Source organism: Streptomyces sp. RLB3-17 (assembly GCF_007113425.2).
In the GTDB taxonomy this organism is placed as follows: domain Bacteria; phylum Actinomycetota; class Actinomycetes; order Streptomycetales; family Streptomycetaceae; genus Streptomyces; species Streptomyces mirabilis_D.
This window is the reverse complement of sequence record NZ_CP041610.2, coordinates 2383499-2497767: the sequence shown is the minus strand read 5'-3', so window position 1 is coordinate 2497767 and position 114269 is coordinate 2383499. Positions and strand designations below refer to the sequence as shown.

Below are 114269 nucleotides of genomic sequence, written 5' to 3'. Positions count from 1 at the left end.
TCGCCCGCAGCAACGAGGACGTGGACTACCCCAACCTGATGTTCCACTTCCTGCCGATCGCGGTCCGCTACGACGGCTCCTCGCCCGCCGGCGGCCATGGCTACCAGGTGCACGTCGGGCCCATGTACTCCGACGCCATCGGCTCGGTGAAGATCAAGAGCAAGGACCCGCAGGAACACCCGGCGCTGCGCTTCAACTACCTGTCCACCGAGCAGGACCGCCGCGAGTGGGTCGAGTCGATCCGGGTCGCCCGCGAGCTCCTCAACCAGCCCGCCTTGGCCCCGTACAACGACGGGGAGATCTCACCCGGCCCGTCCGTGGCGAGCGAGGAGGAGATCCTCGCCTGGGTCGCCAAGGAGGGCGAAACCGCCCTGCATCCTTCCTGCACCTGCAAGATGGGCACCGATGAGATGTCGGTCGTCGACCCCGCCAGCATGCGCGTGCACGGTGTGGAGGGGCTGCGCGTCGTCGACGCGTCGGTGATGCCCTACGTCACCAACGGCAACATCTACGCGCCGGTGATGATGATCGCGGAGAAGGCGGCCGACCTCATCCTCGGCAAGGAGCCGCTGCCCGCCTCCAAGGCCGCGTACTACCGACACCGGGACGCCCAGAAGCAGGCCGGGTAGACGTTGGACGCCGAAGGGTTCCGGGCGCTGTTGTCGGGCGTCCGCTACGAGGTGCTGCCCGCGAAGGCGGCCGAGGACAAGGTCCTCGCCCATGTACCGCGCGACGTCGTCGTCACCGTGACGGCGTCGCCGGTCAAGGGCCTGGAGCCGACGCTCGACCTCGTCGGCCGGCTGGCGGCGCACGGTTACCGCGTCGTCCCGCACGTGCCCGCGCGGCTGCTGTGGGACGACGCGCATCTGAAGGATGTCGTCGACCGGCTCCGGGAGACGGGTGTCGACGACGTCTTCGTCCCGGCCGGCGACGCCGATCCGCCGGCCGGGGCCTACGACGGGGCGCTACCGGTGCTGCGCAGGCTGAGCGAGCTGGGCAGCCCGTTCGCGCGCGTCGGTATCACCGGCTATCCCGAGAGCCATCCGCTCATCCACGACGACCTCACCATCCAGGCCATGTGGGACAAACGTGCGCACGCCACGTACATCGTGAGCAACCTCTGCTTCGATCCGCGCGTGCTGGGTGACTGGGTCGGCCGCATACGGCGCCGCGACGTCACCCTGCCCGTCCATGTGGGCGTGGCGGGGCCCGTGCAGCGGGCGAAGCTGCTGGCCATGGCGACGAAGATCGGGGTGGGGGAGTCGACGCGCTTCCTCACCAAGCACGCCTCGTGGTTCCTGCGGTTCGCGACCCCCGGCGGCTACTCGCCCGACCGGCTGCTCGCCCGCAGTGCCGAGGCGCTCACCACGCCCTCGGCCGGGGTGGCGGGCCTGCACGTGTTCACGTTCAACCAGATCGCCGAGACCGAACGGTGGCGCCGCGCCCTGCTGGACCGGTTGGGCGACTGAACCAGCAGGGGCATGGCACCCGAAACCGACCGGCGACTGCCCCGAACCTTTACCAGCGCCTCCGGTGACGTCCGCTGGGACCGGCTCGTAGGGGTCCCCGTTCTTCCGGCTCGTCGGCGAGCACGCCGACGTCTTCGGGCGGTTGCCGCCCGCACTCCACGGCGCCTGGACTGCCCCGGCCACGCGGCCCTCTACCGGCAGATCGCCCAGGCCGAGCAACGCCGCACTCGCCGGAGCGGGGCACCTCGTTCAGGAGGGCGCCCGGGTTCGTATACGACGGGGGCGAGGCCGGAATCCGGCCCCCCGTCATGTCGTACTGCTCAGCGGAAGACCACCGTACCGTCGCGTCCACGAGCTTCACGCCGCGGGCGTAGGCCTGCTCGTACGGGCGCGCGCCCTTGAAGCCGGGGAGGAAGGAGTGGCGGATGTTGATGGCGTGGCCCTCGACGCCGTACGTCTCCGCCAGGCTCTCGAAGTCCCGGTGGTCGGAGACGATCGCCGGGATCTCGATGTCTTGGACACCATGATCAGCGTCCGGGGCGAGGGCGACGCCTCGCTCAGGGTCCAGGCGATGCGGTAAGCCTCGGCGACGGGACCGAATCGGTAACGCAGAGTTTTCACGTTCGCGGCAGGGTCGGAGCCGTCGAAGTGAACCCTCATGAACATCCGCAACTGCGTTGGTGCGTATTGCACAACTCGGTGAGCAATACGCAACCTAGTTGGACTCGATGGGGTCATCGGTCAAGAGAGAAGGGTCGATGGGCCCCTTGCGAAATCGTCATCCGCCAACCCCTTGACGTAGGTCTGTGGCGTTCGTCATGGTGTTCCACCACAAGCAATTGAATGCACGATGCGCAACGCACAACGGCTGAAGGGCTTGGCGCGTGGCAGACCTGTATGTGGCTGGGGAATGGCGCGACGCGGTGGCCGGTGGGCGCCGGGAGATCCGCTGTCCCGCTGATGGCGCGCTCGCCGCGACCGTGTCCGAGGGGACGCGTCCGGATACCGAGGCGGCGATCGCGGCGGCCCGCCGGGCCTTCGACGAAGGTCCCTGGCCGCACACCCCCGAGCGGGAGCGCGGCGCGCTGCTGCGGCGCACCGCCGACCTCATCGAGCGCGACGCCAAGGAGTTCGCCCGCGCCGAGTCGCTGGACACCGGCAAGCGGCTGGTGGAGAGCGAGTACGACATCGCCGACGTTGTCTCCTGTTTTCGCTACTACGGCGGGATCGGGGGCACGGATGCCGGCCGGGTGATCGACACCGGTCGTGATGACGCCGTCAGCCGTGTCGTCTATGAACCGATCGGCGTGTGCGGGCTCATCACCCCCTGGAACTACCCGCTGCTGCAGGCCAGTTGGAAGGTCGCCCCGGCGCTTCTCGCGGGCAACACGATCGTCCTCAAGCCCAGTGAGCTCACCCCCTCCACCTCGATCCTGCTGATGCGGGCGCTGGAGGAGGCCGGGCTCCCGGCCGGTGCCGCCAATCTCGTCCTGGGCACGGGCCCCGAGGTGGGCGCACCGCTCTCCGAGGACCCGGCCGTCGACATGGTCTCCTTCACCGGAGGCCTGGAGACCGGCAAGCGCATCATGGCCACCGCCGCCGCGACCGTGAAGAAGGTCGCGCTGGAGCTCGGCGGGAAGAACCCCAACGTGATCTTCGCCGACGCCGACTTCGAGACGGCCGTCGACTTCGCCCTCACGGCCGTCTTCCTGCACTCGGGCCAGGTCTGCTCGGCCGGCGCCCGGCTGATCGTCGAGGACTCGATCCATGACGCCCTGGTCGACGAGGTCGTCCGTCGCGCCCGGCAGATCCGGCTGGGCGGGCCCTTCGACCCCGAGGCCGAGACCGGCGCGCTGATCTCCGCGCAGCACCGGGAGAAGGTCGAGGCGTATGTCGCGGCCGGCCTCGCCGAGGGCGCCGTACTGCGCTGCGGCGGCGAACGGCCGGGCGATCCCGCCCTCGCGGACGGTTACTACTACCCGCCGACCGTGCTCGACGCGTGCACGCAGGACATGCGGGTGGTGCACGAGGAGTCCTTCGGACCCGTGCTGACCGTCGAGCGCTTCACCGACGAGGACGACGCCGTACGCATCGCCAACGACACCGAGTACGGACTCGCCGGAGCCGTCTGGACCCAGGATGCCGGGAAGGCCCAGCGGGTCGCCCGGCGACTGCGCCACGGCACGGTGTGGATCAACGACTACCACCCCTACGTGCCGCAAGCGGAATGGGGTGGCTTCGGGCACTCGGGCGTGGGCAGGGAACTGGGACCGACCGGCCTGGACGAGTACCGAGAGCCCAAGCACATCTGGCAGAACATCCAACCCCGGCCGCAGCACTGGTTCCGCGGCTGAACGCCGAAGAGAGGTCGATCGTGACCCCAGCACAGACTGAGGTGCCGCAGCGGCGCGGCACGTCCCAGGACTCGGCCCCCACCCCGGTCATATCCGTGCGCAAGCTGTGGAAGGTGTTCGGGCCGAAGGCAGACCAGGTACCGGACTCCGAGGAGCTGTGCGGGCTCACCCGTCGCGAGCTGATGGACCGCACCGGATGCACCGCCGCCGTACGCGATGTGAACTTCGAGGTCTCGCCCGGCGAGGTCTTCGTCGTCATGGGCCTGTCCGGCTCCGGGAAGTCCACGCTGGTGCGATGTCTGACCCGGCTGATCGAACCCACCGCGGGGGAGATCGTCTTCGAGGGCGAGGACATCCGCCAGGCGGACGACAAGCGCCTGCGCGAACTGCGTCGCCGCAAGTTCTCCATGGTCTTCCAGCACTTCGGGCTGCTGCCGCACCGAAGGGTCGTCGACAACGTGTCGTTCGGCCTGGAGATCCGCGGCATGAGCAAGGCCGAGCGCACCAAGCGGGCGCTCGAGGTGGTCGAACTGGTCGGCCTCTCCGGCTACGAGAACTCCTACCCCGACCAGCTCTCCGGCGGTATGCAGCAGCGCGTCGGCCTCGCCCGGGCGCTGGCAGGCGACCCGGACGTGCTCCTCTTCGACGAACCGTTCTCGGCGCTCGACCCGCTGATCCGCCGGGACATGCAGAACGAGGTCATCCGGCTGCACCACGAGGTCGGCAAGACGATGGTGTTCATCACGCACGACCTCTCCGAGGCGCTCAAGCTGGGTGACCGCATCCTCATCATGCGCGACGGCAAGACGGTCCAGTGCGGCACCGGTGACGAGCTGGTCGGCGCCCCCGCCGACGACTACGTACGCGAGTTCGTCAAGGACGTGCCGCGCGGCGACGTACTCACTCTGCGCTGGATCATGCGCGCGCCGGAGGACGGCGACGAACTGGACGGCCCCGAGCTGGGCCCGGATGTCGTGGTGAAGGAGGCCACCCGGGCGGTGCTCGCGGCCGACAAGCCCGTCAAGGTCGTCGAGAACGGCAAGCTGCTCGGCATCGTCGGCGACGAGGAGATCCTCGCGGTGGTCGCCGGGCAGGAAGGCGGCGCGTGATGACCGTCGCCATCGAGAAACCTGACACAGCAGAGGCTGTAGAACCGGCCGCGCCCGCCAAGGGCGCGCGCAAGGTCAGCCGGCCCATGATGATCGGCGCGATCCTCGTCGTCTGGCTGGTGCTGTTCGTCATCCTGCGCGGAAAGCAGACCCTGTCCCTGGCGGCGGCGGACCTGACCGATCTGCACCGGCGGATCAACGACTTCAACGACTCCATCGGCGCCAACCGCAACTCCAACCCGCTCTTCCTGTACTTCTTCAACGAGATCCGGCTGGTCATCGACAACCTGGTGACCTTCATCCAGCACCTGATCTCCCAGCCGTCCGGGGGCCGCCCGGTCCCGCAGGTCGGCTGGCTGGGCGTCGTCGGCATCGCCGGGTACGTCTCCTGGGCCGTGGGGAACTGGCGGGTCGCGTTGCTGGCCGTGGCGGGCTTCACCTTCTTCGGGCTGCAGGGGCTGTGGCAGGAGAGCATGGACACCCTCGCCCTCACCCTCTCCGCGGTGTTCGTGGCCCTGCTGTTCGCGATCCCGCTCGGGGTGTGGGCCGGGCTCTCGGACCGGTTCAACCGGATCATGACGCCCTTCCTGGACTTCATGCAGACGATGCCGACCTTCGTCTACCTGGCACCGCTGACCCTGTTCTTCCTCATCGGCGGAGCGTCCGCCACCATCGCCACCGTGATCTACGCGGCCCCGCCGACGATCCGCATCACCGCGCACGCCATCCGCAACGTGTCGAAGACGACCGTCGAGGCGGCCGACTCCCTGGGCGCCACCCGCCGTCAGTCCCTGCTGAAGGTCCTGCTGCCGATGTCCAAGCGGACCGTGGTGATGGGCGTCAACCAGACCATCATGGCCGCCCTGGCCATGGTGACCATCGCCGCCCTGATCAATGCGCCCGGCCTCGGCGCGAACGTCATCCAGGCACTGCAGTCGCTCGACGTCGGCACGGCCTTCAACGCGGGTCTCGCCATCGTGGTCATGGCGATCGTCCTGGACCGGGTCACGACCGCGGCCAGCGCCCGTGAGGAGAACGCGCGGCGCTCCAAGAACACCTTCGTGAAGTGGCGGCGGCCACTGCTGGGCGCAGGCGCGGTGGTCACGGCGGTCCTGATCTACCTGTCGCACACCTATCTGTGGGCGGCGGACTTCCCCGGCGACGGCACCATCGGCAGCCACATCGCGAGCGCGGCGGACACCGCGACCAACTGGGCGCAGGACAACCTGTCGGGTCTGACCAACACGATCCGCGACATCATCACCAACGGCCTGCTCAATCCGTTCCAGACGCTGCTCACCGACTCCCCGTGGTGGCTCGTCGGCGCGGTGCTGGTCGCGCTGGGCGTGGTGTTCGGCGGCTGGAAGGCCGGCGTCACCACGGCCGTGTGCGTGGGCCTGCTGGTCGGCACGGGTGTGTGGTCGGACGGCATGACGACTCTGGCCTCGACGCTCGTCGCCACGGTGCTGGTGATGGTGCTCGGCATCGTCTTCGGCGTGTGGATGGGGCGCAGCATGCTCGTGGACAGGCTGATCCGGCCCACCCTGGACGCGGCCCAGGTCATGCCGCCGTTCGTCTACCTCGTACCGTTCCTCGCGCTGTTCGGCGCCACCCGCTTCACGGCCATCGTCGCGGCGATCGTCTACGGGGCGCCCGTCACGATGAAGATCATCGCGGACGGGATCCGGGCCGTGCCCGAGACCACCGTGGAAGCGGCCACCTCCGCCGGGTGCAACACCTGGCAGATCATCACCAAGGTCCAACTGCCGATGTCACGCAGTGCCCTGACGCTCGCGACCAACCAGGGCCTGATCTACGTGCTGTCGATGGTTGTGGTGGGCGGCCTGGTAGGAGCGGGCGCCCTCGGCTACGACGTCGTGGCCGGATTCTCGCAGGGGCAGCTGTACGGGAAGGGACTCGCGGCGGGTCTCGCCATCGTCCTTCTCGGAGTCATGTTCGACCGGATCACTCAGGCAGCGGCGCGACGCGCGAGCGCTTAAGGAGCACGACACCATGGCAAGACACTGGCGAGCCGGCGCGGCCGGCCTGGCCGTCCTCGGCCTCACCCTCACCGCGTGCGGAGGGGCGAAAGTCGGCGACTCCTCCTCGGGTTCGAACAACGCGGGCAGCTCCGGCAAGTGCGGCACGTTCAACCTCGCGGTCAACCCGTGGGTGGGCTACGAGGCCGACGCGGCGGTCGTCGCATACGTCGCTCAACACAACCTCGGCTGTACGGTCACCAAGAAGAACCTGAAGGAAGAGATCGCCTGGCAGGGCTTCGGCACCGGCGAGGTCGACGCCATCCTGGAGAACTGGGGCCACGCCGACCTGACGAAGAAGTACATCAGCGGCCAGAAGACCGCCGTCGACGCCGGCCAGACCGGCAACAAAGGCATCATCGGCTGGTACGTGCCGCCGTGGCTGGCCAAGGCGCACCCCGACATCCTCGACTCGAAGAACCTCAACAAGTACGCGTCGAAGTTCAAGACGTCGGAGTCGGGCGGCAAGGGCCAGCTCCTGGACGGCGACCCGTCGTACGTCACGAACGACGCGGCGCTGGTGAAGAACCTGAAGCTGGACTTCAAGGTGGTGTACGCGGGCAGCGAGACCGCCCTCATCCAGGCCTTCCGCACCGCCGAGAAGAACAAGCAGTGGGTGATCGGCTACTTCTACGAGCCGCAGTGGTTCCTGTCCGAGGTCCCGCTGAAGAAGGTCTCCCTGCCCACGTACACGACGGGCTGTGACGCCGATGCGGCGAAGATCGCCTGCGACTATCCCGTGTACGACCTCAACAAGATCGTCAGCGCCAAGTTCGCCAAGTCGGGCAGCCCCGCCTACAACCTGGTGAAGAACTTCAACTGGACGAACGACGAGCAGAACACCGTCGCCAAGTACATCGCCCAGGACAAGATGACCGACGAGGCGGCGGCGAAGAAGTGGGTCGACGCCAACAAGGACAAGGTGGACGCCTGGCTCAAGTAGGCCGAGGCCGAACCCGGTCGGACATGCCCGGCGGGCGGTGCGTGCAGGTGCGCGCCGCCCGCCGGGCATTGCCGTGTTCAGGGCGGTGTTTCGGCCTGTTCTCCGACGTCACGGACCCCTTGACACCCCCTCCCTGCGACAGGCACATTGAGTTGCGCAACCTGAATCATGTTGCGCAGACAGCAACTCTACGGTTTTGATTTCGGAGGTGCGGCGATGGCGGGACCCCGAGTGGTGATCATCGGAGCAGGCGTCGTGGGAGCGGCCCTCGCTGACGAGATCTCCGCGCGCGGCTGGACCGAAGTGACCGTGGTCGACCAGGGCCCGCTGCCGGCCACCGGGGGATCGTCGTCGCACGCCCCGGGCCTGGTCTTCCAGACGAACTCCTCCAAGACCATGACCGAGTTGGCCCGCTACACGGTCGAGAAGTTCTGTTCCCTCGACGTCGACGGCAAGCCCTGCTTCCTGCAGGTCGGCGGCCTCGAAGTGGCGACCACTCCCGAGCGCGTCGCCGAACTGCACCGCCGCCACGGCTGGATCACCGCCTGGGGCATCGAGGCCCGGCTGCTGAGCCCCGAGGAGTGCGTCGAGCAGCACCCGCTCGTCAACCCGGACAAGGTCCTCGGCGGCCTCCTCGTCCCGACCGACGGCCTCGCCAAGGCCGTCCTCGCCGTAGAGGCGCAGATCCGCCGGGCCACCGAGCGCGGCGTACGCTTCCTCGCCCGCCACGAGGTCCTCGACGTCCAGCAGAGCGAGGGCCGCGTCACCGGCGTCCTCACCGACCAGGGCGAGATCCCCGCCGACATCGTCGTGTGCTGCGCCGGCATCTGGGGCCCGAAGATCGCCCGCATGGTCGGCATGAACCTCCCGCTCACCCCGCTCGGCCACCAACTCGCCTGGACCGGCCCGGTACCGGCGCTCGCGGGCCAGACCGAGGAGGCCGTGCGCCCGATCCTGCGTCACCAGGACGCCGACCTCTACTACCGCGACCGCTTCGACGGCATCGGCATCGGCTACTACGGCCACCGCCCGATGCCCATCTCCGCCGACGACATCCTGTCCGTGGACGAGGCCGACGCGATGCCGTCGGTCCTGAAGTTCACCGAGGACGACTTCGAGGACGCCTGGACCGAGACCCAGTCCCTGCTCCCCGCGACGCGCGAGGCCAAGGTCGAGGAGGGCATCAACGGCCTGTTCTCCTTCACCACCGACGGTCAGCCGCTCCTCGGTGAATCCCCGGACGTCAAGGGCTTCTGGGTCGCCGAGGCGGTCTGGGTCACCCACTCCGCCGGCGTCGGCCGGGCCATGGCCGAATGGCTGGTCGACGGATACTGCTCGTCCTTCGACCTGCACGAGTGCGACGTCAACCGCTTCGAACCGCACCAGCTCGCCCCCGAGTACGTCCTGGCCCGTGACTGCCAGAACTTCGTCGAGGTCTACGACATTCTCCACCCGCTCCAGCCGTCCGGGGCCCCGCGGCCGATCCGCACGAGCCCCTTCCACGCCCGCCAGCAGGAGCTGGGCGCCTTCTTCCTGGAGGCGAACGGCTGGGAGCGCCCCCAGTGGTACGAGGCCAACGCAAGCCTGCTGGAAGGCCGTTCCATCCCGACCCCGAACGACTGGGCCGCGCGCCACTGGTCCCCGATCGTCGGCGCGGAGGCACAGGCCACCCGCGAGACCGTCGCGATGTACGACATGACGGCCCTCAAGCGCCTTGAGGTCGGCGGTCCCGGCGCCGCCACCTTCCTGGAGAGCCTGACCACCGGCAAGATCGACAAGTCCGTCGGCTCCGTCACGTACACCCTCCTGCTGGACGAGGACGGTGGTATCCGCAGTGACGTCACCGTTGCCCGGCTGGCCCGCGACCTCTTCCAGGTCGGCGCCAACGGCAACCTGGACCTCGACTGGTTCACGCGCCACCTCCCCACCGACGGCACGGTGCAGGTTCGTGACATCACCCCGGGCACCTGCTGCATCGGCCTGTGGGGCCCGCTCGCCCGCAAGGTCCTGCAGCCCCTCGCCGACGCGGACTTCTCGAACGACGGCCTGAAGTACTTCCGCGCCAAGCGCGCCCACATCGGCTCCGTCCCCGTCACCGCGATGCGCCTCTCGTACGTCGGTGAACTCGGCTGGGAGCTGTACACCACGGCCGACCTGGGCCAGAAACTGTGGGACACCCTGTGGCAGGCGGCCGAGCCGCTGGGCGGCGTCATCGCCGGCCGCGGTGCCTTCAACAGCCTCCGCCTGGAGAAGGGCTACCGCTCCTTCGGCACCGACATGACCTACGAGCACGACCCCTACGAGGCCGGCGTCGGCTTCGCCGTCAAGCTCGACAAGGGCGACTTCATCGGCAAGGCGGCCCTTGAGCGCCGTAAGACCGACGTACGACGCAAGCTGACCTGCCTCACCATCGACGACCCGCAGTCCGTCGTCATGGGCAAGGAGCCGGTGTACGACGGTGAGCGCGCCGTCGGCTACGTCACCAGCGCCGCCTACGGCTACACGATCGGCAAGGGCATCGCCTACGCCTGGCTCCCGGCGGAACTCGCCACCCCCGGCACCACCGTGCACATCGGATACTTCGACCGGCGCGTCGAGGCGGTCGTCGCCGAGGAGCCCCTGTTCGACCCGACCATGTCCCGCCTCCGTGGATAGTACCCAGCGTCGACTTCGAGAGAAGGAGCACTGCCGGTGACCGCTCAGTTGCTGGACGGCAAGGCGACCGCCGCCGCGGTCCGCCGCGAACTCGCCGAGCGCGTGGCCAAGTTGACCGCCACGGGCGCCCGTCCGCCGGGGCTCGGCACAGTCCTGGTCGGCGACGACCCCGGCAGCCGCGCCTACGTCGGCGGCAAGCACCGGGACTGCGCGCAGATCGGCGTCGCCTCCATCCGCCGTGAACTGCCCGCCGACGCCACGCAGGCGCAGGTCGAGGCCGTCATCGACGAGCTCAACGCCGACCCGGCCTGCACCGGCTACATCGTCCAACTCCCGCTCCCGCGCCACCTGGACGCAGGCGCCGTCCTGGAACGCATGGACCCGGCCAAGGACGCCGACGGCCTGCACCCCGTCAGCCTCGGCCGGCTCACCCTCGGCGTCGAAGCCCCGCTGCCCTGCACCCCGCGCGGCATCGTCGAACTGCTCCGCCGGTACGACGTGCCGATCACCGGAGCACGGGTGTGTGTGATCGGCCGGGGCATCACGGTCGGACGGCCCCTCGGCCTGCTCCTCACCCGCAGGTCCGAGAACGCCACCGTGACCCTGTGCCACACCGGCACCAAGGGTCTGGCCTGGCACGTACGCGAGGCGGACATCGTCATCGCCGCCGCCGGCTCGCCCGAGCTGATCACCAAGGACATGCTGCGCCCCGGTGCCGCGGTCCTGGACGTCGGCATCACCCGTACCGACCACGGGCTGGTCGGCGACGTACACCCGGACGCGGCCTCGGTCGCCGGGTGGCTCGCGCCGATGCCCGGGGGCGTAGGACCCATGACGCGGGCCATGCTGCTCGCCAACGTCGTCGAGGCCGCCGAGAGGAACGCGAACGCCGTATGAACGTGACGGCCCCCAAGCACCAGCTGTATCAGTACCTTTGAGAAGACGGAGACGTCCGATGAGCCCCCGTACCCCAGGCGCCGACCTCCCGGACCACCCGGATTTCCTCTGGCGCACGCCCGAGCCGAAGCGTTCGTACGACGTGGTGATCGTGGGCGGCGGCGGCCACGGCCTCGCCACCGCCCACTACCTGGCGAAGAACCACGGCATCACCAATGTCGCCGTGCTGGAGAAGGGCTGGCTGGCGGGCGGCAACATGGCCCGCAACACCACCATCATCCGCTCCAACTACCTGTGGGACGAGAGCGCCGGCATCTACGAGCACGCGCTCAAGCTGTGGGAGGGACTCGGAGAGGAGCTCGACTACCCGATCCTCTTCTCCCAGCGTGGTGTGCTGAACCTCGCCCACAGCCTCCAGGACGTCCGCGACAGCGTGCGCCGCGTCGAGGCGAACCGCCTCAACGGCGTGGACGCGGAGTGGCTCGACGCGGACGGCGTCAAGGAAGTCTGCCCGATCGTCAACATCTCGCCGGACGTGCGCTATCCGGTCCTGGGCGCCACCTACCAGCCGCGCGCCGGCATCGCCAAGCACGACTACGTGGCGTGGGGCCTGGCCCGCTCGGCGGACGCCGCCGGCATCGACATCATCCAGAACTGCGAGGTCACCGGCCTGGACGTGGTCGGCAACCGCGTGGTCGGAGTCCAGACGAACCTCGGCCCCATCGCGGCGGGCAAGGTGGCACTCTGCTCGGCGGGCCACACCTCGGTCCTGGCCGCCATGGCCGGCATCGAACTCCCCGTCCAGAGCCATCCGTTGCAGGCGCTCGTGTCGGAGCTGCTGGAGCCGGTGCACCCGACGGTCGTCATGTCCAACGCGGTCCACGTGTACGTCAGCCAGGCGCACAAGGGCGAGCTGGTGATGGGCGCGGGCATCGACTCGTACAACTCCTACACCCAGCGCGGTGCCTTCCACATCATCGAAGAACAGATGTCCGCGGCCCTGGAGCTCTTCCCGGTCTTCGCCCGCGCCCATGTGCTGCGCACCTGGGGCGGCATCGTGGACGTCAGCCCCGACGCCTCGCCGATCATCGGGCTCAGCCCCGTCGACAATCTCTACCTCAACTGCGGCTGGGGCACGGGTGGCTTCAAGGCCACACCGGGCGTGGGCTGGGTCTACGCCCACACCATCGCCCACGACACCCCGCACGCCCTCAACGCCCCCTTCTCGCTCGACCGTTTCACCACCGGCGCGCTCGTCGACGAGCACGGCGCTGCCGCGGTGGCCCACTAGGGAGCCCAACCATGCTGCTCATCCCCTGCCCGTGGTGCGGGCCCCGCGACGAGGCCGAGTTCCACTACGGCGGCCAGGCCCACGTGCCGTACCCCGACGACCCGTCGGCCCTCACCGACCAGGAGTGGGCCCGCTACCTGTTCTTCCGCGACAACCCGAAGGGCCCCTTCGCCGAGCGCTGGAGCCACGCGGCGGGCTGCCGCAAGTGGTTCAACGCGGTACGGGACACGGCGACGAACGAGATCCTGGCGGTGTACCGGGCGGGTGAGGAACGCCCGGCAGCGCTTGAGCCGCGCCCGGTGCACTCAGCCTGTCCGGGGGTACCCCCTCTGGGGGAGTTCGAGGACGAGGCCCCTTCAGGGCCGACGGGGGCGCAGGAGGCGAAGCCCCTTCAGGACGGGACGAGTAGGGGCGGAGGGGGCGCCGCATCCATCAGCGGCTCCGCCGCAGGCCAGCCGTTCCGCCACCCCACCCGCGGCCGGATCCACCGCGGCACCCCCCTCACCTTCACCTTCGACGGCACCGAGTACCGGGGCCACCGAGGCGACACCCTCGCCTCCGCCCTCCTCGCCAACGGAGTCATCGCGGCCGGCACCAGCATCAAGCTCGGCCGCCCCCGAGGCATCTTCTCGGCCGGTGTGGAGGAGCCCAACGCGGTCGTCCAGATCGAGGCGCCCTTCCCCGAGCCGATGCTCCCCGCGACCACCGTCGAGCTCTACGACGGCCTGGTCGCGAGCAGCCTCTCCGGCCAGGGACGCCTCGCCACCGAACCGGACCCCGCCCGCTACGACGCCGTACACGCCCACTGCGACCTGCTGGTCGTCGGCGCGGGACCGGCCGGCCTCGCCGCGGCTGCCGCCGCCGCCCGCAGCGGAGCCCGTGTCATCCTCGCCGACGACCAACCGGAGCTGGGCGGCAGCCTCCTGGGCACGGCCGAACACCTCGACTGGGTGGCGGACGTCACCGGGCAGCTCGACAACGCCCCCGAGGTGCGCGTCCTGCGCCGTACCACCGTCTTCGGCTACTACGACGACAACCACCTCCTCGCCGTCGAACGCCGTACCAACCACCTCGGTGCCGACGCCCCCGAGCACGTCTCCCGCGAGCGCGTCTGGCGCATCCGCGCGCGTCGCGTCGTCCTGGCCACCGGCGCCCACGAGCGCTCGCTGGCGTTCGCGGACAACGACCGCCCCGGCGTGATGCTCGCCGCCTCGGCCCGCACCTACGTCAACCGCCACGGTGTGCTGCCCGGCCGCCACGCGGTCGTCCTCACCACCAACGACAGTGCCTACGCGGCAGCGCTGGACCTCACCGCGGCGGGCGTGGACATCGTGGCGATCGTCGACACCCGCCCCGAACCGGGGGAGTGGGCGGAGCGCGCTCGGCAGGCGGGCATCGAGGTGGTGGCCGGGCACGCCGTCACCGGCACGGAGGGCGACGCGCGGCTCACCGCGGTGACCGTCGCCCCGTACGGAGAGTCCGTGGGACAGCGGGAGTTCACGGCCGACCTGCTGCTGGTCTCCGGCGGCTGGAACCCGGTGGCTCACCTGTTCAGCCAGTCGGGCGGCAAGCTGCGGTACGACGAGGCACTGGGCTCCTTCGTGCCGGACACCTGCCGGCAGGCGGTCGAGGTCGTGGGCAGCGCGAGCGGTGTCCTGGATCCGGCCGAGGTCCTGGCCCAGGGCGCCGCCGCCGGTGCCCGCGCGATCGAGGCCGAGGGCTACACCCCGCAGGCGCCCCGCCTGCCGGCGGTGGCCGCACGGCCGCGGCAGACGCCGGCGATGCACGTGTACGTCGTCCCCGGTGCTTCGGAGGCGCCCCGCTTCGTCGACCTCCAACGCGACGTCACCGTCGACGACCTGGCCCGGGCGGCCGGGGCCGGTCTGCGCTCGGTCGAGCACACCAAGCGCTACACGACGGCCGGCACCGCCAACGACCAGGGGAAGACCTCCGGGGTCCTGGCCAGCGGCGTCGTCGCCGAACTGCTCGGCGTGGACATCTCCGCGCTCGGCACGACCACGTTCCGGCCGCCGTACACGCCGGTCTCCTTCGCGGCGCTCGCCGGCCGCGACCGCGGCGCCCTGAGCGACCCGGTCCGCACGACCGCCATCCACGAGTGGCATGTCGAGCACGGCGCCCTCTTCGAGAACGTCGGCCAGTGGAAGCGCCCCTGGTACTACCCGCGGGACGGCGAGGACATGGAGGCCGCGGTCCTGCGCGAGTGCGCCGCCGCCCGCGACAGTGTCGCCTTCATGGACGCCTCCACCCTCGGCAAGATCGACGTCCAGGGCCCCGACGCCGGTGTCTTCCTCGACCGGCTCTACACCAACATGATGAGCACCCTGAAGGTCGGCATGATCCGCTACGGCGTGATGTGCCGCCCGGACGGCATGGTCTTCGACGACGGCACCGTCATCCGCCTCGCCCAGGACCGCTTCCTGGTCACCACCACGACCGGCAACGCCGCCGCCGTACTGGACTGGATGGAGGAATGGCTGCAGACCGAGTGGCCCGAACTGAGGGTCCACTGCACGTCCGTGACCGAACAGTGGGCCACCGTCGCCCTCGTCGGCCCCCGCTCCCGCGAGGTCCTGGGCTCGCTGGCACCTCAACTGGCCGTGGCCAACGACGACTTCCCGTTCATGGCATGGCGGGAGACGACGGTGGCGGGCATCGAGGCCAGGGTGTGCCGGATCAGCTTCTCCGGCGAACTCGCCTACGAGATCAACGTGTCACCCTGGGCAGCACTCACCCTGTGGCAGGCGCTGCATGAGGCCGGTTCCCCGTACGGCATCACCCCGTACGGCACCGAGACCATGCACGTCCTGCGCGCCGAGAAGGGCTACCCCATCATCGGCCAGGACACCGACGGCACCGTCACGCCGCAGGACCTCGGCGTGAACTGGGTGGTGTCGAAGAAGAAGCCCGACTTCATCGGCAAGCGCTCCTACGCCCGTGCCGACAGCGTCCGCCCCGACCGCAAGCACTTGGTCGGCCTTCTCCCCGAGGACCCGGGCACCTTCCTTCCCGAGGGCACCCACCTGGTCGCCGACAGCGAGCTGCCCGCGCCGCCCGTCCCGATGCTCGGCCACGTCACCTCCAGCTACCGCAGTGCCGCCCTCGGCCGGACCTTCGCGCTCGCCCTGATCAAGGGCGGCCGGGACCGCATCGGCGAGCGGCTGTACGCCCCCGTCGGCGACCGGCTGGTCCCGGTGACCGTCGCAAACCCCGTCCTCTACGACCCCGAGGGAGCCCGTCGCGATGGCTGACACCGCCCTGACCGCCCCGCCCCGCAGCCCCTTGTCCCAGGTCGCGGACCGCCTGGCCGCCGTGACCCGCACGTCAGGGGGCGCGATCCGGCTGGCCGAACTGCCCTTCCTGGCCCAGATCAACGTGCGCCTCGACGCCAAGGGAGCGGCGGCGGACGCCGTCGGGCTCGCGCTGGGCCTGCAACTGCCCCTCGAACCCAACACCGTCGTACGCGCCGGGGAATTGACCGTGCTGTGGCTCGGCCCGGACGAATGGCTGCTGGTCGGCACGCCCGACAGCGAACGGGACCTGGAGAGCCGGATCCGGGAGGCAGCGGGAGACGAGCCCGTCTCCGTCGCGGACGTCTCCGCCCAGCGCACCACGCTCCTCGTGACGGGTCCCCGCGCCCACGACCTGCTGGCGCACGGCTGCGCGCTGGATCTGCATCCGAGGGCCTTCGGCTCCGGCCGCTGCGCCCAGACGACACTGGGCCGCACGCAGGTGGTCCTGGTCCCCCGGGACGAACCCAGGGCCGGGTTCTGGGTACTGGTCCGTTCGTCCTTCGCCGGCTATCTGGCGGACTGGTTGCTGGACGCGGCGACGGAGTACGTCTGAGCGACCTCGGCGGGGTTGCTCCCCGTCGCCCTTGTGGGAGCCCCTCGACGGGGCTCCCACAAGGTTTGCGTGACGCGCCCACGAGGACGGGACGGCCCAGGGCGACGATGTCCCCGAGGCGGCCCAGCAGCTCCCAGTTGTGCCCGGACTCCTTGGCGAAGCCCAGCCCGGGGTCGATGATCGGGCGACCGGGCCGGATGCCCGCCTCCGACGCGGCCTCGATCCGCGGGCGCAGTTCGTCGACCACGTCGACATAGACGGCGTTCGGCTGCATGCCGGCGGCGTGTCCGCGCCAGTGCATCGCCATGTACGACATGTCCGCCCGGGCCATGAGCGGCAGCATCGCGGGATCGGCAAGGCCCCCTGAGACGTCGTTGACCAGCCGTGCGCCGGCGTCGAGCGCGCGGGTGGCGACCTCGGCCCGCATGGTGTCGACGCTGACGGTCCCGCCCGCCGCGGTGAGTGGTCGTTCCTGGGCCGGCTGCTGACGGACCCGGTGACGGGACAAACCCCGCCCGGCGCGGCTGCGGGACGCCGCGACCACCGCCGTATCCGTTCTCGCCGCCGCACAGGGCGCCTGGTGCCTGCGGGTGCACGATGTCGCCTCGACGCTCGACGCGGTGCGGGTGACAGCCCGCTGGGGCGCCGAGGCGGCGGCGTCGGTACCGTCCCTCGGATCGTTCGAGGCTCAGCCCGGACAGCCCATCCGGCGGCTGATCTCCGCCGCGCCCTTGAGCAGCACGGGCGCGAGCTCGTGGATGCGTTCCTCGGTGAAGCGGTACGCGGGGCCGGAGGCGCTCAAGGCGGCGACGACCTCGCCGTCGCGGGCCCGGATCGGGGCGGCGACGGCGTGCAGTCCGATCTCGAGCTCCTCCAGAGTCACCGCGTACCCCCGCTCCCGCGCCTCGGCGAGGTTCTTCTCCAGCTTCGTCCTCACGGTCAGCATGTGCGGCGTCAGCTTCCGCCTTCCGGACGCCGTGAGCACGTCGGCGCGCTCCTGCGCCGGCAGGTGGGCCAGCAGGACCTTGCCGCTCGACGTGGCGTGCACCGGGGTGAGTTGCCCGACCCAGTTGTGCGTGCCGATCGCGCCCGGGCCGCGTACCTGGTGGAGGTTGACCGCGCAGTGCTCCTGCAGGACCGCGATGTTGACGGTCTCGCCGATCTCTTCGGCGAGCCGCTCGCACACCTGCCGGCCCTGCTGTGTGATGTCGAGGCGGCCCGTGAGCGTGCCGGCCAGCCGCACGATCCCGAAGCCGAGCCGGTACTTGCCCCGCTCGGCCGTCTGCTCGACCAGTCCGCGCGCTTCCGGCGCCCCGAGCAGGCGGAACGCGGTCGACTTGTGGACGTCGATCTCGGCGGCGGCCTCGCTGACACCGGCCTCGCCACGCTGGGCGAGGAACTCCAGGACGCTGACGGCACGGTCGACGGACTGAACTCCGTTCACCGCGGGACCTGTTGTTTCGCGTGGTCGCACGGCCCGTCCCGTCAGCGGAAGACCACGGTGCAGCTCCCGTTGGTCAGTACACGGCTCTCGCTGTGCCACTCCACGGCACGGGAGAGCACATGGGCCTCGACGTCACGGCCGATGGTGACCAGCTCGTCGGGGGCGCGCGAGTGGTCCACGCGGACGACGTCCTGCTCGATGATCGGGCCCTCGTCGAGGTCGGGCGTGACGTAGTGCGCCGTGGCCCCGACGAGCTTGACGCCTCGCTGGTGAGCCTGGACGTACGGCCGGGCTCCCTTGAAGCTCGGCAGGAAGGAGTGGTGGATGTTGATGGCCCGTCCGTCGAGCTGCTTGCACAGGTCGTCGGAGAGGATCTGCATGTAGCGGGCGAGGACCACGAGGTCGATGTCCAGTTCGTCGACGAGGCTCAGCAGTCGCGCCTCGGCCTCCGCCTTGGTCTCCTTCGTCACCGGGATGTGGTGGAAGGGGACACCGTAGGTCTGCGCCAGCGGCTCGAAGTCACGGTGATTGGAGACGATCGCCGGGATCTCGATGTTGAGCGCGCCCGTGGATTTGCGGAAGAGCAGGTCGTTCAGGCAGTGGCCGAACTTCGACACCATGATCAGGGTTCGCGTCGGGGTCGAGGCGTCGTGCAGCCGCCAGCTGATCCCGTACGTCTGGCCGACCGGACCGAACCCGGTGCGCAGGTCCTCCAGTGAGACGTCGGGATCCGAGACGTCGAAGTGCACCCGCATGAAGAAGCGGTCCTGCAGCCGGTCGTTGAACTGCTGGCTCTCCAGGATGTTTCCGGAGTGGCTCACGAGAAAGGTGGTCACGGCGTGGACGAGGCCGGCCTGGTCGGGGCACGAAAGGGTGAGGACGAACTCGCGGCCGGGCTGTGGTCGAGGGGACATGGCATCCTCCGTCGTGTCATGGTGATGCGTATCGTGCAACGTAGTGGGCGATGCGCAACATGCTCCAATGGGGGTGACCGGCTGGTCAAGGGATGGTGTGCAACTGTCACGACCGCGAGTGATCGTCCCGGTCGACGGGCGGACGTACACGCGGAGTCCACCCGCGCATCTCGGACCCGGCGGAGGTGGCCGAGGCGGTCCGAGATCTTCTCGGCCGCTGCCTGCATCACGGCGGAAGCCCCTACGAGGTAGAGGAAGCGTTCGCCGAGATGCACCACGGCGAGGCACCGACCGCGGCAAGCTCATCTGGGGCGAACGGCCCCTGGACGCCTCCGAAGCAGGGCTCGATGAAGCCATGGGCGACGTCCTGCTGGACCAGTGGGGCGAGTCGACGCTCCGACCGTCGGAGCTCCGGCCCCCTTCAGACACTTCCGTTGCGAGCTACGCAACACTGTGCGCATTCGGGAACTACTGTGCGGCTCCTCCCTCTTGACAGCACCCGGGTGCCACGGAAAACATGTTGCGCATAGCGATGGACGTTGTGTTATGCGAGACAACTCTCCCGTCTGGAGCCGACATGAGGAGCATCACCGTCGTCGGAGCGCGTGAGGGCACCCCCGTCGCCGTGCTCTCCCTGAACCAGCCGAAGTTCCTCAACCGGCTCCGCCGCACCCTCGTCCCCGCCGCCGCGGTCGTCGTCTCATGATCTCCCCGCCCCGGCTCCCCCTGCCGTCCCGACGGGAGACCGCCCTGAGCATTCCGCGGCACCTGCGTTGCACCTGGGACCACGAGTGGCTGGTCGTGGACAAGGGCAACGCCACCGTCGGCATCACCGCGTTCGCGGCGAAGACCGTGCGCGACGTCGTCCACCTGCGGCTGCCCGAAGTCGGCACGTGGGTCGAGGCGGGGGAGAGCTGTGGCGAGATCAGGTCGCTGACCTCCGTGAGCGGCCCGTACGCCCCCGCCTCCGGAGCGGTTCTGGAAGTCGACACCGCGCCGGCCGACGACCCCGGCGTCGTCAACGCCGCTCCCCGCACCGTCGGCCGGCCGTTCCGACTGCGCGTCGAGAACATCGCCGGCGCCCTGTCCGCCGATGCCTGTGCCGCCCACCGCGCTCACACCCAAGGAGACCGTCGATGACCCTCTTCAACCAGCCCCTGCGCGAGCTGGACCCGGCCGTCGCCGCCGCGGTCGACGCCGAGCTGCACCGTCAGCAGTCCACCCTGGAGATGATCGCCTCGGAGAACTTCGCTCCGGTCGCGGTCATGGAGGCCCAGGGCTCGGTCCTGACCAACAAGTACGCCGAGGGCTACCCGGGCCGCCGCTACTACGGCGGCTGCGAGCACGTCGACGTGGCCGAGCAGATCGCGATCGACCGGGTCAAGGAGCTGTTCGGCGCCGAATACGCCAACGTCCAGCCGCACTCGGGCGCCTCCGCAAACCAGGCCGCGCTCTTCGCGCTGGCCCAGCCCGGCGACACCATCCTCGGCCTGGACCTGGCCCACGGCGGCCACCTCACCCACGGCATGAAGATCAACTTCTCGGGCAAGCAGTTCCACGTGGTCGCCTACCACGTGGACACCGAGACCGGGCGGGTCGACATGGACGAGCTGGAGCAGCTGGCCAAGGAGCACCGGCCGAAGGTGATCATCGCGGGCTGGTCGGCGTACCCGCGTCAGCTGGACTTCGCTGAGTTCCGCCGGATCGCCGACGAGGTCGGGGCGTACCTGTGGGTCGACATGGCGCACTTCGCGGGCCTGGTCGCGGCAGGGCTCCACCCGAACCCGGTGGAGTACGCGGACGTCGTCACGTCCACGACGCACAAGACGCTCGGCGGCCCGCGCGGCGGCATCATCCTGGCGAAGCAGGCGTTCGCGAAGAAGCTGAACTCCTCGGTCTTCCCGGGCTTCCAGGGCGGTCCCCTGGAGCACGTGATCGCGGCGAAGGCGGTGTCCTTCAAGGTGGCGGCCTCGGAGGAGTTCAGGGAGCGGCAGCGCCGTACGGTCGAGGGCGCGCGGATCCTCGCCGAGCGTCTGACGGCCGCCGACGCCCGTGAGGCCGGGGTCGACGTGCTGTCCGGCGGCACGGACGTGCACCTGATCCTGGTCGACCTGCGCGCCTCCGAGCTGGACGGGCAGCAGGCCGAGGACCGCCTCCACGAGGTCGGCATCACGGTCAACCGCAACGCCGTCCCCAACGACCCCCGCCCGCCGATGGTCACCTCCGGCCTGCGTATCGGCACCCCCGCCCTCGCCACCCGCGGCTTCACCGCCCAGGACTTCACCGAGGTCGCCGACGTCATCGCCGAGGCGCTCAAGCCGTCGTACGACGCGGAGGCCCTCAGGACCCGGGTCAAGGCCCTGGCGGACAAGCACCCGCTCTATCCCGGCCTGTAACCGACAACCTTCCGCAGGGGGGCGTGCCCGTGACCTTTCGGCACGTCCCTCCAACCCCCGGAGCATGGCGTGGCAATCAGCGTCTTCGACCTGTTCTCGATCGGCATCGGCCCGTCCAGCTCGCACACCGTCGGCCCCATGCGCGCCGCTGCGATGTTCGGCGCCCTGCTGAAGAAGGACGGCCTGCTCGCCCAGACCACCGCCGTACGGGCGGAGCTGTTCGGCTCCCTCGGCGCCACCGGCCACGGCCATGGCACCCCCAAGGCCGTGCTGCTGGGTCTGGAGGGCAACGAGCCGCACACGGTCGACGTCGCCCAGGCCGACCTGGACGTCGAGCGAATCCACAGCACCGGGCGCATCCGCCTGCTCGGTGCCGAAATCGGCCCGGCCCACGAGATCGACTTCGATGTCTCGAACCAGCTGGTCCTGCACCGGCGGCGCTCGCTGCCGTACCACGCGAACGGCATGATCCTCTTCGCGTACGACGCCGACGGTGTGCCGCTGCTCGAGAAGACGTACTACTCGCTCGGCGGCGGCTTCGTGGTCGACGAGGACGCCGTCGGGGCGGACCGGATCAAGCTCGACGACACCGTGCTCGCCCACCCGTTCCGCACGGGCGACGAGCTGCTGCGACTCTCCCGGGAGACCGGCCTGTCGATCTCCGCGTTGATGCTGGAGAACGAGAAGTCGTGGCGCACCGAGGAGGAGATCCGCGCGGGTCTGCTGGAGATCTGGCGGGTCATGGAGGCCTGCGTCTCCCGGGGCCTGGGCCGCGAGGGCATCCTTCCCGGCGGCCTGAAGGTCCGCCGCCGGGCCGCCGCGGTGGCGCGGGCACTGCGCAGCGAGGGCGATCCGGCGGGCCGCGCTATGGAGTGGGTGACTCTCTTCGCGATGGCGGTGAACGAGGAGAATGCCGCGGGCGGCCGGGTCGTGACCGCTCCGACGAACGGCGCGGCGGGCATCATCCCCGCCGTGCTCAAGTACTACCTCGACTTCGTGCCGGGCGCCGACGAGGAGAGCATCGTCCGCTTCCTGCTCGCGGCGGGCGCCATCGGCATGCTCTTCAAGGAGAACGCCTCCATCTCGGGCGCCGAGGTCGGCTGCCAGGGCGAGGTCGGCGCCGCCTGCTCGATGGCCGCCGGCGGCCTCGCCGAGGTGCTGGGCGGCAGCCCGGAGCAGGTGGAGAACGCCGCCGAGATCGGTATGGAGCACAACCTGGGTCTGACCTGCGACCCGGTCGGCGGCCTGGTCCAGATCCCGTGCATCGAACGCAACGGCATGGCCGCGGTGAAGGCCGTGACCGCCGCCCGGATGGCCCTGCGGGGCGACGGCCGCCACCACGTCTCCCTCGACAAGGTCATCAAAACCATGAAGGAGACAGGCGCCGACATGAAGGTCAAGTACAAGGAGACCGCCCGTGGCGGCCTCGCCGTCAACGTCATCGAGTGCTGAGGCGGCGGACGGAGAGGGAAAGGGGCCGCAGCCATGCTCATCGACACGTTCGGTCGCGTCGCCACCGGCGTGCGGGTCCCGCTCACCGACCGGTGCAACCGTCCCGATGCCCGGCCTCGCCTCTGTCACGCGCCCCTTCTGCGGCACCTGCGACCGCACCCGGCTCACCGCGGACGGCCAAGTGCGCACCTGCCTCTTCGCCCGGGAGGAGCCCAACCTGCGCGGGACGCCGCGCTCCGGGCGCTGAGCGGAACGACGTCCACGGACAGAACTGGGAGTGAGGCCATGGGACGGGTCACCGAGCGACGGCGCGTTTCGCGCATCCGGGACGGTGCGGTGGGCACGCGCCCGGACACGCTGCTCGCCACGCGAGGCGTCGGCATCGTATGCGTACGCCCACTCCTCGCTCCGCCGCACCAGGAAAGAACGCCAGTCGAAGTTCTCGTACGCCATGACGGCCGTCCCTCCAGCCGTCGCTGACAACACTGGTATGCCGCAAGGCGGTTGGGCTTCCCGGGCCGTCCTTCGGCGGTTCCGGCCATCCGCGGTGTCCGCCGGCATCCGGGCAGCGGCACGCACTCCGATCCGGGGGTGGCGGAACGAGCATCGACGGGCAGTCCCGGTCTGTTCCTTCATGACACGAAGTGGCCTGGAACGGAGCGTCGGCCCGTCGGCCCACCACGCCAACCGAACCTGGTGAGCCTTCCCGGCCCCAGCCCTATATTGGCCTGGGGTGACTGACGTCGGTGCAGTGCGGGGGGATTGAGCGCTCTTGCGATCAGGTGGAACACGTCGAGCGGCCGTCGCCGCCTTGCTCTGTGCCGTTGCCGTGCTGTTCCTTGGCGCGTGCGGGACACAGGTGGCCGGTCAGGGGGACGGGAGGTCACCGTCGTCGGCGGCGACCGAGCCGATCCCCTGGACCACGATGGAGCCCTCCGAGGTCACCGGAGCCCGTCTCGGCGACGACCGCCGCACGCTGCTCCTCGACGCGCCGGTGCCCAGTGGCCCTCACGCGTGCGTGCGCAAGCTCAAGGCGGTGCTCACCGACCCGATGGCGGACCTCGTGCGGGTGCAGATCACCTTCACCTCGCCGTCCGGGGACAGGGCTTCCGGGTGCACCAAGGAGAGCACGGCCACGGCGAAGGTCAGGCTGCCCATGCCGTTGGGCGACCGGGACGTGATCGTCGACAACTACACGCGCTTCACTGCCGATGGTGCCAAGCCGCCCGGGCTGCGGTTGTGCGGGAAGCTGGGCTGCACACCGCCGGCCACCGGCTGCACCGCCGCCTCCTACGACCAGGCGTTGATGGCGGTCGACGCGCCCGAACACACCTACCGGGACTCGGAGAAGTGCGACGGGAAGTGGCTGGTGCTGGACTTCTCCTGGCGCACGGGACCGGCCTGCGGCGACTCGGCGGACCCCGCCTGCTCGTCCCGGCTGGGCGACCGCTGGTTCTTCCGGGCGAAGAACACGGGCTGGGCGCCGATCGTCCGGACCTCGGCCGGAGGCTGCCGGGACGTGCAGCGCGCGGAGCCCGCCTTCCCGGCCTCGCTGTGCGCGTCGCTGGCTCCGCTGTCCACCTCGCTGCACCCGAGTTTCCCTCCGCCCTCCGCCTCCCCGACCCGAAGGACCCGGCGCTGAGGCCCCGAACCCACCGCTACAGCCGAGACCGCAGTCGACCGCCTCGGAGACGAACTCCTGGACAGAGGCAAGCCCGGGACGCGAACGCCGTCGTACGGCGGACCCGTCGCTCCTCAGTACCTGGGTCAACTCCCCCTCGGGAACATCACGGCGGCGGATCTGCGCGCATCGGGCTCCGTCAGGGCGAGGTGCCAGGGCTGAGCCCGGAGGACATCGACCACGCGCGAGGCGTCCTCCACGTCCGCCACCAAATCCAGGCAATCCGTGGAAGGTTGCACTTCGCCCTGCCGAAGGGGGAGAGGACCCGTACCGTCGACATGCCCTCCTCGGTGGCCGAGGAGCTGAAGCGCCACGTCGAAGCGTTCCCACCGGTGGAGGTGGAGCTTCCGCGGGGGAAGCCGGAGGGGCAGGGGCGGAAGTCCTCCCTGCTGCTCGCCACACGCCTCGGCAACGCCGTCGCGGTGAACACGTGGAACACCTACACCTGGAAGCCCGCGCCGGCCGAGGCCGACATCATCCCGCCGCGCGCCGAAGGAGCGAATCCCTGGCAGGGGGCGGCGGCCCCGAAGGACGGCTTCCACGTGCTGCGGCAGACCTATGCCTCGATCATGCTGGAGGCCGGAGAGCCCGTCGTGACCTCGGCGCGGTGGTTCGGGCACTCCTCGCCCGCGATCACCCTCGGTTACTATGCTCACTTCATGCCGGAGGCCGGAAGCAAGGGGCGCACCGCCATCGACGGACTGCTTGGGGAGCGGGGAGATCGGCAAGCCGGTCGAAACTCCCCAGATTCTCCCCAGGCTCGTTGACGGGCGATTCCCGTTGCTACGCCCCTCCCAAGTTGGCCGTGGATCGCAAGGTTGAATAGATGGGTGGCCTGGGGAAATGCTGAAAGAGGTCACCGTGACCCGCTACATCACGCCGCTGCGTGAGGGCGGTTCGCTGCCGGGGCTCGTCGAGGCCGACGATCTCGGGACGTACGTCATGAAGTTCACCGGCGCGGGGCAGGGGCGCAAGACGCTCGTCGCGGAGGTCGTCTGCGGTGAACTCGCCCGTCGGCTCGGCCTGCGCGTGCCCGGCCTGGTGACACTCGGCCTCGACCCGGTCCTGGGGCTCGGGGAGCCGGACCAGGAAGTGCAGGAGCTGCTCAAGTCGAGCGGCGGACCGAATCTCGGGATGGACTTCCTCCCCGGCGCGATCGGCTTCGACTCCCTCGCCTTCGAGGTGAGCCCCGAGGAGGCCGGGCGGATCGTCTGGTTCGACGCGCTGGTCAACAACGTCGACCGTTCCTGGCGCAACCCCAATCTGCTGATGTGGCACGGCGACCTGTGGCTCATCGACCACGGCGCCACCATGATCTGGCATCACCACTGGCCGGGCGCGGCGACCTCCGCGGCCAAGCCCTACGACGCCTCCGACCACGCGCTCGCGCCCTTCGGCCCGGACATCGCCTCCGCCGCGGCCCAGCTGGCGCCGCTGGTGACCGAGGACCTGCTGGCCGAGGTGACCTCGGAGATCCCCGACGCGTGGCTGGCCGACGAACCCGGCTTCGACTCGCCGGACGCACTGCGGCGTGCCTACGCGCAGCCGCTGCTGGCACGCGCCGGCGTGATCGAGGGGCGCATCAAGGGCTTCGAGGGGGACAAGTGAGCGAGCGGGACGTCTTCGAGTACGCGCTGCTGCGCGTGGTGCCGCGGGTGGAGCGCGGCGAGTGCTTCAACGCGGGCGTACTGGTGTACTGCCGCGCCAAGTCCTTCGTCGGAGTGCGCACCCATCTGGACGAGACCAAGCTGCTCGCCCTGGACCCGGAGGCCGACGTGACCGGCGTACGGGCCGCGCTACGAGCAGTCGAGGGGGTCTGCGCGGGCGGGAAAGCGGCAGGTCAGGCCGCTGGTGACGATGCCGGGCGGCGTTTTCGCTGGCTGATCGCGCCCCGTTCGACGGTCGTGCAGCCGGGGCCCGTGCACACCGGACTCACCGCCGATCCGGAGGCGGAGACGGAGCGGTTGCTCCAGTTGCTGGTCAGGTAATGGATCACACCCACGTGGTGTGCCGTTGACACCGGGTGCCAGGGCTTCTAGCGTCACGTCTACCGAAGGTACTAAGCGGTCGCTCACCGGACGGGCGTACCGTGTGAGCCGCAAGACATTCCACCGCAGGACATTCCACCGCAGGGCATTTCAAGCCGCAGGGCTTTTCAAGGGCGAGGAGAACCAGCAATGTCCACCACTGAGCAGCGCGTCGCCGTAGTCACCGGTGCCGCGCGCGGCATCGGCGCCGCGACCGCCGTACGACTGGCCGCCGAAGGCCGCGCCGTCGCGGTGATCGACCTCGACGAGGCCGCGTGCAAGGACACCGTCGAGAAGATCACCGCCGCCGGTGGCAAAGCCCTCGCGGTCGGCTGCGACGTCTCCGACGAGGCCCAGGTCGAGGCCGCGGTCGCGCGGATCGCCGAGGAACTCGGTGCGCCGACCGTCCTGGTGAACAACGCGGGCGTGCTCCGCGACAACCTGCTGTTCAAGATGGCCGCGTCCGACTGGGACACGGTCATGAACGTGCACCTGCGCGGCGCCTTCCTGATGGCCAAGGCCTGCCAGAAGTACATGGTGGACGCCAAGTTCGGCCGGATCGTCAACCTGTCGTCGTCCTCGGCGCTCGGCAACCGCGGCCAGGCCAACTACTCCGCCGCCAAGGCCGGTCTCCAGGGCCTCACCAAGACCCTCGCCATCGAGCTCGGCAAGTTCGGCGTCACCGCCAACGCCGTCGCGCCCGGCTTCATCGCCACCGACATGACGGCGGCCACCGCCGAGCGCGTCGGCATGGGCTTCGAGGACTTCCAGGCCGCGGCCGCCACCCAGATCCCCGTGCAGCGCGTCGGCAACCCCGACGACATCGCCAACGCGATCGCCTTCTTCACCGGCGAGGCCGCCGGATTCGTCTCCGGCCAGGTCCTGTACGTGGCCGGCGGACCGCTCAACTGACGCCGGAGGGCACGACATGACCACACTCCCCGAACTCTCCGGCAAGGTCGCGCTCATCACGGGCGCGAGCCGCGGCATCGGCTACGGCATCGCGGAGGCCCTCGTCGCGCGCGGTGACCGCGTGTGCATCACGGGCCGCAACGAGGACGCCCTGAAGGAGGCCGTCGAGGCACTCGGTGCCGACCGCGTCATCGGCGTCGCCGGCAAGGCGCACGACCTGGCCCACCAGGCCACGGTCGTCGAGCGCACCATGGAGGCCTTCGGCCGCGTCGACTACCTGGTCAACAACGCCGGTACGAACCCCGTGTTCGGCCCGATGGCCGACCTGGACCTGGACGTGGCACGCAAGGTCTTCGAGACCAACGTCATCTCGGCGCTCGGCTTCGCCCAGCTGACCTGGAAGGCCTGGCAGAGCGAGAACGGCGGCGCGATCGTCAACATCGCGTCCGTCGCCGGCATCTCCCCGTCGCCCTTCATCGGCGCGTACGGCATGAGCAAGGCTGCCATGATCAACCTGACCGTGCAGCTGGCGCACGAGTTCGCGCCCAAGGTGCGGGTCAACGCGATCGCGCCCGCCGTCGTCAAGACCAAGTTCGCGCAGGCCCTGTACGAAGGCCGGGAGGCGGAGGCCGCCGCGTCCTACCCGCTCGGCCGGCTCGGTGTGCCCTCCGACATCGGAGGCGCCGCCGCCTTCCTCACCTCGTCGCAGTCGGACTGGATCACCGGTCAGACGCTCGTCGTCGACGGAGGCATCTTCCTGAACGCAGGAGTGGGCTGACCGGAGTCCCGAGACGGGACGAACGGAGCATCGACGCGGGCGCTGATGGACGAAATCGGCGCTCGCGTCGACGTATGAAGACGGACAGCCAAATGACAACGTAGTCACGAACGCGCTGATCAAGTGCCCTGCCGGGAACACGGATCCACCGCTGTGGCGCTGCGGTATGGTCTGCCGACCCTTGGTACGGCAGATCGAGGAGCGTGCGCGTGTTCAACCGGAACCCATGTCTGCGGCATCTGGCGGCGGTCACGTCCATCACCCTGGTGGCCGGGTGCGGCGTCCTGTCCTCGGCGTCGTCCGGCGACAAGGGACCGATCGTCGTGGGCACCACCAGCGCCCCGAGCACGCTGGATCCGGCCGCCTCCTGGGACGGCTCCTGGGAACTGTTCCGCAACATCTACCAGACGCTGCTGAGCTACCCCTCCGGGGCCACCACACCCGAGCCCGACGCAGCCCAGAGCTGTGCGTTCGCGGACGCCTCGAACCTCGTGTACCGCTGCGAGCTGCGCGCCGACATGAAGTTCTCCGACGGCGACCCCTTGGACGCCCGGGCCGTCAAGTACTCGATCGACCGGATCAAGAAGATCAACCTGCCCGGCGGCCCCGCCGGCCTCCTCGGCAGCCTCGACCGGATCCAGGTACTGAACGCGCGCGAACTCGTCTTCCACCTGAACAAACCGGACGCGACCTTCCCGTTCGTCCTCGCCACCCCGGCCATGTCGATCGTCGACCCCGACGACTACCCCGCGCACTCCCTGCGCAAGGACGGCAAGGTCTTCGGGTCCGGGCCGTACAGTCTGCGCTCCTACGAGGACGGCAAGCAGGCCGAACTCGTCAGGAACGACCACTACAAGGGCTTCGCCGAGCTCAAGAACGACGCGGTCACGATCCGCTACTTCCAGGACTCGGGGCAGATGGTCGACGCCCTCAAGCACAAGAAGATCGACGTCACGTTCCGTGGTCTGGCCTCCAAGGACATCGTCTCGCTCCGGGGCAAGGGGGCTGACAGCGGCCTGCAGCTCGTCGAGGGCGCGGGCATGGAGATCAGCTACCTCGTGTTCAACCCGAAGGATCCGTGGGCCAAGAAGCTCGCGGTGCGCAAGGCGGTCGCCCAGGTCGTCGACCGTGCGGCGATCGCGCACAAGGTCTACAAGGACACGGTCGACCCGCTGTACTCCATGGTCCCCGCGGGCCTGACCGGTCACACCACGGGCTTTTTCGACGACTACGGGGACCCCAGTTCGTCCAAGGCCCGGCAGATCCTCTCGCAGGCGGGCATCACCGAGCGCGTCCCCCTCACCCTCTGGTACACCACGGACCGCTACGGCTCCGAGACCGCCCCTGAGTTCCAGGAGATCAAGAGGCAGCTCGAGGACTCCGGTCTGTTCCGCGTGTCGCTCAACGGGCGCCCCTGGAAGACGTACGAGGAGGGCTACCGCAAGGGCGAGTACCCGGTGTTCGGGCGCGGCTGGTTCCCCGACTTCCCGGACGCCGAGAACTTCATCGCGCCCTTCGTGGGCCGGCAGAACGCGCTCGGCACGCCCTATCCGGCGCCCCGGATCACCGACACCCTGCTGCCCGCCTCGCGCCGCGAGAGCGACCGTGGAGCGGTGGTCAAGGAGTTCGAGGCGGCCCAGCAGATCCTCGTCGACGACGCACGGCTGCTGCCGCTGTGGCAGGGCAAGCAGTTCGTGGCGGCGAGTGAGGAGATCTCGGGCGGGGAGCAGGCTTTGGACCCCTCGACGATCATGATGATGTGGGAGCTGCACCGCAAGACCAGCTGGTAGGTCACGGGCAGGACCCGGCGGGTGGCGTGGTCCTACGGGGTGCGGGGCCGATTGTCAGTGGTCGCCTGTAGGTTCTGAGACCTGGAAGTGACCGCACATCGGAGGAACTTGACGTGACCGACACCGCCATGCTGCCCGAGTCCTGGCGCGGCGTCCTGGGTGACGAACTGCAGCAGCCCTACTTCAAGGAACTCACCGAGTTCGTCGAGGAGGAGCGCGCCAACGGTCCCGTCTACCCTCCGCGCGAGGAGGTCTTCGCGGCGCTGGAGGCGACTCCGTACGAGCGGGTGAAGGTACTGATCCTCGGCCAGGACCCGTACCACGGCGAGGGCCAGGGCCACGGCCTGTGCTTCTCGGTCCGCCCGGGGGTGAAGACCCCGCCCTCGCTGCGCAACATCTACAAGGAGATGAAGGAGGAGCTGGGCACCCCGATCCCGGACAACGGCTATCTGATGCCGTGGGCCGAGCAGGGCGTCCTGCTGCTGAACGCGGTGCTGACCGTGCGCTCCGGTGAGGCCAACTCGCACAAGGGCAAGGGCTGGGAGAAGTTCACGGACGCGGTGATCCGTGCCGTGGCCGACCGGCCCGACCCGGCGGTCTTCGTCCTGTGGGGGAACTACGCGCAGAAGAAGCTCCCGCTCATCGACGAGAAGCGGCACATCGTGGTGAAGGGCGCGCACCCGTCGCCGCTCTCCGCGAAGAAGTTCTTCGGCTCCCGCCCCTTCACGCAGATCAACGAGGCGGTCGCCGGGCAGGGCCACGAGCCGATCGACTGGCGGATTCCGAACCTCGGCTGATCCGGGACCGGAAGCGGCCCGGGCCGGGTGCGGGCGTCCGGGCCGGCCGTCACCGGGGCGGCTCAGTGGTGTCCGGGGGCGCCTGAGCCTCATTGTCAGTGTGTCCGGTTAGCGTCGGAAGGGACAGCGACGAGCCTGGAGGACGCGGTGGCGGAGCAACAGGAGCAGGCGGCGCCGGACGCCATGATGACCCGGATCGGCCAGGTCGTCATGCTGCACCACGGTGGTGACCGTGAGGAGGCCCGGGGGCGTTTCCTGGATCTGTGGGGGGAGATCGGCGAGGACGGCGACCCCCTGCACCGCTGCACCCTGGCGCACTACCTGGCGGACACGCAGGACGACCCCGCGGACGAACTGGCCTGGGACCTGCGGGCGTTGTCGGCGGCCGAGGAACTCACCGACGGCGACGCCGCCGAGCGTCACCGGTCGCTCGCGGCGCGCGCGTTCTACCCGTCGCTGCACCTGAACCTCGCGGCCGACTATGTGAAACTCGGCCGCTCCGAAGCCGCCCGCAGCCATCTGCGCAGCGCCCGGGGCGCGGCCGGAGCCCTCGGGAACGACCGTTACGGGGACGGCGTACGCGCGGCGATCGGCCGTCTGGAGTTGAGACTCGACGGGACGGGCCCGTCGCACGGAGGGCCGGGGGAGGATCCCGGCTCCGTCGAGGGGCCCGGCTCCGTCGAGCGGCCCGGTCCCTTCGGTGGGTCCGGAGGGGAGACCCTCGGGCCGCCGAGACAGCGCCCCTAGATCCCGCGGACACCGGCCGTGGTCAATGCCCGTACGACCGCTTGCAGATGACCGCCTCCGGGCTGTCCGCCTTCCAGCCTCCGTACTTCCGGCCGAGGGCACACACGTCCGTGTTGTTCGGCGGCTCGGGGGCGACGGGCGGGACGTCGGTGCGGGGTGCGGGTCGGTGGGGTTGTGGGTGGGGGTGAGGCTGCGGGTGTGGGTGACGCGCGGCGCCCGGGTGGCGCGGAGGGGCCTGCGGGGCGGCGGGCGCCGGGACGGGCGTACGGTGCGGCGCCGGAGCGCTCGGTGACGGCTTCCGGGACGGCCCGATGAGTTCCAGCGCCTCGCGCGCCGGCGCCTGCACGATCTGCGGCCCGGCCTTGCCGTCGGGATGCGGCGGCGACGGCCTGGACGGCGCGGTCGGCAGGGTGGGAGCGGGCGGTCGCGGGACGGTCACACAGCCTGAGAGCGTGGCGGTGGCCATGGTGACCAGGAGCGTTGCGGCGGTCGTCGTTCGATGCACCCGCTCAACTCTGCTGCGTCCGGACCGCTTTGGGGAGCTGACAAGCGGAGGTTGCCCCACACGGGTGATCCTTCCGCCCCTGCGGAGGGCGCCGGTGTCCGCAGGGTGACCCGACGCCGAGTCCCCCTGTCTCACTCACCCGTGGCGCCGTCGATCCGCTCCCGGATCAGATCCGCGTGACCGTTGTGACGCGCGTACTCCTCGATCATGTGGGTGTAGATCCACCGCAGGTTGATGGGGTCATCGGTGAACTTGCTCCTGCCCTCGCAGGCGTCGTCCAGCGCGAAACGAGCCGCGTTGCGTCGGGCGATCCCGATCTCGGCCTGCCAGGTGGTGTACGCCTCGTCCCAGGTGTCCGCGTCGGTGAGATGGAACTCTCCGTCCCGGTCCTCCTCGCTGCAGTAGATCGGCCCCGGATCGTCGCCCACCAGAACCTTGCGGAACCAGCCACGCTCCACCTCCGCCATGTGCCGCACCAGACCCAGCAGGGACAACTCGGAGGGCTCGACCGAGGCGGTCTTGAGCTGGGCGTCGTCGAGGCCCGCGCACTTCATCTCCAGGGTCTCGCGGTGGTAGTCGAGCCAGCCCTCCAGCATGGACCGTTCGTCGGCGTTGGTGGCGGGCTCGGTGCGCTGCTTCGTCATGCCCGTATTTTCGTCGAGCGCACGGTCGTTCACCAGGGCTTTTCCTGCCCCCCGACTGTCGCCGAGCTGCTGCCCGCCTGCCACGGCGGCCGTATGCTTCCGGCGAGGCCCGCGTCGCAACTGAAGGAGAACCCCGTGAAGGTCGGCTGCATCGGACTCGGCGACATCGCGCAGAAGGCGTACCTGCCGGTGCTCGGTGTCCAGCCGGGGGTCGAGCTGCATCTGCAGACGCGGACGCCCGCGACGCTGGCCCGGGTCGGCGACAGCCTCCGCCTGCCGCCGGAGCAGCGGCACACGGACCTGTCGGATCTGCTGGCGCAGAACCTCGACGCGGCCTTCGTGCACGCGGCGACCGTCGCGCACCCCGAGATCGTGACGCGGCTGCTGGAAGCGGGCGTGCCGACCTTCGTCGACAAGCCGCTCGCGTACGAACTCGCCGACTCCGAGCGTCTGGTGCGGCTCGCGGAGGAACGGAACGTCAGCCTCGCCGTCGGCTTCAACCGGCGTCACGCGCCCGGGTACACACAGTGCGCCGATCACCCCCGCGACCTGATCCTGATGCAGAAGAACCGCATAGGGCTGCCCGAGGACGTGCGCACGATGGTCCTCGACGACTTCATCCATGTCGTGGACACGCTGCGTTTCCTGGCGCCGGGGCCGATCGACGACGTGAGCGTGCGGGCCCGGGTCGAGGACGGCCTGGTGCACCATGTCGTGCTGCAACTCGCCGGGGACGGCTTCACGGCGCTGGGTGTGATGAACCGGCTGAGCGGCTCGGCGGAGGAGATCCTCGAGGTCTCGGGGCAGGACACCAAGCGTCAGGTGGTCAACCTCGCGGAGGTGATCGACCACAAGGGTCAGCCTTCGGTGCGGCGGCGCGGGGACTGGGTGCCGGTGGCCCGGCAGCGCGGCATCGAGCAGAGTGTGCTCGCCTTCCTCGACGCGGTGCGCGCCGGCAAGGTACTCAGCGCCCGTGACGCGCTGGCGACTCATGAACTGTGCGAGCGGGTGGTACGAGCGGTTCAGGAGCGGTCCGCCGGGGCCTGAACGCGCGGAAGCCCTCCGTCGCGCACAGCCCCGCCAGGATCAGCAGCGCCGCGTGCACCGGCCAGTCGCCGAACCGGACGTACGGGGTGACGCCGTGCGCGAGCGGTACGTCGTAGACCACCGCCGCGCTCGCGTCCGTGCCGAGCCAGGAGCCGATCCGCTCGCCGCTCGGGCCGTAGACGGCGGAGACGCCGGTCAGCGTCGCGTGCACCATCGGGCGGCCGGTCTCGGCGGCCCGCAGCGCGGCGAGCGAGGCGTGCTGCTCGGGGGCCCAGCTGTGCTGGAAGGTCGAGGTCGAGGACTGTGCGAGGAGCACCCCGGCGCCGTCCTGGGCGAGATGGCGGCTCATGTCGGGGAAGGCGGTCTCGAAGCAGATCAGCGGGCCGACGCGCAGTCCGTGCCCGACGTTCATCACGACCTGCTCGGTGCCCTTCCTGCGGTCCTCGCCCGCCGCTTTCCCGACCGAGGTCGCCCAGCCGAGGAGGGAACGCGCGGGTATGTACTCGCCGAAGGGGACGAGCCGCATCTTGTCGTAGCGGTCGCCGGTCGGGCCCTGCGGTCCCACCAGGACCGAACTCTTGTAGATCCCGGGCCGGTCGGAGCGGTGCGCGTCGACGTTCACCATGAGGTCGGCGCCGGTCAGCCGGGACAGCGCGGCGAGCCGGTTCGCCAGGTCGGGGCGGTGCGCGAGGTCGAAGCCGACGCTGCTCTCACCCCAGACGACGAGGTCGGGATCCTGTCCGGCGAGGGTGCGGGTGAGGGCCTCCTCGCGTGAGAAACGCGCCTCGGCACTGTCCGCGCCGCCGATCACCCCGGGCTGTACGACGGCGATCCGTACCTGGCCCCTCACGTCCGGGCGCGGCGACCACACCCAGGTCGCCGAGGTCACGGCGGCCGTCGCGACGAGTCCGGCGACGGCGGGCACACGGGACTCACGCACCGCGACCAGTACGGCGACCGCCACATTGACGGCGACCACCAGGAAGCTGAGCAGCCACACCCCGCCGACCGACGCGAGCCGCAGCGCGGGTCCGACCTGCCACTGGCTCGACCCGAGCAGTCCCCAGGGCCCGCCGAGGCCCTGCCAGGACCGGACGAGTTCGACCATCAGCCACCCCGACGGCAGGACGAGGAGCGCGGCCCCGACCCGCCCCGCCGAGGGCACCCCGCCGAGGAACCGCCGGACGAGCCAGCCCCAGGGCGCCCACAGCGCGCCGAGCAGTGCCGCTATGACGACCGTGAACACATTCAGACTCGGCAGCAGCCAGTGGTGCACGGCCAGTATGAATCCCAGCCCGCCGAACCAGCCGTCGTAGGCGGCCCGCCTGCCCGTCGGGGCCGAGCGGGCCAGCAGGATCCAGGGCACGAGGGCGACGTACGCGAACCACCACCATGAAGGGGCGGGGAAGGCGAGCATCGGCAGTGCGCCGGCCAGTACGGCGACGATCGCGCGCCGCCACGGGGAGGCGAGCCACAGATCGGGCCCACTGCCCAGCCAACGCTCGGGCCAACGCTCGGGCCTCTTCATACAGGGCCTCCCTCCCCGGGGGATGCCTCCAGTGTGCGCGTCGGCGACGATCTCCGACAGAGGGCCTCCCGTCAGGGCTTTCCGGTCATGGGGGTACTCAGGCGGCTTGCGGTCGGCGCGTCCGGTCAGGTGGCGGCGGGTTCCCGGCCCGGCTGTGGCGCGCGGCGCCATTTCTCCTGGACGACGACCTCGCGCAGGCGCCAGCCCAGGTCCGTACGCACCAGCTCGAAGGCGTACCGGCCGCCGCACACGAAGTCGGGCGCCGTGGACCCACCGTCGTGGCCCGCGAACCGCATCGGATTGATGTAGTCCGCCTGGACCCGGGCCGTGTCGCCCGTGTCCTGGTCCAGCGACCCGAACCGCAGCCGCCGGTTCACGATCAGATGCTGGCGCATGGGGAAGAGCTCCATGCTCTGCGCGAGCCATCCCGCGACCTCGTCGGCGCCGCCCTCGATCCCGCCGGCCGAGCGGTAGTCGGCGCGTCCGTCCGGTGCGAACAGCCTCCGGTACGCCTCCCAGTCGCCGTCGTCCACGGCCACCGCGTACTCGGTCACGAGTCCGTCCACGGCGAATCGGTCCATCACGGTCGCGAGCTCTACACGCTGCGTCATCGGCTCAGTGTTGGCCACGGCGGGTGCGCAGCCAAGGGGCGTGCGCCAACAGGTGTATAACTCCGCCTCGTAAGCAAAGGGAGTTGGTATGGATGGGCGATTTCTATACTGATCGGATGATCACCGTACCGCTCAGCGCGCTCGAAGTGGCCATGGTCCAAGCGGGCGCAGGAGCCGCAGACACGTTACGAGACACCACCGAGTTCGCCCGGCGCCTCGAAGACCTCGGTTACCTGCGACTCTGGTACGCCGAGCATCACCATTCCCCGGCCATCGGAGCGTTCCCGCCCGTCGTCCTGACCGCCCACGCGGCCGCGTTGACGTCGTCCATCCGTCTCGGCTCCGGCGGCGTTCTCGCTCCGAACCACGCCCCGATCATGCTGGCGGAGCAATTCGGCACGCTGTCCGCACTGCACGCGGGCCGGATCGACCTGGGCATCGGCCGCGGCCCGGGTACCTTCGACGATTCCACGGCGCGGGCCCTGCGCCGCGGGGCCGGTCCGACAACGGACGACGAGTACCGCGACGACGTGTCCTCGACTCTGCGTCTCCTGGTGGACGAAGTCGCGCTCAGCCCGCTCCCGGAGCCGTGGCTGCTCTCATCGTCCGCGGCGGGCGCCGCGCTCGCCGCGGAACTCGGGCTGCCGATCGCCTTCGCCCATCACATTCGTCCCGACAACACCCTGGCCGCGCTCGGCCACTACCGCGAGCGTTTCTCCCCCTCCCGCTGGTGCGCTCGCCCGCGCGTGCTGATCTGCGTGGAAACGGTATGCGCCGAGACCGATGAGGAGGCGGCCCGGCTGGCCGGCCCGATGGACGTCGTCAAGGCCGGACTCCTCAAGGGGCGAGGCGACATTCCCTTCCCCACGCCCGAAGAGGCGGCGGCCCACTCGTTCACCGCGGAAGAAGCGCGCGTGCTGACGCGCTTCCGTGCCCATCAGGCACACGGCTCACCCGAGACCGTCGCGAAGCACCTGACGGACCTGGTGGACCTGACGGGTGCCGACGAACTCATGCTGGTGACGCCGGTCTACGCGTTGGCCGACCGACTGAGGTCGTACGAACTCGTCAAGCGGCACGTCATGGAGGAACATCGTGCCGACGGGCGACGTTCATGAAGCATGGCTGTGATCTACAAGACCACGATGACGCCCAGCAAGCTGGAACTCCTCGCCGCCTGGCTTCCCAGGCAGCCGTGGTACATCGGCACGGCGAGCGAGCCGCACCTGACCAAGGCCGGTGGGTTCCGGCTCGATGATCCCCAAGGGGAGGTGGGAATCGAGTTCATGGTGGTCACGGACAACTCCGGTGAGCGACCGCGCTCCTACCACGTGCCGCTCAGCTACCGTGGGGCGCCGCTCGACGGAGCCGATCGGGCGCTCATCGGCACGTCCGAGCACGGGGTGCTGGGACGGCGGTGGGTGTACGACGGGACCCATGACCCGGTCCTCGTCGCTCAACTGCTCGAACTCCTCCAGGGCCGCGCCGAGCCGCAGGCGCAGAGCGAGACCGACACCCCCGCGCCCTCCGTCACGAGTCACTTCACTGGAGTCGGCTTCTCCACCGTGATCGCGTCGGCAGCCGTCGACGACCGGCAGCACGGCACCGCCCTCATGGTGGAGACCAAGGAAGAAGCCGGGCCGCACAGTCGGTCGGCGGGCGCCGTGACCATCGACGTCATGCGCGTCCTCCGGTCCGACTCGCAGGCTGCCCAGTCCCCTGCGGCCCGGTCGGCCCGAGGACATGTCCTCGCCGACTGGCGGGCGAAGAACGGCGACGAGAGCCGCGGCCTGTTCGTCGTCCTGCGCGACACGGCGCGTTGACCATCGGCCCGTCCGGCTCCTGGGACGACGACGCGTACGCCGGCATCGTCCTGTCCTCATCGGCCAAGTGATGGTCAAGACCGCGCGTTCTCGAACTCTCGCGTATTGACCTCGTGTTCCGCCCGGAGTTGGATCTTGCCTGCCCGTGGGGGCGTCCGGGCGGTGAGAGGGGTACGACGGTGGCTGGTGACGCGCGCGACGGGCTGATACGCGTGGTGTATCTGGAGCGGATCTCCGCGCTGATGATGGCCGCGGGCGCGGTGCTGTCCGAAGCGGTGCTGCTTGCCCTGGTCGGCACGGCGCCCGACCGCGCGACGCTGTTGATGGGATCGACAGCGATCGCTGTCGTGTCCGTGCTGCTGCTGCCGATGGGTCTTCGTCTCCCCGCCCGCCTGCGCCGCACCTACGACGATGCCGAGCCGATCGAGAGCGTCGCCGCACCACGCGACGGGCAGGACGCGGTGCGGCGGCTGTTGCTGCGGCGCACGGCGGTATTCGGGGGAGTCATGGCCTGCTGGCTCGTGTTCATCGGCCTGGCGGCCCATCAAGTGCTGCCGCCGATCATGCTGGTCACGCTCGCCCTGACCCAGTGGGCGCGGTCCCGGGCGACCGCGGGCTGGGAGCGCGCGAACGGGGCCGTGCTGTGGCAGGGCGTCCCCGGGCTGCGGGGGCCCCGAGGCCGTGTGTTCCGTGTGCCGTACGTCGCCGCGGACCCCGTCGCCTAGGACGTACCCATGAGGGCGTGTTGACGCACCCTCACCCCTTGCCCGGCGGTGCGTCCTCGATCGTAGAGTGATCGAAGACGAGTACGGGCTCGATACGGACCCGGGTTGCCCGTTCGCCACCAGGAGGCACGTATGACACGCCATGTCACCGTCGTCACGGGCGGCAGCCGGGGGATCGGTGCCGCGACGTGCGCGCGTCTCGCGGCGGACGGACACGACGTCGCGGTGGGGTACGTGCGCGACGGCGCCGCCGCCGAGTGGACCGCGAGCGCCGTCCGCGCGGCCGGGGCCCGCTGCGTCACGGTACGCGTGGACACCTCCGACGAGGACGACGTCGAGCGGCTCTTCGACACGGCGGCGGACCGGCTCGGGCCGGTGACGGGACTGGTGAACAACGCCGGTGTGACCGGTCCGCTCGGCAGGCTCGCGGACACCGACCCCGCCGATCTACGGCGTGTGGTGGACGTCAACCTGCTGGGCACGCTGCTGTGTTCGCGGCGGGCCGCCCGGTCCATGGCGGCCTGGGGGAGCGGCGTCATCGTCAATGTGTCCTCGGCGGCGGCCACACTCGGCAGCCCCGGTGACTTCGTCCACTACGCGGCCACCAAGGCCGCCGTCGACGCTCTGACGGTGGGTCTCGCCAAGGAACTCGGCCCGGACGGCATCCGCGTCAACGCGGTCGCACCCGGCATGATCGCCACGGAGATGCACGCCACCAGCGGAGATCCGGGCCGCGCCGAGCGCGCCGCCTCGTCGATTCCGCTGCGTCGCGTCGGGCAGGCCGAGGAAGTCGCCGCGGCCATCGCGTGGTTGATGTCGCCCGACGCGTCGTACACGACGGGGGCGGTGTTGCGGGTGTCCGGGGGACGGTGAGCCCCGACAGGGGTGCCGGTCACCGGCCCTTGGACTTCGTGCGGGTCCCCATGCCCGGTCTCACGCGGCCTCGACGACCTCTCCGCGTATCGCTTCCGCCCACTTCACGACCAGCAGCTCGTACTCCGCGCGCTCCTGGGCGGAGAGGGAGCCGCCCGCGCGCATCCACAAGGCGCGGATCTGCTCGTTCAGCGCCGCAGCGGACCGCACGGAACCAGAGGACATTAAATCGGGGGACATGCGCACCAGCCTAGGGGCAAGGACTGACACTGCGCTACCGGGCGGCTACTCATCCCGTATGCGGTTCGTCACGGCCGACGCGGAGTGACGCGAACGGGCTCAGTCGATCCATACGGTGACGCGCTGGCCCTGGAGTTGAGCGTCCCGGAAGAAGGCCCTTAGCGCGAGGAACTGCTCGACCAGGTAGAGCGCACGTCACCCCGGAATCCCTGGAATCCGACGGCCGAGGCCGCTGCCGCGGGGTCGTCCGGCAGGCCCGCGAGGACCTGGTCGATGTCCGCTTCGAGCAGGGCGAGAGGGCGGCGTGGAGGGGGTGCGCGGCGTGCCGTCCCGCGGCAGTACCGGAGCAGGCCCCACAACGCCCGGTCGGTGTCCAGGACGTCGTCGGGCGGAGGGTCCCCATGAGGGGGCGGCGCCGGGGGAGTCGAGGGCCGAACCGCGACACAGCCAAGTACTCCGGAGTGACTCGGGCGAACTGCTGGGTCAGGGCCATGCGCTGGAGTATGGGCAGGTCGGATCAGGCCCATGTGCTGGCGTAGGGGCAGGTCGGAGGTGCGCTGTCGCCGGACTTTCGCCGAGGCGGCCGGGGTCGGCTCACCGCCGCTCGGCCCAGGCGCGGGACCAGTCCAGCAGCGGCCCCATCGCGGTGACCAGGTCGTCGCCGAGCGAGGTGAGATGCCACGCCGGCTGCGCCGCCGTCGATGTGGACGCGGCGATGCCTGCCTCGCGCAGTTCCGTGAGGCGCGTGGACAGGACGCTGGAGGACATGTCGTCGCAGCGGCGCTGGAGGTCCCGGAAGCCGATCGGGGTGCCGTCGACGTGGAGTTCCCAGATGACCCGCAGTGTCCAGCGTCGACCGAGCAGATCCAGCGCCGCCATGATGGGACGACCGTCGGCCGAGCCGCGCACGGGGCGGCCGGGTGTGGGAATGGCGGGGACGGGGGTGCCGGGGGCGGTGGTGTCAGACGTGGGGAAGCCGGGACCAGGGGCTTCCGGTGCGTGACCACTGCTGCCGGGTGCCGGGATGCCCGCGCCCTGAACGGAGCCGCCGGGAGCCGAGGTGCCCGTGCCCTCGAAAGGGCCGCCGGGGCCCGGATCGCCCCGCCGCGGAACGCCGGACGTCGAATCGTTCGGCGCGGGTGTCGTGCCCAAGTGCGTACCTCTCGCTGGCAGTCGCTCACCTCCCACTCTTGCGCTTCGATTTCAGAAGCGCAAGGCTACGAGCTATGAGGCAGCGCATCGACGGCGTCACGCCGCCCTACGAGCCCGAGACCGACCGCGCGTTGCACCGGTGGATGCCGCCCGGTGTCGCCCGTGATCCCCTGATGCTGTTCAAGGTGCTGGAGCGCCACCCGGAACTGGCCTCGCGCATGCGGGCACTGGGCGCGGGCCTCCTCGTCCACGGCCGGCTGAGCGACGCCGACCGAGAACTCGTCATCGCCCGCGTCGCCGCCCGCTCCGGATGCGCGTACGAGTGGGGCGTCCACATGGCGACGTACGCCGAGACGGCCGGACTCACCCCGCGGCAGGTGACGCTCACGGCGGCCGGCGGACCCGACCATCCGGCCTGGTCCGGGCGGCAGGCGGCGCTGCTCCGTGCCGTCGACGAACTGCACGACACGGCCCGGGTGAGCGACGCGGCCTGGAGCGGACTGCGGGAGCACCTCGACGAGCCCGAAGTCCTCGAACTGCTGGTCCTCGCGGGCTGGTACCGCACGATCGCGTATGTCGCCAACGGTGCGCGGATCGAACCGGAACCCTGGGCGCTCGCCCTGCCCGGGACGGACCGCTCGGGCGCCTGAGGGGTGGTGAGCCGTCAGCCCGCGGACTCGGCCGCGTGCGGGCTCAGGCCGCCGGTCGAGACCAGCGCGATGATGATGATGCCGAGCGCGATCCGGTACCAGACGAACGGCATGAAGCTCTTGTGCGAGATGAACTTCATGAACCACGCGATGACGGCGTAACCGACCGCGAACGCGATCACCGTCGCGAAGATGGTCGGCCCCCACGCCACATGGCCGTTCGCGGTGGCGTCCTTGACCTCGAAGGCGCCCGAGGCGAGCACGGCCGGCATGGCGAGGAGGAAGGAGTAGCGGGCCGCCGCCGCGCGGGTGTAGCCCATGAAGAGGCCGCCGCTGATGGTCGCCCCGGACCGGGAGACGCCGGGGATCAGGGCCATCGCCTGGCAGAGGCCGTACAGCAGGCCGTCCTTGACGTTCAGGTCCTCGAGGGCCTTGCGCTGCTTGGGTGCCCGGTGCTTCCCGCCGGTCTCGTCACGCGCCGCGAGCCGGTCGGCGATGCCGATGACCACGCCCATGACGATGAGCATGGTCGCGGTGATCCGCAGATCGCGGAACGGGCCCTCGATCTGGTCCTTGAGTGTCAGGCCGAGCACGCCGATGGGTATGGAGCCGACGATGACCAGCCAGCCCATCTGGGCGTCGTGGTTCCCGCGCAACTCCTTGTTCGTGAGCGAGCGGAACCACGCCGCGAGGATCCGGCCGACATCCTTGCGGAAGTAGATCAGTACCGCCGCCTCCGTGCCGAGCTGGGTGATCGCGGTGAAGGCCGCTCCGGGGTCCTCCCAGCCGGAGAACGCCGCCGTCAGGCGCAGATGCGCACTGGAGGAGACGGGAAGGAATTCGGTCAGCCCCTGGACGAGTCCGAGGATGAGGGATTCAAACCAAGACATGAAGTGAGGTGGTCCAAGCGCTGATCGGAAAGGGGCGACGGGCACGCCGGGCCGCTGTGCGCGGTGATCACGGGTGTTGGTGGCAGCGTAGCGTCCCCCAAGGACGGCTCGGCCACAGGGGTTTCGGGCGCAGACGGTGGTCGGGCGGTGGACGAGCGGTGGGCGGACGGAGGGTGGGCCGTGACGGTCCTGTGCCGAGGCCGGTGGGCAACGTTGTCCACCGGGTGACGAGGGTGTTGACCTGCCACTGGACCGGCGCATACGTTGCAGCAGAAGAGAAAGCGCTTGCTGCCGCCGGTTCCGTCTCGGTGACACCATGCGTTGGCCAACGTCTGACGTGACGTCCGATGGAGCGCTGATCACGTACATGAGTAACAGCACCGAGTCCGCCCCCAACCGTCCCGCGACCCCGTATCCGGGCCGCCGTATCCGGGCCGCCGTCATCGGTACGGGCGCCATCGCGCGCGGGAGCCATGTTCCCGCGCTCGCCCGGCTCGCCGAGGAGGGCGAGACGGAGATCGTCGCCGCGGTCGACATCGCGGAGGACGCCGTCCAGAAGTTCTGCGCCGAGGCGGGCATCCCGCACGCGTACACCGATCTGGACCGCATGCTGGAGGAGCAGCGGCCGGACCTGGTCGCGATCTGCACCCCGCCGACCCTGCACCGCGACCAGACCGTCGCCGCGCTGCGCGCCGGAGCCTGGGTCTGGTGCGAGAAGCCGCCGGTCCTGACGCTCGCCGACTTCGACGCCGTCGAGGCGGAGGAGGGGACGGACGGGGGCCCGTACGCTGCCATCGTCTTCCAGCACCGGTTCGGCTCCGGGTCCCGGCACGTGCGGCGCCTCATCGCCGAGCGGACCATGGGCCGCCCGCTCGTCGCGCACTGCCAGACCACCTGGTACCGCAACGCCGAGTACTACGCCGTGCCCTGGCGCGGGCGCTGGGAGACCGAGGGCGGCGGGCCCGCGATGGGACACGGCATCCATCAGATGGACCTGCTCCTGGACCTGATGGGGCCGTGGAGCGAGGTGCGGGCGATGGCCGGGCGCCTGGTGCACGACGTGGAGACGGAGGACGTCTCGACCGCCCTCGTCCGCTTCGAGAGCGGCGCGCTGGCCACGATCGTCAACAGCGTCCTGAGCCCGGACGAGGTGAGCCGCATCCGTATCGACTGCGAACGCGCCACCGTCGAGCTCACGCACCTCTACGGCCACAGCAACGACAACTGGCGGATCACCCCGGCCCCCGACGTGTCCGACGAGGACGTGGCGGCCTGGCGTGACTTCGGTACGGACGTGCCCAGCTCGCATCTGGAGCAGCTGCGGGAGCTGGTCGCGAGCATGCGCGCGGGTGAGCGGCCGCGCAGCAGCGGTGCCGACGGGCGTACGAGTCTGGAACTGATCACCGCGCTCTACAAGTCGGCGTTCACGGACACGACCGTCCGCGTGGGGGAGGTCGGGCCCGGGGACCCGTTCTACACGGCCCTGCACGGGGATGCGCCGGGCTGGGCGCCGCCCGCAGCGTCCGCCGGCGAGTCCACGTCCACCGTGAGCCAGGAGGTGTCGGCATGACCGAGTTCGCCCAGGGTGCGCTGCGTATCGTCCACGCCCATGGCGATCGCATCACGATCAGCGACACGACCACCGGTGTGGAGCTGTTGAGCTACGTCTACCGGCCCGAGGCCGCCTGGGAGGCCCCCAAGCCGTATCTGCACCCCCTCAGGACGCTGGCCGGCGACATCGTCACGGACTACCGGCCCAACGACCACCGCTGGCACAAGGGCCTCCAGATGACGGCCTCCCACCTGTCGGGCTCCAACCTGTGGGGCGGCAACACGTACGTCCACGGAGAGGGATACCTCGAACTCCCGGAGCGCGTCGGGTCGATGGCCCACGTCGGCTTCGACGAGGTGGTCTCGGACGGGAGCCGCGCGGTCATCGCCGAGCGCCTCACCTGGCATCCGTACGACGGTGAGCTGTGGGCCGAGGAGGAGCGCCGCGTCGAGGTGCACGACGTCGATCCCGCGTCGGGTTCCTGGGCGCTGACCTGGACGACCGCGGTCACCAACCGCCGGGACGAGCCGCTGCGCTTCGGCAGCCCGACCACCGCGGGGCGGGAGATGGCCGGCTACACGGGCCTGTTCTGGCGCGGACCGCGTTCCTTCCGGGACGGCCGGATCATCGGGCCGGACTCCGAAGGGCCCGGCCTGATGGGGCAGCAGGCGCCTTGGATCGCGTACTCCGGCGAGCACGACGGTGCCGACGGCCACGCGACGCTCGTCTTCGCGCACGGTCCCGAGAACGACCACACCGGGGAGGGCGGCGCCCATCCGGCCCACTGGTTCGTGCGCAACGATCCGTTCGCCGCCGTCGCCCCCTCGTTCGCCTTCTTCGAAGAGCTCGAACTCGCCCCCGGCGCCACCCTCACCCGCCGCTACCGCGTCGTCGTGGCCGACGGGGCCTGGGAACGCGAGGAGGTCGCCAAGTACCTGGAGGAGCACCCGTGGTGAGCGGCGCGCACGAGACCCCGGTGTTCACCGGGCTGCCGGGCGCCGTCGCCGTCTCGCACCTCTGCGTGTACGACTGGCCCGCCCCCGACGGAGTATCCGGCGGAACCCCCCATCTGCACCTGACCTGTTCGGAGGCGTACGTCGTCACCGGCGGACGTGGAGCGGTGCAGACGCTGACGACGTCCGGGTACGAGGTCACACCGCTCGAACCCGGCACCGTCGCGTGGTTCACGCCCGGCACCATCCATCGCCTGGTCAACGAGGACGACCTGCGCATCACGGTCCTCATGCAGAACAACGGCCTCCCCGAAGCGGGTGACGCCGTGCTCACCCTGCCCCCGGCGTACCTGACCGATCCCGAGACGTACGCGGCCGCGACGGTGATCCCGGCCGACGCGCCCGAGGCGGAGCAGGAGCGGGTCGCCCGGTCCCGGCGGGACCTCGCCCTGGAGGGCTACCGGGCGCTGCGCGCGGCGGACGGGCCCGAGCCGCTCGCCGCGTTCCACCGGGCCGCGGCCGCGCTGGTGCGGCCCCGACTCGCCGCGTGGCGCGAGCGGTGGCGGCGCGGTGCCGAGGCCGCCGCCGCGGCCACGGGAGAGCAGCTCGACCGGCTGGAGCGGGGCGACGTCTCCCACCTCGCCGACGCCCTCGTACGGACCGAACAGCCGTCCGCACACGGCAAGTTCGGGATGTGCGGACGGCTCGACGTCTACAAGGGGACCGACTAGCCCCTGCGGGGGTTCTTCCGGGCCCGCGCCACCGCGGGTCCGTCCCTCCTGAGCGAGTGCAGGCTGGTCCCTACGCCACCGCAGGCCCCGTCGCCGTCCAGCCCGGGGTCTGCGGGTGGGCCGTCAGGTGGCCGTGCTCGACCACCTCGCCGCACTCCCGGCACACGACCTGCGGGACCAGCTCATGGCCGCAGGTGTGCTCCAGCACCATGGGACGGAAACCGCCCTCCTGGAGATGGCGGTCGCCCCACGCCATCAGCGTGTGCAGCACCGGCTCCAGCTCCAGACCGGCCTGGGTGGGCCGGTACTCGTAGCGCTTCGGGCGGTCGCTGTACTCCACCTTCTCCAGGACGCCCGCGTCGACGAGCCGTTTCAGGCGGGCGGTGAGCACATCGCGCGGTGCGCCGATGTTGCGGACGAGCTGGTCGAAGCGGGTGGCGCCGAGCGACACCTCGCGCAGTACCAACAGGGAGTACTTCTCGCCGACGAGAGCGAGTGTGTCGGCGATCGAACAGGGGCGTGCGTCCTTCATGCCACCAGTCTAGGGGGTGGGTTGGTTTGTCCAACCCACTGAGTTACTCTTGGGTCACCTAGTGGGTTTGGAAAACAAACTCGGTGAGTTTGGAGATCAGCCATGCGTGACGCCGTCATCGTCGAAGCCGTACGCACCCCCATCGGCAAGGGCAAGCCGAACGGCTCCCTCGCCCACGTCCACCCCGTGGAGCTCCTCGCCCACACACTGCGCACCCTCGTCGAGCGCTCCGGAGTCGATCCGGCGCTGATCGACGACGTCATCGGCGGCACCGTCAGCCAGGTGGGCGAGCAGGCCGCGAACATCACCCGGTACGCGGCGCTCTCGGCGGGCTTCCCCGAGACGGTGCCCGCGACCACCGTGGACCGCCAGTGCGGCTCGTCCCAGCAGGCCGTGCACTTCGCGGCCCAGGGCGTCCTGTCGGGGGCGTACGACATGGTCGTCGCCTGCGGTGTGGAGTCGATGAGCCGTGTGCCGATGGGCTCGAACGTCCGGGGCGCCGAGGATCCCTTCGGACCCGGGATCGCGGCGCGCTTCCCCGAGGGCCTGGTGCCGCAGGGCATCAGCGCCGAGCTCATCGCCGCCAAGTGGGGCCTGTCGCGCGCGCAGATGGACGCCTTCGCGGCGGGCTCGCACCAGAAGGCGGCCGCGGCCTGGGCCAAGGGCCTCTTCGACGCCGAGGTCGCGCCCCTGGAGGGCGTGACGCGCGACGAGAGTGTCCGGCCCGCCACCACCACGGAGATACTCGCCGGACTCAAGCCCGCCTACTACGACCCGGGCTACGCCGAGCGCTTCCCGCAGATCGACTGGTCCGTCACGGCGGGCAACGCGAGCCCGATCAACGACGGCGCGTCGGCCGTGCTGATCACGTCGAGCGAGACCGCGGCCAGGCTCGGCCTGCGCCCGCTCGCCCGCCTGCACAGCTTCGCCGTCACCGGCTCCGACCCGCTGCTGATGCTCACGGGCGTCGTCCCGGCCACCGAGAAGGTGCTCCGCAAGGCGGGGCTCGCCCTCGGCGACATCGACCTCTTCGAGGTGAACGAGGCCTTCGCGAGCGTCGTTCTGACCTGGCAGCAGGAGACGGGCGCGGATCTGTCCCGGGTCAACGTGCACGGCGGGGCGATCGCGCTCGGCCACCCGCTCGGTGCGAGCGGCACCCGGCTGACGACCACCCTCGTGCACGCGATGCGCGAGCGCGGAGCCCGCTACGGCCTGCAGACGATGTGCGAGGCGGGCGGACTCGCCAACGCGATGGTCATCGAGGCCGTGTAAACCCGGCCGCGATGGTCGCCGAGGCGGTGTGAACCCGGACGGCCCGGGCCGTCCGCCTCCCCGAGAGCCGCCGTGCCGGGGACTGATGAGTGCCGGACATCGATCAGTGCCGGACATCGATCAGTGCTGGAGGCCGATCAGTGCCGGAGGCCGCTCAGTCTCCGCGCAGGTGGTGGCGCTTGCGCCAGGCCACCACCGCGCCGACCAGGGCCGGCAGCGCGATGAAGCCCATGGCGATCAGGAAGGCGGGGGAGGTCGGCGCCGAGGCCCGGGCGCCCGCGACGGCGTACGCGGCGGTGTTCGGGATCGATCCCAGGGCGGTGGCGAGGAGGAACGGCAGCCAGCCCATGCGGGAGACGGCCGCGCAGTAGTTCGCCGCCCAGAAGGGCACACCGGGGAAGAGCCGGGCCAGCATCATCGTGCGGAAGCCGTGCCGGCTGAGCTGTCCGTCGGCCGCCTTCAGCCAGCGGGCGCGCAACAGCGGGCGCAGCGCGTCCTGCCCGAGGATCCGGCCGAGCCCGAACGCCACGCCGGCGCCGAGCACCGTGCCCGCGAGCGCGGTGCCGAGGCCCAGCTGCGAGCCGAAGAGCGCGCCCGCCGCGAGGTTGAGCAGCGGCCGGGGCACGAACGCCACCGTGCACAGCCCGTACGCCACCGCGAACACCACGGCCGCCGCGGCGCCGCTGAGCTGTGGCGGCCAGCCGTCGGAGAGCAGCCGCTGCGGTTCGAAGAGCAGCACGCTCGACGCGGCCGCCGCGAGCAGCACCAGCAGCAGGGAGAGCCGGGACCAGGGCGAGAGCAGGACTCTCGTACAACGGGCGGCGAGGCCCGTGGGTGTGGAGACGGCGAACTCCGCGGCAAGGGAGAGCTCAGCGACGGGAGCCGGGGGAACGGCTGTGGCGGTGCCCCCAGAGCGGGTGGTGGCATCGAGCATTCGGCGACACTAACCGACCCGTGTGTGTGATCGCCGTATGGTTCGTCTCATGGGCGTCACAGCTTCCGGAACGTCGGGTGCGCGGTTCGAGGTGCCGAACAGTTCCCTCGCGGACACCGTGCTGGAACGGCTCACCGCCACCTACGGCGCGGCGGCCGATCCGGAACGGGCCGTGTCCATGCGCGCGTACATGAAGGACGTCGCCCCCTTCCTCGGTCTGACCACGCCCGATCGCCGCACGCTGTCCCGTACGGTCCTCCTCGCGACAGCGGCCCCTGTAGAGGCCGATTGCACCGCCGTGGCCCTGCGCTGCTGGGCGTTGCCGGAGCGCGAGTACCACTATTTCGCCGTCGACTACCTGCGCCGCCATGTGAGGCAACTCTCTTCCGCTTTCCTCCCGGTGGCGCGCCATCTCGTCGGCACGGTCTCCTGGTGGGACACCGTCGACGCACTCGCCTCCCACGTAGTGGGAGGCCTTGTGGCCGCCGATGCGAAGCTGAAGAGCGACATGGACGCGTGGATCGAGGACGACGATCTGTGGGTCGCCCGTACGGCGCTGCTCCACCAGCTCCGTTACAAGGAGACGACCGACACCGAGCGGCTCTTCGCCTACTGCGTACGGCAGTCCGGACATCCCGACTTCTTCGTGCGCAAGGCGATCGGCTGGTGTCTGCGCGAGTACGCGAAGACGGATCCGGAGGCGGTACGGGCCTTCGTCGCCCGGGAACGCGAGCGCCTCGCTCCCCTCTCCGTACGTGAGGCACTCAAGAACATCGGCCCCTGACGCACCAGCAGAAACACCCGCCACACCCGCCTGCGTGGCGAGAAAAACCATTCGACGTGGCCGGATGCGTCGGCGATGATCGCCTCATGTTCCGGCACGCCTTCCTCCTCGCAGCATCCGCAGTCGCGGATGCGCCGAAGGCTGCCGTCCCGATCATCGTGGCCGCCGTCGACGGCGCCCGAAGCTGACCCTTCCCGGATCGTCCGGCGGACCCCGCAGGGGGAGGGTCGGCAAGTCCTTGGGGTCCCCGTCCCGGCCGCTGAGCGCCGGGGCCATCACTCAGCTCCGCTGACACTCAAGAGGCTTCGAGGTACCGCCATGCCCAAGACGGCATACGTCCGCACCAAACCGCATCTGAACATCGGCACGATGGGTCACGTCGACCACGGCAAGACCACCCTGACCGCCGCCATCACCAAGGTCCTCGCCGAGCGCGGTTCCGGCAGCAGTACCCGATACGTTCCGTTCGACCGGATCGACCGGGCGCCGGAGGAGGCCGCGCGCGGCATCACCATCAACATCGCGCACGTCGAGTACGAGACCGACACCCGCCACTACGCGCACGTGGACATGCCGGGTCACGCCGACTACGTCAAGAACATGGTCACCGGCGCCGCGCAGCTCGACGGGGCGATCCTCGTCGTCTCCGCGCTCGACGGGATCATGCCGCAGACCGCCGAGCACGTGCTGCTCGCCCGGCAGGTGGGCGTCGACCACATCGTCGTCGCCCTGAACAAGGCCGACGCGGGCGACGAGGAGCTCACCGACCTCGTGGAGCTGGAGGTCCGCGAGCTGCTCTCCGCGCACGGCTACGGGGGCGAGTCCGTACCCGTCGTACGGGTGTCCGGCCTCAAGGCTCTTGAGGGGGACCCCCGTTGGACGGCGGCGATCGACGCGCTGCTCGACGCGGTGGACACCTATGTGCCCATGCCCGAGCGGTACCTCGACGCGCCGTTCCTGTTGCCGGTCGAGAACGTGCTCACGATCACCGGGCGCGGGACGGTCGTCACCGGAGCGGTCGAGCGCGGCACGATCCGGGTCGGCGACCGTGTCGAAGTGCTCGGCGCGGCCGTCGACACGGTGGTGACCGGCCTGGAGACCTTCGGCAAGCCCATGGACGAGGCGCAGGCAGGGGACAACGTGGCGCTGCTGCTGCGCGGGGTGCCCCGCGACGCCGTACGTCGCGGGCACATCGTCGCCGCGCCCGGCAGCGTCGTCCCCAGTCGCCGCTTCTCGGCCCAGGTGTACGTCCTGTCGACGGGCGAGGGCGGTCGTACGACGCCCGTCTCCACCGGGTACCGGCCGCAGTTCTACATCCGCACCGCGGACGTGGTCGGCGACGTCGACCTCGGCGAGCGGGCGGTCGCCCGTCCCGGCGACACCGTCACGATGACGGTCGAGCTCGGGCGCGAGGTGCCGCTGGAGCCGGGGTTGGGCTTCGCGATCCGCGAGGGCGGCCGGACGGTCGGCGCGGGGACGGTGACCTCGGTGGACCGGACGGTGACCTCGGTGGACTGACGGCCGAGGGGCAGGACGAGGGTGCCCGCTCCCGCTACGGGGGGAGCGGGCACAGGCTCGTACCGATCGCCGTCGCAGAGTCCGCGGCCCGCGTGGGATCCGGCAGCGACGACCGCGCTCCTGAGGGGCGGCACAATGGACCCGTGGACGAGCCGATACCCGTGACACGGACCGTGGACCACGGAACCGCCAAGCTGATGCCGGACGTGGACAGGAAGCGGGCCTGGCTGCTCACGGTCGACGCAGCACCGCAGTCGTACGTCGATCTGGACGAGCCGACCCATCTGGAGTTCGAGTACGCCCGACGGCTCGGGCACGTCCTGGACACGGTCGTGGCTCCGGGACGGCCCCTGGACGTGCTCCACCTCGGCGGCGGAGCCCTGACGCTGCCCCGCTATGTGGCCGCGACCCGCCCCGGCTCACGGCAGGACGTGGTGGAGGCCGACCTGGGTCTGCTGGACCTGGTCCGCGAGCACCTGCCCGTGCCCGAGGACGCGGGCATCACGCTGCACGGCGCGGACGCGCGGGGCTGGCTCGAATCCGCCGCGCCCGCCTCCGCCGACATCGTGATCGCGGACGTCTTCGGCGGCGCGCGTGTCCCGGCGCACCTGACGTCCACGGCGTACGCGCGCGCCGCCGCGCGCGTGCTGCGCGAGGACGGCGTCTATCTGGCCAACCTCGCCGACGCCGCGCCCTTCGCCTTCCTGCGCTCTCAACTCGCCACGTTCGCCACCGTGTTCGAGGAGCTGTCCCTGATCGCCGAACCCGGTGTGCTGCGTGGCCGGCGCTTCGGCAACGCGGTACTCGTGGCCTCCCACCGCCCGCTCGACACGGTCGTCCTCGCCCGCCGCACGGCCGCCGACGCCTTCCCGGCTCGCGTCGAAAGCGGCGCCGCGCTGCGGGAGTTCATCGGCTCCGCCGCACCCGTGAGTGACGAGGACGCGGTTCCCTCACCCGAGCCGCCCGGCGGTGCCTTCAGCATCGGCTGACCGGAACTCGAACTCCGCCACCGGTGACCCGTAGGCCACCGCCTTGGTCCGGCGGGTCAGATTCCGTACGTCCGGCACGCACAGCACCACCGCCGTGACCACGACGACCAGCGCCGAACAGCCCCACAGGGCGGCCGTACGCCGGAAGGCCGCTTCCGCCGGGCCCGCCGGGGCGGTGGCCAGCGGAACCATCGCGATCGATCCGAACCAGTCGTACGCCGAGACACGGGAGAGTTTGTCCTCGGGGATCTCCTGGTGCAGGGAGCGACACCTGAACGAAATTAACCTCTACCGGGAGTTGCTGAGCCTGGGAGTCCTTACCGGCTCGCGTCATGGCAAGACCGCCACGGGTATCGCCCCCTGGCCCCAAACGGGCACTGCAGCCTGGGCGGGACGGGGGGCAAGCTAAGTACCCCCTTCGAGACGAACTGGGGGCATCCTGCCCGACGGGTATCGGTTCGGCGCCGGGAAGTACCGGAGGAGTAACTGCACCGGCCTGAGCTTCCGTCCAACCGGCCGTGGCATCGATCACCCATCGCACGACACCACGGCCGCGTGGGTTGCGACGTACCTGACCGGCGTCGCGTCTGCCAAGACCTGAGCGCGCCGCTGTCTGTCGTCTCGCTCTCGAGGCGTCCTGGCCGTCCCGGCCCGAGCCGGCCGGACGTGTCCTTCTGCAGGCGATGATGCTGGCCGGGCGGGAACCTGTCGATGTCAGGGCGGCCCGCGTGGTCCTCAAGCGGGACACCTCCCGCCCCCACGGCTTCACCGTTCACGCCACCTTCCCCATTTACCTGTAGAGACGACCCGTAGAGGCTGAGCACCGTGCCCCTGAGCCCCCTCGAACACGACCGCCGCTACGGCGAACTCGACCAGGTGATCCGCGCCTACACCGGGCAGCCGACCGACGACACCCCGGACGAGGCCGGTCGCCCCGTGCCCCTGCTCTGCCCAAACCGTGCGTTCCGGTGGCCGCCCCTCCAGCGGCAGCTCCTATCGAGCCGCCCTTCGCACCGAGTTGCATCAGTGCGGCGAGCAGGAGCTCGTTCTCGCCGGCCTCATCGAACATGCTCGCCTCCTCAGCACCGACAAGACATGGCTCTACAACCAAGTCACCCAGCCTTACCACTGGCCAGCGGCCTCCTCCAGATCGGCTGCCGCATGTGGTCCGGCGGCTGCAGCTCCATCGCCGGCCCGCAGGTCACCTCCGTTCGGAGCCTCGCTGTTTGTCTCGGCGTGTCCCTCGCCGAGACAGGCACCGGCGCTGTTTGAATCGTCATATGACTAAGGGTGACGATGCGGCCCTGTTCGGCAACCGATTCTTGACCGTGCCCGCTCCCTCGGAGAGCTTCCCCGAGGAAGGCATGGCTGCGACGGACGCAATGAGGCTGCTGGATGTGGACCTCGCCATGGAGGGTGACCCGCAGCGTAACCTCGCGACGTTTGTCACCACTTGGATGGAGCCGGAGGCGCAACGGATCATCGCCGAGAATCTCCACCGCAATTTCATCGACCATGCGGAGTACCCGATTTCCGCCGAGATCGAGCAGCGTTGCGTGCGCATGCTCGCCGACCTCTTCAATGCGCCGGGCAAGACAACCGGATGTCGGACCCAGGGCTCGTCCGAGGCGATCATGCTCGGGGCGCTATCGCTGAAGTGGAAGTGGCGGGAGCGCCGCCAGACGGCCAATCTGTCGGTCGACCGACCCAACTTGATCTTCGGCGGGGACGTCCACGTCGTGTGGGAGAAGTTCTGCCGCTACTTCGACGTCGAGCCGCGGATCGTGCCGCTTGCCGAGGGCAAGTACACGATCGGCCCGGAGGACGTGGAGCCTCTCCTCGACGGGAACACGATCGGCGTCGTCGCCGTCCTCGGTACCACGTTCACCGGCCACAAGGACGACGTCGTCGGGATCGACAAGCTCCTGCGAGACGTCCGCAAGGAGCGGGACCTCGACATCCCGATCCACGTTGACGGAGCCAGCGGCGCATTCGTGTGGCCCTTCCTCTACCCGGACTCGAAATGGGACTTCCGGCTTGAGCAGGTCCGTTCGATCAACGTCTCGGGACACAAGTACGGCCTGGTCTACCCCGGCATCGGCTGGCTGGTCTTCCGCGAGGAGTCCGACCTGCCCAAGGACCTCGTGTTCCACGAGAACTACTTGGGCAAGACCGACGCGACGTTCACGCTGAACTTCTCCACCGGCGCGTCGATGGTGCTCGCGCAGTACTACAACTTCGTCCGGCTCGGTCGCCAGGGCTACACCTACGTCATGAAGATGTTGCAGGAGAACGCCCACGCGTTGGCGGACAACCTGCGTAGCAGCGGCCGCTTCGAAGTGATCGGGAGCGATCTCGAACAGCTGCCGCTGGTCGCTTTCCGTCTCGCTGGCAAGCACGCCTACGACGAGTCCGACGTCGCCTGGCAACTCTCGGCCGAGCGCGGCTGGATGGTGCCGGCGTACACGCTCCCGCCCAACGCGGAGCGGGTGAAGATCATGCGTGCCCTGGTCAAGGAGACCCTGAGCCGCGAGCAGATCGATCGCCTGAGCCAGGACATTGCCGACGCGTGTCGCACGTTGGACGACAAGGGTGCGACCCATGAGATCGAGCGGGCTCAGGTCAAGCGCGGCACCGGCTACTGACGCACCTCTCCTCCCCGGTTGCACACACCTGCTGGCCCTGAGGGCGTCTCCACAGCGAACTCTGCTTCGGATAGATCTGCTGCGTGCCAGATACGTGCCAGATCGAACGGTCGGTCACGGTCAGTTGAGGAGCACAGCGGCGTCCACGCGTTCGTGACCACCGTCGCAGCGCACAACGCGTGAGTGGACCCGTCATGAGGTGAGGATGCCGATGCCGTCACCGAGCAGTTTCAGCCCGATGACGAAGAACAGGACCGCCATCACGGCGACGTTGTGCTGAGCTGGCCAGTCTTTCCAGTCGCCGAGTGTGGTCTTCGCTCGCTCTCCCCCGACCATGTAGACCCCCAGTGGGGCCAGCAGGCCGAGGGTGGCGATCAGGACGAAGATTGTCGGCGATGTGATCTCCTGCCCGACCGACAGTCCGGCTGAGCCGATGGAGGCGGCCGCGGCGATGGTCAGCGGGGCGTTCTTGGCGTTGAGCGCGGCCAGGGCCAGGGCCAGGGCCAGGGCCAGTCCGAGTCCGAGTCCGAGTCCGAAGACCTTGACCGGCGTGAGGCGGTCGATCGCGGCCATCCACTTCGGCAGCCGGCCTTGTGAGGGATCCTTCGGTCGCCGGTGCCATTGCCGGGCGCCGAAGAGGACGAGGAGCACGACCGGACTACTGCCACACCAGCGCGGCGACGCGGCGGAAGTTGCCGCCCAGGATCGCGGCGACGGCGTCGTTGGGGTATCCCCGGGCGAGCAGCGCGTTTTCGACAGTCAGCAGACTTTCCGGGGGCATGAAGTTGATCGGCCCCCAGCGGGTGTAGCAGTCGGGGAACAACTCCGGGCTCTGTTGGCGGTGAGCCCCTCGTCGACCTCGTCCAGGCAACCGCCGCCGGCCGCGTTGCGGTTGTTGTAGCTCGGCAGCATCGTGCGGACACCGAGATCGTAGAAGTGGCGCACCTGGTCCAACTGCCCATCGAGCGGGCCGGAATCCTCCAGGTCGAAGGCCACCGCCACGTCCCCCACACGCCCTGCGGCTTCCACGTCGTCGACGCTCGCAGCGAGCCGCAAACGTTCATCCGCGGCGATCCGCTGTCGCCAACTCGCGATCAGACCGGTGACGTCCTCAGCGCTGTGGGGAACATAGCCCACGTTCACCGAAACGAAGCTGCCGCCCGGTCTGCGGTAGCGGGCCAGTTCGCCGACGTCCGCGCACCTCTCCAACGGCAGGCAGCAGTGTTGCTCCCACAGCAAGGGCGGACGGCGCGGGCCTGAAGATTCGTTCGGCACGGTACGCATCATGCCCGTGCCCCATCGGCTCCAGACTCGGCAGCGGGGACTGGGGTCCGTTCACCCTGGCCATCCTTCAGATCCCAGCCGCAGGAACGACGGCTTGATCCATGCCAAGCCGCGTTCGCAGACCGTTTCCTACAACCCTCGCGATGTTCTGGGGCCGGGAGGTCATCCACGACACCCCGAAGACCTCGATCGCCGCGCCGCTGACGAACATCACCGCACACAGCGGGCCCACCGGGACCGGCACGGCGAGTGCTGCGGCCGGGGCGGCGAGCGGGAAGACGCAGAGGGTGCCCGCGAGCAGCAGGCGGCGGGGCTTCCAGCGGGTCATCAGCAGTGCGCCGCCTACGGTTCCGGCACCGAACGCGCCGAGTGCGAGCCCCCATGGCCCCGGCCCGCCGAGGCTGTCCCGGGCGACCAGTGGACCGTAGACCGCGTCGGCGGCGCCGACGACCGCGACCACCACGGAGAACTGGGCGACGATCGTCCACAGCCACAGCCACAGCCACAGCCACAGCCACAGCCACAGCCACGGCCGTTCGACGAACTCCCGCCAGCCCTCGCGCAGATCGGAGAGCAGTCCGCCGCCGGGCTCGCGCGGCGGTATGTGACTCACGTCCAGGAACGACCGCAGCGCCCCGGCGACCGCGAACGCCACCGCGTCCACGGCGAGCACCCAGCCGGGCCCGACCACGGCCACCATCGCCCCGCCCAGGGCCGCGCCGCCCAGGCCGGCGCCCTGCGTCGCCATCCGGCACACGGCGAAGGCGCGGCTCGCCCGCTCCCCGCTCACCGAGGACATCAACATGCCCTCGGCCGCCGGGCTGAAGAACGCCTGCCCGGTGCCGCCGAGCGCGGACAGCAGCATCATCTGCCACAGTCGCGCCTCACCGGCGAGGACGAGGATCGCGAACACCGCCTGCGAGACGCAGTTCAGGGCGTTGGCCGCGACCATCACCCGATGGCGCGGCAGCCGGTCCGCGACTGCTCCGCCGATCAGGAGAAAGAGCACCAGCGGCAGCGTCCGAGCCGCCGCCACCAGCCCGACGTCACCCCGTCGCCGCCCGTCTCGAGCACCGCGAACGCCGAGGCGATCAGCGCGACCTGGCTGCCCAGGTTGGTGACGACCGCGGCGGCGGTCAGCAGGATGTAGTTGCGGCCCGCCCGGGCAGGGCGGGGGGAGCGGCGGGAGGCGTCGGCGGCGGAGATCACCGGCCGACTGTCGCTGCCGCGGTCCCCGCGCGCAACATCGTGCCGGCCGCGGGCCGACTCGCCGTACCGGCGGCTTCTTTGACCCTGGTGGCGGTACCTTCTAGGGTGATCATGTCATGTTCATGATGATTCGCCACCCCCTGGAACGTTTCGTTCCCAAGGAAAGGAGCGTCATGCGAAAGCATGTTGCAACTCTGTTCGCCGCGGCCGCGCTGGTGGGCGCCGCCCTTCCCGTCGCGGCCTCGATGCCCGCCTCGGCGGCTTCGTTCTCCTGTCAGCCGGTCAGCCACAGCTACACCGTCAGTCAGGAGAAGGTGGCTGTCCACGCCACCCCGTCGCCTCGGGGCAGCGTGGTCGGCTACAAGTACAAGGACAACAACGTGCACGCCGACTTCGCCTGCAGCAACAGCACCGGCGACTGGGTGTGCATCGGCCAGTGCCACGTCGACGAGGAGTCGATCACGGGCCGCTGGGTCTTCCGTAACTACCTGAAGGGCTGAGGCTCCCGGCGTTCCGGCCCGCCCGTCAGGCGGGCCGGTGTGCCACCGCGGTCAGCCGCCGGTCGGAGTCCCGTGCAGCCGGACCGTGCCGAGGATCTTCATGATGGTCGCCTTGGCGACCTCGTCCTTCACGCCCTTGGCCCCGTAGAAGTTGAACGACACGAAATCGGCGGCGGAGTTCTTGAAGCCGAACGTGAGTGCCTTGCCGTCGCTCGCACACTTGCCCTTGTCGGGTGTGTGGGTCGACTGGGCCCATCCGACGCTGCCCGTGATGCCCGAGGTGGTCGTGAAGGGCGTGGCCTTCTTGTCGTACGAGAGGCTCTTCTTGTCGGGCTGGGTGTAGCCGCCGAAGACCCACCAGACGGGGGTGTTGATCGCGACCTCGTCGCTGTTCTTGGCACCGCTGGCGCCCTTGGTGCCCACCACGGCCAGGGGGGTGTCCTCGGTCCGGCCGTCCTTGTTGTCGTCCGAGGTGCACCACTTGGACTTGTACTCGGCGGTGCCCGACATCGTGATTCCCTTGTCCGCCTCCTTCGGGAACTCGAAGCCGATCCCGAGGCCGGGGGACTGGACCTCCCAGTCCGCGGGCACGTCGAAGGCGATGCCCCATTTGGGGTTCACCACGACCTTCCAGCCGGCGATGGTCGGCTTCTCCGTCTCCGTGCCGCGCGGGTTGTCGTCCGCAGCGGAAGCCGAGTCGCTCGGGTCCGCCGATGCCGACGTCGACGGGCCGGACGTGTTGTTCGTACTGCCCTCGGCCTTGTCGTCCTTGTTTCCGCCGAGGACCAGGAATCCCGTCACGCCCGCGGCCACCACCACGGCCGTGGCCGCGATGATCGCCACGAGCTTCGTCCGGTTGCCGCCGTCGCCCCCGCCCTGCGGCGGCTGCGGCGCGCCCATGCCCGCGGGGGTGCCCCACTGCGGCTGCTGCCCATAAGGGTTGGGCTGCTGATAGCCGGGCTGCTGGTACGGATTCGGCTGCTGATACGGACTGTTCTGCGGGTTCTGCTCGCCCCCGGGCGGCTGCTGTCCTGGCCACATGGGCGTTAACCCTAGTGGCACGAGGGAAACGATTCGGTCGCTGCTCCTTGTCAGGGACGCATCGAAATCTGGCCAGAATGGGCTACTCGTGAGTAACATGCCGCCATGAGCGCAGACCAGATGACGATCGGCGAGATGCTCGCCGCCACCGTGCCGATGGCCCGGACACTGAACCTCGAGTTCGTGGAGACCACGCCGGACAAGGCCGTGGTGGCCCTGCCGGACCAGAGCGAGTACCACAACCACGTCGGCGGGCCGCACGCCGGAGCGATGTTCACCCTCGGAGAGTCGGCGAGCGGGGCGATCGTCCTCGCCGCGTTCGGGGAGCAGCTGTCGCGCGCCGTGCCGCTCGCGGTCAGCGCCGAGATCGCGTACAAGAAGCTCGCGATGGGCCCCGTGACGGCCACCGCGACCCTCGGCCGCCCGGCCGCGGAGGTCGTCGCCGAGCTCGACGCGGGTCAGCGCCCCGAGTTCCCCGTGGCCATCGCCATCCAGCGCGCGGACGGCGCCGTCACGGGCGAGATGACGGTTGTCTGGACCCTGCGGCCGAACGGCTGAGACGAGCGAACGGAACGGCGGCGGGTCCGCTCGGCCCAGGAGACGTCGTTCGGATCGCCGCGGACCCGGGGTGATCCGAACGCCTCCCCCTGGCGCCGGACGGACCCGCCCGGCGGTTGCCCCCGTGCCACCGCCCCCGTGTCACCGCCCCCGCGGCGCGGGGCCCGTGCTGCGGCGTACGACGAGCCGGACCGGCTCGATGTGATCGATCCGGGGCTTCGCCGAACCGTCGATGCGCGACAGCAGCAGCTGAAGCGATCGCCGGCCTGTCGCGGCGAAGTCGGTACGCACGGTCGTCAGCGGGGGCAGCATGTGGGCGGCCTCGGGGATGTCGTCGTAGCCGACGACGCTCACGTCGTCCGGAACGTGCCGCCCGGCCTCGTGCAGGGCGCGCAGCACGCCGAGCGCCATCTGGTCGTTGGAGGCGAACACCGCCGTGACCTCGGGGCGCGTGGCCAGCCGGCGGCCCAGCGCGTACCCGGAGTCCGCGCTCCAGTCGCCGATGAGCGGCTCGGGGGCCTCGGCCCCAGCCGCCCGAAGGGTGTCCCGCCACGCGTCCAATCGGCGCTCGGCGGACAGCCAGCCCGTGGGGCCCGCGATGTGGTGAACCGTGCCGTGGCCGAGCTTCAGCAGGTGCTCGGTGGCTTGGCGCGCCCCGTCGCGGGAGTCCGCGGTGACATAGGAGGCGTCGTCCCCGAGGTCGTTCTCCAGGACCATCAGGGGGACGTCGAGCGCCGCCTCCGCCAAGGCCCTGCCCACCCAACGCTGCGGTGCGATGGCGAGCAGGCCGTCCGCCCCCTCGGCCGACAGCGTGTGCACGGCGCGGACCAGGGTGTCCCGGTCGGCCGTGTCGAGCGCGATGGAACTGACCAGGTAACCGGCTTCCTGGGCGGCGGAGTTGATCGCGGTCAGGATGGAGGCGGGCCCGTAGCGCGCCGCGTCGAACGAGATCACCCCGAGCATCCGCGTCCTGCCACTGGCCAGGGAACGCGCGCTGCGGCTCGGCCGGTAGCCGAGTGTGCGCATGGCGGTCACGACCGCCTCCCGGGTCTCGGGCCGCACCGCGGGACTGTCGTTGAGCACCCGGGAGACCGTCTGTTTCGAGACACCGGCCAGCCGGGCCACGTCGTCCATCACCGGACGCGCCCCCGCGAAGCTGCGCCGGCTGCGTCCCTTGGGGCCCTCTGTTCCCTGGGGGACGGCGCCGTCCGTGGCACCTCGGGTCATGGGGGCGCTTCCTCCGACGTCTCGGCGGCGGTCTGTCCCGATCCGCCCGGCAGGCCCACAGGATAGGCCCGCCGGGCCCGCCTCCCCTTCGTCAGCCCGCCCGGACCGCCCAGGCGCGGCTGGTCCCCCACTCGACGCGCCACACCGCCGCCCGTCCCGTCACGTCACCCGCCCGCTCGGGCAGATACACCGGAGCGTCGGCGGCGAGGGGCAGTAACAGCAGCCGCAGTCCGTGGTTGCGCGGGGCGTCCGCGGGGAGCCGGTCCAGGCCGATGTCCCAGACGCGTCCGGAGAAGAACTGGTCGGCGACGAGGGTGTCTCCGACGTACGCGCGGGCCACGTCGCCGGTCCAGTGGACGCGCAGGACGGTGCCGGACGGCCGGTGCGGGAGGTCGTCCGGCAGCTTGACGTGATACTCGGCCGCGGAGGCGGCGAAGTGTTCGTCCGCCGGGGCGCTCGCCCGGCCCAGGGGACCGGTCGCGGTCGTGGGCGGCGGCCCCGCGGGGCGCACGAGGGTGGCGGCGGGCGGGATGTCCCCGTCGGCCCATTCCTCGGTCGTCCAGCGGGTGAACACGCCGTCGGCCGTCGCCGACAGGGGTGCCCCGGCCACCGTCAACGGGCGTGCGGGCGTGGGCAGTACGGCGAAGGAGGGGTGCGACACGGAGCTGTGCACGCGGAGTTCGTCCTGGTCGAAAACGACACTGTCCGGGGAGAGGACCAGCCGCTCGGCGCCCCACGCCGTCCCCCGGTAGACCGTGCGCGCGGTGGTGGCGTCGAGGACGAGCAGGCCCATGTCGTTCCCGTCCGCGGTCCTCACCTGGACGAGGGCGTCGGTGCCGGGACGCAGACCGGTGATCAGAACACGGCCGTCGGTCTTGTCGACCGCCCCGGAGGGTGTGTCGACGGACGCGACCGTGCCCGCGTCCAGGGCGAGTTCGACCGGAACGCCGTCGGTGGCGGCCAGCACCAGGACCGTACGCCCGTCGTCCTGGACCCGGCACACCGGCTGGGCGGTGGCCCAGTCGAGCCGCAGACCGGCGACGTCCAGACGCAGCGGCCAGCAGAAGTACGCGCCGGTCGGGACGGTGACCGGGGCGCTGGGCAACGTCAGGGCGGGAGCGTCGGGGAACTCGACCGTGAAGGTCGTGCCCGGGTGGGCCGGCAGCGGTTCGTGCGGCTGGTGGTTGTTGACGAACAGGAAGCCGGAGGCGCCGTCACTGCGCACGGCCCAGCGCAGGGTGTCCCGGTCGGACTGGGAGGCGGGCTGCCGCTCGGGCAGGACGGACTCCATGGGGGCGATCACGTCGCCGAAGTCGGCCAGCAGCAGGTGCTGGAGGCGCAGTGCGTGGTACGAGGGCCGGACCTGGCCGTACTCGCCCAGCGGCGCCTGGAAGTCGTAGGTGAGGACGGGCAGGTCGTTGGGGTAGCCGGTGGCGTGGGACTCCTGGAGCGTGGTGAGTTCACCCGCCGGGTTCGTGCCGCCGTGGAACATGTAGTAGCCCTGCCAGACCGAACCGCAGCCGATCTTCGTGAGGCCGAGCGCCCCGATGTCGTCGGGCTCGACGCGTGGCCTGCGGTGGTAGGCGACGGCCATGCCGCCGCCGAGCTCGCAGGTGGCCCAGGGAAAGCGGTCCGTGGGCGTGGGGTCGCCGCCGCGTACGGTCGTCGGGCGCAGGTCGGCGCCGATGCCCTCGTCGTCGCGCTGATGGGTGAAGAAGAAGTGCTTGCGGCAGGTGTCGGGCCAGCCGCCGTCCGCCTCGGTCCAGAACGTCTCGGTGTAGCCGCCGTACAGCGGGAGCAGTTCGTCCAACGGCAGTCGGACCCCGCCCCACGCCGTGGACGTCCACAGCGGCGCGCTCAGACCCGCCTCCTGGGCCATCCGCTTCAGGGTGAGGAGGTGGCCGGGCTGGTCGTAGAGCTCGTTCTCGATCTGGATCGCGACGATCGGACCGCCGTGCGCCCGGTCCAGTCCGCGCAGCTGTCGCGCGATCGCCGTGAACCAGCCGCGTACGGGCTCCAGATAGGCGGGGTCGTCGGTGCGGGGCGCGCGGGTGCGGGCGAGCAGCCAGTCCGGGAAGCCGCCGTTGCGGACCTCCGCGTGGCACCAGGGGCCGATGCGCGGGATGAAGTCCAGGCCGTGCCGGGCGCACAACTCGGCGAAGGTCCGCAGATCGCGGTCGCCGTCGAAGCGGACGCGGCCCTCGATCTCCTCGTGGTGGATCCAGATGACGTAACTGGCGACGACGGTGACCCCGCCCGCCTTCATCTTCAGCAGCTCCTCCTCCCAGTCCCGGGCCGGGTAGCGCGCGTAGTGGAACTCGCCGGAGACCGGGAACCAGGGGCGGCCGCCGCGCGTGAGGTAGCGGCTCGTCACCTCGATGGGGTCGGGCGCCCCCGGGGCGTCGGTGAAGGGGAGATGACCGGTCAGGGGCGGTGCGGGGGGCGCGGGGACGCGCAGGAGATGCGGCATCGGGACTTCTCCGGTCCGGGTTGGGGGAGGGCGTCGGCTTCGGCGGGGTGAAAGGTGTGGGTGTGGGTGCGGTGTGAGTGCGGTGCGGGAGGAGGGCGGGTACGGGCGCGGTGGGGTTCGCTCGCCCGTTCCCGTTCCCGTTCCCGTTCCCGCTCTCGTTCTGGAGCCCGGGGGCTTGGGAGCGTTCCCAGGCTCAGTGATGTTATCGGTAACATCACGCGCGTCAAGGGACTTTGGGGCCGATGGCGGAACGGCCCCGGAAGGCCGTGGTCCGCGTCGCGCCGGACCTCCCGCGGGCCGGGCGACGTCCGCGGAAACACCGGGGCCAAGTGGCGTTCCGCCTGTTCCGGAGGCGTTCACGGCGAGGCCACGCCTGTGTCCCCGCGGCCTGGCTGAGTGGTTCCAGCAACTGAATCGCTCGGAGGCACCGGAGGGTCGCCCCATGGCCGGAACCGAATCCGTATCCGCCGCCGTCAACCGTCGTCGATTTCTGCTCGCCTCGGGCGCCACGGCAGCGGCCGGCGTCGCCGGAACCAGCGCGGGGACGCTCCCGCCGCGCCAGCGCCAAAACCCCGTCGTCGAGCCCGCCGCACGGACCGTCGCCCAACGGCCGCCCCGCAGCGCCCCGCGGGCGGCGCCGTACGCCCTGACCACCCTGGAGACGACGGCCCGCCTCGGCGGCAGCGCCCACACCGGCACCTACCGACGGCTGGTCTCGGGCCCCGGCTGGCCCCTGGTCGTCCGCAAGGAGCTCGCCAGGCCCGGTGCCGGGCGCCAGGACCGGCGTACCCCGCTCGCGTGCTTCGTACAGTTCACCGACCTCCATCTCGCCGACGTACAGAACCCGTTGCGCACCGAGTTCCTGCGCTCGCGCGGGGCCTCGTCGTGGCGGGCGCAGGAGGCGCTGACGGTGGCAGGCGCGGTCGCGCTCGTCGAGCAGGTGAACGCGCTCGGCGGAGGGCCGAACACCAGGCTGCGCCCCGCCTTCGTGATGACCACGGGCGACAACGTCGACAACAACTCCGCGATCGAGCTGGAGTGGTTCCTGACCGTGATGAGCGGTGGCCGGATCACGCCGAACACCGGTGACCCGCGGGCGTACGAAGGCGCCCAGAACTCCGGTCTCCCGCTGTACTGGCACCCCGGGGACCCCCACCTGCGCGACCTGGACAAGCGGCGCGGGCTGCCCCTGATCCCCGGCTTCCTCGCCGCGGCCACCCGCCCGATCACCAGCCCGGGGCTGCGCATCCCCTGGTACTCCACGGTCGGCAACCACGACGATCTGCCCGGCGGTTGCCTGTCGCCCGCGCTGAACGACTTCGCCGTCGGGTCCCGCAAACTGCTGTCGGTGTCCGCCGCGGACGCGGCCGCCTACGCCAAGGCGCTCGGGTCGGGCGACGATCCGAAGAGCGAGGTGCTCAAGGCGATCCTCACCAGGAACGCGGCCTCGGCGCGGACCGTGACCGCCGACGAGCGGCGCCGGCTGTGCACCCCGCACGACTATCTGGCCGCGCATCTCGACCCCGCTCACGCCGGTGCCGGTCCGGTCGGCCACGGCTACACCCAGGACAACCTGGACGGCGAGCGGATGTACTACTCCTTCAAGGTGGCCGAGAACGTCCTCGGCATCAGCATCGACACGACGTACCGCAGCGGCCACTACGAGGGTTCACTCGGCAGCGACCAACTCCGCTGGCTGGAAAGGACCCTGGCCGCGCACAGCTCCCGGTCCTACGACGCGGACGGCCGGCTCGTCCGCAACACCGGGGCCGACGACGCCCACATCCTGGTCTTCAGCCACCACCACAGCCCCAGCATGACCCGCCGTCCCGACGCCGCCCGCACGGACGAGCCGCGCCACGACGGAGCGGAGGTCATCGCCCTGCTCAGCCGGTTCCCGAACGTGGTGGCCTGGATCAACGGGCACAGTCACGTCAACCGGATCACGCCGCACGCGCACGCGAAGCCCGCCCGCTCCTTCTGGGAGGTCAACACCGCCTCCCACGTGGACTATCCGCACCACGCCCGGCTGATCGAGCTGACCGACAACGGGGACGGGACGGTGTCCCTGTTCACCACCCTCGTCGAGTCCGCCGCGCCGCACCGCACCGCCCGGGACTTCGACGACTTGTCGGCGGTGGGACTCGCCTCCCTGTACCGGGAAGTGGCCTACAACGCTCCCGGCCTCGCCGAGAGCATGAAGGGCGGCGTCCAGGAGGGGTGGGCGGGCGGTCCCGGGGACCGCAACGCGGAACTGGTGGTGGCGGGAGGCTCGGCAACGGCATAACCCAGCCTCGCCGCGGTCCCTACCGCGGTCCCTGCTTCGGTCCATGCAGAGGTCCCTGCCGGGACCTCTGCTGTGGTCTCTTCGGTTGTTGTCGGGGTGCCGGCGGTTCCTGTTCATTTCATTGACACGAGTCACCGACGGTCATAGTTTTCGCGCCGTACCCGTGCTGTGTGACGGCGTGTCACGTCCGGTTGATGCCTGGTGTGTTCAAGGGCCGAACGCGGCAGCTGTCGTCGGCGCGCGTACCCGCGGTTCACGACGACGTGCCCGCGCACCGAAGGAGTGACGGCTCATGTCCCACACCTTTTCCCGGCGTTCGACCCTGCGTCTGCTGGGCGGCGCCATCGCGGTCGCCGCGGCGGCCACCACCGCCACCGGCCCCCTTCCGCTCGCCCGGGCGGAGTCCAGATCCGGCGCCGGCCCTCGCGTAGAGGGTTTGATAGCCAAACTCACTCTCGACGAGAAGATCTCCCTGCTGCACGGCGCCACCGACCCCGCCTCGCTCGGCCAGGCCGGATACGTACCCGGAGTACCCCGCCTCGGCATCCCCCCGCTCCGCCTCGCCGACGGCCCCGCCGGAGTCCGTGTCACCCGGCACGCCACCGCCCTGCCCGCCCCGGTGCTTCTCGCCTCCGCCTTCGACCCCGGCCTGGCCCGCCGCTACGGGCAGGTCATCGGGCGCGAGGGCCGTGCCCTCGGCCAGGACGTGCTGCTCTCCCCGATGGTCAACCTCATCCGCACCCCGTACGCGGGCCGCAACTTCGAGACCTTCAGCGAGGACCCGCTGCTCGCCGGCGACCTGGTCGCGGCCGAGATCCGCGGCATCCAGGGCGAGGGCCTCATCGCGACCGTCAAGCACTTCGCGCTGAACAACCAGGAGCAGGACCGCATGTCCATCGACGTGCGGGTCGACGAACAGACCATGCACGAGGTCGAACTGCGCGGCTTCGAGGCGGCCGTCGCCGCCCGCACCGGCGCGGTCATGGGCGCGTACAACAAGGTCAACGGCACCTTCGCCTGCGAGAACAAGACACTCCTCACCGACATCCTGCGCGAGCGGTGGGGCTTCGGCGGCTGGGTGATGACCGACTGGTTCGCGGCCCACAGCACCGTCACCGCCCTCACCGCGGGCCTCGACATGGAGATGCCGGACGGGACGTACTTCGGGGCCGCCCTGAAGACGGCCGTCCAGAGCGGCGCCGTGGCCGAGTCCTACGTCGACCGGGCCGTACGCCGCGTCCTCGCCGTGATGGACCGCTTCGGGCTGCTCGACGGCAGCGTCCCGCCCCGTCCCGCCCGCGACCCGAAGGCGGGCGCGACCGTCGCCCTGGAGGTCGCCAAGGCGGGCGCGACGCTCCTGCGCAACGAGCGACACGCACTGCCCCTGACCGGCGCCGCCGCCCGCAGCATCGCCGTCGTCGGCCCCACCGGCTCCCTGCCGTTCGTCAGCGGCGGCGGCAGCGCGCACGTCGTCCCGGACCACGCCGACAGCCCGCTCGACGCCATCCGCTCCCGAGCGGGAGGCGGCGCCCGGGTGTCGTACGCGCTCGGTGAGGACCTCTTCGGCAAGGCGATCCCCGACGGGGCGCTGACCGCGGGCATCGACACCGAGGGCCAGAGGGTCGCCGCCGGAGGGGCCTGGACATACACGGGAACGCTCACCGTCGCGGACGCCGACGAGTGGACCTTCGTCATCCACTACTCCGGCATCCGGCCCACGGTGCTCGTCGACGGCGTCGAGCTCTTCCCGCCGCTGCCCGGCTACGGCGAGTACTTCAGCGGTGGTCTGGTCTCCGCGGCGCCCGACGGACTCGCCGTACGCCGCAAGGCCCTGAACCTCTCCCGGGGCGCGCACCAGGTCTCCATCACCGCCCAGGGCGCCGACACGGGACAGCTGTTCCGGCTGCGGCGCATCACCGGCGCGACCCGCGCGCGGGACGTCGCCGAGGCGGTCGACGCCGCGCGCGCCGCCCACAGCGTCGTCCTCTTCGCCTACGAGGACGCCACCGAGGGCCTGGACCGCGGCACCCTCGCGCTGCCGGGCAACCAGGAGCGGCTGATCAGGGCCGTCGCCGCGGCCAACCCCCGGACGGCCGTCGTCCTCAACACCTCCTCCTCGACCTCGATGCCCTGGCTGGACGGCACGGCCGCCGTGCTCCAGATGTACTACCCGGGCCAGGAGGGCGCGGCCGCCACCGCCGCCGTCCTGTTCGGCGACTGCGATCCCGGCGGCCGGCTCACCCAGTCCTTCGCGGTCGACGACGCCCACCACCCGGTCGCCGGTGACCCGCACCGCTATCCCGGCGTGAACGGCGCCGAGGAGTACTCGGAGGGGATCCACGTCGGCTACCGCTGGTACGACGCGCAGGGCGTGCGTCCGCTGTTCCCCTTCGGGCACGGGCTCTCGTACACCTCGTTCGCGTACGAGGATCTGCGGGTCCGGGGGCGAGAGGTCGGTTTCACCGTGCGCAACACCGGGCGGCGCCACGGTGTCGAGGTGGCGCAGGTCTACCTGGGGCCGTCGCCCGATCTCCGGCTCGACCAGGCCGTACGGGTGCTGGCCGGGTACCGGCGGCTGACGCTGCGCGCGGGGGAGCGGCGACGGGTGACGGTGCGCCTCGACCCGCGCACGCTGTCGTCCTGGGACGCGGGGCGGCACGACTGGGTCCTCGGCACCGGGCGGCGCGCGGTGTGGGTGGGCTCGTCTTCGCGGGATCTGCGGCTGCGCGGCAGCGCGGAGGTGGGTGTGTGAACAGGGGGCAGATCGTCCGATCCGGCCGCCTGCGCGCGCTGATGGTGGGGGCGACGCTCTTCGCCGCCGCGTTCGCCGCCCCGACCCCGGCCGCGGCCGACGCCGACCCGGCCCTTGCCGCCTCGGCCCCGGCGCACGCCGCGCAGGCCCCGACCGTCGTGCGCACCGCCGCCGGCCTGGTCCGGGGCGAAGTCACCGCCGAGGGACGCCAGTTCCTCGGCATCCCGTACGCACAGCCGCCCGTCGGCGCTCTCCGCTGGAAGAACCCGGAACCGGTCGCACCCTGGCGCGGTGTGCGCACCGCACGGGACTTCGGCAACCGGTGTGCGCAGACGGCCAGTTGGGACCCCGGCTACGAGCGGCCCAGCCACACCGAGGACTGCCTCGACCTCAACGTGTACGTCCCCGAAGGCGCCGGAAGCCGGCCGGTGATGGTCTGGCTGCACGGCGGCGGGCTCACCGCGGGCGCGGGCGAGGACATCGTGCCCGACACCTTCGCCCGGCAGACCGGCACGGTCGTCGTGACCGTCAACTACCGCCTGGGTGCCATGGGATTCCTCGCCACGGCCGGCCTGGACGGCGAGGCGCGCGACGGGGTCTCGGGCAACTTCGGCATGCTCGACCAACAGGCCGCACTGCGCTGGGTGGGTGCCAACATCGGCCGCTTCGGCGGTGATCCCGGCCGTGTCACCGTCGCGGGCGAGTCGGCGGGCGGCCGCTCGGTCTGTACCCAGCTGGCCTCGCCGACCTCGAAGGGCCTGTACCGGGCGGGGATCGTCGAGAGCGGCGCGTACGGGAACTGCGCGGCGCGCACCCACGAGGCGGCCGTGGCCGCCGGCGCGGCCTTCGCGCGGAAGGCGGGCTGCGCCGATCTGTCGGCGGCGTGTCTGCGGGGCAAGTCGTCCGCGGAGATCCTCGCCGCCCAGGGCGGATTCGACTGGGGGCCCGTCGTGGGCGGCGCCTTCCTGCCGGTACAGCCCTTCGAGGCGTACGCGCACGGGGCCGCGGCCCGGGTCCCCGTGCTGAACGGGGCGAACGAGGACGAGGGGCGGCTGTTCGCGTTCGCCCGGTTCGACCATGCCGGCACCCCGCTCACCGCCGAGCGGTACCCGGCGGTCGTGAAGGAGGCCTGGGGCGCCGATCCGGGCGAGCGCGTGCTCGAGCGCTATCCACTCGACGACTACGCGTCGCCGACCCTCGCCTACGCCACCGCCTTCGGTGACTACCTCATGGCGTGTCCGGCGCTGCGGCTCGACGCGGTGCTCGCCGGACGCGGGCCCGTGTACGCGTACGAGTTCGCCGACCGCACCTCGCCGCCGTTCGCCTCGCTGCGCGATCTCCGTACGAGCTTCGACTTCGGGGCGACCCATGTGAACGAGGTGCAGTACCTCTTCAAGCACTTCGGGCTCACCACCCCGCTGAACGCGGAGCAGCGGGTGCTGTCGCGGCAGATGATCCAGTACTGGGGGTCCTTCATCAGGGGCGGGGTGCCGCGCGCCGAAGGACAGCCCGCGATGCCCGGCGGCGCCGGCCCGGTGCTCTCGCTGCGGACCGCCTCCCGGGGCGGAAACTTCGTGAGTACGACCGTCCACCGGGAGCATCGGTGCGACCTGTGGGACGCCGCCGCGCGAGGCTGAGCGGTAGGCTTCCCGGCGTGTGCCCGTCGTCGCGGGCGCACGCCGGGAAGTGCGCGATTCGGGAGGAACCGGCGTTGGACGTCCAGCATTGGCTCGAGACGGTGCCCGCGGTCAGCATCTATGCGCTGGTGGCCCTGGTCATCGGCCTGGAGAGCCTGGGCATCCCGTTGCCCGGTGAGATCATCCTGATCTCGGCGGCGCTGCTGTCCTCGCAGCACTCGGGCATCAACCCCGTCATCCTCGGGGCGTGCGCCAGCATCGGCGCGATCGTCGGCGACTCCATCGGCTACGCCATCGGCCGCAAGGGCGGGCGCCCCCTGCTGGCCTGGCTGGGAGCGAAGTTCCCCAGGCACTTCAGCGAGGGGCACGTCGCGACCGCCGAGCGGTCCTTCCAGAAGTGGGGCATGTGGGCCGTCTTCTTCGGCCGGTTCATCGCGCTGCTGCGGATCTTCGCGGGGCCGCTCGCGGGTGTGCTGAAGATGCCGTACTGGAAGTTCCTGATCGCCAATGTGCTGGGCGGGATCATCTGGGCCGGGGGCACCACCGCGGTCATCTACTACGTGGGTGTCGTCGCCGAGTCCTGGCTGAAGCGGTTCTCGTGGGTCGGGCTCGTGGTGGCCGTGCTCATCGGGCTTGCCTCGATGCTGATCGTGAAGCGCAGGGCGAAGAAGGCGGCGGCGGAGATCGAGACGGGGGAGCGGGAGCCGGTGGCGGCTGCCGAGTAGGTTTCCGTCGTCGTGTGTCCGCGGGTTGTACGTGGCCGGGCGCGCCCACGGGGCGGAGCCGCACAGTGAACACAGCCCCGCGCCCCTGAAGGCGTGCTTCAGCTCCCGTGCGCTTCCTTGTGCGTCTTCGCCAGGTCCACGTAGAAGGTGCCGTTGAGGGTGAGGCCCTGGCGTTCCTCCTCCGTCAGGGGGCGCTTGACCTTGGCGGGCACTCCGGCCACCAGGGAGCCGGGCGGGACCCGCATCCCCTGGGGCACCAGGGCCTGGGCCGCCACCAGGGAGCCGGCGCCGATCACCGCGCCGTTGAGGACCGTGGCGCCCATGCCGATCAGGCAGTCGTCCTCGACCGTCGCGCCGTGCAGCACGGCGTTGTGGCCGACCGAGACGCGTTCGCCGACCGTGATCGGGAAGCCGGGGTCGACGTGCAGGGTGCAGTTGTCCTGGATGTTGCTGTCGGCGCCGATGACGATCGGACCGAAGTCGGCGCGCAGTACCGCGCCGTACCAGACGCTCGCGCCCGCGTGCAGGGTGACGTCCCCGATCACCACGGACGTCGGTGCCGTGAACGCCTCCGGGTCCACCTGCGGGTCCTTGCCGCCGATCCCCATGATCAGCGCCTGCTGCGTCATCAGCGTCTCCTCGTTGTCGTCGTCGGCGGCGGTACAGCGGCACCGTATGCCATCGCTCCCGGCCCCGGTGGGGCGAAGATCACAGCGGTGATCTCTGCTCGGCCCAGGCCGCCCTGAGTACGGTGAGCGGGTGCCCAGCAACAGGAACGTGTTCTCATCATGGCGGCGCCGTCTCGCGCAGCGCGCCGTCCACGCGTGCTGGGCCTGGGTGCAGCGCACGGGTTCCGTGACGGCCGAGCACCCGGGGCGGCTGCGCTTCGGCGCGATGGGAACGGGTACCAGGCTGGCTTTCCCGCTCGGCACCGTCTTCGGCGAACCCTGGATCCACCTCGGCGCCCACTGCATCGTCGGCGAACAGGTCACCCTCACCGCCGGTCTGATGCCCGACCTGGACCTCGGCGCCGACCCGATCCTGCGCGTCGGCGACGGTGTCGTGCTCGGCCGCGGCAGCCACGTCATCGCCGACACGACGGTCACGATCGGCAGCGACTGCTACTTCGGGCCGTATGTGTACGTGACGTCCACGAACCACTCGTACGACGATCCGCACGAGCCCATCGGCAAGCAGTGGCCCCGGATGGAGCCGGTGGAGATCGGATCCGGCTGCTGGATCGGCACCGGGGCGGTGATCCTGCCGGGGGCGCGGATCGGGCGGAACGTCGTGGTGGCGGCCGGCGCGGTGGTGCGCGGCGCGGTGCCGGACCACTCGGTCGTGGCGGGGGCTCCGGCCCGGGTCGTACGGCGCTGGGACGCGGTCGAAGGCTGGCAGCCGCCGCTGCGGACGCCCGCGCCGGTCCCGATTCCCGACGGAGTGACCCCGGAGCAGCTGCTCGCGCTGTCGGAGCTGGACGAGGAGACCGTGGAGCGGCTGGCGGAGCTGGACGCCGAGTCGTCCTGAGGCCGATCGGCAGGGGTCAGCCGGTGGCCAGCAGTACCGTGCCGACCAGCGCCAGGCCCGCGCCCGCGGCCTGGATTCCGCGCAGCCGTTCGCTGAGGAAGCCCCGTGCGGCGAGGGCCGTGACCACCGGATAGAGCGAGGCGAGGACGGCTGCCACCGTGACCGGGCCGTGCTGGGCGGCGACGGAGTACGTACCGTTCGCCGCGACGTCCGCGAGGCCGACGAAGGCGAGCGCGTGCAGGGAGCGCCAGGGGAAGCCACCCTCGGGAAGGGCGGTGGCGCCGCGCCGCACGGAGACGAGGAGCGCCGCGCCACCGGTGGCGACGTTGGTCAGGCGCTGTACGAACAGCGCGAGGAACAGCCCGGTCACCGACGAGGACGCCTCCGCGATCAGCACGAACACCGTGCCGAAGCCGAGCGCGGCGATCAGTGTGAGGAGGATCGCCTGCCGCTGCACGGGGGCGCCTCTCAACTGAGGCCCGCCGGCGAGCACGACGCCCACGACGGCGACCGCGATGCCCGCCACCTGCGTCAGCCCGGGGCGCTCCCCGAGGAAGAGTCCCACGGTGATGGGGACGGCCACGGCCAGGGAGCCGAGTGGGGAGACGACGCCCATCGGGCCCAGGGCGAGCGCCTTGTAGAAGGAGAGCAGCGCGACCGGTCCCACGAGTCCCGCCGCGAACGCGAACCACAGCTGCGGTCCCGCCGCGCTCCAGCCGCCGGTCACGACCACGATCGCGCCCAGTACCGCCGCCGCGATCGACTGTGAGACGACGACCACGGTGAGCGCGGGCGTACGCCGGGTCAGCAGCCCCCCGCCGAAGTCGGCCAGGCCCCACAGGAGGCTGGTGGCCAGGGCGAAGAGCACTGTCTGTGCCGTCATCGGGCCCCTCGCAGTACAGTTCAGTGAACGATCAGGTGCACCACAGCATAGTTCATTCGATTGAACTCTGTAATCTAAAATATTGGACGCAGACTCATGGACGGAATGTGTCGGATCTCGACCTGCTGACCCAGTCGCTGGCGCGCAACGTCAAGCGATGGCGCACCGAGCGCGGCTTCACCCTGGACGTGCTCGCCGGCCGCGCCGGAGTCAGCCGCGGCATGCTCATCCAGATCGAGCAGGCCAGGACCAACCCCAGCATCGGTACCGTCGTGAAGATCGGCGACGCGCTCGGCGTCAGCATCACCACCCTCCTCGACTACGAGCAGGGGCCCAAGGTCCGGATCGTCCCGGCCGAGCAGGCCGTACGGCTGTGGCACACGGACGCGGGCAGCTACAACCGCCTCCTCGCCGGTACCGAGGCGCCCGGACCGCTGGAGATGTGGGACTGGCGGCTCATGCCGGGCGACGGCAGCCCCTCGGACCCGCACCCCACGGGGACGGTCGAACTCGTCCATGTCATGGCGGGCGACCTCACTCTCGTCGTCGACGGGACCGACTACCGCGTCCCCGAGGGCGCGAGCGTGTCCTTCGAGGCCAACACCCCCCATACGTACGCCAACAAGGGGGACGTGCCGGTGGAGATGGTCATGGCGGTGTCGGTCCCGCTCGTGCACTGAGACGCCCCGCCGGGCGGACCGGAGCGGCTGTTAGCGTGCCGTCATGCGCGCTCCCATCGGACACTTCGACCACGCCACGGCCGCCCCCGACTGCCTCGACGAGCTCACCCGCCCGGTCGCGGACGGTGTACGCCACTGGCGCGGCACCGTCCCCGCCGACCAGATCGTGTACGTCGACACGGACCCCGAGTGGGCCGACACCGCGACCTTCGTCGAGCACTACGGCAAGGAACTGCTGGACCAGTCCGCCAACTGCGTGGTCGTCGCGGGCAAGCGCGGCGGCGAGACCACGCTCGCCGCCTGCGTGGTCCTCTCCGCCACCCGCGTCGACGTCAACGGCGTCGTCCGCCGCCAACTCGGCGCCCGCAAGGCCTCGTTCGCCCCGATGGACACCGCCACCGGCGAGAGCGGCATGGAGTACGGCGGTATCACCCCGATCGGACTGCCGGGCGACTGGCCGGTGTTGGTGGACTCGGCGGTCGTCGAGCTCCCGTACGTCCTGGTGGGCAGTGGCCGACGGCGCGGGAAGCTGCTGGTGCCGGGCAAGGCGTTCGCCGAACTGCCGAACGTGGTGGTGCTGGAGGGGCTGGGCATCGCCTGACCGGTCAGGCGACCATGTGATGCGCCAGCGCCAGATGCGGGTCCGTCTCGCCCGGCGCGGGGGTCGGATCGGCGTGTACGAGGGCCGCGGTGAGCTTCGGTACGGCGTGCAGCAGGGCGTGTTCGGCCTCGACGGCGATCCGGTGCGCCTGTCGCACACTCGCCTCGCCGTCCACCACGACCGCCACCTCGGCGCGCAGCCGGTGCCCGATCCAGCGCAGCCGCAACTCACCCACCCCGCGCACGCCGGGGACCTCCCGCAGGGCCCGTTCGGCCGAGTCGACCAACTCCGGGTCCACGGCGTCCATCACACGCCGGAACACCTCGCGGGCGGCGTCGCGCAGCACCAGCAGGATCGCGGCCGTGATCGCCAGGCCCACCAGCGGGTCGGCGAGTTGCCACCCCAGTGCCGCGCCGCCCGCCCCCACCAGGACCGCCAGTGACGTGAATCCGTCCGTACGGGCATGGAGGCCGTCCGCGACTAGGGCGGCCGAGCCGATCTCACGCCCGACCCGGATGCGGTGCCGGGCGACCCACTCGTTGCCGAGGAAGCCGATCAGCGCGGCCGCCGCGACGACCGGGACGTGGTGCAGGGGGCGCGGGTCGATCAGCCGCTCGACCGCGGTCCAGGCCGCGAAGGCACCGGACGCGGCGATCGTCAGCACGATCACGATGCCCGCGAGGTCCTCCGCCCGGCCGTAGCCGTAGGTGAAGCGGCGCGTCGCCGCGCGCCGGCCCAGGACGAACGCGATGCCGAGGGGGACGGCCGTGAGCGCGTCGGCGGCGTTGTGCACCGTGTCGCCGAGCAGTGCGACCGATCCGGAGACCACGACCACGACCGCCTGCGCCACAGCGGTGGTGCCGAGGACGACGAGGGACACCCACAGGGCTCGCATACCGCGCGCCGAGGACTCCAGCGCGGAGTCGAGCTTGTCGCCGGTCTCGTGGGAGTGAGGGGTGAGGAGGTGACGGAGGCGGGGGAGGAGCCCGGAAGAGGTGCTGTGGGTGTGGGGGTGCGGATGGGTATGGGGCTGCGGGTGGTCGTGCCCCAAGCGGCCGTGGCTGTGGCCGTGACCGTGGTCATGTCCGTGGGGCGTGCCGTGTTCGTGGGAGTGGCCGTGACCGCCGCTGTCGTCGTGGCCGTGGCCGTACTCGTCGTGCCGGTCGCTCACGGGGGTCCCCTTCCGGTGCGCGGGAGTGGACGTGTCGGCGTCCACGGGACCATTATGTGCGTATGAGCGCACGCATGCACCTGTCACCTGCGCATGATGCGCATCCGCGTACCCCCGGCGAGGAACAGTTCGCGCTCGCCGCCGAACTCCTCGCCCTCCTGGGCGACCGCACCCGGCTCACCCTCCTGCACGCGCTGACCGGCCAAGAGGCCGATGTCACGACGCTCACCGAGGCGTGCGGGGCCGCGCGCCCGGCCGTCAGCCAGCATCTGGCCCGGCTGCGTCTCGCCGGTCTGGTGAACACCCGGAAGGAGGGCCGCCGGGTCATCTACTCACTCGGTGACGGCCATCTGCGCCGGGTGGTCGACGAGGCGCTGAACCTTGCCGACCACCGCCTCACCGACCGTCCGCCGCACGACTGAGGGAACCACCGCCGCGTTCAGTGGCCGGTGTCGTCCTCGCCCGCCTCCAGCAGGTTCGCCGCCGCGCCCACGATGCTCGGGTCCGGGCTGCCGACGACCTCCTCGTCCTTGTCCGTGTAGGAGAAGCGGGCCAGGACGCTGCGCATCGCCTCGACACGCGCCCGCTTCTTGTCGTTGCTCTTCACCACGGTCCAGGGGGCCTGTTCGGTGTCCGTCTCGCGGAACATGGCGACCTTGGCGGCGGTGTAGTCGTCCCAGCGGTCCAAGGAGGCCAGGTCCATGGGGCTGAGCTTCCACTGCCGTACGGGATCGACCTGGCGGATCGTGAAACGGGTGCGCTGCTCGCCCTGCGACACGGAGAACCAGAACTTGATCAGGTCCACCCCGTCGTCGACGAGCATCCGTTCGAAGGCGGGCGCCTGCCGCATGAAGCGGTGGTACTCGTCGTCCGTGCAGAAGCCCATCACCCGCTCGACGCCGGCCCGGTTGTACCAGGACCGGTCGAACATGACGATCTCGCCCGCGGTCGGCAGATGCTCCGCGTACCGCTGGAAGTACCACTGGCCGCGCTCGCGCTCGGTCGGCTTCTCCAGCGCCACCACCCGGGCACCGCGCGGATTGAGGTGCTCGGTGAACCGCTTGATCGTGCCGCCCTTGCCGGCCGCGTCACGTCCCTCGAAGACGATGACCAGGCGGCGGCCGCTCGCCTTGATCCAACTCTGCAGCTTCAGCAGTTCTATCTGCTGGAGGCGTTTGTGCCACTCGTACTCCTTGCGCTCCATGCGCTCGTGGTACGGGTAGTTCTCACGCCACGTCTCCACCGGACTGCCGTCCGACCGGATCAGTACCGGGTCGTCGTGGTCGCTGTAATCGACGGTCAAACCCGCCAGCAGTGGCGTCATCGCGGCCTCCCCGGCTTCACTTCAGTGGAACTGCGGCACGATCAGGTAAATTCCGTACGCGACGATCGCCGCGCAGGCCAGGAAACACAGTCCGGCCTGTGCGAAGCCGAGGGCGTGGGTGCCGCCGGCGTCCTTCTCGCGTGCCGCCTCGACCTGGGAGACGCCCAGCACGCCGAGCGCGAAGACGACCACCACTCCGACAGTGACGGCGATACTCACCGCGGTGACCTCGCCGAGCGCGGTCCAGTCCACATGCATCGTACGACTTCCCCTTGGCTCAGGCGACGGTGCCGACGGTCGTCGGCACAGCGGCACGGACGGTGACCTCGTGGGCGTCGTTCACATTGTCGGCGCGCACCGGGTTGCGGCGCGAGGCGAGCACGATGAACGCGGCGACGGCGGCGGCGCACAGGGCGATCACCACGGTGCCGAAGGTGCCGCCGTGTTTCACCACGCTCGCCGAGACCCCGCCGACCAGCGCGGCGGCGGGCAGCGTGACCAGCCAGGCGATCACCATGCGCCCCGCCGTGCCCCAGCGGACCTCGGCCAGCCGCCTGCCCAGGCCGGCGCCGAGGATGCCGCCGGAGCAGACCTGCGTGGTGGAGAGCGCGAAACCCAGGTGGGCGGAGGTGAGGATCACGGTGGTGGCGGCGGCCTCGGCCGCGAAGCCCTGGGGCGACTGGATGTCGGTGAGCCCCTTGCCCATCGTGCGGATGATCCGCCAGCCGCCGAGGTAGGTGCCCAGTCCGATGGCGAGACCGGCGGACGCGATCACCCACACCGGGGGACCGGCGTCGTGACCCAGCGTCCCCGCCGAGATCAGCGTCAGCGTGATGACGCCCATCGTCTTCTGGGCGTCGTTCGTGCCGTGCGCCAGGGAGACGAGCGAGGCCGAGGCGATCTGGCCGAGCCGGAAGCCCTTGGTCACCGAGTCCTGGCGGGCCCGTGCGGTGATCTTGTACGCGAGGTAGGTGGCCAGCAGCGCCGCCACGCCCGCCACGATCGGCGAGGCCACGGCCGGGATCAGCACCTTCTCGACCACCTTGTCGAAGTGGACGCCGTGCTCGCCCGCGCCGACCCAGACCGCCCCGACCAGTCCGCCGAACAGGGCGTGCGAGGAGCTGGAGGGCAGCCCGAGCAGCCAGGTCAGCAGATTCCACAGAATCGCCCCGACCAGGCCCGCGAAGATCATCCCCGGGGTGACCAGGGTGTCGTCCACGATGCCGCCCGAGATGGTCTTGGCGACCTCGGTGGAGAGGAACGCTCCGCCGATGTTCAGGACGCCGCCGATGAGGACCGCTGTTCTCGGCTTCAGTGCCCCGGTGGCGATGGACGTGGCCATCGCGTTCGCCGTGTCGTGGAATCCGTTGGTGAAATCGAAGGCCAGCGCCGTGACGATGACGACCGTCACGAGGAACGTGATGTGGTCCGTCCCCTCATGGAAGCGAGCGCAGGCGTACGCCCGGCGAACCGGAGGCGAAGGCGGTGTGAGCCGGAGTGAAGGCGACGGGACGGGGGATCGGGCCTCGACGCGGTTCGCTCGGGGGCCGGTCGGTGCGCGGTGGCTGAAACTCGTCCTATGCGCGGCCACAGTCGGGGCACAGGCCCCGGTAGGTCACCTCGACATCGGAGACGGTGAAGCCGAACCGCTCGGAGGCGGGCAGATCGGACAGGGGGTCGCCGTTGGGGTGGACGTCCCGGACGGCGCCGCAGCCCGAGCACACCAGGTGCTGGTGGGGGTGGTGGGCGTTCGGGTCGTAGCGCTTGGCGCGGCCGTCGGTGGCCACCTCGAGCACCTCGCCGAGCGAAACGAGCTCGCCGAGGGTGTTGTAGACGGTCGCGCGGGAGATCTCCGGCAACCGGGCGGTGGCGCGTGCGAGCACCTCGTCCGCGGTGAGGTGTACGTGCTCGCCGTCGAGTACCTCGGCGACCACCCGGCGCTGGGCGGTCATCCGCCAGCCGCGTCCGCGAAGTCGTTCGAGCAGGTCACTCATGCTCACCAGCCTCATCATGCATCGTCCGACGAATGAATCCGTACGGGTCTGGTTCTCGTATTGACTTGGACTGAGTCCATCGTAGGATCGGTTCCGGCGACAGCCAAGGGACCGGACAACAGCAGGGAAAGGCACGTGACGTTCAGAAGACGGGTGGAGCTCGCCCACTTCAGTCGCGAGCGCATCCCGGAGCCGGGCAGCCCGACCCGGTTCGAGCGACGCGTCGGCGACTGCCACCACTACGTCATGCGCCGGTCGTACGGTGTCGTCGACGACGTCCCCAGGGGTCGGTGCCCCGGCTGTTTCGACTGTTTCGACCGACTGTTCCACCGCCCGCAGTTCCTGAGCACAGTGATCCGCCCCGTCCGGAAGGATTCCCATGTCCGAGAACCATGATGCAATCGTCACCGATGCGAAGTCGGAGGGCGCAGGCGGCTGCCCCGTCGCGCACGGGCGTGCCGCGCATCCGACCCAGGGCGGCGGAAACCGCCAGTGGTGGCCGGAGCGGCTCAACCTGAAGATCCTGGCCAAGAACCCCGCCGTGGCGAACCCCCTCGGTGAGGAGTTCGACTACGCCGAGGCGTTCAAGACCCTCGACCTGGCGGCCGTGAAGCAGGACATCGCCGAGGTGCTGACCACCTCGCAGGACTGGTGGCCGGCCGACTTCGGCAACTACGGCCCGTTCATGATCCGGATGGCCTGGCACAGCGCGGGCACCTACCGCATCAGCGACGGCCGCGGCGGCGCCGGCGCCGGCCAGCAGCGCTTCGCCCCCCTCAACAGCTGGCCCGACAACGGCAACCTCGACAAGGCCCGCCGTCTGCTGTGGCCGGTCAAGAAGAAGTACGGCCAGAGCCTCTCCTGGGCCGACCTCATGATCCTCACCGGCAACGTCGCCCTGGAGCAGATGGGCTTCGAGACCTTCGGCTTCGCCGGCGGCCGCGCGGACGTCTGGGAGTCCGAGGAGGACGTGTACTGGGGCCCCGAGACCACCTGGCTCGACGACCAGCGCTACACCGGCGACCGCGAGCTGGAGAACCCGCTCGGCGCCGTCCAGATGGGCCTCATCTACGTCAACCCCGAGGGCCCCAACGGCAACCCGGACCCGATCGCCGCGGCCCGCGACATCCGTGAGACGTTCCGCCGCATGGCGATGAACGACGAGGAGACGGTCGCCCTCATCGCGGGCGGTCACACCTTCGGCAAGACCCACGGCGCGGGCCCGGCGGAGAGCGTCGGCGCCGACCCCGAGGCCGCCCCGATCGAGGCACAGGGCCTGGGCTGGAAGAGCACGTACGGCACCGGCAAGGGCGGGGACGCCATCACCTCCGGCCTGGAGGTCACCTGGACCACCACGCCCACCCAGTGGAGCAACGGCTTCTTCGACAACCTCTTCGGCTACGAGTGGGAGCTGACCCAGAGCCCCGCCGGCGCCAACCAGTGGGTGGCGAAGGACGCCGAGGCGACCGTCCCCGACGCGCACGACCCGTCGAAGAAGCGTCTGCCCACGATGCTCACCACCGACCTCTCGCTGCGCGTCGACCCGATCTACGAGCCGATCTCCCGCCGGTTCCACGAGAACCCCGCGGAGTTCGCGGACGCCTTCGCCCGCGCCTGGTACAAGCTGACCCACCGTGACATGGGCCCGAAGTCGCTCTACCTCGGCCCGGAGGTCCCGGAGGAGACCCTGCTGTGGCAGGACCCGCTGCCGGAGGCGGAGGGCCAGGCCATCGGCGCCGACGACGTCACCGCCCTCAAGGCGAAGATCCTCGACTCGGGTCTGACCGTCCCGCAGCTGGTCTCCACCGCCTGGGCGTCGGCCTCGACGTTCCGCGGCAGCGACAAGCGCGGCGGCGCCAACGGCGCGCGCATCCGCCTGGAGCCGCAGCGCGGCTGGGAGGCCAACGACCCCGACCAGCTCGCGGCGGTGCTGCGCACGCTGGAGGGCATCCAGCGGGAGTTCAACACCGGTGCCAAGAAGGTCTCCCTGGCCGACCTGATCGTGCTCGGCGGCAGCGCCGCGGTCGAGAAGGCCGCCAAGGACGCCGGTCACGACGTCGAGGTGCCCTTCACCCCGGGCCGCGTCGACGCGACGGAGCAGCACACCGACGCGGAGTCCTTCGCCGCGCTGGAGCCGACCGCCGACGGGTTCCGCAACTACCTCGGCAAGGGCAACCGCCTCCCGGCCGAGTACCTGCTGCTGGACCGCGCGAACCTGCTGACCCTGAGCGCTCCCGAGCTGACGGTCCTCGTAGGTGGTCTGCGCGTCCTGGGCGCCAACCACCAGCAGTCGGCCCACGGTGTCCTCACCGCGACCCCCGGAACGCTGACCAACGACTTCTTCGTCAACCTGCTCGACCTGGGCACGACGTGGACGCCGACGTCCGAGGACGCGACCACCTTCGAGGCCCGCGACGACGCCACCGGCGAGATCAAGTGGACCGGCACCCGTGCCGACCTCGTCTTCGGCTCGAACTCCGAGCTGCGCGCGCTCGCCGAGGTCTACGCGGGCGACGACGCCAAGGCGAAGTTCGTGAAGGACTTCGTCGCGGCGTGGGACAAGGTCATGAACCTCGACCGGTTCGACCTCGTCTGATCATCCAGGCCAGGACGTCCAGGCCGGCCCGTACGGCCGGCCTGGACGTCCTTTGGTCCGGGGGACCTCCCTCGGCGCCGCGTAAAAACGCTTGCCCCGAGCGTCCCGTCGTCATGAGGATGACGGAATGCCGATCTTCTCCGCCCCCGACGGGACCGAACTGGCCTACCACGTCACGGGCCGGGGAGAGCCGCTGCTCTGTCTGCCCGGTGGGCCCATGCGTGCCTCCGCCTATCTCGGCGATCTCGGTGGGCTGTCGCGGCACCGTCGACTGTTCCTGCTGGATCTGCGGGGGACCGGTGACTCCGCAGTACCGGCCGACCCGGCGACGTACCGCTGCGACCGGCAGGTGGACGACGTCGAGGCCTTCCGGGCGCACCTCGGGTTGGAGCGGGTGGATCTCCTCGCCCACTCGGCGGCCGGTGACCTCGCGCTCCTCTACGCGGCCCGGTACCCGGACCGCGTCCGCACCCTCACCTCGGTCAACGGGCGTGCCCGGGCCCTCGGTATCGACTTCACCGAGGAGCACCGCCGGGAGGCGGCCGCGCGGCGCGGGGCCGAGCCGTGGTTCGCGGCGGCGTACGACTCCTACGAACGGATCTGGGCGGGCTCGGCGGCCGATGCCGACTGGGACTCGGCCGCCCCGTTCTTCTACGGCCGCTGGGACGCGACCGCGCAGGCGCACGCCGAGACCGAGGTCGAACAGACCAACGAGGAGGCCGCGGACCTGTACGCGTCCGCCGGTGCCTTCGAACCCGCCGTGGTCCGCGCCGCCGTCGCCACGCTGGACGCCCGGGTCCTGCTGCTCGCGGGCGAACTCGACAGTGGCCCGCTGCCGCGCGTGGCCGCCACCGTGGCGGAGCTGTTCCCCGAGGGGGAGCTGATCGTCCAGCCGGGGGCCGGCCACTACCCGTGGCTCGACGACCCCCGGCGCTTCACGGAAACGGTGACGGCGTTCCTCGACCGGGCGCGGTGACCGGACGCGGTGACCGGGGCCGGCCGGGCTCAGGCCAGCCGCAGGTCGACCCACTCGGCCGTTTCGCCCGGCAGCACATACCGCTCGATCTCGACGAACCCGCGCTGTACGGCGAACCGCAGCCCGTCCTCGTTGGACGCCAGGACGACCGTCTCGATCACGTCCGCGCCCAGCGCCCGCGCCTCCTTCAGCCCGCGCTCGTAGAGCTCCTCACCGAACCCCTGCCGACGGTGTCCGGGCAGGACCCGGGCGATCACCGTGGCCGTCGAGCCGCCGTCCTTGGGCGGACGCACGGTCGAGCAGCCCACCAGGACGTCGCCGAGATACACGACCTCCAAGTGGTTGCGCCCGGCCCGCTCACGGACCTCGTCGAGCGACATGGCGGCGGGTGGCACGATGAGATTGTGGACGTACTGCCAGTCCTTGAGACCGGCCTCGTCGTCCGCCTGCTGAAAGGTGAGTGTGGACACCGGAGCAGCAAACCGATCCCCACCACCGGCCGTCAACCAGGTTTGCCCGAACCGGCGTGCCGTGCGGACACCGCTCAGCCGAGGCGCGGGATCTCGATGGCGGGGCAGCGGTCCATGACCATGTCGAGTCCGGCGGCGCGGGTACGGCCGTACGCGCCCTCGTCGACGACTCCGAGCTGGAACCAGACGGCCTTGGCACCGACGGCGGCGGCTTCGTCGGCCAAGGGCCCCGCGAGGTCGCTGTTGACGAAGACGTCGACGACATCGACGTCGAACGGGATCGCGTCCAGCGACGGGTAGCCCTTCTCGCCGTGAACGGTCTCCGCCTTCGGGTGCACGGGGACGATCCGCTTGCCGTAACGCTGGAGAACGTCGGCGACCCCGTACGCCGCGCGCCGCTCGTTGGACGAGAGGCCCACGATCGCCCAGGTGTCGCCGAGTTCGGTGAGGATCTTGCGGATCGTTGCCGGGTCGCCGTACACGGTCGGCCTCCTGGGTCTGGTGTCAAGCACTGTCATGGGCCCGCGTGACCTGTCATACGCGCTCAGCCGGAGAACAGCATGAGGCACACGGTGATTCCCCGCGCCGTGGGGGCCGTCCGCCACGCGACTTCCGTCGTCGGGATCACCCCGGCGCAGGTGGCACTCGCGTGGCTGATCGCCCAGGGGCGGTACGTCGTCGCGCCGTGAACGACGAGCAGCGGGGGCCCACTGGGGGCATGCTGCCCCTCGTAGGCTGCTTCCCCCAAGGCCCCAAGGAAGACCATGACCACCATCGCCATCATCGGAGCCGGACCCGGCCTCGGAGTCGCCGTCGCACGGCGGTTCGGCCGCGAGGGGTTCGACGTCGCCCTCATCACCCGCACCACGGACCGGGCGCGGACCCTCTCCGCCGAGCTGGCGGGCGAGGGCCTGACGGCGCGCGGTTTCGCGGCCGACGTACGCGACTTGAAGGCCCTCGAAGCGGCGCTGGACGCGGCGACCGCGACGCTGGGGCCCATCGAGGTCATGCAGTACAGCCCGGTCCCGCAACGGGAGTTCATGCGGCCGGTCCTGGAAACCACCCCCGCCGACCTCGTGGGTCCGATCGAGTTCTCGGTGTACGGCCCCGTCGCCGCCGTGCACCAGGTGCTGCCCGGCATGCGTGCCCTCGGCCGCGGCACCATCCTCTTCGTCAACGGCGGCACCGCCGCGGTACCCCACCCCGACCGGGCCGGCACCTCCCTCGCCTTCGCCGCCGAGAGCGCCTACGGACACCTGTTGCACGGCGCGCTCGCCGACGAGGGCATCCACGTCGCGCAACTCGTCATCCCCGGCGCGATCAGCCCCGGACACCCCAGGAAGGACCCCGCCACGCTCGCGGAGACCATCTGGAACATCCACCAGGACCGGCACGGCTACCGGCACTTCGCCGACGACCTCGACTCCTGAGGGGCGGGGCCCGAGCAGCCCGCACGACCTTTCGACCACACTCGATATTGCTTAACTTATGCAAGTAGACGCTAGAGTCGTCCCATGTCGACACCACCGCCCACAGCAGCCGATCCCGCGTTGACGGACGTGGCCGAGATCGAGCGTGCGCTCACCCGTATCTCGTATCTGACCAGCAGGGTTCGTCAGCATGAGCGCCTCATGGCGATGGCCGGGCTGCCGCTGGACCGGGCCGCCGTGGCGCTGCTGCGACAGGTCGCCGACTCCGGCTCGCTGCGGCCCAGTGAGCTGGCGAACCTGCTGTCCGTCGAGGCGTCCCATGTGACCCGGCAGGTGCAGCAGCTGGAGAAGACCGGCTATCTGACGCGCGTCCCGGACCCGAACGACCGCCGGGCCCAGCGCATCGAGCTCACGCCGGCCGGCCGGGACGCGGTCGACCGGGTGCGGGAGGCGAGCTGCCGAGGCATGTCGGTGGCGTTGGCGGACTGGTCACCGCACGACCTGGAGCAGCTCGCCACGCTGTGCCATCGGCTGGTCGACGACTTCTTCGAACACGCCGAGGACGAGATCGACCTGACGCCCGAGGTTCCTCGCAAGGCCTGACGCCGGGGGCGCGGGCTTACAGGGGGCCGTGCCCGACGGACGGACGCGGGGGCAGTTTCTGGCCACAACGCTGTCGCGGCCCTCGGGGTCGGGACCGGTTCCGCGCTCGTGGGTCCGACGTCGCGGCGCCGAGGCCCGCTCGAGCCTCGGCGCCGCCGGTCAGGGGTGCCTGCCGTACGACGATTCCCGCCGCCCCGCAGGACCCCGTCCCGTCAGCGGTTCCTGGGCAACCTGAGGTGGCGCTCCGCGATGATCTCCCGGAGGATCTCGCTGGTCCCGCCGTAGATGGTGCCGACCACCGCCGCCCGGAAGCCCTCCTCGAACCTGCCGCCCGCGGGGGCGCCGGCCGCGTCCGGGGCCAGTACGCCCTCGGGGCCCAGGATGTCGAGGATGTCGTTGGAGTGGCGCTGCGCGGCCTCCGTGGCGAACAGCTTCCACATCGACCCCTCGACACCGGGGAGGCCGCCCTTCTGGGCGCGCCACCGGTTGCGCAGGGCGAGCAGGCGGGTGACCTCCTCGTCGACCGCCATCCTGCCGATCCGCTCGGCGGCCAGCGGGTCGTCGAGGACCGTCGTCCCGTCGGGGCGTCGCGCGGCGCGTGCCCAGGCGGCCAGATCACTGACCAGGGAACCGCCGTCCGAGCCGGGGCTGGACGCGGAGCGTTCGTGGACCAGCGCGACGTGCATGACGCCCCACCCGCCGTCGACCCCGCCGAGGCGCGCGGAATCCGGGACCCGCACGTCGGCGTAGAACGTGGCGTTGGTGCGCTGCCCGCCGAGCGTGTGGATCGGCTGGATGTCGTACCCGGCGCTGTCGGTCGGCACCAGGAACATCGACAGCCCCTTGTGCTTGGGCACGTCCGGATCGGTGCGGGCCAGCACGAACACATGGCTGCACAGCTGGGCGGTGCTGGTGAACATCTTCTGGCCGTTGATGACCCACTCGTCGCCGTCCCGGACCGCGGTGGTCTTCGCCGCGGCGACGTCCGAGCCGGAGTCCGGCTCGCTGTACCCCAGGGCGATCAGCCTGTCGCCGCGGAGCGCGGCCGGGATGTACTCGCGCTTCTGCTCCTCGGTTCCCACGTGCTCGATGGTGCGCAGCACCATGGAGGTCGTGGACCAGCCGTCGGAGGCGAGCCCCCTGCGGCCGAGTTCGTCGAACACGGCCCGGGCGAAGCCGGGATCGACGCCGCTCCCGCCGTACTCGGGCGCCCAGTCGGCCGCGAGGATCCCGTCGCGCGCGAGCAGGGTATGCAGCTCGGCCGTCTGATGCGTGCCGGAGCGGCGCTGTTCCTCCACCCACTCCGGTCGTACATGGGCCTCGATCCAGGCGCAGGCCGCCTCGCGGTGCGAGGCCAGTTCGTCGAATTCGCGGAAGTCCATCGTCAGCCCGCCCTCTCTGCCGGTGCCGGTGCCGGTGCCGGTGCCTGGGCCTGAGCCGGTGCCGATGCCTGGGCCTGTGTCGGTGCCGTGCCGAAGACGCGGTGTGCGAGCCGCGCGTACGCCGCGCGGGAGTCGCCCGCGACGAGTGACCAGGCCTTCGCCCGCCGGAAGTAGAGCTGGATGTCGTACTCCAGCGTGTAGCCGTATCCGCCGTGGAAGTGCAGGACCTCCGACGCCGTCTTGTAGGCGGTCTCCGCGGCGAACAGGAAGGCCATGGTCGCCGAGGTGTCGGCCGTGGGCAGGTTCTCGTCCTGTGCCCAGGCAGCCTCGTAGGCCAGCAGGCGGGCGCCGTCGAGGGCGATCGCGTTGTCGGCCAGGCGGTGCTGGATGGTCTGGAACGTGCCGATGAGCACGCCGAAGGCCTTGCGTTGCATCACGTAGTCGACGCCGATGTCGAGGGCCCTCGAGCCGAGCCCGAAGAGCGCCGCGCCGGTCAGCAGTTCCCACCGGCTCAGGGCGCGGCGATAGGCGCGGACGGCGGCCGGTCCGCGCGCCAGCACCAGGGCGTGTTCCGTGTCGATCGGGCAGTCGGCGAGCGGAAGTGCCCCGAGATTGTGGACGGCCCCGCCCGGCGCGGCGGGGCCGCGGTCCGGCTGCCGCAGCAGGAGGAGCTCGTCACCCCGCAGGACGGCCACGAGATCGGCCACCGCGCCCGCCGGCACCAGCCGCGCGAGGTCGCCCGTTGCCGGGCGCAGGGCCAGGGTCGCCAGGAGCTCGCCCGAGACGGCGCGTGCGGTGAGGGACTCCAGGCGGGCGTCCGGCTCGCCGGACGACGACGGGCCCGCGGCGGCCGAAGACGAGCCCTCGCCGGGCAGCGACGAACCTCCGTCGGACAGCGACGCGATGAGGTCGTTCGCCACCGCCGCCTCGATCAGGGGCACCGGAGCGAGGGACTGCCCGAGGCACTCCGCCGCGATGGCCAGTTCCACGAAACCGGCACCGCCGCCGCCGAGGTGCTCGGGTACGGCGATCGCGGCGAGCCCCAGGTCGACGACCTTCCGCCACAGCGCCGCGTCGAACCCGAGTGGCTCCGCCGCCCGTACGGCCGCGGTGGACGACTCCTTCTCGAAGAACGTGCGCAACGTGTCGCGAAGCGCGCTCTGGTCGTCCGTGAAGTCCAGGTCCACGAGTCGTGCCCCCTAGTGAGTGACATAAGTCACATTCTCCAATTCTGGCATATGGCATTCTCGCTCATGGCGGGTCGCTGTGGCCAGAGGGCGACGCCCGGGCCGGCCTTGGTCACTCCGGGGGGCCGTGAGACCTGCACGAGTCCGCACCGGTAGGCGATGACGACCAGTTGGGCGCGGTCGCGGGCGTGGAGTTTGGTCATGGCGCGGTGCACATGGGTGCGGATGGTCAGCGGGCTGACGACGAGTTCCTCGGCGATCTCGTCGTTGGACTTGCCCTCGGCCGCCAGCGCGGTCACCTCTCGCTCGCGGGCGGTGAGAGCCGCCAGCTGTCCTGGCAGCGCCTGCTGGGCGCTGGGTGCGGGGGTGGCGAGGAAGCGGGTGACCAGGGTGTGCGTGGCCCGGGGGGAGAGGAGCGCGTCGCCCGCTGCCACGGTGCGGATGCCGCTCAGGAGTTCGTCCGCGGTGACGTCCTTGCCGAGGAAGCCGCTGGCTCCGGCGCGCAGGGACCGGGCCACGTCCTCGTCGGTCTCGAACGTCGTGAGGATGAGGACGCGGGTGGTGGAGAGGTCGGGGTCGGCGCAGATGGTGGCGGTGGCGGTGAGCCCGTCGGCGCCCGGCATACGGATGTCCATAAGGACGACGTCGGGGCGGTGGGTACGCGCGAGTGACACCGCTGCCCGGCCGTCGGCGGCCTCGTCGACCACTTCCATGTCGGAGCAGGAGTCGATCAGGATGCGGAACGTCGCCCGCAGCAGGGCTTGGTCGTCGGCGAGCAGGACACGGATGGTCATGGGGGTGAGGTCCACTTCCGGGCCGAAGGAGCGTGAGGAGGGGGGATCCCCGAGGTCGACGGGCTGTTGTCCGCCGGGATCAACCCTTCCGTCCCCCGGCCGCGCCCACGAGAGAGCGATCTCCCGAACCCCTGGTGCAGTGGGCTACACCCCCGGGGTGGAACCACCCACCTCCCGTACGCGGGACGGCCGGGGAAGCCCACGTGTCCGGAATGGGTCCGACCTCCCTGCGCCCGGGCTCCCGCCCGCCTACGCTCGCTCCGTGCTGCGTATCACCGACGCCCGAACGGGCGAGCCCATCGATGCCGTCCCTGCCCGCCGGAGCCTGACCCGCGTCGAGGCGCACGTGGAGCGGGACGATCTGTCCGCACTACGGGTGCTGCTGGTCGCCGACGTGCTCGCCAGGACCCTGGAACTCGGTGGGACCCCCGTCGTAACGGTGGCCGACCCGCCCCCGGAGCTCCGGGCGCGCGCCGACGCGCTCGGCATCCGCCGGGCCGAGGGCGACCGGAGCGGTGCGGGCCCGGCCCTGCACGTGCTCGCGCCCGACGCCACCAGCGTGGAGGGCATCCGCATCGAGGTCGCCCCGGTGCTCGGCACGGCCGACCCGGCGCTGCTGAGGATGGTCCTGCTCGCGGCCCCGCGCCGGCAGCCCGTCGACCTCGCCGCCGCCGACCTCGACGGCGCCCGCGAGACGCTCGCGCGCTGGCGCAAGTCCGTCGCGACCTGGGCCACCCGGCCGTCCAGGCCCGTCCCCGAGCGCGTACGCCAGGAACTGCGCGCCGCGTGGGAGGACGACCTCGACGTACCCGCCGTACTCGAGGTGCTGCGGCGCGTCGAGCACGCGGACGACGTGCCGGACGGCGCCCGCTTCGAGACGTACGCCTACGCGGACCGTCTCCTCGGGCTCGAACTCACGCGTGACATCGGGGCGCAGCGGTGATCGCGCGCGCCGGAGCGGGCCCGCTGCGCAGACTCGTCGTCCTGCGGCACGCCAAGTCGGCGTGGCCCACGGGTGTCGCCGACCACGAGCGGCCCCTCGCCCCGCGCGGCCGCCGCGACGCCCCGGCCGCCGGACGCGCCCTCGCCGAGTCGGACTGTCTGCCGGACCTCGCCCTGTGCTCCACCGCCGTACGCGCCCGCCAGACCTGGGAGTTGGCGTCTCGGCAGTGGGGCACCCCGCCGCCCGTACGGTTCGAGCGGCGGCTGTACGGCGCCGGGGTGCCGGAGTTGCTTGCGGCCCTGCACGAAGTCCCCGACCAGATCAGGACGTTGCTGCTGATCGGGCACAACCCCGGGTTGGAGGAACTCGTGCTCGAACTGGCCGGGGACAGCCTCGACGACGCGCTGGACGACGTACGGACGAAGTTCCCGACCTCCGCGACGGCGGTCCTCGCCTGGCACGGGGACTCCTGGGACGCGCTCGCCCCGGGCACGGCGCTGCTGACGGGCATGACCGTGCCGCGGGGCAAGAAGAAGGACTGAGGAGGAAGAGCTAGCCCACGTGGATCCGGGGCCTGCGCTCGGGGTCCGGCTCGGCGCGGCGGAGCACTTCGCGGGTGACCGGGGCGACCTCGCCGTCGCCGAAGACGAGGAAGCGGACCAGGTGGCTGAGGGGGTTGCCCTCGGTCCAGTTGAAGTAGGCGTGCGGGACCTGGCCGGTGCGGTCGCGCAGCCGCATCATGACGGCCGCGATGGTGTTGGGCACGGTCGCGCCCTCGACGCGCAGCCTGCGCACCCCGTGCTTCTCGTCGCCGTGCACGGTCAGGTCGGCGGTGAAGTCCGAGGAGTCGGTCACGAACACCTCCAGGAACAGCACGGGACGGCCGTCCGGGATGTGCGTCTGCTCGCGCTGGCTGTACTCCTTGGCCCGGTACTCCCGGGTGCTGTGCTCGTGCGGCTCGTTCGCGATCAGCCGCAGCGGTCCGCTCGCCGCGGCCTCGTCGACGAAACGGGCCGCGGCCTCGTCGAACGTGACCTCGGCGGCGCGCAGTTCGAAGGCGCGGCGCACCCGGGAGGCGAACGAGGTGATCAGGATCGCCAGGATGAAGATCAGCGCGATCTTGATGCCGTCGGGGCGCTCGATGACGTTGGTGACCAGGGTGTAGCAGAAGACGGCGGTGATCGCGCCGAAGCCGATCGCGGCGGCGCGGTGGCCCCGCTGGTGCACGGCGACCGCCGAGGCGAAGGACGCGGAGAGCATCAGGACCAGCACACCGGTCGCGTACGCGCCGCTCTGGTCGTCGACGTTCGCGTTGAACCACAGCGTGATGAGGACCGCGGCCGCCATGAAGACGAGCACGAGGGGGCGGACGGCGCGCGTCCACTCGGGGGCCATGCCGTAGCGCGGCAGATAGCGCGGGACGAGGTTGAGGAGACCGGCGAGCGCGGAGGCGCCCGCGAACCAGAGGATGGCGATGGTCGAGAGGTCGTAGACCGTGCCGAACGCCTCGCCCAGGTGCTGGTGGGCCAGGTAGGCGAGGGCACGGCCGTTCGCCGCGCCGCCGCTCTTGAACTCGTCCTGCGGGATCAGGATCGTCGTCGCCAGGCTGGACAGCAGCAGGAAACAGCTCATGATCACGGCAGCCGTGGTGAGCAGCCTGCGGGTCTCGCGGATCCGGCCCGTCGGCTTCTCGTACGTGTCCGTCGGGTCGCCCTCGACCTGCGGCATCACCGCCACGCCCGTCTCGAAGCCGGACATGCCGAGCGCCAGCTTCGGGAAGACGAGGAGCGCCACGCCGATCATCGCGAGCGGCGAGGAGTGTTCGGCCGTCATCGCGTCGGTCCAGTCGCCGATCTTGACCGGGTGGCTGAGCACCTGCCAGGCGGAGACGGCCAGAACGACGACGTTGAGGGTGAGATAGGTGGCCACGAGCGCCACCGCGATCCCGATGGCCTCCTTGAAGCCCTTCAAGAAGACCGCGCCCAGCGCGGCTATGAGAAGGAGGGTGATCCAGGTGTTCCCGCCGTGCATCCAGTGCGGAGCGAAAGGATTCTCCACGACGTGTGCGGAGGCGTCCGCTCCGGACAGGGTGATCGTGATCAGGAAGTCGGTGGCCGCGAAGCCGAGCAGCACCAGGACGAAGATCTTCCCGGCCCACCAGGGCAGCAGCCGCTCCAGCATCGCGATCGAACCCTCGCCGTGGGGGCTCTCCTTGGCGACGCGACGGTAGACCGGCAGTGCGCCGAGCAGGGTGAGCCCGATCAGGACGAGGGTCGCGAGCGGGGAGAGCAGTCCGGCGGCGAGGGCCGCGATACCCGGCTGGTAGCCCAGCGTGGAGAAGTAGTCGACGCCGGTGAGGCACATCACCCGCCACCACTTGTGGCCCTGGTGCTCGGCGTCCGGGGTGGCGTGCGGGCCGGGGTGCTTGGCCGACTGCTCGCTGAGTCCCTCCAGAAGCCACGCCCGCCAGCGCGGTGCGGCTGCGGAGGGTTCCCGTTCGAGGGGCTCGGCGGAGTCCGAACTGTCCACCTGGGTGCCGGTCATGCTGCGATCTCCCTGCGATCGGTCGGGCCGGCGATCCGGCTTCGGGCAACGAGGAGCGAGTATCCACCACCCCGCCCCGCGCACCCGAGCCGGGTCCGCACGTCCGGAGGGACCCCGCCGAGCCGGGGGCGGCGACAGGGGTCGGCCGCGGGGTGACGCTGGTTGGCCGCGAGGCGACCGGGGCAGTCGTGCTGTCGCCGGGGCGACGGCGCGGGGCTCGGAGCGCCTCCACGGGGGTCCTTGGGCGCCCGGGGGGCGTGGTGCCTCCGCCGGAGGCGATCATCGGCGGACCCGCCGCCGCGGTCGGGCGCGGTGCGCGACGGAATCGGTGGCCGTGAGATCGGCCCGCCGCTGCCGGGGCCCAACGGGCGATCTCGGGTCCGTCGGGCGCGCGGCCGCCGAGGCCGCCCGCGCCGGGATGGGTCCGCGCCGGGATGGGCTCGCGCCGGGACAGGCCCCGCCGAGGCCGCCCGCGCCGAGGCCGCCTGTGCCGGGACGGGCCGCGCCGGGATGGGCCCTGCGGGGATGGGCCCTGCGGAGCCCTGCCGGGACGGGCCCCGCCGAGGACGCCCGGGCCCGCGCCGGGAGGCTGCGCTGGGATGGGCCCCGCCGAGGCCGCCTGTGCCGACGCCACCTGTGCCGGGACGGGCCGGGACGGGCTGCGCCGGGTCGCGCGGGGTCGAACGTGCCGCGACCGCCGCGCGGACGATCCGCGCCCTCTCGCCGCGCCGACGAGATCCCCGGGTCGCGCGCGCGTGCGGCGCGACCCGGGTCCGCCGTGCCGCACGCGCGCGGGAAGCGCATACGCTGGCGTGATGCAGGACGAGTACCGCACAGTGGCCCACGCGGGCGTGCACGAGACCGAGGTCAACCGCTCCCGCTTCCTGTGCGCTCTCGCCCCGGCGGCCACCGAGCAGGAGGCCCAGGAGTTCATCGCGGGCGTCCGCAAGGAGCACGCCGACGCCACGCACAACTGCTACGCGTACGTCATCGGAGCCGACGCCGCCGTCCAGAAGGCGAGCGACGACGGCGAACCCGGCGGCACCGCGGGCGTGCCCATGCTCCAGATGCTGCTGCGCCGCGACATGCGGTACGTCGTCGCCGTCGTCACCCGCTACTACGGCGGGGTCAAGCTCGGCGCGGGCGGACTGATCAGGGCGTACGGCGGCTCGGTCGGCGAGGCACTCGACTCCCTCGGCACACTCACGCGCAAACGCTTCCGGCTGGCCACGGTCACGGTCGACCACCAGCGCGCCGGCAAGATACAGAACGACCTGCGGTCCACCGGGCGCGAGGTCCGTGACGTCCGGTACGGCGAGGCCGTCACGATCGAGATCGGGCTGCCGGACACCGACATCGAGCCCTTCCGGGCGTGGCTCGCCGACGCGACGGCCGGGACGGCCGGGTTCGAACTGGGTGGAGAGGCGTACGGGGACGCATAGGCGGGCGGCGCGGACCGATACGGCAGTAGCCGCCCGTGATGTCCGACCCGCCCGTTAGTCTCGGGGATCATGAGGATTCTGCACACGTCCGACTGGCATCTCGGCCGGGCCTTCCACCGGGTGAACATGCTCGATGCCCAGGCCGGGTTCATCGGTCACCTCGTCGCCACCGTGCGTGAGTACGACGTCGACGCGGTGGTCGTGTCCGGGGACGTGTACGACCGGGCGGTGCCGCCGCTGGCCGCCGTCGAGCTCTTCGACGACGCGCTGCACCGGCTCGCCGACCTCGCAGTGCCCACGGTGATGATCTCCGGGAACCACGACTCGGCGCGCCGGCTCGGCGTCGGCGCCGGGATCATCGGCCGCGCGGGCATCCATCTGCGGACCGAACCCTCCGCGTGCGGCACGCCGGTGCTGCTCGCCGACGACCACGGCGACGTGGCCTTCTACGGTCTGCCCTATCTCGAACCGGCCCTGGTCAGGACCGAGTTCGGGGTCGAGAAGGCGGGGCACGAGGCCGTCCTCGCCGCCGCCATGGACCGGGTCCGCGCCGACCTCGCCACGCGCGCGCCGGGCACCCGCTCCGTGGTCCTCGCCCACGCCTTCGTCACCGGCGGGGCGGCCAGCGACAGCGAGCGGGACATCACCGTGGGCGGGGTGGCCGCCGTACCCGCCGGGGTCTTCGACGGCGTCGACTACACCGCACTGGGCCATCTGCACGGCAGCCAGACCATCACCGAGCGCGTGCGCTACTCCGGCTCCCCGCTGCCGTACTCCTTCTCGGAGGTCGACCACCGCAAGAGCATGTGGCTGGTGGACCTGGGGCCGGAGGGCTTCGTGGGCGCGGAGCGCGTCGACTGTCCCGTTCCCCGGAAGCTCGCCCGTGTCCGGGGGCACCTGGACGACCTGCTCGCCGATCCGCGGCTGGCGCGCCACGAGGAGGCGTGGGTCGAGGCGACCCTCACCGACCCGGTCCGCCCCACCGAGCCCATGGCCCGGCTGACCGAGCGCTTCCCGCACACGCTCAGCCTCGTCTTCGAACCGGAGCGGACCCCCGAGGACCCGGACGTCTCCTACGCCCGGCGGCTCGCGGGCCGCAGCGAGCAGCAGATCGCGGAGGACTTCGTGGCCCATGTGCGCGGCGCGGGCCCCGACGCCGACGAACAGGCCGTCCTGAGGGACGCGTTCGACGACGTCCACGCCGACGAGGCCGTTCGGGAGGTCGCCCGATGACCCCACGTACGCACGACACGCGAGACGCGCTGGACCCGCTGGACCCGAAGGAGGCCCGATGAGGCTGCACCGCCTGGACATCACGGCCTTCGGGCCGTTCGGCGGCACCCAGAGCGTCGATTTCGACGAGCTGTCGGCCGCGGGGCTCTTCCTGCTGCACGGCCCGACGGGCGCGGGCAAGACGTCCGTCCTCGACGCCGTCTGCTACGCGCTGTACGGGGCGGTCCCGGGCGCCCGCCAGAGCGGCCAGGGCCTGACCCTGCGCAGCGATCACGCGGCACCCGCGACGCGCACCGAGATCACTCTCGAACTCACCGTCGCGGGGCGCCGGTTGGAGGTCACCCGGCAGCCGCCCTGGGCCCGCCCCAAGAAGCGCGGCACGGGCACGACCACCGAGAAGGCGCAGAGCTGGCTGCGCGAGTACGAGGCGCCGGCGGCCACCTGGAAGGACCTCAGCCGCTCCCACCAGGAGATCGGCGAGGAGATCACCCAACTGCTCGGCATGAGCCGTGAGCAGTTCTGCCAGGTCGTGCTGCTGCCCCAGGGCGACTTCGCCCGCTTCCTGCGGGCCGACGCCGAGGCCCGCGGCAAGCTGCTCGGCCGGCTCTTCGACACCCACCGCTTCGCCGAGGTCGAGAAGCGGCTCGCCGAGCGGCGCCGCGCCACGGAGGCCGAAGTACGCGAGGGCGACGCCGCGTTGCTCGCCGACGCGCATCGCATGCAGCAGGCCGCCGGGGACATCGTCGAGGTGCCGCCGCCCGCTCTCGCGCCCGGTGAGCCCGGCCTCGCCGACGCCGTCCTGACCTGGGCCGCGGTGGCCCGCAGCACGGCCCGCGAGCGGCTGACCCTCGCGCGCACCGCGCGTACGGCGGCCGAGTCCGCGCAGGCCGCCGCCGACCGCGTACTCGACGACGTACGCGAAGTGGCCCGGCTGCAGCGCAGGTTCACCGAGGCGCGGGAGCGCGCCGCGCGGCTGGAGGAGCGCGCCGACGCCCATCGGGAGGCACAGGCGCGGATGGAGCGGGCGCGCAAGGCCGAGACGGTCGCCCCCGCGCTCGATCTGCGTGACACCGCCGAGGCCGAACACCGCAGCGCGGCCACGGCCGAGGCACGCGCGCGTCTCGCCCTGCCGGACACCTACGCCGGAGCCGGTGCGCCCGGGCTCGCGGCGGCGGCGCGCAAGGCGGCCGAGGAGCTCGGCGGCCTGGAGTCGGCCCGCAGGGCGGAGCGCCGGCTCGGCGAACTCACCCGGGAGCGCGCCTCCCTGGACCGCCAGGAGCGCGAGGACGAGGACGTCCGCCAGGACGCCGAGAGCTGGCTCGTCACCTGGGAGGTGACCCGCGCGGAGCTCCAGGCACGCGTCGAGTCCGCGCAGGAGGCCACCACACGTGCGGAACAGCTCGCCGAGCGGCGCGATCCCGCCCAGGCGCGGCTCAGGGCGGCCCGGCAGCGCGACCAGTTCGCCCGGGACACGGACGCCGCCCACGCTCGGGCCCTCGCCGCCCGTGAACGCGCGACGGACGCCCGGGTCCACTGGCTCGATCTGAAGGAACAGCGTCTTCAGGGCATCGCCGCGGAACTCGCCGCCGGTCTCGTCGACGGCGAGCCCTGCGCCGTGTGCGGCAGCTCCGCGCACCCCGCACCCGCGCGCAAGGACGCCGGACACATCGACCGGGAGGCCGAGGAGCGCGCCCTCGCCGCGTACCAGCGCGCCGACGAACAGGCCACCAAGGACGAGCGCGGGCTCGGCCTCGTACGCGAGGCGCTGGCGGCCGCGACCGCCGAGGCGGGCGACACACCGACCGGGCAACTCGCCGAGCAGGCCGAGGAGTTGGAGCTGCGGTACGCCGAGGCGCGGGCTGCGGGATCCGGGCTGCACGCCGCGCGGGAGCGGCTCGCGCAGGCGGGACTCGAGCACGAGCGGCGGGTCGCGGCCCAGCAGGAGATCGCGCTGCGATCCGCCGCCCGAGTCTCCCACCGCGACCGGAACGACGGCGAAAGGGCCTCCCTGGAGGAGGAGTTGGCGCAGGCGCGGGGCGCCGCCGAGAGCGTCGCCGCGCGCGCCGCGCAGCTGGAGCGGCGGGCCGCCCTGCTCGCGGAGGCTGCCGAGGCCGTGCGCGTGGCCGAGGACACCGCGCAGCGTCTGAAGGACGCCGACGCCCGCCTGTCCGACGCGGCCTTCCGTGCCGGTTTCGACACCCCTCAGGCCGCGGCCGCCGCGCTCCTCGACAACGCGGCCCACCGGGACCTCCAACGACGCCTCGACGCATGGCAGTTGGAGGACGGCGCGGTGCGCGCCGTGCTCGCCGAGGCCGACACGGCGGCCGCCGCCGAGCGGCCGACCGCCGACCTTGCCGCCGCCGAACGGGCCGCCGAGTCCGCCGCCCGACGGCTGCGGGAGACCGCCTCCGCCCAGGACGAGGCCGCCCGACGCTGCACGGAACTGGACCGGCTGTCGACGCGCGCGGGCACGTCCGTACGCCGGCTCGCGCCGCTGCGTGAGGAGTTCGACCGGGTGGCACGCCTGGCGGGGCTGGCCGCGGGCACCTCGGCGGAGAACGAGCGCAGGATGCGCCTGGAGTCGTACGTCCTCGCCGCCCGCCTGGAACAGGTGGCCGCCGCCGCGACCGTACGACTTCAGCGCATGTCCTCCGGGCGCTACACCCTCGTCCACTCCGACGACCGAGCCGGCCGTGGCCGCAGCGGGCTCGGACTGCATGTCGTGGACGCCTGGACCGGCCGGGAGCGCGACACGGCGACACTCTCCGGGGGCGAGACGTTCTTCGCCTCGCTCGCGCTGGCCCTCGGCCTCGCGGACGTCGTCACGGACGAGGCCGGCGGGGTGCGGCTGGACACGCTGTTCATCGACGAGGGTTTCGGCAGCCTCGACGACCAGACCCTGGACGAGGTCCTCGACGTGCTCGACTCCCTGCGGGAGCGTGATCGCAGCGTGGGCATCGTCAGCCATGTCGCCGACCTGCGGCGGCGCATCCACGCCCAGCTCGAGGTCGTGAAGGGCAGAACGGGATCGGTCGTACGGCAGCGGGGCGTCCAGGACCGAGTCGGCGGATCGCCGGGGGATCAGTGACCCAGGGGGCGCCGGGGGAGCGGTGAGGAGTACACGACACTCGTGGTCACCGAGCCCAGGGTGCCGATCCGGCCGGAGATCTTCTCCAGATGGTTCATCGAGCGCGCCGCGACCTTGATGACGAAGCAGTCGTCGCCCGTGACGTGGTGCGCCTCCAGGATCTCGGGCGTCGCCTCGACGAGGTCGTGGAACGGCTTGTAGTTGCCGTTCGGATAGCGCAGCCGGACGAAGGCCAGGATCGGCAGACCGAGGCTCTCCGGGTCGACGACGGCCGCGTACCCCTGGATGACGCCCGCCTCCTCCAGGCGGCGCACCCGCTCGGTGACCGCGCTCGCGGACATCGAGACGGCACGGGCCAGCTCCGCGAAGCTGGCCCTGCCCTCGCGCTGGAGGACGTCGAGGATGCGCCAGTCGGTGGCGTCCGGGGAATACGCGGTCATGAGCGATGGATAGCAGGGAAAACCCCGGCCGATCAAGAGCGATGCCGTGGATCCCCACTTCAGGAAGAGGATCACCGGCCGTAGATTTCTGGCCAGGAGATCCCCGTGGGGCCGGTGCCGCGAAGGTGCCGGTCAGCCGGGGCCGGGAGGGAAGGCAGGACCATGACTGTGACCGTCGACACCACGGTGACCAGCGCCGCGACCAGGACGAACCCCGTGCTGCGGGTCGCCCCGGCGTCCCCGGCCGAGGCCGTCGCCCACTTCGGCGCGAGCCTCGCCTTCCACGCCGATGTCTCCGACGTCGCCTCCGCGCTCGCGGCGGGCGGCGACCCCGGCTTCGTGGTCCTCGACTCCCGCTCCACCGCGTCCTGGGACCAGGGGCACGTGCCCGGTGCGATCCACCTGCCCACCGCGCTCATCCCCGAGCAGGCGGAGCAGCTCCTCGACAGGTCGGTGCCCGTCGTCACCTACTGCTGGGGACCCGGCTGCAACGGCGCGACCCGTGCCGCCCTCGCCCTCGCCGAACTCGGCTTCCTGGTCAAGGAGATGCTCGGGGGCTTCGAGTACTGGGTGCGCGAAGGCTTCGCGTACGAGACCTGGGAGGGAGACGAGCGGCGCGCGGCGGACCCGCTGACGGCTCCGGTGGACGCGGCGGACTGTGGCTGCTGACCGCCCCTAGGAGCGTGTGAGGGCCGTCGCGAGGCTGACGAACGAGCGGATGAGCGGGGTGGTGTGGGCGCTGTTCCACGCGATGACCAGATCACTGGGCGGCGCATCCGCCAAGGGGATCACCGTGAGGCCCTCGGGCAGGGCCTGGGAGTGCGCGAGGGGCATCAGCCCGACGGTGTCGTTCCACAGGACCGACTGGAGGCATTCGTGGGCGGTGCGGATGACGGGACCGTCATGGCGCCCGTCGGCGCCGGGCGGGCCCGTCCAGAAGGCCTGCCACAGCGGGTCCGTGCCCTCCGGAAACCGGAACCAGCGGCGGTCGGCGAGTTCGTCCAGGCGCAGCCGGTCGCGGTCGGCCAGCGGGTCGTCGGCGCGCAGGACCACACCGATCGGGTCCGACCGCAGCACGCGGGTGCTGATGCCGGTGTCGTCGAAGGGCGCCCGCGTCAGGGCCACGTCGACGAGGCCGGCCCGCAGTCCGATGGTCGGGTCGGTCAGGTCGGCCTCGCGGATGCGGATGCGCACGGCGGGGTGTTGGTGCCGGTAGGCGACGGCCAGCCGGGTGCCGACCTGCTCGGCGCTGTCGGCGAGGGTGCCGATGGTCAGGGTGGCCGTGCCGGCCGCGGCGGCCACCCGGGCCCTGGCCTGGTCGGCCCGCGCCAGCAGGGTGCACGCCTCGTCGTGCAGGAGGGCCCCGGCCGGGGTGAGGGTGACGCCCGTGGGTGAGCGGCGCAGCAGTTCGCAGCCGAGGTCGGTCTCCAGCTGCTTGACGGCCCGGCTCAGCGGCGGCTGGGTCATGTGCAGTCGCGCGGCGGCCCGGCCGAAGTGGAGTTCTTCGGCGACCGCCACGAAGTAGCGCAGGGTCCGCAGCTCCATCATCGCTCCATCGCCGTCCCGAGCCGCTCTCTCGACTTCGCTCAACTGCGACGATACCCGTGCGGTATCGGGGTTGCGAGATCGGTGTTGGACGCACCGGACGTCCCGCGCTGGACTGGTGGCTCAGCGCAACACCGAGGAGTCGCAGTGTCTGAGGAAGCGGTGACGACGGATCCCGTCGTGCACGTCGAGGGTGCTCAGGAGCTGGCCCGTGACCTGGTGGTCATCCCCGACCGGCGGGTGCAGCTCGTGCCCAACATCGGCGTGATCGGCGGTCATGGTGCCGTGCTCGTCGTCGAGACCGGCATGGGCCCGAGCAACGCCGAAAAGGTGCTGGAGTTCGCGGCCGACCATGCCAAGGGACGTCGGATCTACCTGACGACGACGCATTTTCACCCCGAGCACGCCTTCGGGGCGCAGGTGTTCGCCGGGGAAGCGACGTTCCTGCTCAACCGGGACCAGGCCGAGGACCTGAAGGTGAAGGGGCCGGGTTACCTGGAGATGTTCAAGGGGCTCGGCGAGCCGGTCGAGCGTCGGCTCCAGGGCGTCGAACCGGCGCGGCCCGATGTCGTCTACGACCAGGCGTACGACCTGGACCTGGGCGGGCGGGTGGTGCAGCTGCGGGCCACCGGCCGGGCCCACAGCAGGGGCGACCAGGTGGTCAGGGTGCCGGACGCGGACGTCCTGTTCACGGGGGACCTCGTGGAAGCCGGGCAGTTCGCCATCTTCCCCTGGTTCCCGCCCTACGACACCGACGTGTCCGGAACCCGCTGGATCGCGGTGATGGAGCGGCTGGCGGCTCAGGCTCCCCGGATCGTGGTGCCCGGCCACGGCGAGGTCGGCGGTGCGGGGCTGCTGGCAGACGTGCGCGACTACCTGCGGCTGCTGCGGGACGAGACATGGGCCCGCCGGGACTCCGCCGTGGACGAGCGGACGATCGTCGAGGAGATCTCGGCGCTGATGCTCGAACGGCACCCGGAGTGGGTCGGCCGGGAGTGGATCGAGAAGGGCGTCGGCTGCCTGTGCTCCGAGCATGCCGAGCACACCGAACACGCCGAGCACGCCCGGTAATTCCGGTACTCCCCGTACTTGATACCCCACGTGCCTGATACCCCGCGTACTGGATACGCGGGGTACTGGGTACGCGGCGTACTGGATACGCGACGGCCGGGCTCAGTCGTCGCGGTGAGCCCGGCCGTCGTCGGAGTCCGTCAGAGCCGGGACAGTTCGTCCACCAGGTCGTCCAGGCCCAGCGAACCCTGGGACAGGGCCGCCATGTGCCAGGCCTTGGCGTCGAAGGCGGCGCCGTGCCGCTTCTTCGCGTTCTCGCGGCCCAGCAGCCAGGCCCGCTCACCGAGCTTGTAGCCGATGGCCTGACCCGGGATGGAGAGGTAGCGGGTGAGTTCGCTCTCCACGAAGTCGGCCGGACGGCTGCTGTGCGCGCCGAAGAACTCCTGCGCCAGCTCCGGGGTCCAGCGCTCGCCCGGGTGGAAGGGAGAGTCCGCCGGAATCTCCAGTTCGAGGTGCATGCCGATGTCGACGATGACCCGGGCCGCGCGCATCATCTGCGCGTCCAGGTAGCCGAGCCGCTGCTCCGCGTCCTCCAGGAAGCCGAGCTCGTCCATCAGCCGCTCCGCGTACAGCGCCCAGCCCTCGGCGTTGGCGCTGACGAGACCGACGGTGGCCTGGTAGCGCGAGAGGTCGTCGACCACGTACACCCACTGGGCGAGCTGGAGGTGATGGCCGGGGACGCCCTCGTGGTACCAGGTCGAGACGAGGTCGTACACGGGAAAGCGGGTCTGCCCCATGGTGGGCAGCCACGTGCGGCCGGGCCGCGAGAAGTCCGCGGACGGCGCGGTGTAGTACGGGGCCGCCGCGCCGCCGGGCGGCGCGATGCGCGACTCCACCTTCCGTACCGGCTCGGCGAGTTCGAAGTGGGTGCCGTCCAGGGCGTCGATCGCCCGGTCCATCACTCCCTGGAGCCACGTCTGGACCTCGTCGACGCCCTCGATGTGCCTGCCGTGCTCGTCGAGATGCGCGAGCGCCACCCAGGGGGTCTCGGCGCCGGGCAGGATCTTCTCGGCCTCGGACCTCATCTCCGCGAGGAGCCGGTGGTACTCGGACCAGCCGTACGCGTACGCCTCGTCGAGGTCGAGATCCGTACCGTTGAAGTAGCGCGCCCAGCGCGCGTACCGCTCGCGGCCCACCGTGTTCGGCGCGCCCTCGATCGTGGGCGCGTAGACGTCACGCATCCAGTCGCGCAGCTCCACCAGGGCCCGTGTGGCCGTCCGGGCGGCCGTGTCCAGCTCGTCCCGCAGGGCATCGGGCCCCGCGGACACGAAGTCCTCGAACCAGCCACGGCCCTGCCCGTCCGGGTCCGACCACTCGGTGAGCTGCTCGATGAAGGTCGCGGTGGGGCGCGGGCCCGCGTACAGCTTGCGCTCCAGGCCGAGGGCGAGGGACTCGCGGTACCCCGTAAGGGCGGTCGGCACCGCGCGCAGTCGCTCGGCGATCGCGGCCCAGTCCTCGTCCGTCTCCGTGGGCGCGATGGTGAACACCTGGCGCACGTAGTGCGCGGCCGTCTGCATGTTGCCGACGGCCCGCAGGCCCTCGTCGGCGTCGTGGACGGCCAGTTCGGCGGTGAGCCGCTCGCGCAGCAGCCGGGCGCAGCGGCGCTCGATGTCGCTGTCCGCCCCCGGCCGCCGCTCCGCCTCGTCGAGCCGGGCGAGCGTCGTCCGCGCCAGCGCCGCGACGGCCTCCTGCCCCGCGGGCGAGGTGTCGGGGAGCTTGTCGGCACTCTCCTTCACACCGAGGTAGGTACCGAGGACCGGATCGAGGGCGATGAGATCGTCGACATACGCGTCGGCGACCTCGCGGGGCAGCGGGCTCTTCGTCTCTGACATGCCGACATCCTCATACGAGGACGGGTGCCGCGTCAGCCCGGTCGACCGGGCATGGGGCGGGCATCAGCCTGATTTTGCCGAGGTCGGCGCCGAGGACGAGGAGGAGGGCGACGGCGGGGAGGGCGGGAGTAGTGGGCCGCAGTCCCACTGCTGGAAGATCAACCGGGTCTCCACCCGGGCCACCTCGCGCCGGGACGTGAACTCGTCGAGGACCAGCCGTTGCAGGTCGGCCATGTCCGCGACGGCGACCAGGACGAGGTAGTCGTCGGGCCCGGTGAGGTGGAAGACGGTCCGGGACTCCGGCAGCGCCCTGATCCGCTCCACGAACGGCCCGACCAACTCGCGGCTGTGCGGTCTGACCTGCACGGACAGCAGGGCTTCCAGGCCCCGCCCGAGCTTCGCCGGATCGAGGCGCAGCTGATGGCCGAGAATCACCCCCGCGCGGCGCAGCCTCGTCACCCGGTCCAGGCAGGTCGAGGGCGCGACTCCGACCTGCGCGGCGAGATCGCGGTAGGTCGTCCGTGCGTCGTTCTGGAGCAGCCGCAGCAGATGAAGATCCACCGGATCGAGTACGACAGATTCGGCCATGGCCCGAACGTTACACGGAGTGTGCGTCCGGGGTCCCGGCCGGTGTTCAGTCTGCTGTGCATGGAATCCGTGGTGCACGACGCATACGAAGCTCAGGACGGCTCCCGCGACACTCAGGGCGACTCCTATGACGGTCGGGACGACCTCTACGGCGTTCAGGGCACCCGTGCCCTCGCGCCGCGTGCCCTCGCCACCGAGGCCGTGCACGCGGGGCGGGAGGACCTCGCCCGGCTGGGGCTGCACGCCGCGCCGATCGACCTGTCCACGACCTACCCCTCGTACGACAGTCGCGGCGAAGCCGCTCGCATCGACGCGTTCGCGGCCGACGGCGCCGAGCCGGAGGGCCCGCCCGTCTACGGGCGCCTCGGCAACCCGACCGTCGCCCGTTTCGAGACCGCCCTCGCCCGCCTCGAAGGAACCGAGAGCGCGGTCGCCTTCGCGAGCGGCATGGCCGCGCTGAGCGCCGTACTGCTCGTGCGCAACGCGCTCGGCCTGCGCCACGTCGTCGCCGTACGGCCCCTGTACGGCTGCAGCGACCACCTGCTCACCGCCGGGCTGCTGGGCTCCGAGGTCACCTGGGTCGACCCGGCGGGCATCGCGGACGCCCTGCGCCCCGACACCGGCCTCGTCATGGTCGAGTCCCCGGCCAATCCGACGCTCGCCGAACTCGACCTGCGCGCCGTCGCGCACGCCTGCGGGTCCGTTCCGCTGCTCGCCGACAACACCTTCGCCACACCCGTGCTGCAACGCCCCGCGGAGCAGGGAGCCCGCCTGGTCCTGCACAGCGCCACCAAGTACCTGGGCGGACACGGGGACGTCATGGCCGGAGTGGTGGCCTGCGACGAGGAGTTCGCCCGGGGGCTGCGCCAAGTGCGGTTCGCGACCGGGGGCGTGCTGCATCCGCTGGCCGGGTATCTGCTGCTGCGCGGCCTGTCGACCCTGCCCGTACGGGTCCGGGCCGCGTCCGCCAACGCCGCCGAACTCGCCCGCCGGCTCGCCGCCGATCCGCGCGTCGACCGCGTCCACTATCCGCGGATCGGCGGTGCCATGATCGCCTTCGAGGTCCACGGCGACCCGCACGAGGTCATCGCCGGGGTCCGTCTGATCACCCCGGCGGTGAGCCTCGGCAGTGTCGACAGCCTGATCCAGCATCCGGCGTCCATCAGCCACCGCATCGTGGCCGCCGACGACCGCCGCGAGTCGGGGGTCGGTGACCGGCTGCTGCGCCTGTCGGTGGGGCTGGAGGACGTGGAGGACCTGTGGGCCGATCTGGACGGTGCGTTGGGGCGGTGACCAGGGAGAGGCCCCGGGCAAGGTGCCCGGGGCCTCCCGGTGTCCGTCCTACTTCTTCTGCCCCTGCTTCTGCTCCTGGTCGTACGGCAGTCGGGAGGCCACCGGAGTGGCGTCCAGGCGGGCCGTGATGACGAGGGTGCCCTCCTCGATCTGGTAGTCGAGGGGGAGGTCCAGGCCGCGCATGGCGGCGACCATGCCGGTGTTGGAGGCCTGCGTGACGGCGTACACGCTCTCGCAGCCCGCCTCGACGGCCATCGTCACGAGCCGGCCGAGCAGTTCGGCGCCGATCCCGCGCCGCTGCCAGTCGTCCTCGACGAGCAGCGCGATCTCCGTCTCGTCGCCGTCCCAGAGGAGATGGCCGAGCCCGACGACGCGTCCCGAGGCCGTCTGCACGGCGAGGGTGCGTCCGAAGCGCGGGCTGAGCAGGTGGTTCAGATAGCGGTCCGCGTCACCGACCGGCCCGTGGTAGCGCATGCTCAACGTGCGCGGGGAGCAGCGCTCGTGCATCGCCTTCGCCGCGGCGACGTCGGAGACGTCGGCGCGACGCACGGTGATCGCGTTGCCCTCCGGAAGTGTCAGCATGTCCTGGTGGAGCGGGATGCGCGGACCCAGCCGCGCGTCCAGCTCCACCAACGCCCGCGCCCGAGCGAACTCGGTCGGCGTGAACGGCAGATACGGCCGTTCCACCGTGATCACCCCACCCTCCGGTGCGCGCAACCGCATCACCGTGTCTTCCAGCACTCCTTCGACCGGCGCGCCCTCTTCCGCCCGACCCGACCCGGGGGAGCGGGCGGGCAGCGAGCGAATGGTGCACCTACCGAGCAACTGCCGGAGGGCGAGCGGAAGTTCCGCGGCGTCCAAAGCCGTGCGCGTGGCGAGTCCCAGGACGCGCGTCGGAGCGTCCACCAGGTCGTGGGCGTCGGCCCGTTCGATCCAGGTCCCGGTGCCGCCCGCCAGCGAGACGGCGCGGGTGATCTCGGACGCGTTCAGTTCGACGGGCGCGCGGAGCAGGAACTCGTCGACCGTGCCCTCGGCGAGCGGGTGCGTCTGCAGGCTCAGGATGTCGACCCGCTGGTGGGCCAGGGCCATGCACAGCGCGGCCAGCGAACCGGGCTCGTCCTTCACCGTCGTCCGCATCCGCCACAGGACGGTCTCTCCGGTGACGGTCTCCGGCGCCGCCGTGGCCCGGTCGGCCCGCCCGGACCCTCGCCCCACGGCGAGCGTCCGGGCACCGGTATCGCCCGAGGGCGGGGCGTGACCGTGGCGGCGTGCCCACCATGTGTGGAATCCGGCCGTGGCCACCAGGACCACGGACGAGATCACCAGCAGGGCCGGGCCGTCGGGGCCGTGTCCGATCAGGTTGGCGACGGCGTCGGCGACCGCGACGGCCGTGAACAGCGCGGCGAGCTCGACCACGTCGCGTCGCCAGTGGTGGACGGGGCGTCCGTGCTTCGCCCGGGTCACATCAGACATGTCTGGAGTCATGCAACCACTGTGAAGGAATGGTGTTGCGTGATCACGAACGGTCTGTGACTGATCGGTAAAGTGTCGTTCTATCCTTTTTGCGGTTCTTTTTGCCCTTGTTTTGCCTACCTCGGATCATCTGGCTTACGTGCCTGGTCACGAGAGCGGCCGCGCACCGGGGGATGACTCCGGTGCGCGGCCCGACCCTTCGAGGGTACGGGAGTTGGGCGCCGTTACTGACCCACACGCCCCGGCTGCAACACCTGTGTGAACAACACCGTGCCGTCCAGGTCGCGCAGCCGCACCGTCAGCTCCCCGCTGTCGCCGTCGATGTCGACCTCGCCGAAGAACTGGTAACCGTCCGCCGGCGAGACGTTGGCGGTGGCGGGAGCCTTGACGAAGACCCGGTCGGGGCCGAAGGTGCCGTCCAGGGCGTTCGCCTGGAAGGCGCCCGCGTTGAGCGGTCCGGAGACGAACTCCCAGAACGGCTCGAAGTCCTTGAAAGCGGCCCGCGAGGGGTCGTAGTGCTGTGCCGAGGTGTGGTGGACGTCGGCCGTCAGCCACACGGTCCCGGTGATCCGCCGGTGCTTGATGAACCGCAGCAGCTCGGCGATCTGCAGCTCGCGGCCGAGCGGCGCGCCCGGGTCGCCCTGGGCGACGGCCTCGATGTTCGGCTTGCCCTCGACCGGGTCGGGCACGACCAGGCCGAGCGGCATGTCGGCGGCGATGACCTTCCACACCGCGCGCGACGCGGCCAGCTCGCGCTTGAGCCACTCCAGCTGTTCGCGGCCGAGGATGCCCTGCGGGTCGGTCGTCTGGTCGTCGGGCGAGTTGGCGTTCCGGTAGGTCCGCATGTCCAGGACGAACACGTCCAGGAGCGGGCCGTGGTGGACGGTCCGGTAGATCCGTCCGTCCGGGCGTCCGCTGACGGTGGAGATCGGGAAGTACTCCGAGAACGCCCGCCGGGCACGGGCGGCCAGGTCGTCGAGTTTCGTGCCAGCCGGATAGGGGGTGCCGGACCCGATGACCTCGCCCGGGTACCAGTTGTTGCGGACCTCGTGGTCGTCCCACTGGATGATGTTCGGAACCCGGGCGTTGAACCGGCGCAGCGCCGAGTCCAGCAGGTTGTAGCGGAAGTTGCCCCGGTAGTCGGCCAGGGTGACCGCGACGTGCGACTTCTCCTCGGTGGTGATGTTCCGGTACAGGCTGCCGTCCGGAAGCGGCGCCGTGGCCGAGATCGGGCCGTCGGCGTAGATGTTGTCGCCGCTGCACAGGAAGAAGTCCGGGTCCACCTTCGCCATGGCGTCGAAGATCCGGTAGCCGCCGATGGACTCGTTGATGCCCCAGCCCTGTCCGGCCAGGTCACCGGACCAGACGAACCGGACGTCGTGGCGCCGCTTCGCGGGCGCGGTGCGGAAGGTGCCGGTCACCGGCTCGCCCGTACGACGCGGATCGTCGGGGTCGGCCAGCAGCACGCGGTAGTGGATCTGCTCGCCGGAGGGCAGTCCGTGCAGCCGTGTCGTACCGGTGAAGTCGGAGTCCGCGCCGAGCAGCGGACCGTGCCATCTGCGCGGGTTGCGGAAGGACTCGGTCGCGGACGTCTCGACGATCATCCGGGCGGGGCGGTCCGAGCGGACCCACACCAGGCCGGAGTGCGCGCTCACGTCTCCGGCCTGGACACCCCACCCCGCCTCGGGCCGCCCGGACAGCGCGAACGCCGGGGCCGAGCCGAGTGCGGTGGGCAGGGCCAGGGCCGCGGAGGCGGCGAGGGATCCGCGCAGGACGCCGCGGCGACCGGGGAGGGGGAGAGGGCTTTGCGGGCGGTGTGACATGAATGCGCCTCCAGGGTCGGAGTCGACGGAGTCGGGCGATGTGCCCAGCCACAACTACGGGTGCGCCGCAGCGCACACGGAAACCACAAGTGAACAACTGGCCCCGTCGACAAGGGCGGCGACATCCGCCCCCGAGCGCGCACGTCCCACGGATGCTCCGGCTTCCCACTCACCCGGACGCTTCTTCAGCGGTCAGGCGCGCAGCGCCTGCGCCATCAGACGTACGCCGTCGCGGATCCGCGCGGGGGACTGGTGGGCGTAACCGAGCACCAGGCGTACGTCGGCGCGCTCGACCGTCCGCCCGTAGTCCGTCAGTGGGCGCACGGACACCCCCGCCGCCGCGGTTCGCTCCAGGAAGTACTCCGGCGGCCCGTACCTCCCGGGCAGCACGGCGATGACATGCAGGCCCGCCGCGATCCCGGACACCTCGGTACCGGGAAAGTGCTCCTCCAGCGCGGATACGAGGGTGTCGCGCCGTTCCCGGTAGGCGCGCTGGCAGCGGCGCAGCTGCCGGTCGTAGTCGCCCCGTTCCACGAAGCGGGCCAGGAGCGCCTGGTCCACGACGGGGTTCCCGAGGTCCATGGTGCGCTTGCGCTCGACGACCTCCTCGGCGAGCGCCGCCGGTACCAGCAGCCAGCCGAGCCGCAGCCCGGGCGCGAGCGACTTGCTGACCGACCCCGTGTAGGCGACGCGCTCGGGATCGAGCCCTTGAAGCGCCCCCACGGGAGCACGGTCGTAGCGGAAGTCCCCGTCGTAGTCGTCCTCGACCACCAGACCGTCCACCGAGCGCGCCCAGTCGAGGAGTTCCGTGCGGCGCCGTGCCGAGTAGGCGATCCCCGACGGGAACTGGTGGGCGGGCGTGGTCACCACCGCCCGTACGCCCGACTCCTTCAGCGGCCCGCTGGCCAGCCCTTCGCCGTCCAGCGGCAGCGGTACGGCGTCGAGGCCGGCCGAGGCGTAGAGGGCGCCGTGCTCCGGGCTTCCGGGGTCCTCTACGCCGATCGCGCGCACCCCGCGCGCGTGGAGCACGAATCCGAGCAGGGTCGTCGCCTGCGCGACCCCGGAGACCACGATGACGCGCTCGGGGTCCGCGACCACGCCGCGGCGCCGTGCGAGCAGTTCGGCGAGGGCGGTGCGCAGCCGGGGCAGACCGCGCGGATCCGGGTAACCGAGCGCTTGGTGGGACAGTTCGGCGAGGACCCCGCGCTGGGCGGCCGCCCAGGCGGCGCGCGGGAACAGCGACAGATCCGGTGTCCCGGGAAGGAAGTCGGCGCGGGCCCCGGCGGGGCGCGGTGCGAGGTCACGCGCGCGCGGGTGGGCCGCCCGGGCGGCGCCGCCGACCCAGGTCCCCGCGCCCCGGTCGCTGCGCAGGTACCCCTCCGCGGTCAACTGCTCGTACGCCTCCGTGACCAGCCCCCGCGACACCCCGAGGTCGGCGGCGAGCTCGCGGCTGGACGGCAGCCGGGTGCCCGGCGCGAGCCGCCCGGTGCGGACCGCCTCGCGCAGCGCGGCCTGCAAAGCGCGCCCACGCGCGCGTGCCGGTGCCGATACGGCCGGCACGAGCAGCTCCCATGCGGGCCCCGACGGCGTGATCTCCGAGGCGGCCCCCGACGGCGTCATGTGGTCCCCGATGGCGTCATGAAAGTGGACCTTAAACCGGACCGCGGCGCTTCGTAGCGTCACCGTCATGAACACCACCCCCCTCCGCGGGTCGCTGCTCGCCGCCCTCGCCTGCGTCCTCGTCGGAGGCTCCTTCACCGCCAACAGCGTCCTGGGCCACTACCCGTACGCGGGGGGTCAGTTCCTTCGCTACGGTCTCGCCTGCGTGCTGCTCCTGCCGCTGGTCGGACGGGGTGGCACGGCACCGCTGCGGCGGCTCACGGTACGCCGGTGGGGGCGCCTCGCGCTGCTCGCGGCCGTCGGCATGGTCGGCTTCAACCTCGCCGTGATCGCCGCCGAACGCACCGCGGAACCAGCCGTTCCGGGCGTGTTCGTGGGCTGCGCCCCGGTGGTCGTGGCCGTTGTCGTCCCCCTTCTTGAGGGGCGCCGGCCCCAACGCCCGGTCCTGTACGGGGCGTCGCTCGTCGCGGTGGGCGCCTTCACGGTCCAGGGCTGGGGCCGCACCGACGGCACGGGGATCGCGTACTCCGTGTGCGCGCTCGCGGGCGAGGTGGGCTTCGCGGTGCTCGCCGTACCCGTGCTGCGCCCGCTGGGGCCCCGGCTGCTGTCGGCCACCGTCTGCGGGATCGCCGCGGTCGAGTCGGCGGTGGCCGGGATCCTCACCGCGCGCCTCACCGGCGGCGCGTGGCTGCGGATGCCGGAAGCCACCGAGGTCGCCGCGCTGTTGTGGCAGGCGGCGGTCGTCACGGTCGTCGGCTTCGTGTGCTGGTACATGGGCATGCAGCGCATCGGCGCGGAGCGCGCCACGCTCTTCTCCGGGCTCATCCCCGTCGCCGCGGCCTGCACGGCGCCGCTGGTCGGCACCGGCGCGTACGGCGCCGCGCAGGCCGCGGGCAGCGCCCTGGTCGGCGCGGGCGTCGTCCTGGGCTCCGGCGCGTGGCGCCTCAGCCGGCGTCGGTCAGCGGCTGCCGTCGAGGATCACGCGGGCGACGAGCGCCGGGTCGTCGTTCATCGGGACGTGACCGCAGCCCGGCAGCCGCACCAGCCGGGCCCGGGGAATGATGTGCTTGGCCCGGATCCCCTGGCGGCGCACCAGCAGCCGGTCCCGGGTGCCCCAGGCCACGGTGACGGGCAGCCCCGGGATGTCGTCCGTGAACTGGACGGTGGTGCCGGCCCGGAGGGTGTCGGCGAAGCCCTCGGCGCGGGCCAGCGCGAGGGTCTCGGCGACCACGGCCTCGGGTGAACGGCGGCCGGGCCGGGCGTAGATGGTGCTGGTCAGGGCGGCCCGCCCGGCCGCCGAGCGGGAGAGCCGCTCGATCACCGGGAGCGGCAGGCGCCGCGCGCCCTGCCGCATCGCGAGCAGCACACCGAAGGCGTAACGCCGCTCGACCGGCGACCAGAACCCGGCGGGCGAGATCGCGGTGACGGACCGTACGAGCTTCTCGCGGCCCAACTCCAGGGCCAGCAGGCCGCCCAGGGAGTTGCCCGCCACGTGCGGACGCTCGATCTCCAGCGCCTCGCACAGCCCGCCGAGCGTGGGCACCACCGTCCCGAGGTCGTGCCTGAGCCCGTCGGGCAGCGCCGGGGACTCGCCGAACCCGGGCAGGTCGACGGCTATCACCTCGCGTTCGGCGGCCAGGATGTGCACGACCGGGTCCCAGGCCTGCCGGTGGTGGCCGATGCCGTGCAGCAGGAGCAGCGGTTCGCCGGTGCCCACGCGCGCGTAGGACATGGTCACGGTCCGCGGACCGTGCGCGGAGGGAAGGCTGAAGGAGACCGTGGCGGACATGATGCTGCTCCTCGTCTGGTGGCACGTTGACGAACCGTCTTCGTAGACAGCTTGTCAGCAACTGCTACCGACGGGTAGCCCCTTGTCGCCACGAGACCGACGCGTTCACCGGCGCCGCCTGGACACGGCGGGATGTGCCGGGATGGGATGGGGCCGTGACCATCGACACCGCGACCGAGGTCTTCGAAGAGCACCGCCCCGTCCTGATGGGCGTCGCCTACCGCATGCTGGGACGGGTGGCCGACGCCGAGGACGTCGTCCAGGAAGCCTGGCTGCGCTGGTCCGGCGCCGACCGCACCGAGGTGCGCGAACCACGCGCCTACCTGGTGCGCATCGCCACCCGGCTCGCCGTCGACCGACTGCGCCAGGTGCGGTCGCGCAACGAGGCGTACGTGGGACCGTGGCTTCCCGAGCCGTACGTCACCGACTTCGGGGACACCGTCCCCGACACCGCCGAGCGGGCCGTGCTCGCCGACTCCGTCTCGCTCGCCGTCCTCGTCGTCCTGGAGTCCCTGTCGCCCCTGGAACGCGCGGTGTTCGTCCTCAGAGAGGCGTTCGGCTACCCGTACGCGGACATCGCCGCCGTCCTCGACCGGGGCGAGCCCGCCGTGCGCCAACTCGCCGGACGGGCGCGCAAACACGTCGAGGAGCGACGCCCGCGCTACGAGGTCGACCCGGCCGAACGCCGCGACCTGACCGAGCGGTTCCTCGCGGCGGCGGCCGGAGGAGACCTGGAGGGGCTCATGTCCCTGCTGGCCCCGGACGTCCGCCTGATCGGCGACAGCGGCGGACTGTCCAAGGCGCCGCTGCGGGTCATCGAGACCGCGGACAAGGTGGGCCGCTTCCTGTACGCCATCGCCCAGCAGGGTGTTCCCGACCCGTCGTACCGCTCCCTGGAGCTCAACGGAGGCGCCGCGCTCCTCGTCCTCTCCGGCGACAAGCCCGACAGCACCGTCCAACTGGATGTCGTGGACGGCCGGATCCAGTGCATCTACATCGTGCGCAACCCCGAGAAGCTGGTGTCCCTGGGCAACCAGTAGCCACTGCGCTCCCCTCATTCCCCTCGAAAGCCCCCGTCTTCTGGACGGGGGCTTTCGACGTCGTGTCACGAACATCGCCCCGCGCGAACGCCCTGTGAACGCTGTGCGGCAAGACGCCTCCGCAATCCGTAAGGGATCGAGGATTGGTCTTGACCAAGGGTGGGGGCGGCCCTATGGTCGCAGGGATAGTGCAAGAACCTTTAATAAACAAGGGCGCTAAAACGCCGCCGGGCCACGGCGATTGCGGAGGACAGGGTGGGGACCACGCAGCTGGAAACGGTGCCGGAGCCGAAGTACTGGCATCTCAAGACGGTGCTCACCGAGGCATTGGACTCCGAGTTCTCCGTGGGCGAGGTCCTGCCCAACGAACGCGACCTCGCGGCCAGGTTCGGCGTCGCCCGCGCCACGCTGCGCCAGGCGCTGGAGCAGCTGGAGCTCGAAGGGCGACTGCAGCGCCGCCGCGGGGTGGGCACGACCGTCGCCCCGCCGCGCGTGGGCGTGGCCGTCGGAACCGAGCAGCATGTGTGGCCGGGCGCGGTCGGCGACGCCTGGCGGCCCGTGGACTGCGCGGTGGCGGTCCCGCCCGCCGCGGTGGCCGAGGTCCTGGAGACAGGCCCCGACGACCAGGTGCACACGATCCGCCGCTCCCGTGTGACGCACGGCCAGCCGGTCGCCGCCGAGCTGCTCTACATCCCGGCGTCCTCGGTACCCGGCCTGCCCGCGATCGACGCCCCGTCGGGGGCGACCCTCGCCCGTGCCGTGCTGCGCGAACTGCAGCACCTCGACCTGGAGGGCCAGGACCGCGCCGTGGAGCTCGGCTCGGCCCGCGCGGACGACGCCAAGGAGCTGGACCGGCTGCCCGGGGCGCCCGTCCTCGTCGTCACGACCCGTTACGTCGCCGACGGGCGCACCGCCGCCGTCTCCGTGGCCACGTACCGCGCCGACACCTGCCGGCTGACCTTCGGCGACTCAGGCGGCGTGGAGATCCACCACGACCCCGAGCGCCGGGCCTCCTGAACCGCGGCCCAGGCCTGCTCCAGGCGGCAGCCCCGAGGTCTCTGCCGTCATGCCCCGGAACACTCCGGGGCATGACGGCTTTCCCGTACCCGTGAGACCGCTGGTCAGCGGCGTGCGGTCACGGTCCCCTCGACCGCGAACAGCTGCTCCTCCACATGATCGAGGGCCAGCCGCAGGGCGCCCGTCGCGACGGCCGCCTCGCCCAGCAGGGAGAGCGCCACCTTGGGCGGGCGCAGACAGTAGCGCGCCAGCTCGCGCCGCAGCGGTTCCAGTACGCCGTCCAGCCCCGCCGCCCAGCCGCCGACGACGACCAGTTCCGGGTCGAGGGCGAGGACGAGGGCCGCCACGTCGTGCACGAGGCGCTGGATGAAGCGGTCGACCGCCGCGCGAGCCCGCTGGTCACCGCCCTTGGCCAGCGCGAAGACCTCGGCCACGGCCTGCTCGTCGAGCGGGTGCAGGGGCTCGTCCGTGGTCGACAGCAGCGTCTCGGGAGTGGCTCCGCGGCCGAGCAGATGGAGCGCCCCGATCTCCCCGGCGGCGCCCCCGTATCCCCGGTGCAGCCGCCCGCCGATCAGCGAACCGGCCCCCGGGCTCAGCCCGGCCAGCACGAACACCACATCGTCCGACTCCGTCGCCGAGCCCTTCCAGTGCTCGGCGACCGCCGCCGCGTTGGCGTCGTTCTCGACGAGCACCGGGCATTTGAAGGAGCGGTTCAGCCGGTCACCCAGGCGCAGCCCCGTCCACTCCGGCAGCGCCGTACCCAGGCGCACGGTGCCGTCCGCCTCGACGATCCCCGGGCTGCCCACGCCGACCGCACGCAGGGAACTGCGCGCGACACCCGCCCGGCGCAGCAGATCCGCGACCGCCGTGCGCAGCCGTTCCAGCCGCTCGTCCGCCGACGCGGTCTCGTCCACCTCCTTGGACATGGCGCCCAGCACCCGGCCGTCCAGATCGGCGAGGAGCCCGGCGACGCGATGGGGACCGATCTCCAGGCCCAGCAGATGGCCCGCCTCGGCCCGGAACCGAAACCTCCGCGCGGGACGGCCCTGGCGCCGTGCCGCGCCCTCCTCGGCCGCCTGCTCGACCACGAGCCCGGCCTCGATCAGCCCTTCCACGACACCTTCGACCGTGGGCCGGGACAACCCGGTCACCCGGGTGATCTCGGTCAGCGTCGCGCAGTCCGTGGCACGCAACGCGTGCAGCACCACCGCGGAATTGATCCTTCGCAGCAGAGAGGGGTCCCCGCCGGTCAACCGCCCCAACGTCCGTCCTCCCAGCTCGTGCGCGTGTTGGCCGGATCGTACTCGGCGCGGCGCGCCCCGGCGAGAGCCGGGGACCTCCTTTGCTACCGACCGGTCGCTTCGGCCACCGGCGGACCGCCGTTTCAGCTCGGGGCCACGAACCCCGACTCGTACGCCGCGATGACCGCCTGCGTACGGTCCCGGGCTCCCAGCTTCGCCAGTACGGCGCTGACGTGCGACTTGACCGTCTCGGTTCCGACGATCAGCCGCCCGGCGATCTCCGCGTTCGACAGCCCCCGGGCCATCAGCCGCAGCACCTCCGCCTCCCGCTCGGTCAGCGCGGCGCGCTCCATGGCCGCCCGCGCCGCCGGATTCCCGCCACCGTCCCCGTACTCGGCCGCCAACTGCCGTACGGACGCAGGGAACAGCAGCGACTCGCCCTCCGCGACGAGCCGCACGGCGTGCACGATCTCGGCGGGCCTGGCCCGCTTCAGCAGAAAACCGTCGGCACCCGCGCGCAGCGCCTCGTACACGTACTCGTCGTTCTCGAACGTGGTCACGACGAGGATCTTCGGGGGATCGCTCACGGTCCGCAGGAGCGCGCGCGTGGCCTCGATGCCGTCCATGAGCGGCATGCGGACGTCCATGGCGACGACGTCCGGCCGCAGCTGCCGCACGAGCGGGATCACCGCGGCGCCGTCGGCCGCCTCTCCCACGACCTCGATGTCGCGCTGCGCCGCCAGGACGGCCCGCAGACCCGCGCGGACGAGCGGTTCGTCGTC

103 protein-coding genes and 8 pseudogenes (2 of these 111 running past the window's edge) are annotated in these 114269 nt (G+C 71.2%); 67 read left to right on the top strand and 44 right to left on the bottom strand.

Going from position 1 to position 114269, the window contains the following annotated elements; translation table 11 throughout:
* The 3 genes and pseudogenes from betA to FNV62_RS55620 form a co-directional block, all read left to right on the top strand.
* A protein-coding gene (betA, locus tag FNV62_RS11740) for a choline dehydrogenase (RefSeq protein WP_143654677.1) crosses the window boundary here: on the top strand, positions 1 to 629 show its final stretch. It extends 1039 nt beyond the left edge of the window; the window shows 629 of its 1668 coding nt (coding positions 1040-1668); its start codon lies beyond the left edge, outside the window; the stop codon is at positions 627 to 629.
* A gap of 3 nt (positions 630 to 632) precedes the next feature.
* The gene (locus tag FNV62_RS11735; protein WP_144315195.1) at positions 633 to 1469 is read left to right on the top strand and encodes a 5,10-methylenetetrahydrofolate reductase; all 837 of its coding nucleotides are present in this window, start codon (positions 633 to 635) and stop codon (positions 1467 to 1469) included.
* Positions 1470 to 1560: 91 nt separating this feature from the next.
* Positions 1561 to 1697 (top strand): annotated as a pseudogene (locus FNV62_RS55620) (alpha/beta hydrolase); the annotation flags it as partial.
* Between the two features lie 103 nt (positions 1698 to 1800).
* Here FNV62_RS55620 and FNV62_RS11730 read toward each other — a convergent pair.
* Positions 1801 to 2144 (bottom strand): annotated as a pseudogene (locus FNV62_RS11730) (formyltransferase family protein); the annotation flags it as partial.
* 209 nt (positions 2145 to 2353) lie between these two features.
* Between FNV62_RS11730 and FNV62_RS11725 the strand changes: the two are divergent.
* The 9 genes from FNV62_RS11725 (at position 2354) to FNV62_RS11685 (ending at position 16621) form a co-directional block, all read left to right on the top strand.
* Positions 2354 to 3823: an aldehyde dehydrogenase family protein gene (locus FNV62_RS11725; protein WP_144315194.1), complete on the top strand. Its 1470-nt coding sequence runs from the start codon at positions 2354 to 2356 to the stop codon at positions 3821 to 3823.
* 20 nt (positions 3824 to 3843) lie between these two features.
* On the top strand, positions 3844 to 4932 hold the full coding sequence (locus FNV62_RS11720; RefSeq protein WP_054229096.1) for a quaternary amine ABC transporter ATP-binding protein: 1089 nt from the start codon (positions 3844 to 3846) through the stop codon (positions 4930 to 4932).
* Entirely contained in the window at positions 4932 to 6932 is a 2001-nt protein-coding gene (locus tag FNV62_RS11715; RefSeq protein ID WP_097283825.1) for an ABC transporter permease, read from the top strand. Before FNV62_RS11720 ends, FNV62_RS11715 begins: the two co-directional genes overlap by 1 nt.
* A 13-nt stretch (positions 6933 to 6945) precedes the next feature.
* Positions 6946 to 7914, top strand: a complete 969-nt coding sequence (locus tag FNV62_RS11710; RefSeq protein ID WP_143601003.1) for an ABC transporter substrate-binding protein — start codon at positions 6946 to 6948, stop codon at positions 7912 to 7914.
* 216 nt (positions 7915 to 8130) lie between these two features.
* Entirely contained in the window at positions 8131 to 10569 is a 2439-nt protein-coding gene (locus FNV62_RS11705) for a GcvT family protein (RefSeq protein WP_144315193.1), read from the top strand.
* A gap of 36 nt (positions 10570 to 10605) precedes the next feature.
* Positions 10606 to 11466 (top strand): bifunctional methylenetetrahydrofolate dehydrogenase/methenyltetrahydrofolate cyclohydrolase, encoded by an 861-nt coding sequence (locus FNV62_RS11700; protein ID WP_143601002.1) that lies wholly within the window; start codon positions 10606 to 10608, stop codon positions 11464 to 11466.
* A 58-nt stretch (positions 11467 to 11524) separates the two neighbouring features.
* Complete coding sequence (locus FNV62_RS11695) at positions 11525 to 12757, top strand: sarcosine oxidase subunit beta family protein (protein WP_054229091.1); 1233 nt, start codon at positions 11525 to 11527, stop codon at positions 12755 to 12757.
* An 11-nt stretch (positions 12758 to 12768) separates the two neighbouring features.
* Entirely contained in the window at positions 12769 to 16026 is a 3258-nt protein-coding gene (locus FNV62_RS11690) for a sarcosine oxidase subunit alpha family protein (protein WP_144315192.1), read from the top strand.
* Positions 16019 to 16621, top strand: a complete 603-nt coding sequence (locus FNV62_RS11685; RefSeq protein ID WP_144315191.1) for a sarcosine oxidase subunit gamma — start codon at positions 16019 to 16021, stop codon at positions 16619 to 16621. Before FNV62_RS11690 ends, FNV62_RS11685 begins: the two co-directional genes overlap by 8 nt.
* Before the next feature lie 61 nt (positions 16622 to 16682).
* Here the strand turns inward: FNV62_RS11685 and FNV62_RS11680 are convergent.
* The 3 genes and pseudogenes from FNV62_RS11680 to purU form a co-directional block, all read right to left on the bottom strand.
* A pseudogene (locus tag FNV62_RS11680) lies at positions 16683 to 17165 on the bottom strand (dihydropteroate synthase); the annotation flags it as partial.
* Positions 17166 to 17309: 144 nt separating this feature from the next.
* Positions 17310 to 18065: an IclR family transcriptional regulator gene (locus FNV62_RS11675; protein ID WP_144315190.1), complete on the bottom strand. Its 756-nt coding sequence runs from the start codon at positions 18063 to 18065 to the stop codon at positions 17310 to 17312.
* Between the two features lie 41 nt (positions 18066 to 18106).
* Positions 18107 to 18979: a formyltetrahydrofolate deformylase gene (purU, locus tag FNV62_RS11670; RefSeq protein WP_054229088.1), complete on the bottom strand. Its 873-nt coding sequence runs from the start codon at positions 18977 to 18979 to the stop codon at positions 18107 to 18109.
* A gap of 577 nt (positions 18980 to 19556) precedes the next feature.
* Here purU and FNV62_RS57055 point away from each other — a divergent pair.
* From FNV62_RS57055 to FNV62_RS11605, 14 genes and pseudogenes are all read left to right on the top strand, one after another.
* Complete coding sequence (locus tag FNV62_RS57055) at positions 19557 to 19685, top strand: hypothetical protein (protein WP_263985302.1); 129 nt, start codon at positions 19557 to 19559, stop codon at positions 19683 to 19685.
* Positions 19682 to 20119 (top strand): glycine cleavage system protein H, encoded by a 438-nt coding sequence (locus tag FNV62_RS11665; RefSeq protein ID WP_144315189.1) that lies wholly within the window; start codon positions 19682 to 19684, stop codon positions 20117 to 20119. The genes FNV62_RS57055 and FNV62_RS11665 overlap by 4 nt, the downstream gene beginning before the upstream one ends.
* A complete protein-coding gene (gene glyA / locus FNV62_RS11660; protein ID WP_143612821.1) occupies positions 20116 to 21375 on the top strand; it encodes a serine hydroxymethyltransferase in 1260 nt (419 codons plus the stop codon). Before FNV62_RS11665 ends, glyA begins: the two co-directional genes overlap by 4 nt.
* A gap of 69 nt (positions 21376 to 21444) precedes the next feature.
* On the top strand, positions 21445 to 22827 hold the full coding sequence (locus FNV62_RS11655; protein ID WP_144315188.1) for an L-serine ammonia-lyase: 1383 nt from the start codon (positions 21445 to 21447) through the stop codon (positions 22825 to 22827).
* Positions 22828 to 22942: 115 nt separating this feature from the next.
* A pseudogene (locus FNV62_RS11650) lies at positions 22943 to 23068 on the top strand (GTP 3',8-cyclase MoaA); the annotation flags it as partial.
* Between the two features lie 684 nt (positions 23069 to 23752).
* Complete coding sequence (locus tag FNV62_RS11645; RefSeq protein WP_225900239.1) at positions 23753 to 24469, top strand: hypothetical protein; 717 nt, start codon at positions 23753 to 23755, stop codon at positions 24467 to 24469.
* Positions 24382 to 25275 (top strand): tyrosine-type recombinase/integrase, encoded by an 894-nt coding sequence (locus FNV62_RS11640; RefSeq protein ID WP_225900238.1) that lies wholly within the window; start codon positions 24382 to 24384, stop codon positions 25273 to 25275. Before FNV62_RS11645 ends, FNV62_RS11640 begins: the two co-directional genes overlap by 88 nt.
* 76 nt (positions 25276 to 25351) lie before the next feature.
* Positions 25352 to 26116: a HipA family kinase gene (locus FNV62_RS11635; protein ID WP_054229084.1), complete on the top strand. Its 765-nt coding sequence runs from the start codon at positions 25352 to 25354 to the stop codon at positions 26114 to 26116.
* On the top strand, positions 26113 to 26496 hold the full coding sequence (locus tag FNV62_RS11630) for a DUF3037 domain-containing protein (RefSeq protein ID WP_060900867.1): 384 nt from the start codon (positions 26113 to 26115) through the stop codon (positions 26494 to 26496). The genes FNV62_RS11635 and FNV62_RS11630 overlap by 4 nt, the downstream gene beginning before the upstream one ends.
* A gap of 189 nt (positions 26497 to 26685) precedes the next feature.
* A complete protein-coding gene (gene fabG, locus FNV62_RS11625) occupies positions 26686 to 27447 on the top strand; it encodes a 3-oxoacyl-ACP reductase FabG (RefSeq protein ID WP_054229082.1) in 762 nt (253 codons plus the stop codon).
* 16 nt (positions 27448 to 27463) lie between these two features.
* Positions 27464 to 28225: an SDR family oxidoreductase gene (locus tag FNV62_RS11620; RefSeq protein ID WP_060900866.1), complete on the top strand. Its 762-nt coding sequence runs from the start codon at positions 27464 to 27466 to the stop codon at positions 28223 to 28225.
* Between the two features lie 209 nt (positions 28226 to 28434).
* Positions 28435 to 30015 (top strand): ABC transporter substrate-binding protein, encoded by a 1581-nt coding sequence (locus tag FNV62_RS11615; protein ID WP_097283815.1) that lies wholly within the window; start codon positions 28435 to 28437, stop codon positions 30013 to 30015.
* A 113-nt stretch (positions 30016 to 30128) separates the two neighbouring features.
* Positions 30129 to 30812: a uracil-DNA glycosylase gene (locus FNV62_RS11610; protein ID WP_054229079.1), complete on the top strand. Its 684-nt coding sequence runs from the start codon at positions 30129 to 30131 to the stop codon at positions 30810 to 30812.
* Positions 30813 to 30959: 147 nt separating this feature from the next.
* The gene (locus FNV62_RS11605) at positions 30960 to 31559 is read left to right on the top strand and encodes a hypothetical protein (RefSeq protein ID WP_097283814.1); all 600 of its coding nucleotides are present in this window, start codon (positions 30960 to 30962) and stop codon (positions 31557 to 31559) included.
* Between the two features lie 22 nt (positions 31560 to 31581).
* Here the strand turns inward: FNV62_RS11605 and FNV62_RS11600 are convergent, their stop codons facing one another.
* On the bottom strand, positions 31582 to 32064 hold the full coding sequence (locus FNV62_RS11600; RefSeq protein ID WP_144315186.1) for a hypothetical protein: 483 nt from the start codon (positions 32062 to 32064) through the stop codon (positions 31582 to 31584).
* Between the two features lie 131 nt (positions 32065 to 32195).
* Complete coding sequence (locus tag FNV62_RS11595; RefSeq protein ID WP_060897189.1) at positions 32196 to 32708, bottom strand: DinB family protein; 513 nt, start codon at positions 32706 to 32708, stop codon at positions 32196 to 32198.
* Positions 32709 to 32843: 135 nt separating this feature from the next.
* Between FNV62_RS11595 and FNV62_RS11590 the strand changes: the two genes are divergently transcribed.
* Positions 32844 to 33755, top strand: coding sequence for a Gfo/Idh/MocA family protein (locus FNV62_RS11590; protein WP_097283812.1), 912 nt, complete (start codon positions 32844 to 32846; stop codon positions 33753 to 33755).
* Here FNV62_RS11590 and lnt read toward each other — a convergent pair.
* Positions 33673 to 35283: an apolipoprotein N-acyltransferase gene (lnt, locus tag FNV62_RS11585; RefSeq protein WP_144315185.1), complete on the bottom strand. Its 1611-nt coding sequence runs from the start codon at positions 35281 to 35283 to the stop codon at positions 33673 to 33675. The two genes, FNV62_RS11590 and lnt, sit on opposite strands and share 83 nt — an antisense overlap.
* A gap of 125 nt (positions 35284 to 35408) precedes the next feature.
* Positions 35409 to 35894, bottom strand: coding sequence for a nuclear transport factor 2 family protein (locus FNV62_RS11580; protein ID WP_060897185.1), 486 nt, complete (start codon positions 35892 to 35894; stop codon positions 35409 to 35411).
* A gap of 116 nt (positions 35895 to 36010) precedes the next feature.
* Here FNV62_RS11580 and FNV62_RS11575 point away from each other — a divergent pair, with 116 nt between their 5' ends.
* From FNV62_RS11575 to FNV62_RS11560, 4 genes are all read left to right on the top strand, one after another.
* Entirely contained in the window at positions 36011 to 37012 is a 1002-nt protein-coding gene (locus tag FNV62_RS11575; protein ID WP_144315184.1) for an LLM class flavin-dependent oxidoreductase, read from the top strand.
* 3 nt (positions 37013 to 37015) lie between these two features.
* A complete protein-coding gene (locus FNV62_RS11570; protein WP_144315183.1) occupies positions 37016 to 37717 on the top strand; it encodes a maltokinase N-terminal cap-like domain-containing protein in 702 nt (233 codons plus the stop codon).
* A gap of 179 nt (positions 37718 to 37896) precedes the next feature.
* Complete coding sequence (locus tag FNV62_RS11565) at positions 37897 to 38442, top strand: hypothetical protein (RefSeq protein WP_143607545.1); 546 nt, start codon at positions 37897 to 37899, stop codon at positions 38440 to 38442.
* 132 nt (positions 38443 to 38574) lie between these two features.
* Positions 38575 to 39315, top strand: a complete 741-nt coding sequence (locus FNV62_RS11560; protein WP_054229070.1) for an SDR family NAD(P)-dependent oxidoreductase — start codon at positions 38575 to 38577, stop codon at positions 39313 to 39315.
* Between the two features lie 60 nt (positions 39316 to 39375).
* Here FNV62_RS11560 and FNV62_RS11555 read toward each other — a convergent pair whose 3' ends face one another.
* On the bottom strand, positions 39376 to 39555 hold the full coding sequence (locus tag FNV62_RS11555) for a hypothetical protein (protein ID WP_075032584.1): 180 nt from the start codon (positions 39553 to 39555) through the stop codon (positions 39376 to 39378).
* Between the two features lie 594 nt (positions 39556 to 40149).
* Positions 40150 to 40707 (bottom strand): winged helix-turn-helix transcriptional regulator, encoded by a 558-nt coding sequence (locus tag FNV62_RS57985; RefSeq protein WP_413083834.1) that lies wholly within the window; start codon positions 40705 to 40707, stop codon positions 40150 to 40152.
* A 74-nt stretch (positions 40708 to 40781) separates the two neighbouring features.
* Here FNV62_RS57985 and FNV62_RS11545 point away from each other — a divergent pair, with 74 nt between their 5' ends.
* Entirely contained in the window at positions 40782 to 41357 is a 576-nt protein-coding gene (locus FNV62_RS11545; RefSeq protein WP_143612815.1) for a carboxymuconolactone decarboxylase family protein, read from the top strand.
* 14 nt (positions 41358 to 41371) lie between these two features.
* On the opposite strand, the gene FNV62_RS11540 is transcribed toward FNV62_RS11545, so the two are convergent.
* Positions 41372 to 42247 carry an undecaprenyl-diphosphate phosphatase gene (locus tag FNV62_RS11540; RefSeq protein ID WP_144315182.1) on the bottom strand — a complete coding sequence of 292 codons (876 nt, stop codon included), beginning with the start codon at positions 42245 to 42247 and terminating at the stop codon, positions 41372 to 41374.
* A gap of 367 nt (positions 42248 to 42614) precedes the next feature.
* Here FNV62_RS11540 and FNV62_RS11535 point away from each other — a divergent pair, with 367 nt between their 5' ends.
* From FNV62_RS11535 to FNV62_RS11525, 3 genes are read left to right on the top strand one after another with little or no spacing between them, the layout of a single operon-like run.
* Positions 42615 to 43817: a Gfo/Idh/MocA family protein gene (locus tag FNV62_RS11535; RefSeq protein WP_144315181.1), complete on the top strand. Its 1203-nt coding sequence runs from the start codon at positions 42615 to 42617 to the stop codon at positions 43815 to 43817.
* Positions 43814 to 44755, top strand: a complete 942-nt coding sequence (locus tag FNV62_RS11530) for a PmoA family protein (protein ID WP_144315180.1) — start codon at positions 43814 to 43816, stop codon at positions 44753 to 44755. Before FNV62_RS11535 ends, FNV62_RS11530 begins: the two co-directional genes overlap by 4 nt.
* Positions 44752 to 45483: a cupin domain-containing protein gene (locus tag FNV62_RS11525; protein ID WP_143654661.1), complete on the top strand. Its 732-nt coding sequence runs from the start codon at positions 44752 to 44754 to the stop codon at positions 45481 to 45483. The genes FNV62_RS11530 and FNV62_RS11525 overlap by 4 nt, the downstream gene beginning before the upstream one ends.
* 70 nt (positions 45484 to 45553) lie before the next feature.
* Here the strand turns inward: FNV62_RS11525 and FNV62_RS11520 are convergent, their stop codons facing one another.
* Positions 45554 to 46015: a winged helix-turn-helix transcriptional regulator gene (locus FNV62_RS11520; RefSeq protein WP_054229062.1), complete on the bottom strand. Its 462-nt coding sequence runs from the start codon at positions 46013 to 46015 to the stop codon at positions 45554 to 45556.
* A 102-nt stretch (positions 46016 to 46117) separates the two neighbouring features.
* Here FNV62_RS11520 and FNV62_RS11515 point away from each other — a divergent pair, with 102 nt between their 5' ends.
* Positions 46118 to 47287, top strand: coding sequence for a thiolase family protein (locus FNV62_RS11515; protein ID WP_143654660.1), 1170 nt, complete (start codon positions 46118 to 46120; stop codon positions 47285 to 47287).
* A 154-nt stretch (positions 47288 to 47441) separates the two neighbouring features.
* Here FNV62_RS11515 and FNV62_RS11510 read toward each other — a convergent pair whose 3' ends face one another.
* The gene (locus tag FNV62_RS11510) at positions 47442 to 48221 is read right to left on the bottom strand and encodes a TVP38/TMEM64 family protein (RefSeq protein WP_097283804.1); all 780 of its coding nucleotides are present in this window, start codon (positions 48219 to 48221) and stop codon (positions 47442 to 47444) included.
* Between the two features lie 49 nt (positions 48222 to 48270).
* Here FNV62_RS11510 and FNV62_RS11505 point away from each other — a divergent pair, with 49 nt between their 5' ends.
* The 3 genes from FNV62_RS11505 (at position 48271) to FNV62_RS11495 (ending at position 51512) form a co-directional block, all read left to right on the top strand.
* On the top strand, positions 48271 to 49005 hold the full coding sequence (locus FNV62_RS11505) for a DNA alkylation repair protein (RefSeq protein ID WP_097283803.1): 735 nt from the start codon (positions 48271 to 48273) through the stop codon (positions 49003 to 49005).
* Between the two features lie 318 nt (positions 49006 to 49323).
* Positions 49324 to 50523 carry an elongation factor Tu gene (tuf, locus tag FNV62_RS11500; RefSeq protein ID WP_060895448.1) on the top strand — a complete coding sequence of 400 codons (1200 nt, stop codon included), beginning with the start codon at positions 49324 to 49326 and terminating at the stop codon, positions 50521 to 50523.
* Positions 50524 to 50666: 143 nt separating this feature from the next.
* Complete coding sequence (locus FNV62_RS11495; RefSeq protein ID WP_144315179.1) at positions 50667 to 51512, top strand: spermidine synthase; 846 nt, start codon at positions 50667 to 50669, stop codon at positions 51510 to 51512.
* On the opposite strand, the pseudogene FNV62_RS11490 reads toward FNV62_RS11495, so the two are convergent.
* A pseudogene (locus FNV62_RS11490) lies at positions 51474 to 51776 on the bottom strand (MFS transporter); the annotation flags it as partial. The gene FNV62_RS11495 and the pseudogene FNV62_RS11490 sit on opposite strands and share 39 nt — an antisense overlap.
* A 353-nt stretch (positions 51777 to 52129) precedes the next feature.
* On the opposite strand from FNV62_RS11490, the pseudogene FNV62_RS55610 reads away from it, so the two are divergent.
* Together FNV62_RS55610 and FNV62_RS11480 are read left to right on the top strand one after the other, a co-directional pair.
* A pseudogene (locus FNV62_RS55610) lies at positions 52130 to 52312 on the top strand (hypothetical protein); the annotation flags it as partial.
* Between the two features lie 480 nt (positions 52313 to 52792).
* A complete protein-coding gene (locus FNV62_RS11480; protein ID WP_144315177.1) occupies positions 52793 to 54157 on the top strand; it encodes a glutamate decarboxylase in 1365 nt (454 codons plus the stop codon).
* Between the two features lie 192 nt (positions 54158 to 54349).
* Here FNV62_RS11480 and FNV62_RS11475 read toward each other — a convergent pair whose 3' ends face one another.
* The 4 genes and pseudogenes from FNV62_RS11475 to FNV62_RS11465 form a co-directional block, all read right to left on the bottom strand.
* Positions 54350 to 54808: a GAP family protein gene (locus FNV62_RS11475; RefSeq protein WP_225900237.1), complete on the bottom strand. Its 459-nt coding sequence runs from the start codon at positions 54806 to 54808 to the stop codon at positions 54350 to 54352.
* 7 nt (positions 54809 to 54815) lie between these two features.
* On the bottom strand, positions 54816 to 54938 hold the full coding sequence (locus FNV62_RS57050; protein ID WP_263985301.1) for a hypothetical protein: 123 nt from the start codon (positions 54936 to 54938) through the stop codon (positions 54816 to 54818).
* Positions 54917 to 55444, bottom strand: coding sequence for a membrane dipeptidase (locus FNV62_RS11470; protein ID WP_225900236.1), 528 nt, complete (start codon positions 55442 to 55444; stop codon positions 54917 to 54919). The genes FNV62_RS57050 and FNV62_RS11470 overlap by 22 nt, the downstream gene beginning before the upstream one ends.
* 139 nt (positions 55445 to 55583) lie before the next feature.
* A pseudogene (locus FNV62_RS11465) lies at positions 55584 to 56650 on the bottom strand (MFS transporter); the annotation flags it as partial.
* 173 nt (positions 56651 to 56823) lie between these two features.
* Between FNV62_RS11465 and FNV62_RS11460 the strand changes: the two are divergent.
* Entirely contained in the window at positions 56824 to 57150 is a 327-nt protein-coding gene (locus FNV62_RS11460; RefSeq protein WP_143654656.1) for a hypothetical protein, read from the top strand.
* A 51-nt stretch (positions 57151 to 57201) separates the two neighbouring features.
* Here FNV62_RS11460 and FNV62_RS11455 read toward each other — a convergent pair whose 3' ends face one another.
* Positions 57202 to 58191, bottom strand: a complete 990-nt coding sequence (locus FNV62_RS11455) for a hypothetical protein (protein ID WP_144315176.1) — start codon at positions 58189 to 58191, stop codon at positions 57202 to 57204.
* Positions 58192 to 58296: 105 nt separating this feature from the next.
* On the opposite strand from FNV62_RS11455, the gene FNV62_RS11450 reads away from it, so the two are divergent.
* Positions 58297 to 58749 carry a DUF4442 domain-containing protein gene (locus tag FNV62_RS11450; protein ID WP_179858111.1) on the top strand — a complete coding sequence of 151 codons (453 nt, stop codon included), beginning with the start codon at positions 58297 to 58299 and terminating at the stop codon, positions 58747 to 58749.
* 141 nt (positions 58750 to 58890) lie between these two features.
* On the opposite strand, the gene FNV62_RS11445 is transcribed toward FNV62_RS11450, so the two are convergent.
* Positions 58891 to 59976, bottom strand: coding sequence for a LacI family DNA-binding transcriptional regulator (locus FNV62_RS11445; RefSeq protein WP_144315174.1), 1086 nt, complete (start codon positions 59974 to 59976; stop codon positions 58891 to 58893).
* 91 nt (positions 59977 to 60067) lie between these two features.
* Positions 60068 to 62446, bottom strand: a complete 2379-nt coding sequence (locus tag FNV62_RS11440) for a beta-galactosidase (RefSeq protein WP_144315172.1) — start codon at positions 62444 to 62446, stop codon at positions 60068 to 60070.
* A gap of 442 nt (positions 62447 to 62888) precedes the next feature.
* Between FNV62_RS11440 and FNV62_RS11435 the strand changes: the two genes are divergently transcribed.
* The 4 genes from FNV62_RS11435 to FNV62_RS11420 all read left to right on the top strand — a co-directional run bounded on the left by FNV62_RS11435 (position 62889) and on the right by FNV62_RS11420 (position 69847).
* Positions 62889 to 64733, top strand: coding sequence for a TIGR03767 family metallophosphoesterase (locus FNV62_RS11435; protein WP_097283791.1), 1845 nt, complete (start codon positions 62889 to 62891; stop codon positions 64731 to 64733).
* Between the two features lie 292 nt (positions 64734 to 65025).
* Entirely contained in the window at positions 65026 to 67485 is a 2460-nt protein-coding gene (locus FNV62_RS11430) for a beta-glucosidase family protein (protein ID WP_144315170.1), read from the top strand.
* Positions 67482 to 69122, top strand: coding sequence for a carboxylesterase/lipase family protein (locus FNV62_RS11425; protein ID WP_225900235.1), 1641 nt, complete (start codon positions 67482 to 67484; stop codon positions 69120 to 69122). Before FNV62_RS11430 ends, FNV62_RS11425 begins: the two co-directional genes overlap by 4 nt.
* Before the next feature lie 74 nt (positions 69123 to 69196).
* A complete protein-coding gene (locus FNV62_RS11420; RefSeq protein ID WP_054229049.1) occupies positions 69197 to 69847 on the top strand; it encodes a DedA family protein in 651 nt (216 codons plus the stop codon).
* 98 nt (positions 69848 to 69945) lie between these two features.
* On the opposite strand, the gene FNV62_RS11415 is transcribed toward FNV62_RS11420, so the two are convergent.
* The gene (locus FNV62_RS11415) at positions 69946 to 70476 is read right to left on the bottom strand and encodes a gamma carbonic anhydrase family protein (RefSeq protein WP_054229048.1); all 531 of its coding nucleotides are present in this window, start codon (positions 70474 to 70476) and stop codon (positions 69946 to 69948) included.
* 130 nt (positions 70477 to 70606) lie between these two features.
* On the opposite strand from FNV62_RS11415, the gene FNV62_RS11410 reads away from it, so the two are divergent.
* Positions 70607 to 71374: an acyltransferase gene (locus FNV62_RS11410; RefSeq protein ID WP_054229047.1), complete on the top strand. Its 768-nt coding sequence runs from the start codon at positions 70607 to 70609 to the stop codon at positions 71372 to 71374.
* Positions 71375 to 71390: 16 nt separating this feature from the next.
* On the opposite strand, the gene FNV62_RS11405 is transcribed toward FNV62_RS11410, so the two are convergent.
* Positions 71391 to 72257 carry a DMT family transporter gene (locus FNV62_RS11405; RefSeq protein ID WP_143654654.1) on the bottom strand — a complete coding sequence of 289 codons (867 nt, stop codon included), beginning with the start codon at positions 72255 to 72257 and terminating at the stop codon, positions 71391 to 71393.
* A gap of 107 nt (positions 72258 to 72364) precedes the next feature.
* Here FNV62_RS11405 and FNV62_RS11400 point away from each other — a divergent pair, with 107 nt between their 5' ends.
* Positions 72365 to 72937, top strand: a complete 573-nt coding sequence (locus FNV62_RS11400; RefSeq protein ID WP_054229045.1) for a helix-turn-helix domain-containing protein — start codon at positions 72365 to 72367, stop codon at positions 72935 to 72937.
* Between the two features lie 43 nt (positions 72938 to 72980).
* A complete protein-coding gene (locus FNV62_RS11395) occupies positions 72981 to 73538 on the top strand; it encodes a YbaK/EbsC family protein (protein WP_143607534.1) in 558 nt (185 codons plus the stop codon).
* A 4-nt stretch (positions 73539 to 73542) separates the two neighbouring features.
* Here the strand turns inward: FNV62_RS11395 and FNV62_RS11390 are convergent, their stop codons facing one another.
* The gene (locus FNV62_RS11390; protein ID WP_144316455.1) at positions 73543 to 74709 is read right to left on the bottom strand and encodes a cation diffusion facilitator family transporter; all 1167 of its coding nucleotides are present in this window, start codon (positions 74707 to 74709) and stop codon (positions 73543 to 73545) included.
* Positions 74710 to 74771: 62 nt separating this feature from the next.
* Between FNV62_RS11390 and FNV62_RS11385 the strand changes: the two genes are divergently transcribed.
* Positions 74772 to 75131: an ArsR/SmtB family transcription factor gene (locus FNV62_RS11385; protein ID WP_054229043.1), complete on the top strand. Its 360-nt coding sequence runs from the start codon at positions 74772 to 74774 to the stop codon at positions 75129 to 75131.
* Between the two features lie 17 nt (positions 75132 to 75148).
* On the opposite strand, the gene ppk2 is transcribed toward FNV62_RS11385, so the two are convergent.
* The 4 genes from ppk2 to FNV62_RS11365 all read right to left on the bottom strand — a co-directional run bounded on the left by ppk2 (position 75149) and on the right by FNV62_RS11365 (position 78027).
* Positions 75149 to 76033 carry a polyphosphate kinase 2 gene (gene ppk2 / locus FNV62_RS11380; protein WP_097283786.1) on the bottom strand — a complete coding sequence of 295 codons (885 nt, stop codon included), beginning with the start codon at positions 76031 to 76033 and terminating at the stop codon, positions 75149 to 75151.
* 21 nt (positions 76034 to 76054) lie between these two features.
* Entirely contained in the window at positions 76055 to 76291 is a 237-nt protein-coding gene (locus FNV62_RS11375; protein ID WP_060896097.1) for a hypothetical protein, read from the bottom strand.
* Positions 76292 to 76310: 19 nt separating this feature from the next.
* Complete coding sequence (locus tag FNV62_RS11370; protein WP_225900234.1) at positions 76311 to 77444, bottom strand: inorganic phosphate transporter; 1134 nt, start codon at positions 77442 to 77444, stop codon at positions 76311 to 76313.
* A gap of 166 nt (positions 77445 to 77610) precedes the next feature.
* Positions 77611 to 78027 carry a Fur family transcriptional regulator gene (locus FNV62_RS11365; protein WP_054229041.1) on the bottom strand — a complete coding sequence of 139 codons (417 nt, stop codon included), beginning with the start codon at positions 78025 to 78027 and terminating at the stop codon, positions 77611 to 77613.
* Positions 78028 to 78406: 379 nt separating this feature from the next.
* On the opposite strand from FNV62_RS11365, the gene katG reads away from it, so the two are divergent.
* A complete protein-coding gene (gene katG / locus FNV62_RS11360) occupies positions 78407 to 80623 on the top strand; it encodes a catalase/peroxidase HPI (protein ID WP_144315168.1) in 2217 nt (738 codons plus the stop codon).
* 127 nt (positions 80624 to 80750) lie between these two features.
* Positions 80751 to 81599 (top strand): alpha/beta fold hydrolase, encoded by an 849-nt coding sequence (locus tag FNV62_RS11355; RefSeq protein ID WP_143600969.1) that lies wholly within the window; start codon positions 80751 to 80753, stop codon positions 81597 to 81599.
* A gap of 29 nt (positions 81600 to 81628) precedes the next feature.
* Here the strand turns inward: FNV62_RS11355 and FNV62_RS11350 are convergent, their stop codons facing one another.
* Entirely contained in the window at positions 81629 to 82069 is a 441-nt protein-coding gene (locus tag FNV62_RS11350; RefSeq protein ID WP_225900233.1) for a GNAT family N-acetyltransferase, read from the bottom strand.
* 74 nt (positions 82070 to 82143) lie between these two features.
* On the bottom strand, positions 82144 to 82551 hold the full coding sequence (locus FNV62_RS11345) for a CoA-binding protein (protein ID WP_097283783.1): 408 nt from the start codon (positions 82549 to 82551) through the stop codon (positions 82144 to 82146).
* A gap of 78 nt (positions 82552 to 82629) precedes the next feature.
* On the opposite strand from FNV62_RS11345, the gene FNV62_RS57045 reads away from it, so the two are divergent.
* The 3 genes from FNV62_RS57045 to FNV62_RS11335 all read left to right on the top strand — a co-directional run bounded on the left by FNV62_RS57045 (position 82630) and on the right by FNV62_RS11335 (position 84102).
* The gene (locus FNV62_RS57045; RefSeq protein ID WP_263985300.1) at positions 82630 to 82758 is read left to right on the top strand and encodes a hypothetical protein; all 129 of its coding nucleotides are present in this window, start codon (positions 82630 to 82632) and stop codon (positions 82756 to 82758) included.
* Between the two features lie 75 nt (positions 82759 to 82833).
* A complete protein-coding gene (locus FNV62_RS11340; RefSeq protein WP_054229036.1) occupies positions 82834 to 83499 on the top strand; it encodes an SDR family NAD(P)-dependent oxidoreductase in 666 nt (221 codons plus the stop codon).
* 84 nt (positions 83500 to 83583) lie between these two features.
* Positions 83584 to 84102, top strand: a complete 519-nt coding sequence (locus FNV62_RS11335) for a MarR family winged helix-turn-helix transcriptional regulator (protein WP_097283782.1) — start codon at positions 83584 to 83586, stop codon at positions 84100 to 84102.
* 212 nt (positions 84103 to 84314) lie between these two features.
* On the opposite strand, the gene FNV62_RS11330 is transcribed toward FNV62_RS11335, so the two are convergent.
* From FNV62_RS11330 to FNV62_RS11320, 3 genes are read right to left on the bottom strand one after another with little or no spacing between them, the layout of a single operon-like run.
* Entirely contained in the window at positions 84315 to 85484 is a 1170-nt protein-coding gene (locus tag FNV62_RS11330; protein ID WP_097283781.1) for an acyl-CoA dehydrogenase family protein, read from the bottom strand.
* Positions 85485 to 85486: 2 nt separating this feature from the next.
* Positions 85487 to 86671 carry an acyl-CoA dehydrogenase family protein gene (locus tag FNV62_RS11325; RefSeq protein WP_144315166.1) on the bottom strand — a complete coding sequence of 395 codons (1185 nt, stop codon included), beginning with the start codon at positions 86669 to 86671 and terminating at the stop codon, positions 85487 to 85489.
* A gap of 29 nt (positions 86672 to 86700) precedes the next feature.
* Positions 86701 to 87465: a response regulator transcription factor gene (locus FNV62_RS11320; RefSeq protein ID WP_144315164.1), complete on the bottom strand. Its 765-nt coding sequence runs from the start codon at positions 87463 to 87465 to the stop codon at positions 86701 to 86703.
* 262 nt (positions 87466 to 87727) lie between these two features.
* On the opposite strand from FNV62_RS11320, the gene FNV62_RS11315 reads away from it, so the two are divergent.
* Together FNV62_RS11315 and FNV62_RS11310 are read left to right on the top strand one after the other, a co-directional pair.
* A complete protein-coding gene (locus tag FNV62_RS11315; RefSeq protein ID WP_097283778.1) occupies positions 87728 to 88408 on the top strand; it encodes a hypothetical protein in 681 nt (226 codons plus the stop codon).
* Entirely contained in the window at positions 88405 to 88950 is a 546-nt protein-coding gene (locus FNV62_RS11310) for a SixA phosphatase family protein (RefSeq protein WP_143600965.1), read from the top strand. The genes FNV62_RS11315 and FNV62_RS11310 overlap by 4 nt, the downstream gene beginning before the upstream one ends.
* A 10-nt stretch (positions 88951 to 88960) precedes the next feature.
* Here the strand turns inward: FNV62_RS11310 and FNV62_RS11305 are convergent, their stop codons facing one another.
* The gene (locus tag FNV62_RS11305) at positions 88961 to 90952 is read right to left on the bottom strand and encodes an amino acid transporter (protein WP_205523145.1); all 1992 of its coding nucleotides are present in this window, start codon (positions 90950 to 90952) and stop codon (positions 88961 to 88963) included.
* Positions 90953 to 91767: 815 nt separating this feature from the next.
* On the opposite strand from FNV62_RS11305, the gene FNV62_RS11300 reads away from it, so the two are divergent.
* The 3 genes from FNV62_RS11300 to FNV62_RS11290 all read left to right on the top strand — a co-directional run bounded on the left by FNV62_RS11300 (position 91768) and on the right by FNV62_RS11290 (position 96715).
* Positions 91768 to 92394, top strand: a complete 627-nt coding sequence (locus tag FNV62_RS11300) for a YigZ family protein (protein ID WP_144315162.1) — start codon at positions 91768 to 91770, stop codon at positions 92392 to 92394.
* A 69-nt stretch (positions 92395 to 92463) separates the two neighbouring features.
* Positions 92464 to 93627, top strand: coding sequence for an exonuclease SbcCD subunit D (locus tag FNV62_RS11295; RefSeq protein WP_144315160.1), 1164 nt, complete (start codon positions 92464 to 92466; stop codon positions 93625 to 93627).
* 58 nt (positions 93628 to 93685) lie between these two features.
* A complete protein-coding gene (locus FNV62_RS11290; RefSeq protein ID WP_144315158.1) occupies positions 93686 to 96715 on the top strand; it encodes an AAA family ATPase in 3030 nt (1009 codons plus the stop codon).
* Here the strand turns inward: FNV62_RS11290 and FNV62_RS11285 are convergent.
* Positions 96709 to 97155 (bottom strand): Lrp/AsnC family transcriptional regulator, encoded by a 447-nt coding sequence (locus FNV62_RS11285; RefSeq protein ID WP_054229027.1) that lies wholly within the window; start codon positions 97153 to 97155, stop codon positions 96709 to 96711. The two genes, FNV62_RS11290 and FNV62_RS11285, sit on opposite strands and share 7 nt — an antisense overlap.
* A 162-nt stretch (positions 97156 to 97317) precedes the next feature.
* Between FNV62_RS11285 and FNV62_RS11280 the strand changes: the two genes are divergently transcribed.
* Complete coding sequence (locus FNV62_RS11280) at positions 97318 to 97824, top strand: rhodanese-like domain-containing protein (RefSeq protein WP_143600961.1); 507 nt, start codon at positions 97318 to 97320, stop codon at positions 97822 to 97824.
* 6 nt (positions 97825 to 97830) lie between these two features.
* Here the strand turns inward: FNV62_RS11280 and FNV62_RS11275 are convergent, their stop codons facing one another.
* Positions 97831 to 98700, bottom strand: a complete 870-nt coding sequence (locus tag FNV62_RS11275; RefSeq protein WP_097288831.1) for a LysR family transcriptional regulator — start codon at positions 98698 to 98700, stop codon at positions 97831 to 97833.
* A gap of 147 nt (positions 98701 to 98847) precedes the next feature.
* Here FNV62_RS11275 and FNV62_RS11270 point away from each other — a divergent pair, with 147 nt between their 5' ends.
* On the top strand, positions 98848 to 99771 hold the full coding sequence (locus FNV62_RS11270) for an MBL fold metallo-hydrolase (protein ID WP_143600960.1): 924 nt from the start codon (positions 98848 to 98850) through the stop codon (positions 99769 to 99771).
* A gap of 140 nt (positions 99772 to 99911) precedes the next feature.
* Here the strand turns inward: FNV62_RS11270 and FNV62_RS11265 are convergent, their stop codons facing one another.
* Together FNV62_RS11265 and FNV62_RS11260 are read right to left on the bottom strand one after the other, a co-directional pair.
* Positions 99912 to 101603: a DUF885 domain-containing protein gene (locus FNV62_RS11265; protein ID WP_144315156.1), complete on the bottom strand. Its 1692-nt coding sequence runs from the start codon at positions 101601 to 101603 to the stop codon at positions 99912 to 99914.
* A 63-nt stretch (positions 101604 to 101666) separates the two neighbouring features.
* Positions 101667 to 102191: an Lrp/AsnC family transcriptional regulator gene (locus FNV62_RS11260; RefSeq protein WP_143600958.1), complete on the bottom strand. Its 525-nt coding sequence runs from the start codon at positions 102189 to 102191 to the stop codon at positions 101667 to 101669.
* Between FNV62_RS11260 and FNV62_RS11255 the strand changes: the two genes are divergently transcribed.
* The gene (locus FNV62_RS11255) at positions 102153 to 103484 is read left to right on the top strand and encodes a trans-sulfuration enzyme family protein (RefSeq protein WP_143600957.1); all 1332 of its coding nucleotides are present in this window, start codon (positions 102153 to 102155) and stop codon (positions 103482 to 103484) included. The two genes, FNV62_RS11260 and FNV62_RS11255, sit on opposite strands and share 39 nt — an antisense overlap.
* A gap of 48 nt (positions 103485 to 103532) precedes the next feature.
* On the opposite strand, the gene FNV62_RS11250 is transcribed toward FNV62_RS11255, so the two are convergent.
* The 3 genes from FNV62_RS11250 to FNV62_RS11240 all read right to left on the bottom strand — a co-directional run bounded on the left by FNV62_RS11250 (position 103533) and on the right by FNV62_RS11240 (position 108400).
* Positions 103533 to 104957 carry a GNAT family N-acetyltransferase gene (locus FNV62_RS11250; RefSeq protein ID WP_097283770.1) on the bottom strand — a complete coding sequence of 475 codons (1425 nt, stop codon included), beginning with the start codon at positions 104955 to 104957 and terminating at the stop codon, positions 103533 to 103535.
* 224 nt (positions 104958 to 105181) lie between these two features.
* Complete coding sequence (locus FNV62_RS11245; RefSeq protein WP_143612802.1) at positions 105182 to 106780, bottom strand: alkaline phosphatase D family protein; 1599 nt, start codon at positions 106778 to 106780, stop codon at positions 105182 to 105184.
* A gap of 192 nt (positions 106781 to 106972) precedes the next feature.
* Entirely contained in the window at positions 106973 to 108400 is a 1428-nt protein-coding gene (locus tag FNV62_RS11240; RefSeq protein WP_143612801.1) for a PLP-dependent aminotransferase family protein, read from the bottom strand.
* 67 nt (positions 108401 to 108467) lie between these two features.
* Here FNV62_RS11240 and FNV62_RS11235 point away from each other — a divergent pair.
* Positions 108468 to 109265: pseudogene (locus FNV62_RS11235) on the top strand (DMT family transporter); the annotation flags it as partial.
* A gap of 93 nt (positions 109266 to 109358) precedes the next feature.
* Here FNV62_RS11235 and FNV62_RS11230 read toward each other — a convergent pair.
* A complete protein-coding gene (locus FNV62_RS11230) occupies positions 109359 to 110189 on the bottom strand; it encodes an alpha/beta fold hydrolase (protein WP_054229019.1) in 831 nt (276 codons plus the stop codon).
* 155 nt (positions 110190 to 110344) lie between these two features.
* On the opposite strand from FNV62_RS11230, the gene FNV62_RS11225 reads away from it, so the two are divergent.
* Both FNV62_RS11225 and FNV62_RS11220 read left to right on the top strand, forming a co-directional pair.
* Positions 110345 to 111229 carry an RNA polymerase sigma-70 factor gene (locus FNV62_RS11225; RefSeq protein WP_143612800.1) on the top strand — a complete coding sequence of 295 codons (885 nt, stop codon included), beginning with the start codon at positions 110345 to 110347 and terminating at the stop codon, positions 111227 to 111229.
* Positions 111230 to 111484: 255 nt separating this feature from the next.
* Entirely contained in the window at positions 111485 to 112246 is a 762-nt protein-coding gene (locus tag FNV62_RS11220) for a GntR family transcriptional regulator (protein ID WP_143612799.1), read from the top strand.
* 104 nt (positions 112247 to 112350) lie between these two features.
* Here the strand turns inward: FNV62_RS11220 and FNV62_RS11215 are convergent, their stop codons facing one another.
* The gene (locus FNV62_RS11215; RefSeq protein WP_054229016.1) at positions 112351 to 113508 is read right to left on the bottom strand and encodes an ROK family transcriptional regulator; all 1158 of its coding nucleotides are present in this window, start codon (positions 113506 to 113508) and stop codon (positions 112351 to 112353) included.
* Positions 113509 to 113630: 122 nt separating this feature from the next.
* A protein-coding gene (locus tag FNV62_RS11210) for a response regulator transcription factor (RefSeq protein WP_143612798.1) crosses the window boundary here: on the bottom strand, positions 113631 to 114269 show its 3' portion. 24 nt of this gene lie beyond the right edge of the window; the window shows 639 of its 663 coding nt (coding positions 25-663); the start codon falls outside the window, past its right edge — the gene reads right to left on this strand; its stop codon occupies positions 113631 to 113633.

Coding starts and splice junctions, on each gene's coding strand:
- FNV62_RS11715 (WP_097283825.1), top strand. CDS start 4,932: ATGACCGTCGCCATCGAGAAACCTGACACAGCAGAGGCTGTAGAACCG.
- FNV62_RS11710 (WP_143601003.1), top strand. CDS start 6,946: ATGGCAAGACACTGGCGAGCCGGCGCGGCCGGCCTGGCCGTCCTCGGC.
- FNV62_RS11705 (WP_144315193.1), top strand. CDS start 8,131: ATGGCGGGACCCCGAGTGGTGATCATCGGAGCAGGCGTCGTGGGAGCG.
- FNV62_RS11695 (WP_054229091.1), top strand. CDS start 11,525: ATGAGCCCCCGTACCCCAGGCGCCGACCTCCCGGACCACCCGGATTTC.
- FNV62_RS11690 (WP_144315192.1), top strand. CDS start 12,769: ATGCTGCTCATCCCCTGCCCGTGGTGCGGGCCCCGCGACGAGGCCGAG.
- FNV62_RS11685 (WP_144315191.1), top strand. CDS start 16,019: ATGGCTGACACCGCCCTGACCGCCCCGCCCCGCAGCCCCTTGTCCCAG.
- purU (WP_054229088.1), bottom strand. CDS start 18,979: ATGTCCCCTCGACCACAGCCCGGCCGCGAGTTCGTCCTCACCCTTTCG.
- FNV62_RS57055 (WP_263985302.1), top strand. CDS start 19,557: ATGAGGAGCATCACCGTCGTCGGAGCGCGTGAGGGCACCCCCGTCGCC.
- FNV62_RS11665 (WP_144315189.1), top strand. CDS start 19,682: ATGATCTCCCCGCCCCGGCTCCCCCTGCCGTCCCGACGGGAGACCGCC.
- glyA (WP_143612821.1), top strand. CDS start 20,116: ATGACCCTCTTCAACCAGCCCCTGCGCGAGCTGGACCCGGCCGTCGCC.
- FNV62_RS11645 (WP_225900239.1), top strand. CDS start 23,753: ATGGAGCCCTCCGAGGTCACCGGAGCCCGTCTCGGCGACGACCGCCGC.
- FNV62_RS11635 (WP_054229084.1), top strand. CDS start 25,352: ATGCTGAAAGAGGTCACCGTGACCCGCTACATCACGCCGCTGCGTGAG.
- fabG (WP_054229082.1), top strand. CDS start 26,686: ATGTCCACCACTGAGCAGCGCGTCGCCGTAGTCACCGGTGCCGCGCGC.
- FNV62_RS11620 (WP_060900866.1), top strand. CDS start 27,464: ATGACCACACTCCCCGAACTCTCCGGCAAGGTCGCGCTCATCACGGGC.
- FNV62_RS11595 (WP_060897189.1), bottom strand. CDS start 32,708: ATGACGAAGCAGCGCACCGAGCCCGCCACCAACGCCGACGAACGGTCC.
- lnt (WP_144315185.1), bottom strand. CDS start 35,283: ATGAAGAGGCCCGAGCGTTGGCCCGAGCGTTGGCTGGGCAGTGGGCCC.
- FNV62_RS11580 (WP_060897185.1), bottom strand. CDS start 35,894: ATGACGCAGCGTGTAGAGCTCGCGACCGTGATGGACCGATTCGCCGTG.
- FNV62_RS11575 (WP_144315184.1), top strand. CDS start 36,011: ATGATCACCGTACCGCTCAGCGCGCTCGAAGTGGCCATGGTCCAAGCG.
- FNV62_RS11570 (WP_144315183.1), top strand. CDS start 37,016: ATGGCTGTGATCTACAAGACCACGATGACGCCCAGCAAGCTGGAACTC.
- FNV62_RS11560 (WP_054229070.1), top strand. CDS start 38,575: ATGACACGCCATGTCACCGTCGTCACGGGCGGCAGCCGGGGGATCGGT.
- FNV62_RS11555 (WP_075032584.1), bottom strand. CDS start 39,555: ATGTCCCCCGATTTAATGTCCTCTGGTTCCGTGCGGTCCGCTGCGGCG.
- FNV62_RS11545 (WP_143612815.1), top strand. CDS start 40,782: ATGAGGCAGCGCATCGACGGCGTCACGCCGCCCTACGAGCCCGAGACC.
- FNV62_RS11540 (WP_144315182.1), bottom strand. CDS start 42,247: ATGTCTTGGTTTGAATCCCTCATCCTCGGACTCGTCCAGGGGCTGACC.
- FNV62_RS11535 (WP_144315181.1), top strand. CDS start 42,615: ATGAGTAACAGCACCGAGTCCGCCCCCAACCGTCCCGCGACCCCGTAT.
- FNV62_RS11530 (WP_144315180.1), top strand. CDS start 43,814: ATGACCGAGTTCGCCCAGGGTGCGCTGCGTATCGTCCACGCCCATGGC.
- FNV62_RS11520 (WP_054229062.1), bottom strand. CDS start 46,015: ATGAAGGACGCACGCCCCTGTTCGATCGCCGACACACTCGCTCTCGTC.
- FNV62_RS11515 (WP_143654660.1), top strand. CDS start 46,118: ATGCGTGACGCCGTCATCGTCGAAGCCGTACGCACCCCCATCGGCAAG.
- FNV62_RS11510 (WP_097283804.1), bottom strand. CDS start 48,221: ATGCTCGATGCCACCACCCGCTCTGGGGGCACCGCCACAGCCGTTCCC.
- FNV62_RS11505 (WP_097283803.1), top strand. CDS start 48,271: ATGGGCGTCACAGCTTCCGGAACGTCGGGTGCGCGGTTCGAGGTGCCG.
- tuf (WP_060895448.1), top strand. CDS start 49,324: ATGCCCAAGACGGCATACGTCCGCACCAAACCGCATCTGAACATCGGC.
- FNV62_RS11480 (WP_144315177.1), top strand. CDS start 52,793: ATGACTAAGGGTGACGATGCGGCCCTGTTCGGCAACCGATTCTTGACC.
- FNV62_RS57050 (WP_263985301.1), bottom strand. CDS start 54,938: ATGCCCCCGGAAAGTCTGCTGACTGTCGAAAACGCGCTGCTCGCCCGG.
- FNV62_RS11470 (WP_225900236.1), bottom strand. CDS start 55,444: ATGATGCGTACCGTGCCGAACGAATCTTCAGGCCCGCGCCGTCCGCCC.
- FNV62_RS11460 (WP_143654656.1), top strand. CDS start 56,824: ATGCGAAAGCATGTTGCAACTCTGTTCGCCGCGGCCGCGCTGGTGGGC.
- FNV62_RS11455 (WP_144315176.1), bottom strand. CDS start 58,191: ATGTGGCCAGGACAGCAGCCGCCCGGGGGCGAGCAGAACCCGCAGAAC.
- FNV62_RS11450 (WP_179858111.1), top strand. CDS start 58,297: ATGAGCGCAGACCAGATGACGATCGGCGAGATGCTCGCCGCCACCGTG.
- FNV62_RS11445 (WP_144315174.1), bottom strand. CDS start 59,976: ATGACCCGAGGTGCCACGGACGGCGCCGTCCCCCAGGGAACAGAGGGC.
- FNV62_RS11440 (WP_144315172.1), bottom strand. CDS start 62,446: ATGCCGCATCTCCTGCGCGTCCCCGCGCCCCCCGCACCGCCCCTGACC.
- FNV62_RS11435 (WP_097283791.1), top strand. CDS start 62,889: ATGGCCGGAACCGAATCCGTATCCGCCGCCGTCAACCGTCGTCGATTT.
- FNV62_RS11430 (WP_144315170.1), top strand. CDS start 65,026: ATGTCCCACACCTTTTCCCGGCGTTCGACCCTGCGTCTGCTGGGCGGC.
- FNV62_RS11415 (WP_054229048.1), bottom strand. CDS start 70,476: ATGACGCAGCAGGCGCTGATCATGGGGATCGGCGGCAAGGACCCGCAG.
- FNV62_RS11405 (WP_143654654.1), bottom strand. CDS start 72,257: ATGACGGCACAGACAGTGCTCTTCGCCCTGGCCACCAGCCTCCTGTGG.
- FNV62_RS11395 (WP_143607534.1), top strand. CDS start 72,981: ATGCGCGCTCCCATCGGACACTTCGACCACGCCACGGCCGCCCCCGAC.
- FNV62_RS11385 (WP_054229043.1), top strand. CDS start 74,772: ATGAGCGCACGCATGCACCTGTCACCTGCGCATGATGCGCATCCGCGT.
- ppk2 (WP_097283786.1), bottom strand. CDS start 76,033: ATGACGCCACTGCTGGCGGGTTTGACCGTCGATTACAGCGACCACGAC.
- FNV62_RS11375 (WP_060896097.1), bottom strand. CDS start 76,291: ATGCATGTGGACTGGACCGCGCTCGGCGAGGTCACCGCGGTGAGTATC.
- FNV62_RS11365 (WP_054229041.1), bottom strand. CDS start 78,027: ATGAGTGACCTGCTCGAACGACTTCGCGGACGCGGCTGGCGGATGACC.
- katG (WP_144315168.1), top strand. CDS start 78,407: ATGTCCGAGAACCATGATGCAATCGTCACCGATGCGAAGTCGGAGGGC.
- FNV62_RS11355 (WP_143600969.1), top strand. CDS start 80,751: ATGCCGATCTTCTCCGCCCCCGACGGGACCGAACTGGCCTACCACGTC.
- FNV62_RS57045 (WP_263985300.1), top strand. CDS start 82,630: ATGAGGCACACGGTGATTCCCCGCGCCGTGGGGGCCGTCCGCCACGCG.
- FNV62_RS11340 (WP_054229036.1), top strand. CDS start 82,834: ATGACCACCATCGCCATCATCGGAGCCGGACCCGGCCTCGGAGTCGCC.
- FNV62_RS11335 (WP_097283782.1), top strand. CDS start 83,584: ATGTCGACACCACCGCCCACAGCAGCCGATCCCGCGTTGACGGACGTG.
- FNV62_RS11330 (WP_097283781.1), bottom strand. CDS start 85,484: ATGGACTTCCGCGAATTCGACGAACTGGCCTCGCACCGCGAGGCGGCC.
- FNV62_RS11320 (WP_144315164.1), bottom strand. CDS start 87,465: ATGACCATCCGTGTCCTGCTCGCCGACGACCAAGCCCTGCTGCGGGCG.
- FNV62_RS11305 (WP_205523145.1), bottom strand. CDS start 90,952: ATGACCGGCACCCAGGTGGACAGTTCGGACTCCGCCGAGCCCCTCGAA.
- FNV62_RS11300 (WP_144315162.1), top strand. CDS start 91,768: ATGCAGGACGAGTACCGCACAGTGGCCCACGCGGGCGTGCACGAGACC.
- FNV62_RS11295 (WP_144315160.1), top strand. CDS start 92,464: ATGAGGATTCTGCACACGTCCGACTGGCATCTCGGCCGGGCCTTCCAC.
- FNV62_RS11290 (WP_144315158.1), top strand. CDS start 93,686: ATGAGGCTGCACCGCCTGGACATCACGGCCTTCGGGCCGTTCGGCGGC.
- FNV62_RS11285 (WP_054229027.1), bottom strand. CDS start 97,155: ATGACCGCGTATTCCCCGGACGCCACCGACTGGCGCATCCTCGACGTC.
- FNV62_RS11280 (WP_143600961.1), top strand. CDS start 97,318: ATGACTGTGACCGTCGACACCACGGTGACCAGCGCCGCGACCAGGACG.
- FNV62_RS11275 (WP_097288831.1), bottom strand. CDS start 98,700: ATGGAGCTGCGGACCCTGCGCTACTTCGTGGCGGTCGCCGAAGAACTC.
- FNV62_RS11265 (WP_144315156.1), bottom strand. CDS start 101,603: ATGTCAGAGACGAAGAGCCCGCTGCCCCGCGAGGTCGCCGACGCGTAT.
- FNV62_RS11255 (WP_143600957.1), top strand. CDS start 102,153: ATGAAGATCCACCGGATCGAGTACGACAGATTCGGCCATGGCCCGAAC.
- FNV62_RS11260 (WP_143600958.1), bottom strand. CDS start 102,191: ATGGCCGAATCTGTCGTACTCGATCCGGTGGATCTTCATCTGCTGCGG.
- FNV62_RS11250 (WP_097283770.1), bottom strand. CDS start 104,957: ATGTCTGATGTGACCCGGGCGAAGCACGGACGCCCCGTCCACCACTGG.
- FNV62_RS11245 (WP_143612802.1), bottom strand. CDS start 106,780: ATGTCACACCGCCCGCAAAGCCCTCTCCCCCTCCCCGGTCGCCGCGGC.
- FNV62_RS11240 (WP_143612801.1), bottom strand. CDS start 108,400: ATGACGCCGTCGGGGGCCGCCTCGGAGATCACGCCGTCGGGGCCCGCA.
- FNV62_RS11230 (WP_054229019.1), bottom strand. CDS start 110,189: ATGTCCGCCACGGTCTCCTTCAGCCTTCCCTCCGCGCACGGTCCGCGG.